We start from the raw sequence: 112,927 nt of genomic DNA on the forward strand, positions 1-112,927 counted from the left end.
GCAGGCAAAAAAAGGGAGGCCGCATGGGCCTCCCTTTCTCATTACGATTTACCAGTTACAAACTGGCAATCCGCGCATGTTGCTCGGCCAGCCTGCCCAGAGCCTGTTCGGCTTCGGCCAGTTTGGCGCGTTCTTTCTCGATGACGTCGGCCGGGGCCTTGTCAACGAAGCCGGCGTTGGACAGCTTGCCGCCCACGCGTTGCACTTCGCCTTGCAGGCGCTGGATTTCCTTGTCCAGACGCGCCAGTTCAGCGTCTTTGTCGATCAGGCCGGCCATCGGCACCAGCACTTCCATCTCGCCCACCAGAGCGGTGGCGGACAGTGGGGCTTCTTCGCCGGCGGCCAATACGGTGATCGACTCGAGCTTGGCCAGCTTTTTCAGCAGGACTTCGTTCTCGGTGAGGCGACGCTGGTCTTGCGCGCTGACGTTCTTCAGGAACAGCGGCAGCGGTTTGCCCGGGCCGATGTTCATCTCGCCACGAATGTTACGGGTGCCGAGCATCAGACCCTTGAGCCATTCGATGTCGTCTTCGGCGGCCTGGTCGATGCGTGCTTCATTGGCCACTGGCCAAGGTTGCAGCATGATCGTCTTGCCTTCGATACCGGCCAGCGGCGCAATGCGCTGCCAGATTTCTTCGGTAATGAACGGCATGAACGGGTGGGCCAGACGCAAAGCGACTTCCAGCACGCGAACCAGCGTGCGGCGAGTGCCGCGTTGACGCTCTACGGCTGCGTTTTCGTCCCACAGCACAGGCTTGGAGAGTTCCAGGTACCAGTCGCAATACTGGTTCCAGATGAACTCGTACAAGGCTTGTGCGGCCAGGTCGAAACGGAACTGGTCGAGTTGGCGGGTCACTTCGGCTTCGGTGCGTTGCAGCTGCGAAATGATCCAGCGGTCTGCCAGCGAGAGCTCGTAGGCTTCGCCGTTCTGGCCGCAGTCTTCGCCCTTGTCCAGTACGTAGCGCGCGGCGTTCCAGATCTTGTTGCAGAAGTTGCGATAGCCTTCGACGCGGCCCATGTCGAACTTGATGTCGCGGCCGGTCGATGCCAGCGAGCAGAACGTGAAGCGCAGCGCGTCGGTGCCATAGCTGGCGATACCGTCGGCGAACTCGTCGCGGGTCTGCTTCTCGATCTTCTTCGCCAGTTTCGGTTGCATCATGCCCGAGGTGCGTTTTTCCACCAGCGCTTCGAGCTCGATACCGTCGATGATGTCCAGCGGGTCCAGGACGTTGCCCTTGGACTTGGACATCTTCTGGCCCAGGCCATCACGCACCAGGCCGTGCACGTACACAGTCTTGAACGGTACCTGCGGCGTGCCGTCTTCGTTTTTCACCAAGTGCATGGTGAGCATGATCATCCGGGCAACCCAGAAGAAAATGATGTCGAAGCCGGTCACCAGCACGTCGGTGGAGTGGAACTTCTTCAGGAACTCAGTCTGCTGCGGCCAGCCGAGGGTGGAGAAGGTCCACAGGCCCGAGCTGAACCAGGTGTCGAGAACGTCGTTGTCCTGTTGCAGCGCAACCTCCTGGCCGAGGTTGTGCTTGGCACGCACTTCGGCTTCGTCGCGACCGACGTAGACCTTGCCCGACTCGTCGTACCAGGCCGGGATCCGGTGACCCCACCACAGCTGACGGCTGATGCACCAGTCCTGGATGTCGCGCATCCACGAGAAGTACATGTTTTCGTACTGCTTGGGCACGAATGCGATACGGCCGTCTTCAACGGCAGCAATCGCAGGCTCGGCCAGTGGTTTGGTGGAAACGTACCACTGGTCGGTCAACCACGGCTCGATGATGGTGCCGGAGCGGTCGCCTTTCGGCACTTTCAGGGCGTGATCGTCGACGCTGACCAGAAGGCCGACCGCTTCGAACGCGGCAACGATTTCCTTACGGGCCTGGAAACGGTTGAGGCCGGCGTATTCTGCTGGCAGTGTGCCGTCGATCTCTTCGTTGACGCTGCCATCGAGGTTGAATACCTGGGCGGTTGCCAGCACCTCGGCGTTCTTGTCGAAGATGTTCAGCAGCGGCAGGTTGTGGCGCTTGCCGACTTCATAGTCGTTGAAATCGTGCGCCGGGGTGATTTTCACGCAGCCGGTGCCGAATTCAGGGTCGCAGTAATCGTCAGCGATGATCGGGATGCGGCGGCCAACCAGCGGCAGTTCGACAAATTTTCCGATCAGGGCTTTGTAGCGGTCATCGTTCGGGTTAACGGCCACGGCGGCGTCGCCGAGCATGGTTTCCGGACGGGTGGTCGCGACGATCAGGTAATCGTTGCCTTCAGCGGTCTTGGCGCCGTCGGCCAGCGGGTACTTCAGGTTCCACAGGAAGCCTTTCTCGTCGTGGTTTTCCACTTCGAGGTCGGAAATTGCCGTGTGCAGCTTGGTGTCCCAGTTGACCAGACGCTTGCCGCGGTAGATCAGACCGTCTTCGTGCAGGCGTACGAAGGCTTCCTTGACCGCTTCCGAGAGGCCGTCGTCCATGGTGAAGCGCTCGCGGCTCCAGTCTACCGACGAGCCGAGGCGACGGATCTGACGGCTGATGTTGCCGCCGGATTCATCCTTCCATTCCCAGACTTTCTCGAGGAATTTTTCGCGGCCCAGGTCGTGGCGGCTCTGGCCCTTGGCTTCGAGCTGACGCTCCACCAACATTTGCGTGGCGATACCGGCGTGGTCGGTGCCCGGCTGCCACAGGGTGTTGCGACCCTGCATGCGGCGGAAACGGATCAGGGCGTCCATGATCGCGTTGTTGAAGCCATGGCCCATGTGCAGGCTGCCAGTGACGTTCGGCGGCGGGATCATGATGGTGTAGGAGTCGCCCGCGCCTTGCGGGGCGAAATAATTCTCGGACTCCCAGGTGTTGTACCAGGAAGTTTCAATGGCGTGCGGCTGGTAGGTCTTATCCATGCGCGGCGGGACCCTATTGGCATTTATTCAGGAAAAGCCGGCAAGTATAGCGGGGCATGGGACGAAGGGCGAGCAGCGGCGGACCGGGTTCGTCATCAATCACAGCGAGGATCAATGTGGGAGCGAGCCTGCTCGCGATGCAGGCACCGCGGTCTATCAGGGAACCGAGGTGATGCTATCGCGAGCAGGCTCGCTCCCACAGGGGATTGGTATTACTCGTACTGGCTAAGCAACCGTTCCATACGCGCATCCAGGCGGCGTTTGATCTCGGTTTCGATATGCGGCGCGAAGTCGTCGATCACGTCTTGCAGGATCAATTGCGCCGCAGCGCGCAGTTCGCTGTCCAGGTGCAGCATGACATCAGCGCCTTGCTGGACGGAGGACGCCTGAGCCGGTTCGGCAACAGGCGAGGGTGCGGGTGTCGGCTTGGGAGCTGGCGGTTCGATGACGCCGGCTTTCGGTTTGCCACCGACCTGATCGAACAGCATCGGAATCTGGCCTTCATCACTGCCTTGCTCGACAGTGTCGGTCAATAGTGGTGGTTGCAGGTTGTCATCGCCGAGTAACTGGCGGATCGACTCGAGGTCGTCCAGCAAGTGTGCGGACTTTTGCAGCGGGTTTGACGTGTCCATCATGTGCTCAGAGTCGCTGTAAACGGTGATCTTGCAGAGGATAGCCCTGTTCGCGGTAGAAACGGAAACTCTCCCGCGCGGCCTGACGAATTGTCGGGTCTTCGACCACCACTTCGGCCACACGGGCAAAGCGCTGGGCAAAAGACGGGACTTTGAGGTCAAGGTTGACCAACAAGTCCTGGTGTTGCCCTGGGTCATCTCCCAGGCCGAGCACAATCAAACCGTCCGGTTCGCTTTCGGCGGGACCGTGAGGCACGAAGCTTTCACCTTTGAACGTCCACAGGCGCGCATCGAGATCGTCACGCTGGGCGGCATCGCTGCAATGCAGATAGATGTGGTGGCCCATGCGCCAGGCTTTTTCGGTGAGCTTGCAGGCAAAATCCAGCCGTGCGGAAGGATCGGCGCTCGGCAGGATATAGAAATCGACTTTGGTCATTGCGGTTCCTGATGCCTGCGCGGCGTCATCCATGGACGCCGCCGCGCAGGGGGTTCAGTTTCAGGCTTTGGCGCGGTCCAGCAGGTATTGGGTCAACAATGGAACCGGACGGCCAGTGGCTCCCTTGTCCTTGCCGCCGCTGGTCCAGGCCGTGCCGGCGATGTCCAGGTGCGCCCAGTTCAGGTTCTTGGTGAAGCGCGACAGGAAGCAGGCAGCAGTGATGGTGCCGGCTTTCGGGCCGCCGATGTTGGCGATGTCGGCGAACGGGCTGTCCAGTTGCTCCTGGTACTCATCGAACAGCGGCAGTTGCCAGGCGCGGTCGTCAGCCTGTTGGCCTGCGCTCAGCAGTTGGCCGATCAGCTCGTCGTTGTTGCCCAGCAGGCCCGAGGTGTGGGAGCCGAGGGCGACGACGCAGGCGCCGGTCAGGGTGGCGATGTCGATCACCGCTTGTGGCTTGAAGCGCTCGGAGTAGGTCAGGGCGTCGCACAGCACCAGACGGCCTTCGGCGTCGGTGTTGAGGATTTCCACGGTCTGACCGCTCATGGTCGTGACGATATCGCCAGGGCGCGAAGCCTTGCCGCTCGGCATGTTCTCGGCACAGGCGAGGATGCACACCAGGTTGATCGGCAGTTTCAGTTCGAGCACGGCACGCAAGGTGCCAAACACGCTGGCGGCGCCGCCCATGTCGTACTTCATCTCGTCCATGCCGGCGCCCGGCTTGAGGCTGATGCCGCCGGTGTCAAAGGTGATGCCCTTGCCGACCAGTGCGTACGGCTTCTCGGCTTTCTTGCCGCCGTTGTATTGCATGACGATCAGACGCGGTGGCTGGGCGCTGCCCTGGCCGACGGCGTAGAACGAACCCATGCCCAGTTCCTTGATTTGTTTCTCATCAAGGATTTCGACTTTCAGCCCCTTGAACTCCTTGCCCAGGTTCTTCGCCTGCTCGGCGAGGAAAATCGGGTGGCAGATGTTCGGTGGCAGGTTGCCCAGGTCGCGGGTGAAGGACATGCCGTTGGCAATCGCGGTGGCGTGAGTCACGGCGCGCTCGACTTCAGCCTGTGCGGCCTTGATGGTCAGCAGGGTGATTTTCTTCAGGGCGCGGGGGTCGGATTTCTGGCTCTTGAACTGCTCGAAGGCGTATTCGCCGTCCACCAGGGTTTCGGCCAGCAGACGGGTTTTGCCGTAGCTGTCACGCCCTTTGACCACGATTTCGTCCAGCGCCAGCACGGCATCGGTGCCGCCCAGGCCTTTGAGGATGTTCAGTGCGCCAGCGATGATTTTGCGGAACGGGCGGTCGCCCAGTTCGGCGTCTTTACCCACGCCAACCAGCAGCACGCGTTCGGCTTTGAGGTTTGGCAGGCTGTGCAGCAACAGGCTCTGGCCAACTTTGCCGGCCAGGTCGCCACGCTTGAGGACTGCGCTGATCGCGCCGCCGCTGAGCTCGTCGATTTGTTTGGCGACGTTGCCGAGAGTGCGGCCTTCGCCGACGGCGACTACCAGGGTGGCGGTTTTCAACGTTTCTGGGCTAACGCTTTTTACAACCAGTTCCATGTCCGGTTCCCTGAATAAATGGTCAAAATGCAGCGTGTCACGCGACGCGCGCACGTTTGCCTCTCTCTATGGAAAGGCTGCACAAAGACGCTGGTGGAGGCCAGCGACAAAGGCCGCATATTGAACCTCGCTCACTGCGCCTGACAAGCCTTGCGCGGGCGAACTTTGCGCCATTGCGCACCCGCTTGAGCATGCGCAGTGACAGGCGCGGTCAATCACAGGATAATGCGCCATCTTTTTCGGCGGCTCAGCCCTGCGAGCCGCCCGATACGTTTGCTTGTTTGGCCGCCTTAGCCTGACAACCCTGGAGTGTCTGGTTTGATTGTCTTCCGTTATCTTTCCCGCGAAGTCCTGTTGACCTTGAGCGCCGTCAGCGCCGTGCTGCTGGTCATCATCATGAGTGGGCGCTTCATCAAGTTCCTGGCTCAGGCCGCCTCCGGCGCCCTGGACCCAGGCTCGCTGTTCCTGATCATGGGCTTTCGCCTGCCGGGTTTCCTGCAACTGATTCTGCCGCTGGGGCTGTTTCTCGGGATACTGCTGGCCTACGGCCGCCTTTACCTAGACAGTGAAATGACTGTGCTCTCGGCGACCGGCATGAGCCAGCAGCGTCTGCTGGGCATGACCCTGTTTCCGGCTGCGCTGGTGGCGCTGGTCGTGGCCTGGTTGAGCTTGAGTCTCGCACCGCAAGGTGCCAATCAGTTCCAGTTGCTGCTCAATAAACAAGACGCGATGACTGAGTTCGACACCTTGGTGCCGGGCCGTTTTCAAGCGTTGCGCGACGGTTCGCGGGTGACTTACACCGAACGGATGTCCGATGACCGGATCAACCTGGGTGGTGTATTCATTTCGGAGAAGCGCCTTTCTCCCGACCAGAAAGATCGCGGCATTTCCGTGCTGGTGGCCGAAAAGGGCCGTCAGGAAATCAAGGAGGACGGCAACCGTTACCTGATTCTCGATAATGGCTACCGTTACGACGGTAATCCGGGGCTGGCTGACTACCGTGCCATCAAGTACGACACCTATGGCGTGCTGCTGCCCAAGCCGGATGTCAGTGACGAAGTGACCGATCGCGATGCAATGACTACCAGCTTTCTGCTGGCCAATGACGACATTCGCTCGCGCGCCGAGCTGCAATGGCGTCTGTCGCTGCCGTTGCTGGTGTTTATCGTGACGCTGATGGCTGTGCCGCTGTCACGGGTCAATCCGCGCCAGGGTCGTTTCCTCAAGCTGCTGCCGGCGATCCTTCTTTATATGGCCTATCTGACGATCCTGATCGCCGGGCGTGGCGCTCTGGAGAAAGGCAAGATCCCGCAGGCACTGGGCTTGTGGTGGGTTCACGGGGTATTCCTGGTCATTGGCCTGGGGCTGCTCTATTGGGAGCCGTTGCGATTGAAAATGGCGAGTCGCCGCAGTGCGCTGGAGGTGACCCGTGGTTAAGCTCGATCGCTACATTGGTAGCAGTGTTTTCATGGCGATCCTGGCCGTGCTGGGGATCATTCTGGGTCTGGCGACCTTGTTTGCCTTCATCGACGAGATGAGTGACGTCACGGATACCTACACCCTCACTGACGTATTGAGCTACGTGGTGCTGACAGCGCCCCGCCGGGTCTATGACATGCTGCCGATGGCGGCACTGATCGGGTGCCTGATCGGTCTTGGCAGTCTGGCCAGCAGCAGTGAACTGACCATCATGCGCGCTGCTGGCGTGTCCATTGGTCGGATCGTCTGGGCGGTGATGAAGCCGATGCTGGTGCTGATGCTGGCAGGTGTACTGGTCGGCGAGTACGTGGCGCCCACTGCGGAAAACATTGCCCAGGCCAATCGCTCCCTCGCCCAGGGCAGTGGTGATGCGCAGAGTGCCAAGCACGGTATGTGGCACCGTCAGGGCGATGAGTTCATTCACATCAACTCGGTGCAGCCGGATGGCATTCTGTATGGCGTGACCCGCTATCGTTTTGACACCGAGCGTCACATGCTGACCTCAAGCTTCGCCAAGCGTGCGCAGTTCGAAACGGACCATTGGCAGTTGAACGACGTGACGACCACGGTGTTCCACGAGGGCAGCACCGAAGTGGTCACGGCGCCACAAGAGCGCTGGGAAGTACCGTTGAGCCCGCAACTGCTCAACACCGTGATCATGGCGCCGGAATCGTTGTCGATCAGCGGTTTGTGGGGGTACATCCACTATCTGGCGGATCAGGGCCTTAACAATGGCCGTTACTGGCTGGCCTTTTGGGTCAAGGTGTTGCAGCCACTGGTCACCGTTGCTCTGGTGTTGATGGCGATTTCCTTTATCTTCGGCCCGCTGCGTTCGGTAACCCTGGGTCAGCGCGTGTTCACGGGGGTGCTGGTCGGCTTTACCTTCCGTATCGCCCAGGACTTGCTGGGGCCTTCAAGCCTGGTTTTCGGTTTCTCGCCATTGTTCGCGGTGCTGGTTCCGGCGGGCATTTGCGCTGTCGCCGGCCTCTGGCTGTTGCGCCGAGCAGGTTGATTACCGGTATTTTCTGCCGTGATTGAGACTCAAACGCCCCGTTCGCAAGACCGGGGCGTTTTTGTATCCAATACCGTTGACCTGTGAACGTGACGCTTGCGTCGTGTATCAGGTACAATTCCCGGCTATTTTTCGGCGGGCTATGCCTGCAGCCTTTTTGAGTGTTGATCCGTGAGTGATTTGAGTCATATCCGCAATTTCTCCATCATCGCCCACATTGACCATGGCAAGTCGACTCTGGCCGATCGCTTCATCCAGATGTGCGGCGGCCTGGCCGAGCGCGAAATGGAAGCCCAGGTACTGGACTCCATGGACCTTGAGCGTGAACGCGGGATTACCATCAAGGCTCACAGCGTTACCCTGTATTACACCGCCAGAGATGGCATCAAGTACCAGCTGAACTTCATTGACACCCCCGGCCACGTTGACTTCACCTATGAAGTCAGCCGGTCGCTGGCGGCCTGTGAAGGTGCCTTGCTGGTGGTCGATGCCGGTCAGGGCGTCGAGGCGCAATCGGTTGCCAACTGCTACACCGCGATCGAGCAGGGCCTGGAAGTGATGCCGGTCCTGAACAAGATCGACCTGCCACAGGCCGATCCGGACCGCGTCAAAGAAGAAATCGAAAAAATCATCGGTATCGATGCCACCGATGCGGTCGAGTGCAGTGCCAAGACCGGTCTGGGCGTCGACGAGGTGCTTGAGCGTCTGGTCAAGACCATTCCTGCGCCAACCGGCAACATCGAAGATCCGCTGCAAGCGTTGATCATCGACTCCTGGTTCGACAACTACCTGGGCGTTGTTTCCTTGGTTCGTGTGCGCCATGGCCGCGTGAGGAAGGGCGACAAGATTCTGGTGAAATCCACCGGCAAGATTCACCTGGTGGACAGCGTCGGTGTGTTCAACCCGAAACACACCGCCACCGTTGACCTGAAAGCCGGTGAAGTAGGCTTCATCATCGCCGGTATCAAGGATATTCACGGTGCGCCAGTGGGTGACACCCTGACCTTGAGCACGACGCCGGACGTCGATGTGCTGCCAGGTTTCAAACGCATTCAGCCGCAGGTGTATGCCGGTCTGTTCCCGGTCAGCTCCGACGACTTCGAAGACTTCCGCGAAGCGCTGCAAAAGCTCACGCTGAACGATTCGTCGCTGCAATACACCCCGGAAAGCTCCGACGCCCTGGGCTTCGGCTTCCGTTGCGGGTTCCTCGGCATGCTGCACATGGAGATCATCCAGGAGCGCCTGGAGCGCGAGTACGACCTGGACCTGATCACCACCGCACCGACGGTTATTTTCGAGCTGTTGCTGAAAACCGGTGAAACGATTTACGTCGACAACCCGTCCAAGCTGCCGGACCTGTCGTCCATTGAAGACATGCGCGAGCCAATCGTTCGGGCAAACATTCTTGTGCCGCAAGAGCACCTGGGCAACGTCATTACCCTGTGCATCGAGAAGCGTGGCATTCAGCATGACATGCTGTTCCTCGGTTCTCAGGTCCAGGTGACCTACGATTTGCCGATGAACGAAGTGGTCCTGGACTTCTTCGACCGTCTCAAATCCACCAGTCGCGGCTATGCTTCGCTGGATTACCATTTCGATCGTTATCAATCAGCTAATCTGGTGAAACTGGATGTTCTGATCAACGGTGACAAGGTCGACGCCCTGGCGCTGATCGTGCACAAGGATAACGCGCACTACAAAGGTCGCCAGTTGACCGAGAAGATGAAAGAACTGATTCCGCGTCAGATGTTCGACGTCGCAATCCAGGCCGCCATTGGCGGGCAGATTATTGCGCGAACCTCCGTCAAGGCACTCAGAAAGAACGTATTGGCCAAATGCTACGGCGGTGACGTTAGCCGTAAGCGCAAGCTGTTGGAAAAGCAGAAGGCCGGTAAAAAACGCATGAAGCAGGTCGGCAACGTGGAAATTCCACAAGAAGCCTTCCTCGCTGTGCTCAGGTTGGATAGTTAGGTCCTATGTCACTAAATTTCCCGCTGTTGCTGGTCATCGCCGTCTTCGTTTGCGGTCTGTTGGCGTTGCTCGATCTGGTTTTCCTGGCGCCGCGTCGGCGTGCCGCCATTACTTCCTATCAGGGCAGCGTCGGCGAGCCCGATATGATGGTGGTCGAGAAACTGAACAAAGAACCGATGCTGGTTGAATACGGCAAATCGTTCTTTCCGGTGCTGTTCATCGTGCTGGTGTTGCGTTCGTTCCTGGTGGAGCCGTTCCAGATTCCGTCTGGCTCGATGAAACCGACGCTGGACGTTGGCGACTTCATTCTGGTGAACAAGTTTTCTTACGGGATCCGTTTGCCGGTGCTCGATACGAAAGTCATCCAGATCGGTGATCCGCAGCGCGGCGATGTGATGGTGTTTCGCTACCCAAGCGACCCGAACGTCAACTACATCAAGCGTGTAGTGGGCCTGCCGGGCGACAAGATTCGTTATACCGCCGACAAGCGTCTGTTCGTCAACGGGGAGTCGATCGCTGAACTGCTGGTCGGCTCCGAGCCTGGCACGTTGGGAAGTGCCGAGCTCTACAAGGAAAAACTCGGCGAAGCCGAGCACCTGATCCGCAAGGAAATGAGCCGCTACCGCGCAACCCCGGACCATCAATGGACCGTGCCTGCCGGGCACTACTTCATGATGGGCGACAACCGCGACAACTCCAACGACAGTCGCTACTGGGATGATCCAAGTATTCCCAAGGATTTGCTGGGCATGGTTCCCGACAAGAATATCGTCGGCAAGGCCTTCGCAGTCTGGATGAGCTGGCCGGAACCGAAACTCAGTCACCTGCCGAATTTCTCGCGGGTTGGCCTGATCAAGTAATCACACACGGCGCTGTTGAACACAGCGCCGAATGCATTTCTGGAGCCTGCAGAAGGTCACCGGAACGCATGAAGCCAACGATATTCAGGATGTAATTTTTGAACACAGCGTTAATTGTCCAAGAACCTAGCAGCGTTGCTGTGACCGACGTCGACCACGAACTCAGCGTGGGTCAACCGTGAGCGTCTCTTTAAGCCGTCTCGAGCGTCAGCTCGGTTATACCTTCAAGGACCAGGAACTGATGGTTCTGGCCCTGACTCACCGCAGCTTTGCCGGGCGCAACAACGAGCGCCTGGAATTTCTCGGTGATGCCATTCTCAACTTTGTCGCCGGTGAAGCGCTGTTCGACCGCTTTCCGCTGGCCCGTGAAGGCCAGTTGTCGCGTTTGCGCGCACGCCTGGTCAAAGGTGAGACGCTGGCAGTACTAGCGCGTGGTTTTGATCTGGGCGAGTACCTGCGCCTGGGCTCCGGTGAGTTGAAGAGCGGCGGTTTCCGCCGTGAGTCGATCCTCGCCGATGCCCTCGAAGCGCTGATCGGTGCGATCTACCTGGATGCCGGCATGGACATGGCGCGCGAGCGCGTGCTGGCGTGGTTGACGTCCGAGTTCGACAGCCTGACGCTGGTCGATACCAACAAAGATCCAAAGACCCGTCTGCAAGAGTTCTTGCAGTCGCGTGCCTGCGAACTGCCGCGTTATGAAGTGGTGGATATCCAGGGTGAGCCGCATTGCCGAACGTTCTTCGTCGAATGCGAAATCACCTTACTGAACGAAAAAAGCCGAGGTCAGGGTGTGAGTCGTCGTATTGCCGAACAGGTAGCGGCCGCTGCAGCACTGATTGCCCTGGGCGTGGAGAATGGCCATGACTGATACAACTGCAACTCGCTGTGGCTATGTCGCCATCGTCGGCCGCCCGAACGTGGGCAAATCCACGCTGCTGAACCACATCCTGGGTCAGAAGCTGGCAATCACCTCGCGCAAACCGCAGACCACCCGTCACAACATGCTCGGGATCAAGACCGAAGGCGCCGTGCAGGCGGTCTACGTCGACACCCCCGGCATGCACAAAGGTGGCGAGAAAGCCCTGAACCGCTACATGAACAAGACCGCTTCGGCAGCGTTGAAAGACGTCGACGTGGTGATCTTCGTGGTTGACCGCACCCGCTGGACCGATGAAGACCAGATGGTGCTGGAGCGCGTTCAGTACGTGACGGGCCCGTTGATCGTGGCGCTGAACAAGACCGATCGCATCGAAGACAAAGCCGAGCTGATGCCGCACCTGAGCTGGCTGCAGGAACAACTGCCGAACGCGCAGATCATTCCGATTTCGGCTCAGCACGGGCACAACCTCGATGCGCTGGAGCGCGTGATCGCCGAGCACCTGCCGGAAAACGATCACTTTTTCCCGGAAGACCAGATCACCGACCGCAGCAGCCGTTTCCTCGCCGCCGAACTGGTACGCGAGAAAATCATGCGCCAGATGGGCGCCGAGCTGCCGTACCAGATCACCGTGGAAATCGAAGAGTTCAAGCAACAGGGCAAAACCCTGCACATTCATGCGTTGATCCTCGTCGAACGTGACGGCCAGAAGAAAATCATCATTGGCGACAAGGGCGAGCGGATCAAGCGCATCGGCACCGAAGCGCGCAAGGACATGGAGCTGCTGTTCGACTCCAAGATCATGCTCAACCTGTGGGTCAAAGTGAAAGGCGGCTGGTCCGACGACGAACGCGCCCTGCGTTCGCTGGGTTACGGCGACCTGTAATCCCCGAACCCTGGTGATACAACGATCAACTGTGGGAGCGAGCCTGCTCGCGATAGCGGTCTGTCAGTCAACATCTATGTTGAATATCAGTCCCTCATCGCGAGCAGGCTCGCTCCCACAGTGGTTTGAGGCTGTCACAAAAGCTGCGCTCCTTCATTGAGATACTCGACGCCCATGTCCCCAACCCAACCCCTCGGCCAACCCGCCTACGTGCTCCACAGCCGTGCCTACCGCGAGAACAGCGCGTTGGTGGATTTCCTTACGCCACAAGGTCGGCTGCGGGCAGTGTTGCGCAGTGCGCGGGGCAAGGCCGGGACGTTGGCGCGACCCTTCGTGCCGCTGGAAGTCGAGTTCCGTGGTCGGGGCGAGCTGAAGAACGTCGGACGCATGGAAAGCGCCGGCGTTTCTACCTGGCTTAGCGGTGAAGCGTTGTTCAGCGGTCTGTACCTCAACGAACTGCTGATCCGCCTGCTGCCTTCCGAAGATCCCCATCCCGCCGTATTCGATCATTACGCCGCGACCTTGCTGGCCCTGGCCGAAGGGCGTCCGCTGGAACCCTTGCTGCGTTCGTTCGAATGGCGGCTGCTCGATGACCTCGGTTACGGCTTTGCGTTGAACGCGGACATTCATGACGAACCGATAGCGCCGGATGGCCTGTATCGCTTGCAAGTCGATGCAGGCCTGGAGCGGGTCTACCTGTTGCAACCCGGTCTGTTCAACGGCACTGAACTGTTGGCCATGGCCGACGCGGACTGGAGCGCGCCGGGTGCCCTGTCTGCTGCCAAGCGCTTGATGCGCCAGGCACTGGCCGTTCACCTGGGCGGTCGGCCACTGGTCAGTCGCGAGTTGTTTCGAAAGCCGTAAGCCTGACGTGTATGCTGTGCACCGAACTTTCTCTTCTTCAGGAGCGCTTCCGTGACCACCAGCAATCGCATTCTTCTTGGCGTGAACATCGACCACGTTGCCACCCTGCGTCAGGCCCGGGGCACTCGCTACCCTGATCCCGTGAAAGCAGCGCTGGACGCGGAAGAGGCGGGCGCTGACGGGATCACTGTGCATTTGCGTGAAGACCGTCGACACATCCAGGAGCGCGACGTGCTGCTGCTCAAGGACGTGCTGCAAACCCGCATGAACTTCGAAATGGGCGTCACCGAGGAAATGATGGCGTTCGCCGAGCGCATTCGCCCGGCGCACATTTGCCTGGTCCCGGAAACCCGTCAGGAACTGACCACCGAAGGCGGTCTGGATGTCGCGGGGCAGGAAGCGCGGATCAAGACTGCGGTGGATCGTCTGGCAAAAATCGGCTGCGAAGTGTCGCTGTTCATCGACGCCGATGAGCGCCAGATCGAAGCCTCGAAACGTGTCGGCGCACCGGCCATCGAATTGCACACCGGCCGTTATGCAGACGCCGAGACGCCGACTTCCGTTGCTGAAGAACTGAAACGTGTGGCGGATGGCGTGGCCTTTGGTCTGGCTCAGGGCTTGATCGTCAACGCCGGTCACGGTCTGCATTACCACAACGTCGAAGCGGTTGCGGCGATCAAAGGCATCAACGAACTGAACATCGGTCACGCACTGGTGGCGCATGCGTTGTTCGTCGGGTTCAAGTCGGCTGTTTCGGAGATGAAAGCGCTGATTCTGGCGGCTGCCGCCAAGGTCTGAAGAGCAGTACAAAAACCTGTGGGAGCGAGCCTGCTCGCGATGGCGTCTTAACATTCAACGAAAATGTTGGCTGCAAGACTGCTATCGCGAGCAAGCTCGCTCCCACATTTGATTGGGGGTTGTCCTGATTAAAGCGGTGGGTTTTCTTCGGGCGGCTTGGTCTTGTCGATGCCCGGCACGTGCAGATTGCCTTGGACAATCTGATCGCCCTCAAGCTGCGGCTGCGTGACCCACGTCAGGATGTCGTAGTAACGCCGGATGTTCGCCACAAAATGCACCGGTTCGCCGCCACGTGCGTAGCCATAGCGGGTCTTGCTGTACCACTGCTTCTGCGACAGGCGCGGCAGGATCTTTTTCACATCGAGCCACTTGTCCGGATTCAGCCCTTCTTTGGCCGCGAGCTTGCGCGCGTCATCCAGGTGACCGCTGCCGACGTTGTAGGCCGCCAGCGCAAACCACGTACGATCCGGCTCCTGAATCGAGTCGTCCAGTTGATCCTTCATATAACCCAGGTACTTCGCACCGCCCATGATGCTTTGCTTGGCGTCCAGGCGATTGGACACGCCCATGGCCTGTGCGGTGTTCTGGGTCAGCATCATCAGGCCGCGAACGCCGGTTTTTGAGGTCACCGCCGGTTGCCAGAGGGACTCCTGGTAACCGATTGCCGCCAGCAGTCGCCAGTCGACTTTCTCTTCCTTGGCCGATGCCTTGAAGTGTTTCTCGTACTTGGGCAGCCGTTGTTGCAAGTGCTGGGCGAAGGTGTAGGCGCCCATGTAACCGAGTACATCGACGTGCCCGTAATAACGATCTTTCAGCCGTTGCAGAGTGTCATTCTTCTGCGCCTTGTCGAGGAAAGCATTGATCTCGTTGAGCAGGCTGTTGTCATCGCCGGCGGCGACCGCCCAGCTCTGGTTGCTGGCATCGCCCAGGTCGAAGGCGACCCGTGCGTTCGGAAAGTAAACTTGGTTCATGGCGACTTCGTTGGAGTCGACCAGCGTCAGATCAATCTGACCTTCATCAACCATGCGCAGCAGGTCAACGACCTCAACCGCGTCGGATTCTTCGTATTCAATGCCGGGGTATTTTTGTTTCAGCGCTGCGAGTTGATCGGCGTGGGTGCTGCCCTTGAGCACCATGATCTTCTTGCCGGCCAGATCGGCTGCAGTCGTTGGCCGAGACTGACCGTTGCGGTAGATGATCTGTGGGGTGACTTCCAGATAAGAGTGGGAGAACCTGACCTGCGCCTTGCGTTTCTCGCTGCTGACCAGACCGGCAGCAGCCAGCACCGGGCCACCGGGCTTGCCGACCTGATCGAACAGGTCGTCGAGGTTGTCCGCGGTTTCGATCTTGAGTTTCACCCCCAGATCGTCGGCGAAGCGCTTCACCAGCTCGTATTCGAAGCCGGTTTCACCGTTGCGATCCTGAAAGTAGGTGGCGGGGCTGTTACGGGTAACCACCCGCAGCACGCCATCCTCCTTTATGCGCTCCAGTGTGTTGGGTTTATCAACACAGCCACTGAGCATCAGGAAGAGTCCGGTTGCGATAAGCCATTTAGCGAATCGCGGACGCAAAGCCGTTGGGGAAAACATCTGCGCAGTATACGCAAAGGACCACGACCGCCATATCTCGACAGCAAGGGGCTTGTCTGCTAGAGATTTCCAAACCCGGCGCAAGCCCTCAGGAACAGGCGCTCAGGCCTGAATGTGACAACTGAAATAACCCCCTTCAGGCACCTTGAAAAGCATGGGTTACAGGCGTTGAGCCCCCGGCCGACGTTCGGACAATACCGGGTGTAGCGTTTCGGGTGCTGTCGCGGGCGGTTTAGGCTAGAATGCACGGCCTCAAAGCACACCCCCTTCCCGAGGCTGTCCCGAAGATGTTGATCCTGCGCGGCGCTCCTGCCCTTTCTGCCTTTCGCCACAGCAAACTCCTTGAGCAACTGACCCAGAAGGTTCCGGCTGTCAGTGGCTTGTATGCTGAATTCGCTCACTTCGCCGAAGTTACCGGCGTCCTGACCGGCGACGAACAGCAGGTGCTAGCGCGCCTTCTGAAGTACGGTCCTAGCGTTCCGGTTCAAGAGCCGACCGGCCGTCTGTTCCTGGTATTGCCGCGTTTCGGCACCATCTCGCCATGGTCGAGCAAGGCCAGCGACATCGCCCGTAACTGTGGCCTGGCGAAAATCCAGCGCCTGGAGCGCGGTATCGCGTTCTACGTGGCCGGTGAATTCACCGACGCGCAAGCACAGCTTATTGCTGATGCGCTGCACGATCGCATGACCCAGATCGTACTGGAAAACCTCGAGCAGGCTGCCGGCCTGTTCAGTCACTCCGAACCCAAGCCCCTGACGGCGATCGACGTCCTGGGTGGCGGTCGCGCCGCGCTGGAAAAAGCCAACGTCGAACTGGGCCTGGCCCTGGCGGAAGACGAGATCGACTACCTGGTCAACGCCTTCGTTGGCTTGAAGCGCAACCCGCACGACATCGAACTGATGATGTTCGCCCAGGCGAACTCCGAGCACTGCCGTCACAAGATCTTCAACGCCAGTTGGGACATCGACGGCCAGAGTCAGGAAAAAAGCCTGTTCGGCATGATCAAGAACACCTACGTGATGCACAGCGAAGGCGTTCTGTCGGCTTACAAGGACAACGCTTCGGTGATCGTCGGCAACGTCGCCGGCCGTTTCTTCCCGGACCCTGAAACCCGCCAGTACGGCGCGGTGCAGGAACCGGTGCACATCCTGATGAAAGTCGAGACTCACAACCACCCGACCGCGATTGCCCCGTTCCCGGGCGCATCCACCGGTTCCGGCGGCGAGATCCGCGACGAAGGCGCTACCGGTCGTGGTGCCAAGCCGAAGGCTGGCCTGACCGGTTTCACCGTGTCCAACCTGCAAATCCCGGGCTTCGAACAGCCGTGGGAAGTGCCGTACGGCAAACCCGAGCGCATCGTTACCGCGCTGGACATCATGATCGAAGGCCCATTAGGCGGCGCTGCATTCAACAACGAATTCGGCCGTCCGGCGCTGACCGGTTACTTCCGTACCTTCGAACAATCCATCACCACCCCGCGTGGCGATGAAGTGCGCGGTTACCACAAGCCGATCATGCTGGCCGGCGGCATGGGTAACATCCGTGCCGAACACGTACAAAAAGGCGAGATCCTCGTTGGCTCCAAGCTGATCGTGCTGGGCGGCCCGGCGATGCTGATCGGCCTGGGCGGCGGCGCGGCTTCCTCCATGGCCACCGGCACCAGCTCGGCAGACCTGGACTTTGCTTCGGTACAACGCGAAAACCCGGAAATGGAACGCCGTTGCCAGGAAGTCATCGACCGTTGCTGGCAGTTGGGTGAGCACAACCCGATCAGCTTCATCCACGACGTCGGCGCGGGCGGTCTGTCCAACGCCTTCCCGGAACTGGTCAACGATGGCGACCGTGGTGGCCGCTTCGAACTGCGCAACATTCCAAACGACGAGCCGGGCATGGCCCCGCACGAAATCTGGAGTAACGAATCCCAGGAGCGCTACGTTCTGGCGGTCGGCCCGGCCGACTTCGAACGTTTCAAGGCAATCTGCGAACGTGAGCGCTGCCCGTTTGCCGTCGTCGGTGAAGCCACTGCTGAACCGCAACTGACCGTCACCGACAGCCACTTCGGCAACAGTCCTGTGGATATGCCACTCGAAGTGCTGCTGGGCAAAGCCCCGCGCATGCACCGTTCGGCGGTTCGTGAAACCGAACTGGGCGACGACTTCGATCCGTCGACCCTGGCCATTGCCGACTGCGTCGAGCGCGTTCTGCATCACCCGGCCGTGGCCAGCAAAAGCTTCCTGATCACCATCGGCGACCGCACCATCACTGGCCTCGTGGCCCGTGACCAGATGGTCGGCCCGTGGCAGGTTCCGGTGGCCGACGTTGCCGTCACCGCCACCAGCTTCGACGTTTACACCGGTGAAGCCATGGCCATGGGCGAGCGTACTCCGCTGGCACTGCTGGACGCTCCGGCGTCGGGCCGCATGGCCATCGGCGAAACCCTGACCAACATCGCTGCCTCGCGCATCGGCAAGATCTCCGACATCAAACTGTCGGCGAACTGGATGTCGGCTGCCGGTCACCCGGGCGAAGACGCGCGTCTGTACGACACCGTCAAAGCGGTCGGCATGGAGCTGTGCCCGGAACTGGGCATCACCATTCCGGTGGGCAAGGACTCGATGTCCATGGCCACTCGCTGGAACGACGAAGGCGTCGACAAGAGCGTGACCTCGCCGCTGTCGCTGATCGTGACCGGTTTCGCGCCAGTGACTGACATCCGTCAGACCCTGACCCCGCAACTGCGCATGGACAAAGGCACCACCGACCTGATCCTGATCGACCTGGGCCGTGGCCAGAACCGCATGGGCGCCTCGATCCTCGCGCAGGTTCACGGCAAGCTTGGCAAGCAGGCTCCGGACGTCGATGACGCCGAAGACCTGAAGGCCTTCTTCGCCGTGATCCAGGGCCTCAACGCCGACGGTCACCTGCTGGCTTACCATGACCGCTCCGACGGTGGTCTGCTGACCAGCGTGGTGGAAATGGCCTTTGCCGGTCACTGCGGTCTGAGCCTGAACCTCGACGGTCTGGCGGAAACCTCGGCCGACATCGCCGCGATCCTGTTCAACGAAGAGTTGGGTGCGGTGATCCAGGTTCGCCAGGACTCCACGCCGGATATCCTTGCGCAGTTCAGCGCGGCGGGCCTGGGCGATTGTGTGTCGGTAGTCGGTCAGCCGATGAACAACGCCGAGATCAGCATCACCTTCAACGGCGAAACCGTGTTCGACGGTCAGCGTCATCTGCTGCAACGTCAGTGGGCCGAAACCAGCTACCAGATCCAGCGTCTGCGTGACAACGCCGACTGCGCCGACCAAGAGTTCGACGTGCTGCTGGAAGAAGACAACCCGGGCCTGAGCGTCAAGTTGAGCTACGACGTCAACCAGGACGTCGCCGCGCCTTACATCAAGAAAGGCATTCGCCCACAGGTTGCCGTACTGCGCGAGCAGGGCGTCAACGGTCAGGTGGAAATGGCGGCCGCGTTCGACCGTGCTGGTTTCAACGCGATCGACGTGCACATGAGCGACATCCTTGCGGGCCGTGTCGACCTGAACGAGTTCAAAGGTCTGGTGGCGTGCGGTGGCTTCTCCTACGGTGACGTACTGGGCGCCGGTGAAGGCTGGGCGAAATCGGCGCTGTTCAACAGCCGTGCTCGCGATGCGTTCCAGGGCTTCTTCGAACGCACTGACAGCTTCACCCTCGGTGTGTGCAACGGTTGCCAGATGATGTCCAACCTGCACGAGCTGATTCCGGGCAGCGAGCTCTGGCCGCACTTCGTGCGTAACCGTTCCGAACAGTTCGAAGCCCGCGTGGCAATGGTTCAGGTTCAGGAGTCGAACTCGATCTTCCTGCAAGGCATGGCCGGTTCGCGCATGCCAATCGCTATCGCTCACGGTGAAGGTCATGCCGAGTTCGCCAGCGAAGAAGCGCTGCTGCAAGCGGATCTGTCGGGTTGCGTGGCGATGCGTTTCGTCGACAACCATGGCAAGGTCACCGAAAACTACCCGGCCAACCCGAACGGTTCGCCGCGCGGGATCACCGGTTTGACCAGCCGTGACGGTCGCGTGACCATCATGATGCCGCACCCGGAGCGGGTATTCCGCGCCGTGCAGAACTCGTGGCGCTCGGAAGAGTGGAACGAGGACGCTCCTTGGATGCGTATGTTCCGTAATGCTCGTGTGTGGGTGAACTAAGCGCTGTGTACAAGCTCAGTTTTTTTGTTCCTCAGAGCCATGTTGAGGTGGTCAAGAGTGCTGTGTTCGCTGCGGGTGGTGGGCGGATTGGGGCTTATGACCACTGTGCGTGGCAGGTGCTTGGGTTGGGTCAGTTTCGGCCTTTGGACGGCAGTCAGCCGTTTATTGGTGAAGCGGGGCAGGTCGAGCAGGTTGAGGAATGGAAGGTTGAGCTGGTGGTCAGCGATGAGTTGATTCGCTCGGTGGTGGAGGCTCTGAAGCAGAGTCATCCCTATGAGACGCCGGCGTATGAAGTGTGGCGGTTGGAAGATTTCTGATCTTCTTGGCTGCTGAAATGAGAAACCCGCTGAAGTGATTTCAGCGGGTTTTTTGTTGCCTGGGATTTGTTGGGTGTACATCAATCAAAACTGTGGGAGCGAGCCTGCTCGCGATGGCGGCCTGACAGCCGACCAATCTCTTGCAGGTGTACATATCTGTTGCTGCGGTAACGGCCACTTACGGTTCCGCTCTTACAGCGTGTCACTTTTGGCAAACGCCCCAAAAGTAACCAAAAGGTCTCGCCCCAAGCGTACGGCACCTCGCTAAGGCTCGGCGTTCCCTCGCTCCGGTATTCATCAGGGGGCATCGCCTACGGTCTGCTTCGCTACGACCTCCTCTCGATGTGTCCGGCTGCGCCGTACGGCGCTGCGCGCCAACCCCCTGATGAACACCTGCGCTCGGCCTCCCGAAGGGGCGGGTGGATCAAGATCAACAGCGGCAGGTGAGCTAACGCTCGGCCTGTTGAGTGGTGAAGGAGCGCCGCTGGTGATGATCTTCGTAGGAGCTGCCGCAGGCTGCGATCTTTTGATCTTGCTTGATCGCTCCTACTTTATTGGGGTTGTGTAATGCCTGTAGGAAGCGGCTTGAACTCGATGACAGCATCACGGGCAACGTAGAAATCTCTGACATGTCTTTCAGGTTGCCGCTCGGAAGCGCTATCTCTAGCCTTCAAACGTCGCTGCCAATTCAGCGACCGGGACTGCAAGCCCGCCGATAGTTTGTTAGGCGCTTACAGGCGCACCTATAATCGTGACGCTTTTTCAGTGTCCATCGATTTATGGTGGCTGTGTGCGGGAGACCTTCGGGTCTGCCGAGGGCCTAACAACTCGGTCTTGCAGACCCGCATACAGCTGCCACCCATCATCTGCAAGTGATGCTGTCAGCTCCAACTATTGTTAGGAGCTCCACCATGATCAAAGAAACTCCCAATCCCCCAGAAACCGACGACGTTTCCCCCTACGAATCCCTCGATTCAAAAAAGCTCCACGACGCCGCGCACCGCGCGCTCGACCATTATCTGAAACCCACTCTCGCCAAACTGCGCTTCAGCGATCTGCGCTCGGACCGTTTGTTCAGTGTTGCGCCCGATGTCGGCCTCGAAGCCCTGCTGGCCAATGCCGCGGAAGATCTGGCGTCGGTCAAGGTCATGGCTGCCGACCTGGCATTCGAGATCGAGGGCTCGCGACGCAGTGTGGCGTTGGCGATTTGCCGGATGGTCGATGGTGCTTTGTTGTTGGTGGACAAGGCGCTGGATGACTACAACCCGTCGGAGACGGCGCAGTTTTACGTCAAAGAATAGGTCCGCTGTACGTCAAAAAATGAAAAACCGCTGAGCCGGAAACGGTCAGCGGTTTTTTTTGTGAACAATGGATTATTCGGCGTTCGGGAGGGCCTCATCGCGAGCAGGCTCGCTCCCACAGTTGATCTCTGTCGTACTTCAGATAGCGGTCGCGTCGAAAATTCAGTGTGGGAGCGAGCCTGCTCGCGATGACTGAATGTCCAGCAACGAAGATCTAAACCTTGGCACTGACCTCACTGCGATTCACCAGCGCTTCGAGTGTCTCACTCAAACTCGGTGCTTTATCACCAACCAACAGGTGCCACACGCCACCGTCCAACGCGCTCACACCTTGGCAACCCAACTCCTTGAGCCGGCATTCCGACAGTGCTTTCCCATCCGCCAGTTGCAGGCGAATCCGGGTCATCGCCACGCAATCGAGTTGCAGCACGTTGTCGCTGCCGCCCAAGGCGTTCAGCCATTTTTGTGCTTCCGGGATGGCCACAGGCGCTGATTTCGGTGTTTCTTCGACCACCACAACAGCGGCGATCACCGCGTTACCAGAAGCCGGCATCGCCTGGCGAATCTCATCGGCGATGCTGTCGGCCAGCGGCCCGACCACCACTTGCAAGCTGCCGCCTTTGCCGGGGCGAACCACGGCCATGGCGCCGAGGGCTTTCAACTCAGTGTCCGAGGCTTTGTTGCGGTCGACCATTTCCAGGCGCAAGCGGGTGGTGCAGGCACCGACAGTGATCAGGTTTTCAGCACCGCCCAAGGCCTGAATGTACGCCCCGGCCCGCTGGTTTTCGTTCAGTACAGCTTTTTCAGCGACAACGGTGTCTTCGCGCCCCGGCGTCTTCAGGTTGAAGCGGCGGATGCAGAAATCAAACACTCCGTAGTAGATCACCGCGTACGCCAGGCCCACCGGGAACACCAGCCAGCCGTTGGTGGACTTGCCCCAGCCCAGTGCCATGTCGATGGCACCGCCGGAGAAGGTGAAGCCCAAATGGATGTTCAGCGCGTTGGTGATCGCCATCGACAGGCCGGTCAGCAGTGCGTGCAACAAATACAGCAGCGGCGCGAGGAACATGAAGGCGAATTCGATCGGCTCGGTGACGCCGGTCAGGAATGAGGTCAGGGCCATCGACAGGAAAATCCCGCCCATCACCTTGCGGCGTTCCGGCAGGGCGTTGCGGTACATCGCCAGGCACGCGGCCGGCAGGCCGAAGATCATCATTGGGAACATCCCGGTCATGAACTGGCCACCCTTCGGGTCGCCGGCAAAGTAGCGCGCCAGGTCGCCGGTCACGATCGTGCCGGTGGTTGGGTCGGTGAAGCTGCCGAAGATGAACCAGGCCATGTTGTTGAGGATGTGGTGCAGGCCGGTGATGATCAGCAAACGGTTGAACACGCCGAAGACGAACGCGCCGATACTGCCGCTTTCCAGCAGCAATTGGCCAAAGCTGTTGATACCGCTCTGGATCGGCGGCCAGATCAAACCGAAGGCCACGCCCAGGCCGACGGCGCTGAACCCGGTGGCAATCGGTACGAAGCGGCGGCCGCCGAAGAACGCCAGGTATTCCGGCAGCTTGATGTCCTTGAAGCGGTTGTACAGCGCGCCGGCCATCAAGCCGCTGATGATCCCGGCGAGCATGCCCATGTTGATGCTTGCATCGAGCACCTTGAGGGTGGAGACCATCACCAGGTAACCAATCGCCCCGGCGAGCCCGGCGGTGCCGTTGTTGTCCCTGGCGAAACCGACCGCGATGCCGATGGCGAAGATCAGCGCCAGGTTGGCGAAGATCACCTGCCCAGCGTCGTGGATGATCGCGATGTTCAGCAGGTCGGTGTCGCCCAGACGCAGCAACAGGCCGGCAATCGGCAGGATCGCGATGGGTAGCATCAGCGCCCGTCCGAGGCGCTGCAAGCCTTCGATGAAGAGTTGGTACATGGCGTATCTCCCTGGGTTCTTGTTGTTGTTCAGCTCAGAGGCCAATGTTGATGACAGGCGTGGCGCACGGCGGTGGCGCTGCTCAGGTTGAGCAGGGTGGTGCTGAAGCGTCGGCAGTCGGCGGCGTCCAGTTGGCGCACGCGCTCCTTGATTTCACCGACTTGCGGCGGGCTCACCGACAGTTCACGGATGCCCAGGCCAATCAGTACCGGGGTCGCCAGCGGATCGGAGGCCAGCGCCCCGCAAACGCCGACCCAACGCTGGTGCTTGGCGGCACCGGCGCAGGTCTGGGCGATTAGTCGCAACAGCGCCGGGTGCAAGGCATCGACCCGCGCGGCGAGGCCGGCATGGTCGCGGTCCATGGCCAGGGTGTATTGGGACAGGTCGTTGGTACCGATGGACAGGAAGTCCGCGTGCTCGGCCAATTGCTCGGCGAGCAGGGCGGCAGCCGGGACTTCGATCATTACGCCCAGTTCCGGGCGTTGGGTCAGTTCCAGCTCGGCGCACAACGCATCGAGGCGCTGGCGGATGTGCAGCAATTCATCGACCTCGCTGACCATTGGCAACAGAATTCGGCAGCGGTGCAACGGGCTGACCTGCAACAGCGCCCGCAGTTGTTGGTCGAGCAGTTCCGGACGCACCTGCGCCAGGCGGATTCCGCGCAGGCCAAGCACCGGGTTGGCTTCGGCCGGCAGCGGCAGGTAGTCGAGCTGTTTGTCGCCGCCGACATCGATGGTGCGGATGATCACCGACTTGTCGCCCATGGCATCCAGTACGGCTTGATAGGCCTGGCGCTGCTCTTGTTCGTCCGGTGCGGTCTGGCGATCAACGAACAGAAACTCGGTGCGCAACAGACCAACACCATCGGCGCCACCTCTCAACGCATCAGCCGCTTCGGTGCTGGAGGCGACGTTGGCCGCGACTTCGATGCGCAGACCATCGCGGGTTTGCGCCGGGTGGTGGGCCTGAGCTTGCTGGCGCTCGCGGCGTTGCAGATGTTCGCGTTGGGCCTGAGCCACTTGCTCCAGGCGTTCACTATTGGGCGTCAGCTCCAGGCGACCGCCGTCAGCGTCCAGCACCACCGCGTGGCCTTGGGGTTGATCGAGCAGGGACGAACCGAGGGCGACCAGACACGGTAGGCCTTTGCCGCGAGCAAGTATCGCCACATGGGAGGTCGCGCCGCCTTCGGCCATGCACAGCCCGGCGACGCCTTGCTGGCTCAGTTGCAGCAAATCGGACGGGGTCAGTTCGTGGGCGGCGACGATAGCGCCGGCCGGCACGTCGTAGTGCCAATCCTGCCCGAGCAAGGCGCGCAGCACGCGTTGCTTGAGGTCACGCAGGTCGTTGGCGCGTTCGGCCAGCAGCGGGTTACCGAGATTTTGCAGGACCTCGCACTGTGCTTCTATCGATTGGTTCCAGGCGTGGGTTGCCGCGCTGCCTTGATCGATGGACTGGCTGGCGGCATCGAGCAGTGCCGGGTCTTCGAGCAGGGCCAGGTGAGCGGCGAAGATCTGCTCTTCTTCGGTGTGCTTGTGCTTTTTGGCGTGGGACAGCGTTTCACGGATTTCGCCGCGAACCTGCTCCAGCGCGCGGTCGAGGGCTTGCAGTTGTTCTTCGGCGTTATGGTTGCCGGTGTCTTCCGGCAGGTGGATGGCGGCCAGTTGGAACAGCGGCCCGCCGACCAGTCCGGGCGCTGCACACACACCGTGCAGCACGCCGGCTTCGGCAGCGCGAGTACGGTGGGCAATCGGTGTCGGTGTGGTGGCGTGGCTGTCGTCGTTGACCGCGCTGGACAAGGCGTTCAGCAAGGCTTGCAGCGCCGCCTTGGCGTCCGCGCCCTTGCAACTGACTTGAACCTCGTCCTGCTCGCCAATCCCCAGTCCCATCAACCCGATAAGGCTGTCGCACGACGCCGATTTACCGCCGAAATGCAGCTGCGATTTACTGTTGAACAGTTGCGCGGTCTGGCGGATCAGGGCTGCCGGACGGGCATGCAGGCCACCGCGATGGGTGATGCGAATATGCCCGTGAACTTCGGCGCCTGAACTGTCCACCTCGGCCTGCGCGTTGTGCGTGGTTCTCGGCACGATGTGCAGCAGTGGCTCGCCGACCTTGACCGATTTGAGGGTGATCGGCAGTACCTGGAAGTCCTGGCTGTTGGTCAGGATCAACAAGCTGACCAGGCTTTTGCAGCCTTGGGCGACCTGGTCCAGGTCAAAGCGCAGCAGCGCCTGGCCATTGCTGACGCGGGTGCCTTCCTTGACCAGCATCGAGAACCCTTCGCCCTGCAACTCGACGGTGTCCAGGCCCAAATGCAGCAGCAGTTCGGCGCCGTTGTCGGCGCGCAGGGTCACGGCGTGGCCGGTGCGGGCGACATGCACCACCACCCCGGCACACGGCGCGTGCAGGGTGTTGTTCAGCGGGTCGATCGCGATCCCGTCACCCATGGCGCCGCTGGCGAACACCGGGTCCGGAACCTTGGCGAGCGTGAGCACCGGGCCGCTGAGCGGGGCGCTGAGGGTCAGGTCTTTATTGTTGTTATGCATGGCTCGGTACTCATCAGGATGACGTGCAAGTCGGACTTAGTGGGTGCGGGTCACTTTGCTCAGGTGACGCGGCTGGTCCGGGTCCATGCCACGGGCGACCGCGAGGCTGGCCGCCATGACGTAGAAGCTCTGGATGGCGAGGATCGGGTCCAGCGCCGGGTGCTCGGCACGGCTCAGCGTCAGGTCGCGTTCGCTGACGTCATCCGGGGCGGCCAGCAACACACGGGCGCCGCGCTGGCGCATCTCGGCAGCGAGGCTCAGCAAGCCAGCCTGTTCGGCGCCGCGTGGGGCGAACACCAGCAGTGGATAGTTGTCGTCGATCAGCGCCATGGGCCCGTGTTTCACTTCGGCGCTGCTGAAGGCCTCGGCCTGGATCGCCGAGGTTTCCTTGAGTTTCAGCGCCGCTTCCTGAGCGATGGCAAACCCGGCGCCACGGCCGATCACCATTAGGTGTTGGCATTCGCGCAAGATGTCGACGGCCAGGCTCCAGTCCTGGGTCGCGGCTTCGCGCAAACCGTCTGGCAATGCGAGACCGGCTTGTAGCAACTCGGCGTCCTGCTTCCAATGGGCGATCAAACGTGCGCTGGCGCTGAGGGTGGCGATGAAGCTTTTGGTCGCGGCGACGCTGCGCTCAAGGCCGGCACACAGCGGCAGGCTGAATTCGCACGCGGCTTCCAGTGGCGAGTTCTCGGCATTGACCATGGAAATGCTCAGGGCGCCGCGCTTACGTAGCAGGCGCAGGCTGTTGACCAGATCCGGACTTTGCCCGGACTGCGAAAACGCAAACACCGCCTGACCGCTGACCTTCAGCGGCGCTTGTTGCATGGTCACCACCGACATCGGCAGCGACGCCACCGGAATGCCCACGTGCTGCATGGCCAGGTAGGCGAAGTAACTCGCGGCGTGATCGGAGCTGCCGCGGGCGACGGTCATCACCACTTGCGGCGGCTGACGGTTCAGGCGTCCGGCAATCTCGATCATCAGCGGATCAAGTTGCTGCAGTTGAGCGTCGACGGCCTTGTACGAGGACAGCGCCTCTTCAAGCATTTTTGAAGTCAATGTCTTCTCCTTCGACCATCACGGCGGTCAGTGTGAGTGAGCGATCCAGACGCACGCAGTCAGCCCAGGCGCCGGGTTGCAGACGGCCGCGCTCGTTGAGGCCGAGGTAGTCGGCGGGGAATTGCGATAGACGTTGCGAAGCTTCGGACAGCGGCAGACCGATCTTCACCAGGTTGCGCAGGGCTTGATCCATGGTCAGGGTGCTGCCCGCCAGGGTGCCGTCGGGCAGGCGCACACCGCCCAGGCATTTGGTCACGGTGTGGCTGCCCAGCTTGTATTCGCCATCCGGCATGCCGGCGGCGGCAGTGGAATCGGTGACGCAATACAGGCACGGGATCGAACGCAGGGCCACGCGGATCGCGCCGGGGTGCACGTGCAACAGGTCGGGAATCAGTTCCGCGTACTTGGCGTGGGCCAGTGCCGCGCCGACGATCCCCGGCTCGCGGTGATGCAGCGGGCTCATGGCGTTGTAGAGGTGAGTGAAACTGCTGGCGCCGGCCGCAAGCGCCGCGACACCTTCCTCGTAGCTGCCCAGGGTGTGGCCGATTTGCATGCGGATCCCGCGGTCGCTGAGGGCCCTGATCAGCTTGTCGTGACCGGCGATTTCCGGGGCAATGGTGATCACCCGAATCGGCGCCAGCGCCAGGTAGTCCTCGACCTCGGCCATCAACGCGGTGTGGGCGAAGTTCGGTTGCGCACCGAGTTTACCAGGGTTGATGTACGGGCCTTCCAGGTGCACGCCGAGTACCCGGGCGCTGCCTTTCGGGCGTTGTTCGCAGAACTCGCCGACCTGGGCCAATACGCGGGAAATCTCTTCCACCGGGGCGGTCATGGTGGTGGCCAGCAGCGAGGTGGTGCCGAAACGCACGTGGGTTTTGGTGATGGTTTCGAAGGCCGGCGTGCCTTCCATGATGTCCTTGCCGCCACCGCCGTGGACGTGCAGGTCGATGAAGCCCGGCAGCAGGTAAGGCAGGTCGTTGTCCGCCGGGTCGCAGAGCTGACCTTCGATGCGCACGATCTTGCCGTGTTCATGGATCAACCGGCCACGAATCCAGCCTTGGGCGGTGAGGATGTTGTCTTCGGACATCAGTAGTTCTCCGGCTTCAATGACGCAGGGCTTAGCGTCGAAGCTCTGCAACAAAGTCGTAGTAGTCGTTGCGGCAATAGGTGTCGGTGACTTCGATCGGGGTGTTGTCTTCGAGGTAACCGACCCGGGTCATCAGCAGCATGGCGGTGCCGGGGGCGATGCCGACCAGCGCGGCGAATTCGTCCGAGGCGTTGATCGCCTGAATGTGTTGCAGGGCGCGCACCACCGGTTTGCCGATGCGCTCAAGGTATTCGTAGAGCGAATCACCGACCGCTTGCGGCTGGGCAATGATCGACGCGGGCAGGGTGCTCATCTCAATGGCCATTACGGTGTCGTCGGCTTTACGCAGGCGCTTGAGGCGCGCGACTTTGTCGTAGGGCGAGAGCGCGAGGCGGATCAGTTCTTCGTGGGTCGGCTGGGTGATTTCCCGCTCCAGCCATTGCGAGCTCGGCACGAAGCCTTTGAGACGGAGCATTTCGCTGAACCCGGACAGCCGTGAGAGTGGTTGTTCCAGGCGTGGGGTGATGAAGGTGCCGGAGCCTTGGCTGCGACGGATCAGGCCTTGTTCGAACAGCACTTCCAGGGCCTTGCGGGCAGTCACACGGGAGATGTTCAGCATTTCGCTGAGATTGCGCTCCGACGGCAATGCCTGCTCGGCTTTCCACTGGCCGGCATGGATCGCCGCTTCCAGGTTGCGTGCCAGTTGCAGGTACAACGGCGTGGGCTGGGTGTCGTCAGGGCGCAGGGCCAGGATGTGGTTCATGTTTTGGGTTCCGATGCGGGTATTGGAGTGTTGTCGCCCCGGTAATGGCGCAAAACTAATACCACTTAAATACCATGTCAACGCCAGTGGTTTGCTCAAGGCGAGCAAATGCGCGCCTCGCTGGAGGGCGCGATGGTGTTGGGTTTTAAGTGGTATTAGGGGAGGGGGATGCGGGCGTAGAAATCGCAGTCTGCGTCAGTGCCTATGGCGTGAAGTGGTATTCAAGCTGGGGGGCGGGTGAGGGCTGCGATTTTTTTAATTTATTTTCGATTTTCCGGGCAAAGTAGCCCTTGTGGCGAGGGAGCTTGCTCCCGTTGGGGCGCGAAGCGGCCCTGATGTCGGCTGTCGAGGTTTATCAGGTAAAACCAGTTTGCAGGGTTTGGGGCCGCTTCGCAGCCCAGCGGGAGCAAGCTCCTTCGCCACAGGTATGGGTGTGTTTGAGGATTACGGGCGGATTTCGATCATCGTGCCGTCTTTGACCAGGCCCCAGACTTCGCGCATGTCGACGTTGCGCATGCCGATGCAGCCATCGGTCCAGTCCAGGGTGTGGAACAGCTCTTCAGGGTTTTCTTCAGTGTCCGGGGTGCCGTGGATCATGATCATGCCACCGGGCTCCACGCCTTCACGGCGCGAACGCACGGAGTCGCTGATGTTCGGGTAGGAGATGTGCATGGCCAGGTTGAAGCGGTCGCTGACCTTGCGCCAGTCCAGCCAATAGAGGCCTTCTGGTGTGCGCCGATCACCCTCCATCAACTTTGGACCTTTTGGGTGTTTGCCCAATGAGATGCGATAGGTCCGCAGTGGCTTGCCGTCATTGATCAGCTGCAACTGATGAGCGGATTTGAGCACCAATACTTTTTCGATGATTTTGCCGTCCAGTGTTTCCGTGGTGGAAGCCTGGGAGATAGCAACGAATGACAGACAGAACAACGCAAGCAACCAGCGCATTAAAACGATATCCCTGAGAGTACGGCGTACTTATAGTTTAAGTGATCGCAGGCTGAGCAAGCGGAGGAATGGATTCGGAACGCACAGGGAAATGTTCCGCACGGCGGTCAGCGAAGAAGCATTCTAGGGTACGACCGACCGTGCGGAAAGCCAGCTCCGACCACGGGATGTCGGCTTCATCGAAAAGCCTCACTTCCAGGCTTTCTTCGCCCGCGGCAAAGTCCAGATCCACCAGTTCGGCGCGAAAGAATACGTGCACCTGGCTGATGTGCGGCACGTCGATCAGCGTATAGATGTTCAGGTTGCGCACCCGTGCACAGGCTTCTTCAGCGGTTTCGCGAATCGCTGCCTGTTCGACGGTTTCACCGTTTTCCATGAAACCGGCCGGCAAGGTCCAGTAACCACGGCGCGGCTCGATGGCGCGCCGGCACAACAGCACCTGAGTGCCCCAGGTTGGCAGGCAACCGGCGACGATATTCGGGTTCTGGTAATGGATGGTGTGGCACTTGTCGCAGACATACCGCAGGCGCGAATCGCCTTCGGGAATGCGTTGGGTGACCGGGTTGCCGCAGTGGCTACAGAATTTCATGCTGGGATTCCGAAAATGCTGCGCCTATCTTGGCGTGCGGCGGTGTCTGTCGGCAAGTTGTCGTTTAGCGACATGCGAGGGTTCAGGGGTTGGGCGGTCGGTGTGTTTGGTGCATGATGCAAGATAGTGAACAAATCGAGATCACTCATGCTGGATGAGCTACTGCATCGGGTCAGCAACCACACGCCGCGTACGCTGGAATCCGACCAACGTTTTCCGGAGGCCGCGGTCCTGGTGCCTATCACCCGCAGTGACGAGCCGGAGCTGGTCCTGACCCTGCGCGCCAGCGGGCTCTCGACCCACGGCGGTGAAGTGGCTTTCCCCGGCGGGCGACGTGATCCGGAAGATCCGGACCTGATTTTCACCGCATTGCGCGAAGCCGAAGAAGAAATCGGCCTGCCACCGGGGTTGGTGGAGATTGTCGGCCCGCTGAGCCCATTGATTTCCCTGCATGGGATCAAGGTTACGCCGTACGTCGGGGTGATTCCCGATTTCGTCGAATACCGGGCCAACGACGCCGAAATTGCCGCGGTGTTCAGCGTTCCGCTGGAATTCTTCCGCAAAGACCCGCGTGAACATACGCACCGCATCGATTATCAGGGTCGCAGTTGGTATGTGCCGAGCTACCGTTTCGGCGAGTACAAAATCTGGGGTCTGACGGCGATCATGATCGTCGAACTCGTCAACCTGCTCTATGACGCACAGATCAGCCTGCATCTACCCCCCAAAAGTTTTATCAATATCTGAAACCATCGCCCCTATGGCGTGAACCCTGCTTTTTGCAAGTGAGCTTGCCTGGCCTTGAGGACAATAAGATGAAATACCGCCTGGGCGACGCCCGCGTCGAAACACACCCGCAGAGCTGGGTCGCACCCAATGCCGTGCTGGTGGGCAAGGTCAAACTGGAAGAGGGCGCCAACGTCTGGTTCAGCGCCGTATTGCGCGGTGACAACGAACTGATCCTGATCGGCAAGAACAGCAACGTGCAGGATGGCACGGTGATGCACACCGACATGGGCTACCCGCTGACTATCGGCACCGGCGTGACTATTGGCCATAACGCCATGCTGCACGGTTGTACGGTGGGCGATTACAGCCTGATCGGCATTAACGCGGTCATCCTCAATGGCGCGAAAATCGGCAAGAACTGCATCATCGGCGCCAACTCGCTGATCGGCGAAGGCAAGGAAATCCCTGATGGTTCGCTGGTCATGGGCTCGCCGGGCAAAGTGGTGCGTGAGCTGAGCGAGCCGCAGAAGAAAATGCTCGAAGCCAGCGCCGCTCACTATGTGCATAACTCGCAGCGCTATGCCCGCGATCTGGTCGAGCAGGAAGAATGAGCGCCACCGAAAGACCCGTACCCTCGCCGTGCGTGAGTATTTGTGCGCTGGATGAAGAAGATATCTGCACCGGCTGCCAACGCACGGTGGATGAGATCACCCGCTGGAGCCGCATGGACAACGACGAGCGCCGCAAGGTGTTGGGGTTGTGTCATGAGCGGGCCAAATCCAGTGGGTTGCTTTGGATGCTGCCTTCCAAGTCCAGTACCTGAACCTGGCGGGCCTTTGTGGCGAGGGAGCTTGCTCCCGCTTAGGAAGCGAAGCGGCCCTGAAACCAGAGCATGCAGTGTGTCAGATAGAGCTCATAGTAAGTTTGGGGCTGCTTCGCAGCCCAGCGGGAGCAAGCTCCCTCGCCACGGGTTATCTGTGCATCGAAGATGAAGTACCCTGTGCACAAAATTGACAGGTATCCCCGCGCCCAATGCTTTTCCTGATCGCTTACATCAGCAGCGTCGTGCTGATCAATTACGCCTTTTCCACCGCCCCGCACCTGGACATCATCTGGTCGGCCTGGGGTGGCTTGGTGTTCGTGTTGCGCGACATGGTGCAAACCCGTTTCGGTCATGGCGCGATGGCCGCGATGCTGGCGGCGCTGGCGCTGTCCTACATCACCTCCGATCCCTCCATTGCCCTGGCCAGTGCCACGGCCTTCGCGGTCTCGGAGTGTATTGACTGGCTGGTGTTCAGCATCACCAAGCGCCCGCTGCACGACCGTCTGTGGATAAGTTCGGCGCTGAGCATTCCGCTGGATACCTTCATTTTTTTCGGCATGATCGATGCCCTGACGCCGGGCGTGATCTTCACTGCCCTGGGGTCGAAATTCGCCGGTGTGACCATCGTCTGGCTGGCCATGGCCTGGCGTTTGCGCAAGAACGCGCTGGCAAGCTGAGCCAAAGCCTGCGGTTCATGTAAAATGCCGCGCTTTCTCCCTAAGGGAAGCGCGCCTGGCGCTGCGACCCTCGATGATCCGCTCCTTTGAGGACCTGAGATGACCCGTATCGGAACTCCATTGTCGCCAACCGCGACCCGCGTATTGCTGTGTGGCTGTGGCGAGTTGGGCAAGGAAGTGGTAATCGAACTGCAACGCCTGGGCGTTGAAGTGATTGCCGTGGATCGCTACGCCAACGCGCCGGCGATGCAAGTGGCGCATCGCAGCCACGTGATCAACATGCTCGACGGCGCCGCCCTGCGTGCGGTGATCGAGGCCGAAAAACCGCACTTCATCGTGCCGGAAATCGAAGCCATTGCCACCGCCACGCTAGTCGAGCTGGAAGCTGAAGGCTTCACGGTGATCCCGACCGCTCGCGCCGCGCAGCTGACCATGAACCGTGAAGGCATTCGTCGTCTGGCCGCTGAAGAGCTGGACCTGCCGACCTCGCCGTACCACTTCGCCGATACCTTCGAAGACTACCGCAAAGCGGTCGACGATCTGGGTTTCCCGTGCGTGGTCAAGCCCGTCATGAGTTCCTCGGGCAAGGGTCAGAGCCTGCTGCGCAGCGTCGATGACGTGCAGAAGGCCTGGGATTACGCGCAGGAAGGCGGTCGTGCCGGTAAAGGCCGGGTGATCATCGAAGGTTTCATCGACTTCGACTACGAAATCACCTTGCTCACCGTTCGCCACATTGGCGGCACCACATTCTGTGCGCCAGTCGGCCATCGTCAGGAGAAGGGTGACTACCAGGAATCCTGGCAGCCGCAAGCCATGAGCCCGATTGCTCTGGCGGAATCCGAGCGTGTGGCCAAAGCCGTGACCGAGGCCCTGGGTGGTCGTGGTCTGTTTGGCGTTGAGCTGTTCATCAAGGGTGATCAGGTGTGGTTCAGCGAAGTCTCGCCGCGCCCGCATGACACCGGCCTGGTGACCCTGATTTCTCAGGACCTGTCCCAGTTCGCTTTGCACGCACGGGCGATTCTTGGCCTGCCGATCCCGTTGATCCGTCAGTTCGGCCCATCGGCGTCCGCGGTGATTCTGGTGGAAGGGCAATCGACCCAGACTGCTTTCGCCAACCTGGGTGCTGCACTGGCTGAACCGGATACTGCGTTGCGTCTGTTTGGCAAACCGGAAGTCAACGGTCAGCGCCGCATGGGCGTTGCCTTGGCCCGTGACGAGTCGATTGAAGCTGCTCGCGCCAAAGCGACCCGTGCCTCTCAGGCTGTCGTTGTAGAGCTGTAACCGAGTCGCGCTCATCGCGAGCAGTCTCGCTCCCACATTGGATTTCAGGTGTACACAAAATCTGTGTCCAACCGAAAGTCCTGTGGGAGCGAGCCTGCTCGCGATGGCGACCTGTCAGGCAACCTGATTCAGGTCGTTATTCCTTGTTTCCTTCAGGCACAGCACAGCTATCAGGCTGATCACCGCTGCCACTGACACATACCCGCCAACCCAACTCAAACCGCCCATCGCCACTAGCTTCTGCGCGAAGAACGGTGCCGCCGATGCTCCCACAATGCCGCCCAGGTTGTAGGCCGCCGATGCGCCGGTGTAGCGCACACGGGTTGGAAACAGCTCTGGCAGCAGTGCACCCATCGGTGCGAAGGTCACGCCCATCAGAAACAGCTCGATGCACAGGAACAGCGCCACGCCCCAGGTTGTACCGTGGGTCAGCAGCGGCTCCATGGTGAACCCCGAGAGAATCGCCAGCACGCTGCCGATGATCAACACCGGTTTGCGTCCGAAGCGGTCGCTGGCCCAGGCCGACAATGGCGTAGCGGCAGCCATGAACAACACGGCGAAGCACAGCAGTCCGAGGAAGGTTTCACGGCTGTAGCCCAGGGTCGATACGCCGTAACTCAGGGAAAACACCGTCGAAATGTAGAACAGCGCGTAGCAGACCACCATCGCCGCCGCCCCCAGCAGCATGGGCGCCCAGTATTGGCTGAACAGCTCGACCAGCGGGATCTTCACCCGTTCCTGGCGCGCCATTGCGTTGGCGAACACCGGGGTTTCATGCAGTTTCAGGCGTACATACAGGCCGACCATCACCAGCGCGGCGCTGAGCAGGAACGGAATCCGCCAGCCCCAGGCGCGGAACTGCTCGTCGTTGAGAGTCATCGCCAGGGTCAGGAACAGGCCGTTAGCGGCGAGAAAACCAATCGAAGGGCCGAGTTGCGGGAACATGCCGAACCAGGCGCGTTTGCCCTTTGGCGCGTTTTCGGTGGCGAGCAAAGCTGCGCCGCCCCATTCGCCGCCCAGTCCAAGGCCTTGGCCGAAGCGCAACACACAAAGCAGGATCGGTGCCCAGGCGCCAATGCTGTCGTAGCCCGGCAGTACGCCGATCAGCGTGGTGCAGACGCCCATCAGCAGCAAGGAGGCGACCAGCGTTGATTTGCGTCCGATGCGGTCGCCGAAGTGGCCGAACAGGGCCGAACCTATGGGGCGGGCGAGGAAGGCGATACCGAAGGTCAGGAAGGCCGAGAGCATCTGGGCAGTGCCGGAGGTCTGCGGAAAGAACACCGGGCCGATCACCAGCGCCGCAGCCGTGGCGTAGACGTAGAAGTCGTAGAACTCGATGGCGGTGCCGATGAAGCTGGCTGTCGCGACCCGCGTGGCGGAGTTCGTCGGTTGGGCAGGCGCAGCGTCGCTGTAAGTCGTGCTGGTAGTCATGCGGTAATCCCTGACAGTCATGTGCTCCGGTGGAGCGAATTATTATGGTTGAAACACCCAGGGTCTGTTGACGTTTGGTGACGACCGCGACGGAGGCCCATTTGGCGCAGGGCAAGGCGCGAGGAACGCAGTCTGGTTGTTCCAAATAAGTTCCGAGCAACGCAGCCCTGCGCCAAATGGGCCCCGTCCCTTCGGGTTGCGCGCCAACGTGCGCGAGGCTGCGTTGCGGGATTTGCCAAGGGAACAACCATTAGCGGCATCCCGCGCCTTGCCTCGCACACGTTGGCATCGCAACGCGGTTCGTCACCAAACGTCAACAGACCCTGGGGATGTGGGTTTACGACGGTCTCACCGCCGAACGCAGGCTTGTGGCCTCGCCGGCTGCTACGTGCCAGATCAACACCCGGCTGACGCGGTTGTCTTCGGTTTCGAGGATTTCCAGGCGATAACGCCCGATTTTCAGGCATACCGCACTCTCTGGAATGGTTTCCAGCGCTTCGGTGACCAGCCCATTGAGGGTTTTCGGGCCATCGCTCGGCAGGTGCCAGCCAAGGCTCTTGTTCATCTCGCGAATGGAGGCTGCACCCTCGACCACCAACCGGCCGTCGGCCTGCGGGTGAATGTGCGGGTTGTCGAGGCTGTGCTGGCTTTCGAATTCGCCGACGATTTCTTCGAGAATGTCTTCCAGCGTAACGATGCCCTCTACTTCACCGTATTCGTCGACCACCATCCCCAAGCGGCGCTGCTGTTTGTGGAAATTCAGCAGTTGCAGTTGCAGCGGGGTGCTTTCCGGGACGAAGTAAGGTTCGCGACACGCCGCCAGCAAGGCTTCTTTGGTCAGGCTGGCGTCGGGCAGCAAATGGAGGATTTGCCGGGTATTGAGCACCGCTTCGACCTGGTTGATATCACTGTGGAACACTGGCAGGCGCGTGCGTTTGTTGGCGCGCAGCTGTTCGATGATTTCCTCGATCGAATCGTCCAGATTGATCCCGTCGACTTCACTGCGCGGCACCAGAATGTCGTTGACGGTGATGCTGTCCAGCGCATGAATACCCGACAATGCGTGTGGGCGGCAGGTAGCATGTTCGTGGTCGGTGTCGTTGTTCTGCGGTGCAGGTGGCTCGTCTTCGCTTTGCTGGACGACCTTGATCTTGCGTGCGAAGGGCTTGAGCAGCAATTGACTGATGCCGCTGAGCAGCCATGCGGCCGGGTAGAGGACTTTCAGCGGCACGCCGAGCAGAGTATTGCCCAGCGCCAGGATAGCGTCCGGGTAACGGCTGGCGAGGGTGCGTGGCAGGTAGTCGGCAAACACCAGCAGTACAGCGGCGGCGCTCAGGCAGGCCAGCCACGGACCCTTTTCAGCCCAGCCGAAAATCGCCAGCAGCGTGCTGATGACCACTACCAGCGCGCGGCACAGGGTGTTGCAGAAGATCAGGCTGTTGAGCGGGAAGGTCAGTTTCGCGACGGGCTTGTCGCCGGAACGCGAGGCGGTGCGCTGGGCCAACAGATGTTGCTGTGCGGCTTCAATGGCGGTGAACAGCCCTGACCATAAGATCAGCAGGGCCAACACGGCGAGCAGCGGCCCTATGGGCAGGTTATCCATCACGAGTGCCCGTCAGATGTGCAAAATGAATTCGCGGACCAGCTTGCTGCCGAAATAGGCCAGCATCAGCAGGCAGAAACCGGCGAGGGTCCAGCGAATGGCCTTGTGGCCGCGCCAGCCCAGACGATTGCGCCCCCACAGCAGTACGCTGAACACGATCCAGGCCAGGCACGCCAGCAGGGTTTTGTGCACCAGATGCTGGGCGAACAGGTTTTCGACGAATATCCAGCCGGAGATCAGCGACAGCGACAGCAGGGTCCAGCCAGCCCAGAGGAAGCCGAACAACAGGCTTTCCATGGTTTGCAGTGGCGGGAAGTTCTTGATCAGGCCGGACGGGTGCTTGTGCTTGAGCTGGTGGTCCTGGACCAACAGCAGCAAGGCCTGGAACACCGCGATGGTGAACATGCCGTAGGCGAGGATCGACAGCAGGATATGCGCGAGAATCCCCGGCTCCTCATCGATCACCTGCACGGTGCCCGACGGCGCGAACTGCGCCAGTAGCACCGTGGCCATTCCCAGCGGGAACAGCAGCACCAGCAGATTTTCTACCGGGATCCGTGAGCAGGCCAGCAGCGTCAGCGCGATTACGGCAGCGGCGATCAGGCTGGCGGCACTGAAAAAATCCAGGCCCAGGCCGATCGGCGTCATCAGATGGGTGAACAGGCTTGCGCTGTGGGCCAGCACGGCAAGGATGCCGAGCGAGACCAGCAGGCGCTTGTTCGCCTTGGCGCCTTGGGCCAGACGAGTGCCTTGATAGAGAGTCGCAGCGGCGTACAAGCAAGCGGCGGCGAGGGTGGTGAGCAAACTGGGTGACAAGGGGAGCATAAATCCTGTTAGGCAAGCCCGAAAGGGGCTGAGTTTGGCATACAACCGACATCACACGAAAGACCACTCAACCAGACGGCGGGTGTGCGCCAGACGCAGTCTTCGCTATAATCCGCGACCTGCCCACGCCGCAGGCTCGCCGAGCACATGTTTTTCACGGTCTGGGCCGCCATTACCTCGGTCTCCATAGGGCCTGAAAGGATCGCGCATGTTTGAAAACTTAACCGACCGTCTCTCGCAGACGCTGCGCCATGTCACCGGCAAGGCCAAGCTGACCGAGGACAATATCAAAGACACCCTGCGCGAAGTGCGCATGGCGTTGCTCGAAGCCGACGTCGCCTTGCCGGTGGTCAAAGACTTCGTCAATTCGGTCAAGGAGCGTGCTGTCGGCACCGAGGTGTCGCGCAGCCTGACGCCGGGCCAGGCCTTCGTGAAGATCGTCCAGGCCGAACTTGAAAGCCTGATGGGCGTGGCCAACGAAGATTTGAACCTGAGCGCCGTGCCGCCAGCCGTTATATTGATGGCCGGTCTGCAAGGTGCGGGTAAAACCACGACTGCAGGCAAACTCGCGCGCTTCCTTAAAGAGCGCAAGAAGAAGTCGGTCATGGTGGTTTCCGCTGACGTTTATCGCCCGGCGGCGATCAAACAGCTGGAAATGCTCGCCGGTGAAGTAGGCGTCACTTTCTTCCCGTCCGACCTGAGCCAGAAGCCGGTCGACATCGCGCAAGCGGCTATTAAAGAAGCAAAACTGAAATTCATCGACGTGGTTATCGTCGATACCGCCGGTCGTCTGCACATCGACGAAGAGATGATGGGCGAGATAAAGGCCCTGCACGCGGCGATCAACCCGGTCGAAACGCTGTTCGTGGTTGACGCCATGACCGGCCAGGACGCCGCCAACACGGCCAAGGCCTTCGGTGATGCATTGCCGCTGACCGGCGTGATTCTGACCAAGGTCGACGGCGATGCCCGTGGCGGTGCCGCGCTGTCGGTGCGTGCGATCACTGGTAAGCCAATCAAGTTCATCGGTATGGGCGAGAAGAGCGAAGCGCTCGATCCGTTCCACCCTGAACGGATCGCCTCGCGTATCCTCGGCATGGGCGACGTGCTCAGCCTGATCGAACAGGCTGAAGCGACCCTCGACAAGGACAAGGCCGATAAACTGGCCAAGAAGCTGAAGAAAGGCAAAGGCTTCGACCTCGAAGACTTCCGCGATCAGCTGCAACAAATGAAGAACATGGGCGGCCTCGGTGGGCTCATGGACAAACTGCCGAACATTGGCGGGGTGAATCTGGCGCAAATGGGCAATGCCCAGGGCGCGGCAGAGAAGCAATTCAAGCAGATGGAAGCCATCATCAATTCCATGACCCCGGCCGAGCGCCGCGACCCTGAGCTGATCAGCGGTTCGCGCAAACGTCGGATCGCCATGGGTTCCGGCACTCAGGTGCAGGACATCGGTCGCTTGATCAAGCAGCACAAGCAGATGCAGAAGATGATGAAGAAGTTCTCCGCCAAGGGCGGTATGGCCAAAATGATGCGCGGCATGGGCGGTATGTTGCCCGGCGGCGGCATGCCGAAAATGTAAAAATTCGCGCCGGCAGTCATGTCGGCGCGGCCCCACACGGACGTGGGACCTACAGCAAGCCCGCATTGGCGGGAGCTGACTCGCCGTTGTTCGCAACGGCTCTATGGCAAATCTGGATGGCACACTGACAGGTGCTGGAAAAAGACATTTGCAAAAGTCCGGATATTCCTTAGAATATGCGGCCTTTCGGGCACCTATGCCCGCTGTGCATTTAGATTTGCAGCACCGACTACAGGAACTATGTTCACATGCTAACAATCCGTCTTGCCCTTGGCGGCTCCAAAAAGCGCCCGTTTTACCACTTGACCGTGACCGACAGCCGCAACCCACGCGACGGTTCGCACAAAGAACAAGTTGGTTTCTTCAACCCGATCGCTCGTGGTCAAGAAGTCCGCCTGTCCGTGAACCAAGAGCGCGTAGCCTACTGGCTGAGCGTTGGTGCACAACCTTCTGAGCGTGTTGCTCAGTTGCTGAAGGACGCTGCTAAGGCTGCGGCCTGAGCAATATGAACGCGACGCCAGCAATCGCTGATGATTTGATCGTTATCGGCAAGATTTATTCTATTCATGGCGTTCGCGGCGAAGTGAAGGTCTTTTCCTTTACTGATCCGATTGGAAACCTGTTGGACTACAAAACCTGGACGCTCAAGCGCGAAGGCGATGTACGGCAGGTAGAGCTGGTCAGCGGCCGCGTACAAGGCGGCAAGTTTCTGGTCGCAAAGCTCAAAGGTCTCGATGACCGTGAAGAAGCTCGTCTTCTGGCCGGTTTTGAAATCTGCGTGCCGCGTAACCTGTTTCCTGATCTGACCGACGGCGAGTACTACTGGTACCAGCTGGAAGGTCTGAAGGTCATCGACCACCTTGGGCAATTGCTCGGGAAGATCGATCACCTGCTGGAGACTGGCTCGAACGATGTCATGGTGGTCAAGCCTTGCGCTGGCAGCCTGGATGATCGCGAACGCCTGTTGCCCTATACGGAGCAATGCGTGTTGGCTGTCGACCTCGCAGCAGGCGAGATGAAGGTGGATTGGGACGCGGACTTCTAAGCGTGGCTAACTTGCGCGTAGAAGTAATCAGTTTGTTTCCCGAGATGTTTTCCGCCATCAGCGACTACGGCATCACCAGTCGTGCGGTGAAACAGGGGCTCTTGCAGCTGACCTGTTGGAATCCGCGAGACTACACAACGGATCGACATCACACTGTGGACGATCGCCCATTTGGCGGTGGCCCGGGCATGGTGATGAAGATCAAGCCCCTGGAAGATGCACTGGTTCAGGCCAAGGCAGCAGCCGGGGAGGCGGCGAAGGTAATTTATCTGTCGCCCCAAGGCCGTCAACTGACTCAGTCGGCGGTACGCGAGTTGGCGAATCTGGATGCATTGATCCTGATTGCCGGCCGCTATGAAGGCATTGACGAGCGTTTTATTGAGGCTCATGTCGATGAAGAGTGGTCGATTGGCGACTATGTACTGTCTGGCGGCGAGCTGCCGGCGATGGTCCTGATCGATGCGGTTACACGACTGCTGCCTGGAGCTTTAGGGCATGCGGACTCCGCCGAGGAAGATTCCTTTACGGATGGTTTGCTGGATTGCCCGCACTACACCCGACCTGAGGTGTATGCGGATCAGCGTGTTCCCGACGTGTTGCTGAGTGGCAATCACGCGCATATCCGGCGTTGGCGTTTACAGCAGTCCCTTGGTAGGACCTTTGAACGACGCGCCGATCTTCTGGAAAGCCGCTCGCTTTCTGGAGAAGAGAAGAAGCTGCTCGAGGAATACATCCGCGAGCGGGACGATAGTTAACAACGTATCGATGGTAGATCCGACGATTTACCTTAGGAGCACAGCATGACTAACAAAATCATCCTTGCACTCGAAGCAGAGCAGATGACCAAAGAGATCCCTACCTTTGCCCCGGGCGACACCATTGTCGTTCAGGTGAAAGTGAAGGAAGGCGACCGTTCGCGTCTGCAAGCGTTCGAAGGCGTCGTTATCGCCAAGCGTAACCGTGGTGTGAACAGTGCTTTCACTGTTCGTAAAATCTCCAACGGTGTTGGCGTAGAGCGTACTTTCCAGACCTACAGCCCGCAAATCGACAGCATGGCCGTTAAGCGTCGCGGTGACGTACGTAAAGCCAAGCTGTACTACCTGCGTGACCTGTCCGGTAAAGCAGCTCGCATCAAGGAAAAACTGGCTTAAGTCCAGCTTCCGATGCAGAAAAAAGCAGCCTACGGGCTGCTTTTTTGTTGCCCGCTATTTGTGGTTCCGCGAACGCGTGGGCTATGAAAGACTGTTCGCCACCTTCCAGTTGTTGTCTGTCTTGCTTGAGCCTTTATGCCTGCCATTGATCATCCGCTGATAGACCAGTTTCTCGACGCCCTGTGGCTGGAGAAAGGTTTGTCCGATAACACCCGTGACGCCTATCGCAGTGACCTGGCCCTGTTCAACGGCTGGTTGCAGGAGAAGGGCCTGGAGCTGATCAACGCCGGGCGCGAGCTGATCCTCGATCATCTGGCCTGGCGCCTCGAACAAAACTACAAGCCCCGGTCTACCGCACGGTTTCTCTCGGGTGTGCGTGGGTTCTATCGCTATTTACTGCGTGAAAAGCTGATTGCTGTCGACCCGACGTTGCGTGTCGATATGCCACAACTCGGCAGGCCATTGCCCAAGTCGTTGTCGGAAGCGGACGTGGAAGCCTTGCTCGCCGCGCCGGATCTGAGCGAAGCGATTGGCCAGCGCGATCGCGCCATGCTGGAAGTGCTGTACGCCTGTGGCTTGCGGGTCACCGAGTTGATCAGCCTGACGCTGGAACAGATCAATCTGCGCCAGGGTGTGCTGCGAGTCATGGGCAAGGGCAGCAAGGAACGACTGGTGCCGATGGGCGAGGAGGCGATTGTCTGGGTCGAGCGCTACATGCGCGATGCGCGGGGCGAGTTGCTGGGCGGGCGGCCCAGCGATGTGTTGTTTCCCAGCCTGCGCGGTGAGCAGATGACCCGCCAGACCTTCTGGCATCGCATCAAGCATCAGGCCAAAGTCGCCGGGATCGGTAAGTCTCTGTCGCCGCACACCTTGCGCCACGCCTTCGCCACCCATTTGCTCAACCACGGCGCTGACTTGCGGGTGGTGCAAATGCTGTTGGGGCATAGCGACCTGTCGACCACCCAGATCTACACCCACGTTGCACGTGCACGTTTGCAAGACCTGCACGCCAAGCACCATCCGAGGGGGTAGCGGAGCACTGGTGGCGAGCTTGATTCTGTGGCGAGGGAGCTTGCTCCCGCTGGGGCGCGAAGCGGCCCCAAAACCGGCCGCCTCGGTCATTCAGGTAAGTCGCAGCAACCAGATTGCGACTGCTGCGCAGTCGAGCGGGAGCAAGCTCCCTCGCCACAATGATCATTGGCTTTTGAACTTTGCATAGAGTCATATATCAGCCACAGTCGGCCGCGCGGGCCTTATGTGGTAGGCTTTGCGGGTTTGCACGATGGGCGGTTATGACCCGGTGTTTCAGTACGGGCGTTCTAACCGACCCATTTGTCCGCCTTCAGGAGTTCTCATGCGTCTGACCCAGATTTTCGCCGCCGCAGCCATTGCGTTGGTCAGCACCTTTGCCGTCGCCGATGATGCGGCTGATAAAGCCATTCGTAAAAGCCTGGAAACCCTCCAGCTCGACACCCCGATCGAATCCATTGGCGCCAGCCCATTGGCCGGTCTCTACGAAGTCAAACTCAAGGGCAGCCGCGTGCTGTACGCCAGCGCCGATGGCCAGTACATCGTTCAGGGCTACCTGTTCCAGCTCAAGGATGGCAAGCCGGTCAACCTGACCGAGAAGGCCGAGCGTCTGGGTATCTCGAAGCTGATCAACGGTATTCCGGTCGCTGAAACCGTGGTTTACCCGGCGATTGGCGAAACCAAGACTCACATCACCGTGTTTACCGATACCACCTGCCCGTACTGCCACAAATTGCACGCCGAAGTGCCTGCATTGAACAAAATGGGCATCGAAGTGCGTTATGTTGCTTTCCCGCGCCAGGGCCTCGGCTCGCCGGGTGATGAGCAACTGCAGGCCGTCTGGTGCTCCACTGATAAAAAAGCCGCCATGGACAAAATGGTCGACGGCAAGGAAATCAAGGCCGCCAAGTGTGCCAACCCGGTTTCCAAGCAGTTCGCCCTGGGTCAGTCGATCGGCGTGAACGGTACACCGGCCATCGTTTTGGCCGATGGCCAAGTGATTCCGGGCTATCAGCCTGCACCACAAGTCGCCAAACTGGCGCTGGGTGCGAAATAATTCGCATCGTCACGGCCAGCCTTTGACGATCATGGTCCGGCGGCAACATTTGCCGGGCCATTAATAGAGAACCGCGAGCATGCGGTTGTTTTCACGGCCGGCCTTGAGTCGGCCGTTTTATGGGGAGTTCACAGTGAAACCGGTCAAAGTAGGCATCTGTGGGTTAGGGACCGTCGGTGGCGGTACCTTCAACGTACTTCAGCGCAACGCCGAGGAAATTGCTCGTCGTGCCGGGCGTGGAATCGAAGTGGCACAAATTGCCATGCGCACGCCAAAGCCTCAGTTCCAAACGACCGGTATTGCGATTACCAACGATGTCTTCGAAGTGGCCACGAACCCTGAGATCGACATCGTTATAGAGCTGATGGGCGGCTACACCGTTGCCCGCGAGCTGGTACTCAAGGCCATCGAGAATGGCAAGCATGTGGTCACCGCGAACAAGGCACTGATTGCCGTTCACGGTAATGAAATTTTCGCCAAGGCTCGCGAGAAAGGCGTGATCGTGGCGTTCGAAGCGGCGGTGGCCGGTGGCATTCCGGTGATCAAGGCGATTCGTGAAGGCCTGTCGGCCAACCGCATCAACTGGGTCGCCGGGATCATCAACGGCACCGGCAACTTCATCCTCACCGAAATGCGTGAGAAGGGCCGGACCTTCGAAGACGTGCTCGCCGAAGCCCAGGCGCTGGGTTACGCCGAAGCCGATCCGACCTTCGACGTTGAAGGCATCGATGCGGCGCACAAGTTGACCATCCTGGCCTCGATCGCGTTTGGTATTCCGCTGCAATTCGACAAAGCCTACACCGAAGGCATCACCAAGCTGACCACTGCTGACGTGAACTACGCCGAAGCCCTGGGCTATCGCATCAAGCACCTGGGCGTGGCACGCAGCACCGCCAGCGGCATCGAGCTGCGGGTACACCCGACGCTGATCCCGGCTGATCGCTTGATCGCCAACGTCAACGGCGTGATGAACGCGGTCATGGTCAACGGCGACGCTGCGGGCTCGACCCTGTTCTACGGCGCGGGTGCCGGCATGGAGCCTACGGCTTCGTCGGTGATCGCGGACCTGGTGGATGTGGTTCGCGCCATGACCTCTGACCCGGAAAACCGCGTACCGCACCTGGCCTTCCAGCCGGATTCGCTGTCGGCCCACCCGATCCTGCCGATCGAAGCCTGCGAAAGTGCCTACTACCTGCGCATCCAGGCCAAGGACCATCCGGGCGTGCTGGCCCAAGTGGCAAGCATTCTGTCGGAGCGCGGTATCAACATCGAATCGATCATGCAAAAAGAAGTCGAAGAACACGACGGCCTGGTGCCAATGATCCTGCTGACCCACCGTGTGCTGGAACAGCACATGAACGACGCCATTACAGCGCTCGAAGCGTTGCAGGGCGTGGTCGGTCCGGTGGTGCGGATCCGCGTCGAGCACCTGAACTAAGTCGTTATTGTTCACCGGGCTCGTGCGCGAGCCCGGGTTTGCGAACTCTGAAGAGTGGAGCCAGTCATGCGTTATATCAGTACCCGCGGCCAGGCACCGGCCCTGAATTTCGAAGACGTGCTGCTGGCAGGTCTGGCCAGCGACGGCGGCCTGTACGTGCCGGAAAACCTGCCACGTTTCACCCAGGAAGAAATCGCTTCCTGGGCCGGCCTGCCGTATCACGAACTGGCCTTCCGGGTTATGCGCCCGTTCGTGACCGGCAGCATTCCGGATGCCGACTTCAAGAAAATCCTCGAAGAAACGTACGGCGTGTTCTCCCACAACGCCGTGGCACCGTTGCGTCAACTGAACGGCAACGAATGGGTGCTGGAGCTGTTCCACGGCCCGACCCTGGCGTTCAAGGATTTCGCCTTGCAACTGCTCGGTCGCCTGCTCGATTACGTGCTGGAAAAGCGCGGCGAGCGCGTGGTCATCGTTGGTGCTACCTCGGGTGATACCGGCTCGGCGGCCATCGAAGGCTGCAAGCACTGTGAAAACGTCGACATCTTCATCCTGCACCCGCACAACCGTGTGTCCGAGGTTCAGCGTCGGCAGATGACCACCATTTTCGGTGAGAACATCCACAACATCGCCATCGAAGGCAACTTCGATGACTGCCAGGAAATGGTCAAGGCGAGCTTCGCCGACCAGAGCTTCCTCAAAGGCACACGCCTGGTGGCAGTGAACTCGATCAACTGGGCGCGGATCATGGCCCAGATCGTCTACTACTTCCACGCAGCCCTGCAGTTGGGCGGCCCGGCGCGTTCGGTGTCGTTCTCGGTGCCAACCGGCAACTTCGGCGATATCTTCGCCGGTTACCTGGCACGCAACATGGGTCTGCCGATCAACCAATTGATCGTCGCCACCAACCGCAACGACATCCTGCACCGCTTCATGAGCGGCAATCAGTACGTCAAGGAAACCCTGCACGCCACACTGTCGCCGTCGATGGACATCATGGTCTCGTCGAACTTCGAGCGCCTGCTGTTCGACCTGCACGGTCGCAACGGCGTGGCCATCGCCGGCCTGATGGACACCTTCAAGCAAGGTGGCGGTTTCAGCGTCGAGCAAGAGCGCTGGACCGAAGCGCGCAAACTGTTCGACTCGCTGGCGGTGGATGACGCACAAACCTGCGAGACGATTGCTGAAGTCTTCGAACAGACCGGTGAGCTGCTCGATCCGCACACCGCCATCGGCGTCAAGGCTGCACGTGAGTGCCGTCGTAGCCTGGATATTCCGATGGTGATTCTGGGAACGGCCCACCCGGTCAAATTCCCTGAAGCTGTGGAAAAAGCTGGCGTAGGAAAAGCGCTTGAACTGCCTGCCCATCTTTCTGATTTGTTCGAGCGAGATGAGCGCTGCACCGTTTTGCCAAATGACCTGAAAGCCGTGCAGGCCTTTGTCAGTCAGCATGGCAACCGTGGCAAGCCACTCTGACAGGGTTTTCCTGTCACATTTTGAAGCCCGTCTCCTGACGGGCTTTCTCATTTCTGCATGGCACACTTGTCGTCGTTTCGCCCCTCAAGGATGGGTGAGTGGACGTGAAGGAAGTGGGCATGTGGTTTTTTACTGGATTGAAGCCGGCCTTGTGCCGGGTATTTTTATTGAGTGCCATGGGGCTGGGGCACTGTGTATGGGCGGCTCAACTTGACGCTTTGGACATCCGAGCCGCTATCACCAATGAGCCCCTTAAACTGGAAGCCCAGGAGCTCGAATGGATTGCCGAACACCGGCGAGTGGTCGTCGCGTCGGTGCAGTTTCCGTTGTACTTGTTCAAGGATGAGCACGGTCAATGGAGCGGTTTGAACAACGACATTCTCCAGCGTCTTTCGCGGATGACCGGGCTGGAGTTCGTTCATGAAGAGTCGTTCTCGACCGAACACCTGCTTGGGCTGCTGGAGAGTGGCAGGGCAGACATGAGCACGACACTGGCCGTGAACGAAGAGCGTAAAGGCTTTCTGGATTTCAGCCATGCCTTTGGCGGGGCTGGCTGGGTGTTCGTCGGGCGGGCCGGAGTTGCTGCGGTTGATTCGTTAGAGGACCTTGCAGGCAAGGTTCTGGCGCTCCCCGCCAGGCATGCGCTGGAGGCCGGCATCCGTCGCGACCACCCGCAGATCGAACTGCGTTCGGTCAAAACCTACGCCGAGGCACGCGCCCTGGTCGAAAGCGGCGAAGCCTATGTAACCATTGAAAACGAAATGGGCGCCCACCTGTACCCGGCAGGCCCGCTGGCGATCAGCTCAAGTATCGAAGGCCTGTGGGAGGCCGACCATCTGGCCTTACGTAAAGAGCAGCCACAGCTGCTGAGCATTATCAATAAGGCGCTCGAGGCTTTTCCTCCGGCAGAGTTGCGAGCGATCCGTTCGAAGTGGCTCAGCGGTGTGGTGCCCACGCAACCGCCATCGCTGTGGCAGCGGATTTACCAGTGGGGCTGCTGGGGAGTATTTTTTGCGAGTCTCTTCGGGCTGATATCACTGCTGTGGAACCAGCGGCTGAACAGGCAGATCGAGCGGCGCTTGACAGCCGAACAACGGCTTGGCGATCAATTGGTGTTCCAGCACACCTTGATGAATGCCATGCCCGATCCGGTGTTTGTAAGGGATCAGGAGGGGCGGTTGATCCTGTGCAACAAGAGCTATGAAGAGCACCTGTCGACCCGCTTTGACCAGATGAAGGGAAAACGCCTGACGGAGGTCGACGTTTTACCCGCCTCGACGGCCGAGCTTCTGCACGCGGAAATCATGGAGCAACTCAGCAGTCGGAAAGCCCTGTTTACCGAGCGCCAGCTGACGTTCAACAGTGGCGTGCGGGATGTTTATCAGTGGGCGGTGCCGTTTTATAGCGCCGAGGGTTTACTGCGCGGTGTAGTGGGCGGCTGGACCGACACCCATGGACGTCAGCGCCATAAGCCTGACCAGCGCAATTCTGACGAGAGGGGCCCCGCTCAGGGGCTCACTTAAGGTGCTGTTTTTTTCCTGTCATCTTTCCCATGCATGCTCTGACAACTCAGGGTAAAGCGGCATACCGTCAGTTGAGTTCAGACTTTCTTCTCGGGCCAGTGGTCATTTATCTCGCCCTTGGCACTTTGTTTTCGGACTATTGAGTGGTGATCGAGATGGAAAGTATCAGCCTATTGCTGGGTGAGGCATTGAGTCCGTATCAGGTAACGCTGACCCCGTCGGGTAGCCATGGCGAATGCCTGGTGACATTGAAGAGTGCCGTCGGGGCCACCATGGTTGAACGCCAGTTCAATCAGGCGCAGTTCATGGATAAACGGCTGCTGACAGATGTCGTCGACGGATTGCACCGCGACTTGTTGATCGCCGAAGGACGGCTGGAGCCCAGCGTGATTGCGGCTCTGCGCAACGTTGCGCAAGACAAGCGTCTTGCTGTCGGAAACTGAATTGTTTTTTGTGGGAACCTTCCCGCAATCAGGTTAGTCAGACCCTATATCAGCAAGATCAAGCATTCTGCTCCGGTGCGTGTCGCTTGTTGTACGGGTCCTTGTAGGCCACGTTTAACCCCGAGTCGTCTCCCCACTTCTCGGGGTTTCTTTTGCCTGGCGTTTGGTCACGGCTCTCCATGCTGGAAAAATGCCCTGGCGTCCTCCAGATATTCGCTACGCGTCTCTGGGTCAAGCCAGTAGGCATAAACCTCGATCAGTTGGTTTTGCCGCAGTTTGTGCAATATCTGGTCGATCTGAATCATGGCCTGGCGTCCCTGTGCTGTGTCGGAGCAGGCGACATGGATCGACTGGTATTTGTTCACGCCGCGGATAGCGTAGAACTCGAGTTCTTCAGGCGATATGCCTTGCAGTGACGCCTGATAACGGATCTCCGGCCAGTAACCGAGCACCGCCGTTAAACGCCCCAGGCGCTGCATTTGCAGCAGGCTGCCAAGGGCATCGTTGCCATAGTGTGAAGACAGGGCATCGCCGGGCGTGCGCTGTAGCAGACCGTCGACGAATTGGCCGTAACTGCGTTCGGCGACTACCCCCAGCTTTTTCTCCTTCAGGGCCAGTAATGCGGCCAGATCGACCTTGCCGTCGATGACGAACGGCATCAGGGCGGCCCGATCTTGATGGCGTATGACCACGCCATTACTGAGGACGCGGTAGGCCGGGATTGAGTAAATGAGCCGCTTGGCCCGTTCCTGATTCCAGAGCAGCGAGGGGTCGCAGGTGAAGCTCGGCTCCAGGAGCATTTGCATGCCCCGCGCACGGTTGACCCGCACGATATCGTGCTGGTACTCGGGCATGCCGGCGATTAACAGCGACAAAAGACGATCAGTCACGCCCTGACCTTTTTGGGGCCCTTCGAAAGTCATCAGGGGAGGCAGATCACGCACTAACCAGAACAACGTTTCCTTGGCCTGGGTAACAGCCGGGAAAGCCAACAGGCACGCCAATACCCAGCCAAAACCCAGCGCGGGGAGGTTCTTGCATTTAAACAGACGAATCACCGATAACCCTTTCAGATTAAATCGCCCCGTCTTCACGCAGACGCGCGATCTGTGCCGCGTCATAGCCCAGTTCGTTCAACACCTGCGCGTTATGTTCACCCAACTCTGCACCGACCCATTCGCAAGTGCCCGGCGTCTGCGAGAGTTTTGGCACGATGCCCGGCATCTTGAAGTCCTTGCCATCGGGCAGCTTGGCTTGCAGGAACATTTCCCGCGCGAGAAATTGCGGATCGCTGAACATGTCTTCGGCGCTGAAGATGCGGCTGGCAGGTACCTCAGCCAGGTTCAACTGCTCGATCACGGCATCCAGCGACAACGAACTGACCCACCGATCAATGACCCCATACAGCTCATCGCGACGGCTATCGCGGCCATCGTTGCTGGCCAGAGCCGGATCGTTGGCCAGGTCGTCGCGGCCGATGGTCTGCATGAAGCGTTTGAAGATCGCATCGCCGTTGGCGCCGATCTGCACGTGTTTACCGTCGGCGCTGGTGTGGATAGAGGAGGGCGTGATGCCGGGCATGATGTTGCCGGTGCGCTCGCGGATAAACCCGAACACATCGAATTCCGGGACCATGCTTTCCATCATCGCGAAGATCGCCTCGTACAACGCCACATCGACCACCTGGCCCTGACCGCCGTTGACCTCGCGGTGACGCAGGGCCATCAGCGCGCCGATCACGCCCCAGAGTGCGGCAATCGAGTCACCGATGGAAATTCCGGTACGCACCGGCGGTCGATCCTCGAACCCGGTGATGTAACGCAAGCCACCCATGGATTCGCCGACCGCACCGAAGCCCGGTTGATCCTTCATCGGCCCGGTTTGCCCAAAGCCCGACAGACGGACCATCACCAGTTTCGGGTTTAGCGTGTGCAGCACGTCCCAGCCCAGGCCCAGTTTTTCCAGCACGCCGGGGCGGAAGTTTTCAATCAGGATGTCGGCTTCGCTGAGCAACTGCTTGAGGATTGCCAGGCCATCGGGGTGCTTGAGGTTCAGCGTCAGGGACTTCTTGTTGCGCGCCTGGACGAACCACCAAAGCGAGGTGCCCTCGTAGAGTTTGCGCCACTTGCGCAACGGGTCACCGCCATCCGGGGATTCAATCTTGATCACATCGGCGCCGAATTCGGCACAAATACGCGAGGCGAAGGGGCCGGCGATCAAGGTGCCGAGTTCGATGATTTTCAGGCCGGCAAGCGGTTTGGCGGTGAGCGGCATGGGCAATCCTGTAGGACAAAGGCTGAGTCGATACAGCGTTTTAACATAGCCCGGCCTTCATCGCCCAAGCTTGATGGCGGTCATGATTCGTTGATTGACCCCGGCATCGGTTAGACTTGCCGCCTTTCCTCGTATCAAGAAGCCCGTTCATGGCCCAGCCGTCCACGACCTACAAGTTTGAACTGAACCTCACCGACCTCGACCGCAGCGTGTACGAGAGCGTCAAGCAGACCATCGCCCGCCACCCTTCGGAAACCGAAGAGCGCATGACCGTGCGGCTGCTGGCCTACGCCTTCTGGTACAACGAGCAGCTGTCTTTTGGTCGCGGTCTGTCGGACGTGGATGAGCCAGCGCTGTGGGAAAAAAGTCTGGATGACCGCGTTCTGCACTGGATCGAAGTCGGTCAGCCAGACGCCGATCGTCTGACCTGGTGCTCGCGCCGTACCGAACGCACCAGCCTGCTGGCTTACGGCAGCCTGCGTGTCTGGGAAGGTAAAGTGATTCCGGCGATCAAAAACCTGAAAAACGTGCACATCGCGGCCGTTCCTCAGGAAGTGCTGGAAACCCTGGCCAAGGACATGCCCCGCGTTATCAAGTGGGACGTGATGATCAGCGAAGGAACGATTTTCGTCACCGACGACCGTGGTCAGCATGAAGTCCAGTTGCAGTGGCTGAGCGGCGAGCGCGGCTGATTTTTCAGCGCTGGATCGCGTCACCCGGTTTTATCCTTCGTTTTCAAGAGAAGCACCTGTCATCTCATGCGCATCGAACCTCGCCTGCTACCCGCTACCCTGCCGTTTCTCGGTGATTTACCACCGCTTCTGACTCGCCTGTATGCAGCGCGGGGCGTGCAATCCGAGGCGGAACTGGACAAGAGCCTGGCGCGCTTGATCCCGTTTCAGCAGCTCAAGGGCATCGAGGCGGCGGTGGATTTGCTGGTGGTGGCGCTGGAGCAACGTCAGCGGATTCTGATCGTCGGCGACTTCGACGCCGATGGCGCGACGGCCAGTACCGTCGGCATGTTGGGACTGCGCCTGCTGGGGGCGGCTCACGTCGACTATCTGGTACCCAATCGGTTCGAGTACGGTTATGGCTTGACCCCGGAAATCGTCGCGGTGGCGCTGGAGCGCCAGCCACAGTTGCTGATCACCGTGGACAACGGCATTTCCAGCGTCGAAGGCGTGGCGGCGGCGAAAAAGGCCGGGCTCAAGGTCTTGGTTACCGATCACCACTTGCCCGGTGACGAACTGCCGTTGGCCGATGCCATCGTCAATCCGAACCAGCCAGGCTGCGAGTTTCCAAGCAAGGCGCTGGCCGGGGTCGGGGTGATTTTCTATGTGCTGATGGCGTTGCGTGCACGCTTGCGCAGCCTGGGCTGGTACGAGAGCAAGCCGCAGCCGAATATCGGCGAGTTGCTTGATCTGGTGGCGCTGGGCAGCGTCGCCGACGTGGTGCCACTGGATGCCAACAACCGGATTCTGGTGCATCAGGGCCTGGAGCGGATTCGTGCAGGCCGGGCTCGGCCGGGCATCAAGGCGATCCTCGAAGTGGCCAAGCGCGATCACTCGCGCATCACCTCCACCGATCTGGGGTTCATCCTCGGCCCGCGCTTGAACGCGGCGGGGCGTCTGGACGACATGAGTCTGGGCATCGAATGCCTGCTCACTGAAGACGTGGGCGCCGCCCGTGAAATGGCCGCGCAGCTCGACGGCATGAACCAGGACCGCAAATCCATCGAACAGGGCATGCAGCGCGAAGCATTGGCCCAGCTCAAGGACTTGCCGCTGGAGTCGATGCCGTTCGGTTTGTGCCTGTTCGATCCCGAGTGGCACCAGGGCGTCATCGGCATCCTCGCGTCGCGTATGAAAGAGCGCTATTTCCGTCCGACCATTGCCTTTGCCGACGCCGGCGACGGCATGCTCAAGGGCTCGGGACGTTCAGTGCAGGGCTTTCATATTCGTGACGCCTTGAGTGTGGTGGCGGCGCAGCATCCGACACTGATCAGCAAGTACGGCGGCCACGCGATGGCGGCGGGTCTGACGCTGCCGGAAGCGAACTTTCCGTTGTTCGCCGAGGCTTTCGACGCGGAAGTTCGCCGGCAAATGCGTGAAGAAGACCTGACCGGGCGGTTGCTGTCGGACGGCACCCTGGCGGTCGAAGAGTTTCACCTTGAACTGGCCCGCGCCTTGCGCCATGCCGGTCCATGGGGCCAACACTTTCCCGAGCCGCTGTTTCACGGGATGTTCCAGTTGGTCGAGCAGCGAGTGGTCGGCGAGCGCCATCTCAAGGTGGTGCTGAAAAGCGAATGTGGTTCCGTGAAACTCGACGGCATTGCCTTTGGCATCGACCGCGATGTCTGGCCGAACCCGACCATCCGCTGGGTTGAGCTGGCCTACAAGCTCGACGTCAACGAGTACCGTGGGCAGGAAGCCGTTCAATTGATGATTGCTCACATCGAACCGCGTTAAGCCCTTCGCGAGCAGGCTCGCTCCCACAAGGTCCGTGCAAACCCTGTGGGAGCGAGCCTGCTCGCGAAAGCGATTTCCCTCACGCTGAATCTCTATGAACCCTCCCTCATCTGCCGATGTCGACTAGGCTCTAATCACTGCTTGATTGGCCTTGTGACGTTTTGTCGAGTTTTTTACCCGTGGGGGCGGGTGCCGCATCCTTTCCTGTCACTCGTCGACTTTTCAAACAGAACCCTGGAGCCTGCCCACTGATTTGAGAGGTGCCCCATGAGTCTGCTGCTTGAACCCTACACCCTTCGTCAATTGACCCTGCTCAACCGCATCGCGGTGTCGCCGATGTGCCAATACTCCAGCGTCGATGGGCTGGCCAATGACTGGCATTTGGTACACCTCGGCAGCCGTGCCGTGGGCGGGGCCGGACTGATTTTTACCGAAGCCACGGCCGTCACCGCTGACGGACGGATCACCGCCCAGGACCTTGGCTTGTGGAACGACGAACAGATCGAGCCACTGCAACGCATCACCCGCTTTATCACCGCCCAAGGCGCGGTCGCCGGTATTCAACTGGCCCATGCCGGGCGCAAGGCCAGCACTCACCGACCATGGCTGGGCAAGCACGGCAGTATCAAACTGGCGGATGGCGGCTGGACCCCGGTTGGCCCTTCGCCGATTGCCTTCGACCCCGAACACACACCACCCACACAACTGACCGAAGCGCAGATCGCCGGGGTGATCCAGGCGTTTGTCGACTCGGCCAAGCGTGCGCTGACCGCAGGCTTCAAAGTGGTCGAAGTGCATGCCGCTCACGGTTATCTGCTGCATCAGTTTCTGTCACCGTTGAGCAATCAGCGGCGTGATCAATACGGCGGCTCTTTCGAAAATCGCATTCGTCTGGTGCTGCAAGTGACCGAAGCGATACGCGCAGTCTGGCCTGAAGAGTTACCCTTGTTCGTTCGCGTATCGGCCACAGACTGGGTCGAAGATGGCTGGAACCCGGATGAAACCGTGGAGCTGGCGCGGCGTTTGAAAGCATTGGGGGTCGATCTGATCGACGTGTCATCCGGTGGCACAGCGGCGAATGCGGAGATTCCTACCGGGCCGGGGTATCAGACGCGGTTTGCCGAGCGCGTGCGCAAGGAGTCGGGGATTGCCACCGGTACCGTCGGATTGATCACTGAACCGGCACAGGCCGAACACATTCTGCGCACCTGCCAGGCCGACATCATCCTGCTGGCTCGCGAACTGTTACGCGACCCGTACTGGCCGTTGCATGCCGATGATGACCTGGGCGGACGCAAGGCCACCTGGCCGGCGCAATATCAACGGGCAACGAGCCGCGATCAGCCGATCCATGAGTCGGATTTGCGTGATTGATCCGCCTCTACCGAGCAAGCCAAGAAAAACGCCGCTTTCCCATTCAGGGACAAGCGGCGTTTTTTCTTGAGTGAGCAGCACCACACGAGCGGTGGGCTTTGTGGTCGCACGAGAGCTCGGAAAGGCTCGTGCGACGACAAAGGGGCGGGTTTACTGATCCACTTTGGTGGTCGAAGTGGCAGCCTTACTCAAGCCCTTTGAATCGTGATCTCCTGGCTTGGTGGCCGAGATCGCAGTGGCCTTGGCAAGTCCGTGGGTGGTTTTGGAATGTGCAACCCCGGACGTAGCCACGCCAAGGCCTTTACTGTCATTACGAGTGCGGCCAGTGTGATGGCCTTTGACGCCGTGGTCCCTGACCGCTCGGCCGGCATGATCGCTTTCCTGACCTTCCTTAAGACCACTTAGGCCATGGTCCCTGACCGCTCGGCCATCATGATCGGCTTCTTTACCTTCAGCACGGCCTTTGCTGCCAGCATCAGCAGAATGACCTTCTCCTCGGCCGCCACTGCCACCAGCGTCGCCGCCGTGACCTGCGCCGTTGCCGCCACCGCTACCACCGCCACCGCTACCACCGCTACCGTTACCGCCACCGTGGCTACCACCATCTTTCGCATAAGCGAAGCTCACGGGGAGTAAAGGCGCAGCAGCCAGCATCATGACGCACGACATAACAGCGACTAGATTCGTTTTCTTTAAAAGCATGATTGCTTCCATCGATCAGGGTAGGTTCGTATCAACTAGGACGCCTATCACTGTCTATAGTTCTCAGGCTCCCGACAGAAGGCACTACGGCAAGAGGATCACGGATATGACGACTCGTTCAGTTGTAGCTTTTTTGACAAGCATCGCGCTTTTATGTGGCTCTACGGCTCTGTACGCAGATCCTGGCAATGGCAAGGGCAACCCGCACGGTAACGGGAGCAAAGGCAACAAATCCCAGAACTATCAACAGGAGGATGGATACGGTGGCCCGCAGATCGACGTGGGTGGTGTTCGCGTCATCATCGGCAACAGTCGTGATTATTGGTCGCCTGGTCCAGCGCTACCGCCAGGCATTCAAAAGAAGATTGCCCAAGGAAAACCTCTGCCACCGGGAATCGCCAAGAAACTGGACGGCAGGATGCGGGACAGGCTACCTCGTTATGAGGGCTATGAATGGCAGCAAGCCGGTACAGACCTGATCCTGGTGACCATCGCAACCGGACTTATATACCAGGTCCTGCATAACGTGGCGGACTGAGTTTCCGGCTGCGAGACGATAGAACGAAAAAGCCCGGCAACTGGCCAGGCTTTGTTTGTCTTACGCAATCTCGGTGGCTGAGCCGCCGTCACTTATCTTAAGCGGTTGCCCAATCCGGGTACTTACGCTTGTCTGGTGCTGGCGGGAAGTACTGATACAACCAGGTCTCGCTCAACGTCCGGTCATGGGTGCGGATGAACAACCGCAGTTCGACCGGGGCCACGCTGTCATCGGTCGGGAACCAGTCAAAGGTAATTCGATAGCCTTTGATGTCATCCAGCACCAGCACGTTGAAATCCTTGACCTGACCGTTCGACGCCGTGACCACCGGTTCGATGCTGGTGCCTTCAGGTAAGCGATCCAGTCCACCACCGGTAAAGTCGACCGCAAAGCGCCGCGCCCAGACCTTCGGATAGTGCTCACCCGGTGCCCAACCCTCGGTGAAACCGCCCATACCCGAACGCGTGGCATTGACCCGCGCCAGCGGGGTGCCAACGGGCGGCAGGGCGCTCCAGTAGAGCTTGTAGCCGTAGTTCAGCGAGTCGCCGGCGGCCACCGGTTTCTTCGGGGTCCAGAAGGCTACGATGTTGTCCAGGGTTTCGCCGGTGGTGGGGATTTCCAGCAGGTCGACGGAGCCTTCGCCCCACGCGGTGGTCGGCTCGACCCACAGGCTCGGGCGCTTGCTGTACCAATCAACGGTGTCCTGATAACTGTCGAACTCATGGTCGGTTTGCACCAGGCCAAAACCTTTCGGGTCCTTGTCGGCGAAGGCGTTGAATTGCAAGGTCGCCGGGTTGTTAAGCGGTCGGCAGATCCACTCCCCGTTGCCACGCCACATGGCGAGGCGATCCGAGTCGTGGATCTGCGGGTGAAGGGTGTCGCACATGCGCCGTTCGTGGGTGCCGCAGCTGAACATGCTGGTCATCGGCGCGATGCCGAGTTGCTCGATGGCCGTGCGCGCGTTGACATGGGCGTCGATGGCCATCACCACCTGACTGGCCTGGCAGTCGATGTCAAAGCGGTAGGCGCCGGTGGCGCTCGGCGAGTCGAGCAGGGCATAGACCACGAAGCGGGTGCTGTCCTTGTCCGGGGTTTCGAACCAGAACTTGGTGAAGTCCGGAAACTCTTCGCGCTTCCTGGCGTAGGTGTCGATCGCCAGGCCACGGGCCGACAAGCCGTACTGGCCGGTGTTATCTACAGCACGAAAGTAGCTGGCGCCGAGGAACGACACCACATCGTGCTTATCCAGCTCCGGGGCCTTGAACAGCTTGAACCCGGCAAAGCCCAGGTCGCCCTTGAGCTGCGCGGTGTCGACGCTGGAATTCTGGTAATTGAACAATGACGGGTGGAAGTGCACTTCCCGCGCCTGACGGGTCTTGGGGTCGACGCTGTACATGCGCACCGGTTGTTTGAACCCCATGCCGACGTGGAAGAACTGCACGTCGAGTTGCCCGTTCAGGTCGTTCCACAGCGAGTGGCTGGCGTCGTACTGAATCGCGTTGAACTGCTGCGGCGTCATGTTCGAAAGCGTCGGTGGCAACACCTGCTTGGTGTCGACATAGCCACGGCTGGCCAATTGCTTGGCTTGCGCTTGCAATGCTTCGAAGTCGAAGGCCTCGGCCTCGCCATCGGCAGTCCCGGCCCAGGCCCGCGCGGCCAACAATCCAGTGGCCGAAAGGCCGGTGTAGGCCGCGATGGCCATGGAGGCTTTCAGCAAATTCCTGCGGTGCATAGGACAACCTGTCTTGGACGATCCCGCGGCGTTCCTGGCGGCGTTACGGATCAGAAATAGAGGTTCGGACAAGCCTTCGGCCAAACGCATCGGATTTTAAACAGATGCCGAATAAGATAAAGCGTTCGAATTAACTCGAAAAATGATTAGCGTGTGTTTCACACAAAGCACCCGCGGATCACTTCAGGAGACCCCGCATGCTCAGCGAGCATCTCGGGCCCGAGCCCGAGGATATTCACCCGTTTTTCAAATCAACATAGCGTTTCAAATAAGTGTTTTTATTTATTGGACTAATTACTCTAAAAATCGCTCGCCAGCGTTTTTTTGTTCCTATTCTTAGGCTCATGACCGGCCTTTGCCCTTGAGGCCGGTAAACGTTCAGCCGCAGCCAGGCAGGTGCCGACCGCTGCTGAAAACCAGGCAGGGCGATGAAGTAGCTGAAGTTTCATTTCACGTGCAGAGGGACATCGTCCATGGCAAAAGCGCAAGGCATCATCGGGTTTTTGGGGATTTTCTCAGGCATGAGCATCCCGCGAAGGTCGCGCCGGCTCAGCTCGGAGGAGGTGAAACTCGTCGAGCAGTATCGCCAGTTGTCGGAGAACGACCGCATTGCAATGCGCTATCTGGTGGACGCGATGCACAGTGTTTCGCGGTTTTGAGGCGGGTTAACGGTCTCTCCCATATTCGCTTATGGGAGGGGCTGTTGGTCTTGTGCATCAACCCCGATTGCATTGAGTGTCACCACTCCTGATTACGCTCGGTTCGTTGATGCAATATCCGCAGGATCTGCACCTGGCCAAGTACCAGGCGATAAGGTGCAACAAATGGAAGCTGATTCAGGACAAGCTCACGTACATCCGGTACCAGTGACGGACGCCCTGAGCCGGGGAACAGTTCAAGCTGGCCAAAGGTGTTGAGGATGCTTGTCACCACATCGTTGGCAGCGACTGCGCCAATCAGCCCGCAATAGTGTTCATGAATGGCGTCCAGGTCACTCTCAGCTTTCTCGGTCAGTGCGACTCTCGGCACGATTTGTCCACTTAGCCTTCACGGCGTCCAGATCGGTCAGTTTTCCAGCATCGGCATCGGCAATACCTTCGCTGATCGCTTGCAGATGCCAGGATTCGGCTTCTACATAGCGCACCAGTGCACGCTTGAGGTGGTACTGACGGTCGCGATCGGTCGCTGCTGCAAGCTGATCCAGCTGCCGGGCAAGAATCTCTTCGACTCGAAAGGACAAAACGGGCGAGGCCATCGCGGCTCTCCTGTGAGTGTGTATACGTTGTAAACGACGTAAACACCCTAGGCCCTGCCAGTATTTCAGTCAACCACCGTTGCGTGCGCGGTGTCAGGAAATCTTAGCGGGACAGGTGCTGGAGGGAGTCAGCGATGTGTTGCCAAATGCTTGCTCCCTCCAGTGGTCTTCAGTTGTTACCTGCTGATTTTCCAGGCGTCGCCCGCCGGGGCGGTGCCATGGTCATACGGTTTGCCGAGCCACATGTAGAGCAGCCCCAGGCCGATGACGATGGCGGTGCTCAGCACCATGGCGTAGTTGATGTACCACGCTGCATCCGGCGTACGTGGCCAGGCCATGTTGATGATTGCGCCAACGCCATAGACCAGCGCACCGATATTCACCGGCAGACCCCACGCGCCCAGCGTGAACTTGCCGCTGGGTTTCCAGCCGCGGGCACGGGCATACAGCGACGCGAGGACGATCATCTGGAACGCCAGGTAAATGCCGATGGCCGCGAAGCTGACGATGGTGGCGACCGCGTCTTGCAGGAAAAAGCCGAGGGCAATAATCAGCGCTGGGAGGACGCCAGACACGAACAGCGCAGCAACCGGAACCTGCGTTGTAGGCGAAATCTTTTTCAGCAGCGCACTGCCGATGACCATTTCATCACGAGCGTAGGAATACAGCAGACGACTGGCCGCGGCTTGCAGGCTGATGACGCAGGAGATGAAGGAAATCATGACTACGCCCATCACCACTTTCGAACCCACAGGGCCGAAGGCGTTGTTGAGGATGGTGGTCACCGGGTCCTTGTCGGTGCCGTTGATCACTGCTTGCATGTCCGGCACGGCCAGAATCAGCGCCAGGCAGGCAAACATCGCCGCGATGCCACCGATGTAGATGGTCATGCGCATGGCCACCGGAATCTGTTTGCTCGGGTTCGGGGTTTCTTCGGCGACGTCGCCGCAGGCCTCGAAGCCGTAGTACAGAAACATCCCGGCCAAGGATGCGGTCAGGAACGCCGGCAGGTAGGAGCCGTCGACGCGGATATCAAAGGTGTTGAACAGTACGCTGAGCGGTTGATGACGTTCGAACACCAGCAGGTACACGCCGACGATCACCGCGCCGACCAGTTCGCAAAGGAAGCCGAACATGGCGATGCGCGCCAGCACCTTGGTGCCGCTGAGGTTGACCAGGGTGGCGAACAGCGTCAGCACCAGGGCGATGACGATGTTGGTGTTATTGCTCGGTTCAAAACCCATCATCGCCGCCAGGTAAGGACCGGCACCGACCGCAACGGCCGCGATAGTCACGCACAGGGCGATGGAGTAGATCCAGCCGACCATCCACGCCCAGCGTTTGCCCACCAAGCGGCGGGCCCACGGGTAGACGCCGCCGGAAATCGGAAACTGCGAAACCACTTCACCGAAAATCAGACAGACCAGCAGTTGGCCACAACCCACCAGCAGATACGCCCAGAACATTGGCGGGCCACCGGCGGCCAGGCACAGGCCGAACAGGGTATAAACCCCTACGACCGGAGAAAGATAAGTGAAGCCCAGGGCGAAGTTTTCCCACAGGCTCATGCTGCGATTGAAGTTCGAGGTGTAGCCCAGCTTGCGTAGCTGCTCGGCATCGCTGTCGGCGGCTATTGCCGGGAGTTCGTTGAGTGTACTCATGGCGTTGATGCTCCGGAAAATCGGCAGATTTCGGATGTCCGAAACCGTGGCTGGGCCATGACGGCTCAACCCGGATCGGTGGTTATTGTTTTGGCTGCTTTGGGGTGGAACCTGGTGGTGCTGGTTGCCGGTTTCTTCCTTGAGTTTGCGGTGACGCCATCGCGAGCAGGCTCGCTCCCACAGAGGAATGAGATCAAATGTGGGAGCGAGCTTGCTCCGGGCGGCGATCCGACGATGCTTTTAGTGCTTGAACATCACATGCCTTACGGTGGTGTAGTCCTCCAGGCCGTACATGGACATGTCCTTGCCATAGCCGGACAGTTTCTGACCGCCGTGTGGCATTTCGCTGACCAGCATGAAGTGTGTATTCACCCAGGTGCAGCCGTACTGCAAGCGGGCGGCGAGGCGGTGAGCGCGGCCGACATCGGCGGTCCACACCGACGACGCCAGGCCGTAGTCCGAATCGTTGGCCCAGCCCAGCACCTGCGCTTCATCGGTGAATTGGGTCACCGACACGACCGGGCCGAATACTTCGCGGCGGACGATCTCGTCGTCCTGTTGCGCGTCGGCCAACACCGTCGGTTCGAAGAAGAACCCGTTGCCTTCCACGGCTTTGCCGCCGGTGATCAAACGGATGTGCGGTTGCGCGACAGAGCGCTCGACAAAACCGGCTACGCGGTCGCGATGCTGGGCGGTGATCAGCGGGCCCAGTTCAGTCGACGGATCATCCTGCAGACCGTACTTGATCGTGCTGACGGCCGCGCCGAGCTTCTCGACGAACTTCTCGTAGATGCCTGCCTGGGCATAGATGCGGCAAGCGGCGGTGCAATCCTGGCCAGCGTTGTAGAAACCGAAGGTGCGAATGCCTTCCACCGCGGCGTCGATGTCGGCGTCGTTGAAGATGATCACCGGGGCTTTGCCGCCCAGCTCCATGTGCATGCGTTTGACGCTGTCGGCGGTGCTGGAAATGATGTTCGAGCCAGTGGCGATCGAACCGGTCAGCGACACCATGCGCACTTTCGGGTGGGTGACCAGCGGGCTGCCCACCGTAGGCCCACGGCCGAATACCAGGTTGAGCACGCCGGCCGGGAAAATCTCCGACGCGAGTTCTACCAGACGCAGCGCGGTCAGTGGCGTTTGCTCCGACGGCTTGAGCACCACGGTATTACCGGCAGCCAGGGCCGGGGCGATTTTCCAGGCGACCATCATCAGTGGGTAGTTCCACGGTGCAATGGAGGCGATCACGCCGACCGGGTCGCGGCGGATCATCGAGGTGTGCCCCGGCAGGTATTCACCCCCGGCCATACCGCTCATGCAGCGGCTGGCGCCGGCGAAGAAGCGGAACACATCGGCAATCGCCGGAATCTCGTCGTTCAGCGCGGCGCTGTAGGGTTTGCCGCAGTTGTCCGATTCAAGCCTGGCCAATTCCTCACCGTGGGCCTGGATGACGTCGGCGAGTTTGAGCAACAGCAGCGAACGGTCTTTGGGTGGGGTCTGCGACCAGCCTTCAAACGCGGCATCGGCGGCGCGCACCGCAGCGTCGACCTGGGCTTCGCTGGCTTCGTTGATTTCTACCAGTACGCGACCCAGGGCCGGGTTGAATACCGGTTGGGCAGGGCCTTCGCCGGCGACAAGCTGGCCGTTGATCAAGAGTTTGGTTTGCATGGTTTTGTCCTTGTCGAAGCAGTTCTTGTTTTCATGCTGAAATCGGCCCCTGTGGGAGCGAGCCTGCTCGCGATAGCGGTCTTACAATCGACATCTTTGTTGAATGTCAGTCAGTCATCGCGAGCAGGCTCGCTCCCACAAAAAGCCAGGCCCCACAGTGGATAGTCGTTGTCAGTTATTTACCGCCGCTGCCCGCGACGCTTTCGCCGCCGCGAGTCAGGTAATAGGCGCCGAGGATCGGCAGCATGGTCACGATCATCACCAGCATCGCCACCACGTTGGTTACCGGTACATCCCGTGGGCGGCTGAGCTGGTTGAGCAGCCACAGCGGCAAGGTACGTTCGTGGCCGGCGGTGAAGGTGGTGACGATGATTTCGTCGAACGACAGGGCGAACGCCAACATGCCGCCGGCCAACAACGCCGAGCCGAGGTTCGGCAGGACGATGTAGCGAAAGGTCTGCCAGCCGTCAGCGCCCAGATCCATCGACGCCTCGATCAAACTGTGGGAAGTACGGCGCAGGCGGGCGATGACGTTGTTGTAGACGATCACCACGCAAAAGGTTGCGTGACCGACAATGATGGTGAACATCCCGGGCTCGATGCCCAGCGTCTTGAAGGTCGCCAGCAGCGCGATACCGGTGATGATCCCCGGCAACGCAATCGGCAGGATCAGCATCAGCGAAATGCCCTGCTTGCCGAAGAAATCCCGCCGGTACAGCGCCGCCGAAGCCAGCGTCCCGAGGACCATGGCGATCAAGGTCGCGATAGAAGCGATCTGTAGCGAGAGCTTGATTGCTTCCAGCACGTCAGGCCGCGAGAACGCCACGCTGAACCACTTCAGGGTGAAGCCCTGGGGCGGAAAGCTGAACGCCGCGTCTTCGGTGTTGAAGGCGTACAGGAAGATGATCAGGATCGGGAAGTGCAGAAACACCAACCCGCCCCAGGCCGCGATGCGCAGACCGAGAGAGGCTTTCTCTCCCTGCGTTTGTGTATTAGAGCGCATCGAAAGCCCCCAGACGTTTGACGATGGACAGGTAAACCGCGATCAGCACGATCGGCACCAACGTGAAGGCCGCGGCCATTGGCATGTTGCCGATGGCGCCTTGTTGGGCGTAGACCATGCTGCCGACGAAGTAGCCCGGCGGGCCGACCAGTTGCGGCACGATGAAGTCACCGAGGGTCAGCGAGAAGGTGAAGATCGAACCGGCTGCAATGCCCGGAATCGACAGCGGCAAAATCACCTGCATGAACGTCTGGTGTGGCTTGGCGCCGAGGTCGGCGGACGCTTGCAGCAGCGACGGCGGCAGGCGTTCCAGCGAGGCCTGGATCGGCAGGATCATGAACGGCAGCCAGATGTAGACGAACACCATGAAACGGCCCACATGGGAGGTCGACAAGGTACTGCCGCCGACGCCGGGAATCCCGAGCACGAACTGCAAGACCGGCCCCAATCCCAGGTGCTGGACGAACCACTGCGCCACCCCACCCTTGGCCAACAGCAGGGTCCAGGCGTACGCCTTGACGATGTAACTGGCCCACATCGGCATCATCACCGCGATGTAGAAAAACGCCTTGGTGTTGCCGGTGGTGTAGCGCGCCATGTAGTAGGCAATCGGGAACGCGACGATGGCGCTGGCGATCGAGACCACGATGGCCATGCCCAAGGTGCGTAGGATGATGTCGAAGTTCGATGGGTTGAACAGCGCCGCGAAGTTCGCCAGGGTCAGTTCGGGAGTGACCGCCATGGTGAAGTCGTCGAAGGTGTAGAAACCCTGCCACAGCAACGTCAACAGCGAACCTAAATAGATCGCGCCGAACCAGATCAGCGGTGGCACCAGCAACATCGCTAGGTACAGGTTGGGCCGGCGATACAGCAGGTTGGAAAACCTGCGCAGCAGCGAGCTGCCGACCGGGGTTTGGCTTATGGTCACGCTGTTCATCTCAGACCCCGCTCGCAACGGTGTCGTGCAACGGGATCATCGCCTCGCGGGCCCAGCGCGCACGGATAAGTTGCCCGGTCTGATGCTGGGTGCTGACATCCAGCCACTGGTCGTTGGCCTGGCTGATGTTCAGGGTCTGGCCGTTTTCAAGTTTCATCTCGTAACGCGTCGCGCTGCCCTGATACTGGATGTCGTGCAGCAGGCCGCTGACTTCGATTTCGTGGCTGGCCTTTGGGCCTTCGGCGAAGCGCACGTGTTCCGGGCGAATTGAGAACGGCTGTGGATGGCCGCTCAGCTGTTTGGCCAGATCACCACGGATCACGTTGGAGGTGCCGACGAACTCGGCAACGAAGGTGGTGCCAGGTTTCATGTACAGGTTGCGCGGGGTATCGACCTGCTCAATGCGGCCCTTGTTGAACACCGCCACCCGGTCGGACATCGACAGCGCTTCAGTCTGGTCGTGGGTGACGAAGATGAACGTGATGCCGAGCTGGCGCTGGAGCTTCTTCAACTCGCCCTGCATTTGTTCGCGCAGCTTCAGATCGAGCGCGCCCAACGGTTCATCGAGCAGCAGCACCCGCGGACGATTAACCAGGGCACGGGCCAGGGCCACGCGCTGACGCTGGCCACCAGACAGTTGCACCGGTTTACGCTCGCCGTAACCGCCAAGGGCGACCATGTCGAGGGCATCGATGGCGCGCTTCATGCGTTCGGCCTTGCCGACGCCTTTGACCTTCAAACCGTAGGCAACGTTTTCGCGAACGTTCATGTGCGGGAACAGCGCGTAATCCTGAAACACGGTGTTCACGTCACGTTGATAGGGCGGCAAACCAGCGGCCTCGGCGCCGTGAATTCGGATCGAGCCTGTGCTCGGTTGTTCGAAGCCGGCGATCAGTCGCAGGCAGGTGGTTTTGCCCGAGCCGGAAGGGCCGAGCATGGAAAAGAACTCACCGTCCTGGATGTCGATGGAAACCCGGTCTACGGCTTTCACTTCACCGAACTGACGGGAAACATTGGTGAACTGGACTGCAAGCGTCATGGTGCGGTGCTCCAAAAAGGCGAAGGCCGTCGCAGCGGCCCAGCCTGGACTTCTGAAAAAACGAACATCTGTTGTCTGTAAAACCGAGCACGGTAGCGGCAAGGGCGGTGATCAAATGTGGGAGCGAGCCTGCTCGCGAAGGCGGTGCGTCAGTCAACAGCGATATTGACTGTTATGCCCTCATCGCGAGCAGGCTCGCTCCCACAGGGGGCTCGGACTATCTACCGCCCATGATCGCGATGTAGTCCTGGGTCCAGCGGCTATAAGGCACGAACTTGCCGCCTTCAGCCTGTGGGGTTTTCCAGAAGGCGATCTTGTCGAACTGGTCGAAACCGTTGGTCTTGCAGCCTTCGGCGCCGAGCAGTTCGCTTCCCTTACACGCCGCCGGCACGGCGGGCAGCGAGCCGAACCACGCGGCGACGTCGCCCTGGACCTTGGGTTGCAGCGACCAGTCCATCCACTTGTAGGCGCAGTTCGGGTGTTTGGCATCGGCGTGCAACATGGTGGTGTCGGCCCAGCCGGTCACGCCTTCTTTCGGAATGGTCGAGGCCACCGGCTGCTTGTCGGCTTGCAGGCCGTTGACCATGTAGCCCCAGGTGCTGGATGCCGCGACACCTTCGTTCTTGAAGTCGCTCATCTGCACGGTCGCGTCATGCCAGTAGCGGTGAACCAGCGGCTGCTGAGCGCGCAACAGGTCGAGCACGGCCTTGTACTGGGTTTCGGTCAGTTCGTAAGGGCTCTTGATGCCCAGTTCCGGTTTGGTCGCCTTCAAGTACAGCGCGGCGTCGGCGATGTAGATCGGGCCGTCATAGGCTTGTACGCGGCCCTTGTTGGCTTTGCCGTCCGGCAGGTTTTGCGGATCGAACACCACGCTCCAGCTGTCAGGCGCGATTTTGAAAACGTTGGTGTTGTACATCAGCACGTTCGGGCCCCACTGATAAGGCGTGCCGTAGACCTGCTTGTTGACTACGTACCACGGCCCGTCCTTGAGGCGCGGGTCGATGTTTTTCCAGTTCGGGATCAGCGCTGTGTTGATCGGCTGCACACGCTTGCCACCAATCAAGCGCAACGAGGCATCGCCGGACGCGGTCACCAGGTCATAACCACCCTTGGCCATCAGGCTGACCATTTCGTCAGAGGTGGCGGCGGTTTTGACGCTGACCTTGCAGCCGGTTTCTTTCTCGAAACCGGTGACCCAGTCGTAGGCCTTATCGCTTTCGCCACGTTCGATGTAACCCGGCCAGGCGACAATATCCAACTGGCCTTCGCCAGCGCCAACGGCTTTCAGCGGTTCGGCGGCCTGGATACTGGCGCTGGCCAGCAAGGCGGTGGTGATGGCACTGAGCAGTGCGGTCTTGTGCACGAACATGGGGTTTCCCTCTTCTTTAATTATGGTCGGGGCAGTTTTTGAACGTGGTAGAGCTGGCCTTTTCGGCTCGTTGTTAGCGTAGTGCGGTTATTTCAAATCGCTGCCGTGGCGGGCCATGATGTGCCGCACCACGCTGTAGTCCTGGAGCGAGTCGCTGGATAAGTCTTTGCCGTAACCCGAGCGCTTCAAGCCGCCGTGGGGCATTTCGCTGACCAGCATGAAATGGCTGTTGATCCAGGTGCAGCCGTACTGCAAGCGCGCGGCCACCTGCATTGCCTTGTCCAGATTTTGCGTCCATACGGACGAGGCCAGGCCGTATTCCGAGTCGTTGGCCCAGTCCACCGCTTGCGCAAGTTCCTCGAAGCGGGTCACGGTGACCACCGGCCCGAACACTTCACGCTGAACGATTTCATCGCTCTGTTTGCAGCCGGCCAGCAGGGTTGGCTGGTAGTAGAAACCGGCGCCGGAATGCACCGCCGCGCCGGTCACCCGTTCGATGTGCGGCTGGCCGAGGGCGCGTTCGACAAAACTGGCCACACGGTCGCGCTGGCGAGTGCTGATCAGCGGGCCGAGTTCGTTGTCGGCATCGCGTTTACCGGCGAAGCGCAGGCTGCTGACTGCGGCACCGAGTTCGGCGACCAATTTGTCGTGAATCCCGGCCTGTGCATAAATCCGGCAGGCGGCGGTGCAGTCCTGCCCTGCGTTGTAGTAGCCGTAACTGCGCACGCCGTCGACCACCGCTTGAAGGTCGGCGTCGTTGCAGACGATCACCGGCGCTTTGCCGCCGAGTTCCAGGTGGGTGCGTTTGAGGGTCTTGGCGGCAGCCTGAAGGATTTTCTGCCCGGTCACGATGTCGCCGGTCAGCGACACCATGCGCACTTTGGGGTGGCTGACCAAATGGCTGCCGACACCTTCACCGCCGCCGCAGATGATATTTATCACCCCACGTGGAAGGATTTCAGCCAGCGCCGGGGCCAGGGCGAGAATCGACAGCGGCGTGTGTTCGGACGGCTTGAACACCAGGGTGTTGCCGGCGGCCAGGGCCGGGGCGATTTTCCAGGCGGCCATCATGATCGGGTAATTCCACGGCGCGATGGACGCTACGACCCCTATAGGATCGCGACGCACCATGCTGGTGTAGCCCGGCAGGTACTCACCGCTGAGCTGGCCAGTCTGGCAGCGCACGGCGCCGGCAAAGAAGCGGAACACATCGACCGTCGCACTCAAGTCGTCCTGGCGGGCCAGGTGCAGCGGCTTGCCGCAGTTCAGCGATTCCAGGCGGGCGAGGAGGTCGGCGTGTTTCTCCACCGCGTTGGCGATGTCCAGCAGGATGTTCGAGCGCTGTTGCGGGGTGGTTCGCGACCAGCCGGCGAAGGCGCGGTGGGCGGCGAGGATCGCGGCTTCGACTTGTTCGGTGCTGGCTTCGGCGATGTGCGTCAGCACTTCACCGGTGGCCGGGTTGATGATCGGCTCGACAAAGCCTTCGCCTGCGACCAATTCACCATCGATCAGCAATGCAGTGAACAACGGGGTCTGCGCGCCAGCCATTTTTCGGGTTCTCTTTTCTTGTGTGGTCATGGGGCTCCCTGTGACTGGGGACCCGACCGTCTTATTAGATGCACAGAGACTAGTGGTCGGGCTTGTGGACGACAAATACTAAATACTGAATGCAGCGTTCGATTAAATAGATGGCTTGCGCCCGCCGTGAGGTTGCTCACGGGCCACGGTCAGAAACGGATCGACCAGCGCCGGGCGCGCAGTGCCGCGGCGCCAGGCCAGGCCGACGTCTAGCGTCTGGCTCAGGTCCGCTATCGCTCGCGCTTCAATGATGTCGCCTTCCAGTGACCAGGGGCGATAGGTCATGTCGGGTTGAATCGACACGCCAAGGCCGGCCGCCACCAGGCTTCGAACGGCTTCGGTGGAAGCCGTGCGCAAGGTGATGCGCGGCTGCAAGGAGGCTGCCGACCACATTCGTTGGGCGTTGCGGTCCATTTCATCGACGTTCAATTGAATCAACGGCTCGCGGGCGACATCGGCGAGGTTGATGCTGTCGTGCTCCAGCAACGGGTGCTGGGCCGGCAGCCACAGGCGGTGCGGCGAATGGGTCAGCACCTCGGTCTGCAATGCATGGCGATCCTCAAGGTTGGAGAGGATCAGTACCCCGACATCGATTTCGCCGCTGACCAGCAAGTGCTCGATGTAAGGCCGCTCGTCTTCCATCACGCGAATCTCCACGTTGGGGTAGGCGCGCTGAAAACGGGTGAGCAAATCGGCGAGGTAATAACCGGCCACCAGACTGGTCACGCCGATGATCAATTGGCCGGCGACCTGATCGGTGCTTTGCTGAAGGCTGCGTTTGGCGTTGTCGACCGTGGCCAGAATCAAGTGCGCCTGACGCAGGAATTGATGGCCCTGGTGCGTCAGGGTCATGCCCTTGGCGTGGCGATTGAACAGGCTGACGCCAATTTCCTGCTCAAGCTGCTGGATGGCCAGGGTCAACGTGGACTGGGAGATGTACACCGCTTGCGCGGCGGCCGAGATCGAGCCGGTCTCGGCCACGGCGATGAAGTGACGGATCTGACGCAAGGTCATCATGGGGACATTACCCGGTGGGCGGTTTTTATAGATTTGCCCGAGTGTATATCTTTTTAATCGATGACCTGGGTCGGAGGGCAGGGGGGCAAGCTCGACACATTCCCTGTAGCAGCTGTCGAGCCTGCGAGGCTGCGTTCGGCTGCGAAGCAGTCGTGACATCAGGCAGCGCGTTCTTTCAGGTAAACCGCACTCGCAGGATTTGCGAGGACTGCGTCCTCGAACGCAGCCTCGCAGGCTCGGCAGCTGCTACGGTTCGCGTAACGGCTTTACTTACCGGTATTAGGGCATGCCCCCCACATTGGTTGTGCAATTTCTGACCTGTTTATTCCTTCCCCAAAGCCTCGGTCCGAGGCTACGTCGCCTTGCGTCGCTGCCTACAACTCCACCAGAACTCCCCGGCTTGTACGCTTTGTCGCCCACCTCTATCGTTTCCGTGTCGCTGCCCATTCAGCGACCGGATTTGACCGTCCGTGTAAATCAAGGCGCACCAGCGCCCAAGACCTATTCCAGGCGCTTTTTTCGCGTCTGAGGTATCGTGTCGCGGCAGCTGTGCGCGGGACACCTTCGGGTGTGCCGGGTTCCTTGATTCCCGGTCGGTCAACCCGCGTACAGCTGCCACCCCAACTCGTTTGACCGCGAACGGTGGCGGCTCCACTTATCAAGGAGCTTCACCATGTTCAAACCAACTCCAAATCCCCCCGAAACCGACCCCGTTTCCCCTTACGCCTCCCTCGATTCAAAAGAACTCCACGCCGCCGCACACCGTGCGCTCGATCATTACCTGGTACTGCCTGAGACCAAGGCATTGCTGGCCGACCGACGCCCCGGCTGCATTTTCGTCATCGCCCCCGACGTCGACAGCGAAACCCTGCTGGCCCACGCCTGCGAAACCCTCGCCTCGGCCAATGTCATGGCCAGCGATCTGGCGTTCGACCTTGACGGCCCCAAACGCAATACCGCGCTGGCGATTCAGCAGATGATTTCGTTGGCCGAGTTGGCGGTGAATCGCGCACTGGATCACCTCGATCCACCGGAGTAACAGCGCCCGTAGCAGCTGCCGAGCCTGCGAGGCTGCGTTCGAGGACGCAGTCCTCGCCAATCCTGCGTACGCGGTTTTCCTGAAAGAACGCATTGCCTGATTTCACGACCGCTACGCGGCCGAACGCAGCCTCGCAGGCTCGGCAGCTGCTACGGGATCAGTCCTGCACCGTATTTCAACGTTGTGTAGCTTGGACAGTAGCCCTCCCAGAGCGCAGACACGCTTTTCGCTCAGGATGAGACGCAGTGCGCAACCGCTTATAAAACGTGGCGCACCCTCGGCTATACTCCCCTCCATTTGAACGGCCCCGAGGACTGACTGTGAAGAACTGGACGTTGCGCCAACGCATTTTGGCGAGCTTTGCGGTAATTATCGCCATCATGCTGCTGATGGTCATGGTCTCGTTTTCGAGTCAGCTGAAGATCGAGTCCAGTGAAGAAACGGTCCGCACTGATGCGCTTCCCGGGGTGTATTACAGTTCGATGATTCGCAGTGCCTGGGTCGACAGCTACGTCCTGACCCAGCGGATTGTTGGCCTCTCTGACCATAGCGACATGACCGCTGCTGACCTGGAGCTGTACAAAAGCTACGAAACGCGCCTAAAAGAGCAGATGGATAACTATCGGAAAACGATCTTCACTGACGGGGACAAGACCGAATTCGATGCGTTTGAGGTCCGTTATCAAGCGTTCGAAAAGGTGTTGAATAAAGTCGTCGATCTGTATCAGCACAAACAATTCGAACAGGCCCGTATAGCGCTGGAACAAGAGTTGACACCCGCGTGGACCGATGGGCGCAAGCAGTTGAATGGCGTGATTGATAGCAATCGTGAACAGGCCGATAACGCCATCGAGGCAATCCGCCAAGCGGTCACCGCGGCAAAAGTCAGCATGGGGGTGTCTTTACTGGTGGCGGTATTTGCCGCCGGCCTCTGCGGCCTGTTGTTGATGCGCGCGATCATGGCGCCAATGAACCGCATCGTGCATATCCTCGAAATCATGCGCACCGGCGACCTCAGCAGCCGTCTGAATCTGGAGCGCAAGGACGAGTTCGGCGCGGTGGAAACCGGCTTCAACGACATGATGACCGAGCTGACCTCGCTGGTGTCCCAGGCTCAACGCTCCTCGGTACAGGTCACCACCTCGGTCACCGAAATCGCCGCCACCTCCAAACAACAGCAGGCGACCGCCACGGAAACCGCCGCCACCACCACGGAAATCGGCGCCACCTCGCGTGAAATCGCTGCGACCTCTCGCGATCTGGTGCGCACCATGACCGAAGTCTCCACCGCCGCCGATCAGGCCTCGGTGCTGGCCGGTTCCGGTCAGCAAGGCCTGGCACGCATGGAAGAGACCATGCATTCGGTGATGGGCGCGGCCGATCTGGTCAATGCCAAACTGGCGATCCTCAACGAGAAGGCCGGCAACATCAATCAGGTGGTGGTGACCATCGTCAAGGTCGCCGACCAGACCAACCTGCTGTCGCTGAACGCGGCCATCGAGGCCGAAAAGGCCGGTGAATACGGTCGCGGTTTCGCCGTGGTCGCCACCGAAGTGCGGCGTCTGGCAGACCAGACCGCCGTCGCCACTTACGACATCGAGCAGATGGTTCGCGAGATCCAGTCGGCGGTGTCGGCCGGTGTGATGGGCATGGACAAATTTTCCGAAGAAGTGCGCCGTGGCATGTCCGAAGTGCAGCAGGTCGGCGAGCAGTTGTCGCAGATCATCCACCAGGTTCAGGCGCTGGCGCCGCGAGTGTTGATGGTCAACGAGGGCATGCAGGCCCAGGCCACGGGCGCCGAGCAGATCAACCATGCGCTGGTGCAGTTGGGCGATGCCAGCGGCCAGACCGTCGAGTCCCTGCGCCAGGCCAGTTTTGCTATCGACGAGCTGAGTCAGGTGGCCGTAGGGCTGCGCAGCGGTGTCTCGCGATTTAAAGTCTGATGAGCGAGCTTGTGGCGAAACGCAGTGCCGGCATGGCACCGAAGCAGTCGTTGTTTCTGGTGTTTCGCATCGGCGACGAGCGCTATGCATTGCAAGCCATCGAGGTGGCTGAGGTGCTGCCGCGTCTGCCGCTCAAGCCGATTGCCAAGGCACCGTCCTGGGTTGCGGGGGTGTTTGCCTATCGCGGTGCGGTAGTGCCGGTGATCGATGTCGGCGACCTGGCGTTCGGTCAGCCGGCTCAGGCGCGCACCAGCACTCGATTGGTGTTGGTGCACTATCAGCCGGATCACGCTACGCCAGGGCAATTGCTCGGGCTGATTCTTGAGCAGGCCACCGACACACTGCGTTGCAACCCGGCGGACTTCCAGCCCTATGGCCTGGACAATCGACAGGCGCCGTACCTGGGGCCGGTGCGTGAAGACGCACACGGACTGCTGCAATGGGTGCGCGTCGCGGACTTGCTCGATGCCCAGGTGCGGGCGTTGTTGTTTCCGTCGCCGCTGCTGGACCTGGCGTCGCTTGAGGAGCGCCCGTGAGCAGCGACCTGCGCTTTTTCGAGTTCCTCAAAGAACGCATCGGCCTGGACGTGACCTCGGTTGGTCCGGCGCTTATCGAGCGCGCGGTGCGTCAGCGCGCAGCGGCGCAGCAGATGGGAACGTCCGATGAGTATTGGCAGTGCCTGCAAGGCTCGCGGGATGAACAACAAGCGTTGATCGAGTCGGTGATCGTTCCGGAAACCTGGTTCTTCCGTTACCCGGAATCCTTTGCCACCCTGGCCAAACTGGCGCTCAAGCGTCTGGCCGAGATCAACGGGATGCGCGCGCTGCGGATTCTCAGCCTGCCGTGCTCCACCGGTGAAGAGCCGTATTCGATTGCCATGGCGTTGTTCGATGCCGGGCTGGCGCCGCATCAGTTCAAGGTCGAGGGGTTGGACGTCAGCCCGCTGTCGATCGAGCGCGCCAAGCGTGCGCTGTATGGCAAGAACTCCTTTCGTGGGCAGCACACCGATTTTCGCGAACGGCACTTCAGTGCCGAAGACGACGTCTATCGCCTCAGCGAGCGGGTGCGCGAACAGGTGCGTTTGCAGGTGGGCAACCTGCTGGACCCGATGTTGCTGGCCAATGAGCCGGCCTATGACTTCGTGTTTTGCCGCAATCTGCTGATCTATTTCGATCAGCCAACCCAGAAGCAGGTTTTTGAAGTGCTCAAGCGCCTGACTCACGTGGACGGTGTGCTGTTTATCGGCCCGGCCGAAGGCAGTTTGTTGGGACGTCTGGGCATGCGTTCGATCGGTATTCCCCAATCCTTCGCCTTCAAACGGCACCGCGAACCTGAGCCCGAACCACTGCCGGCGTTTATTGCATCGCCGTTGCCGGAGAGTTTGCCGGTGCGCAGCGTTCCCCCTTCGCCGGTACGCAGCCGACCCTTTAGCACCGGCGCTGCGTCGGTGCTGGGTGCCAGCGTTGAGAAAGACTCAAACACAGACGCCGCCGCGCTGCTGGCAAATATTGCGACCCTGGCCAACGAAGGTAAAAGCCCCGAGGCGCGGGCGGCGTGCGAGCAGTATCTGCGCAGCCACGAGCCGGTGGCGCAGGTGTTTTACTGGCTGGGGCTGCTCAGCGATGTTGCCGGCAACGCGCTGGAAGCTCAGGGGTTTTATCGCAAGGCCCTTTATTTGCAACCGCAGCACCCCGAAGCGCTGATGCACCTGGCGGTGTTGCTGGCGTCCCAGGGCGATGCGGTCGGTGCCCGTCGATTGCAGGAACGCGCCGCCCGTAGTGAGCGCGCCGCTGACAGTGAGCGTAAACGATGACCGGTTCTGTTTCGTTGAACGTGACCCATGAAGATGCCCAGGCTATCGACGACTGCTGGAACCGTATCGGTATCCACGGCGACAAATCCTGCCCACTGCTGGTCGAGCACATTCACTGCCGCAATTGCGCGGTGTATTCCGCCGCAGCCACACGTTTGCTGGATCGCTATGCGTTGCAGCAGGACGACCGCGTGCAAGCGTCCATTGCCGTCGAAACGGAGGTGGTCACGCGCTCGTTGTTGATGTTTCGCCTCGGCGAAGAATGGCTAGCCCTGGCCACCCGCAGCCTGGTGGAAGTCGCGCCCTTGCAGGCCATTCATTCGTTACCGCATCAGCGTTCGCGGGCGTTGCTGGGGGTGGCGAATGTGCGTGGCGCGCTGGTGGCCTGCCTGTCGTTGGTGGAGTTGCTGGGGCTGGAAGCGACCACGGGTGTCGCCTCGGGCACACGGATCATGCCGCGCCTGTTGATCATCGCCGCTCACGGTGGCCCGGTGGTGGTGCCGGTGGATGAGGTGGACGGGATACACGCCATTGATGAGCGGATCCTCGACGCCGCGTCCCGGTCTGGCCCGCAGGCCAGCGCCAAATTCACCCGTGGCGTGTTGCAATTCAAAGGTCGCAGCCTGCGCTGGCTGGATGAAGAGCAGTTATTGTCCGCCGTGACCCGGAGCCTGACATGACCCCTGATCAAATGCGCGACGCGTCACTGCTGGAACTCTTCAGTCTGGAGGCCGAGGCTCAGACTCAAGTACTCAGCGCCGGGTTGCTGGCGCTGGAGCGCGACCCGACCCAGGCCGATCATCTGGAGGCCTGCATGCGCGCCGCGCATTCGCTCAAGGGTGCGGCACGGATTGTTGGCGTGGATGCTGGCGTCAGCGTTGCCCATGTGATGGAAGATTGCCTGGTCAGCGCGCAGGAAGGTCGACTCTTTCTGCACCCCGAACACATTGATGCGCTGCTGCAAGGCACGGACTTGCTGATGCGCATCGCCACGCCAGACAGTGCCAATGTGGGGGCGAGCGATATCGAGGCCTACGTGGCGTTGCTGGGGTATTTGCTTGATCCTTCGGCCGTCGTTGCACCTGCCGCAGTACAGCCCTTGTTACCGCCCGATGCGCCAATGGCCCCATTGCAACTCGAATCGCCGTCACTGCGGGTTGAGCCGCCAGACCTTGTGTCAGAACTCGAGTCGTCGCTAGCGGCATCGGTAGAGGCGTCGCGTAAATCCAAGCGCATCTCCGAGGGTGGCGAGCGGGTGTTGCGGGTGACCGCTGAACGGTTGAACAGCCTGCTCGACCTGTCGAGCAAGTCACTGGTGGAAACCCTGCGTCTCAAGCCGTATCTGGCGACGATGCAGCGCCTCAAGCGTGTGCAGAACAACAGCCTGCGCGCCCTGGAAAGCCTCAACGTTCATCTCAAAGAGCAAACCCTGAGCCTTGAGGCCCAAGAGGCGCTTGGCGATGCGCGGCGGCTGTTGGCCGACTCCCAGCAACTGCTGGCGGAGAAAACCGCCGAGCTCGATGAGTTCGCCTGGCACGCCAGTCAGCGCGCTCAGGTGCTGTACGACACCGCGCTGGCCTGCCGCATGCGGCCGTTTGCCGATGTGCTGACCGGGCAGGCGCGGATGGTGCGCGATCTGGGTCGCAGCCTGGGCAAGCAGGTGCGCCTGGAAATCGAGGGCGAAAAGACTCAGGTCGACCGCGATGTGCTGGAAAAACTCGAAGCGCCTCTGACCCATTTACTGCGTAATGCCGTGGACCACGGCATCGAAACGCCCGAGCAACGTTTGCTGGCCGGTAAGCCTGCCGAAGGCTTGATTCGCTTGCGTGCATCCCATCAGGCGGGGCTGCTGGTGCTGGAGTTGAGCGACGACGGCAATGGGGTCGATCTGGAGCAGGTTCGTCGCAGCATTGTCGAGCGTCAGCTGTCACCGGCCGAGACTGCTGAGCAGTTGAGCGAAGAAGAACTGCTGACGTTCCTCTTCCTGCCCGGTTTCAGTCTGCGCGACAAGGTCACCGAAGTGTCCGGGCGTGGCGTTGGCCTGGATGCGGTTCAGCACATGGTCCGCCAGTTGCGCGGTGCGGTGGTGGTGGAACAGAAGGTGGGCGAGGGCAGCCGTTTCCATCTTGAGGTGCCGCTGACGCTGTCGGTGGTCCGCAGTCTGGTGGTGGAAGTGGGCGAGGAGGCGTATGCCTTTCCGCTGGCGCACATCGAGCGTATGTGCGATCTGGCGTCGGACGACATCGTCCAGGTGGAAGGTCGTCAGCACTTCTGGCATGAAGGTCGACACGTTGGCCTGGTCGCGGCCAGCCAGTTGTTACAGCGTCCGGCGAGTCAGAACAGCCCGGCCACCCTCAAAGTCGTGGTCATCCGTGAGCGCGATGCGGTGTACGGCGTGGCCGTCGAGCGCTTTATCGGTGAGCGTACGCTGGTGGTGTTGCCGCTGGATGAACGACTGGGCAAGGTTCAGGACATTTCTGCCGGGGCCTTGCTCGATGACGGATCGGTGGTGTTGATCGTCGACGTCGAAGACATGCTTCGCTCGGTGGACAAACTGCTCAATACCGGCCGCCTGGAGCGGATCGCCCGGCACAGCCAACAGGCCGCCATCGTTGCGCGCAAACGCATTCTGGTGGTCGATGACTCGCTGACGGTTCGTGAGTTGCAACGCAAGCTGCTGCTCAATCGGGGTTATGACGTGGCCGTTGCGGTTGACGGCATGGACGGCTGGAACGCGTTGCGTGCCGAGAATTTCGATCTGCTGATTACCGATATTGATATGCCGCGCATGGACGGGATCGAACTGGTCTCGCTGTTGCGTCGTGACAACCGGTTGCAATCGCTGCCGGTGATGGTGGTGTCCTACAAGGATCGTGAAGAGGACCGTCGTCGTGGGCTGGAAGCGGGGGCCGACTATTATCTAGCCAAGGCCAGCTTTCATGACGATGCTCTGCTCGATGCAGTGGTTGAGCTCATAGGAGGAGCGCGTGCATGAAGATCGCTATCGTCAACGATATGCCCATGGCCGTGGAGGCTCTGCGTCGAGCCTTGGCGTTCGAGCCGGCGCATGAGGTGGTCTGGGTCGCCAGCAACGGAGCCGAGGCGGTGCAACGCTGCGCCGAGCTGACCCCCGACCTGATCCTGATGGACCTGATCATGCCGGTCATGGATGGGGTCGAGGCGACGCGCCGGATCATGGCCGAGACCCCGTGCGCCATCGTCATCGTCACGGTGGATCGGCAACAGAATGTCCATCGGGTGTTCGAAGCCATGGGCCATGGCGCGCTGGATGTGGTCGATACCCCGGCCCTCGGCGCGGGCGATCCGAAGGAAGCCGCCGCGCCGTTGCTGCGCAAGATCCTGAATATCGGCTGGCTGATCGGCGAGCGCGGTAACCGCGTACGCTCAGCGCCGACCGCATTGCGCAGCAGCGGGCAACGCCAGAGCCTGGTGGCGATCGGTTCTTCCGCCGGTGGGCCGGCGGCGCTGGAAGTCTTGCTCAAGGGCCTGCCGCGCGATTTTGCGCCGGCCATCGTGCTGGTTCAGCATGTCGACCAGGTGTTCGCGGCGGGCATGGCCGAATGGCTCGGCAGCTCGTGCGGCCTGACAGTCCGCCTGGCCGAGGAAGGCGAGCCACCGCAAAGCGGGACGGTTTTGCTGGCGGGCACCAACCACCATATTCGTTTGTTGAAGAACGGTACGCTGGCCTACACCGCTGAGCCAGTCAACGAGATCTACCGTCCCTCGATCGACGTGTTTTTCGAAAGCGTGGCCACTTACTGGAATGGGGATGCAGTGGGTGTGCTGCTGACCGGCATGGGGCGCGACGGTGCCCAGGGACTTAAATTAATGCGCCAGCAGGGCTACCTGACCATTGCTCAGGATCAGCGCAGTAGCGCGGTGTATGGCATGCCGAAAGCGGCCGCTGCCATCGACGCCGCTGTGGAAATTCGCCCGCTGGACAAGATAGCGCCAAGATTGCTGGAGATCTTTGCAAAATGACTCATCATTGCAGCTGTTCTGGCCTGATTCAGGTGATCGCAAATGGATGATTTACAGCTCGACGCTTTTAAAACCGATGAATATGCCGCGATGGTGCTGCTGGTCGATGACCAGGCCATGATCGGCGAAGCCGTGCGCCGCGGGCTGGCGAACGAAGACAACATCGACTTCCATTTCTGCGCCGATCCGCACCAGGCCATCGCCCAGGCGATCCGCATCAAGCCGACGGTGATCCTGCAGGACCTGGTCATGCCGGGTCTGGACGGCCTGTCGCTGGTACGCGAATACCGCAACCACCCGGCGACCAAAGACATTCCGATCATCGTGCTCTCGACCAAGGAAGACCCGCTGATCAAGAGTGCGGCGTTTGCCGCGGGTGCCAACGATTACCTGGTCAAACTGCCGGACAACATCGAACTGGTGGCGCGCATTCGTTATCACTCGCGCTCCTACACCACCCTGATCCAGCGCGACGCGGCCTACCGGGCGCTGCGGGTCAGCCAGCAGCAATTGCTCGACACCAACCTGGTGCTGCAACGGTTGATGAACTCCGATGGCCTGACCGGCCTGTCAAACCGCCGCCATTTCGACGAGTACCTCGAACTGGAGTGGCGCCGGGCCCTGCGCGACCAGACCCAACTGTCGCTGTTGATGATCGACGTCGACTACTTCAAGTCGTACAACGACAGTTTCGGTCACCTGGAAGGCGACGAAGCCCTGCGCAAAGTCGCCTCGGCGATCCGCGATGCGAGCAGCCGACCGTCCGATCTGCCGGCGCGCTATGGCGGTGAAGAGTTCGCCCTGGTATTGCCCAATACCTCACCGGGCGGTGCGCGACTGATGGCGGAAAAACTCCGTCAGACCGTGGCCGGGATGAAGATCCCGCATACTTTTCCGGTCGAAGGTGCGTACCTGACCATCAGTATCGGCCTCTCGACCCTGACCCCGCAGCAGAGCACTGATTGTCGTCAATTGATCTCGGCAGCGGACAAGGGCTTGTACCTGGCGAAGAACAATGGGCGCAATCAGGTCGGAATCGAATGAACCAACGTGTTCATTCACTGCTAAAGCCGCCAGGCGGGCTGCCGTGACAGCGTGATTACGTTATACTCGTCGGCTTTCAAAAGTTCGCCAACGAGTGCTGCCCGCCATGGAAATCAACCCGATCCTTAACAGTATCAAGGACCTGTCCGAGCGCTCCGAAACTATTCGGGGGTATCTTTGACTACGATCAAAAGCATGAGCGTCTGACTGAGGTCAATCGCGAGCTTGAAGATCCGAATGTCTGGAACAACCCGTCGTACGCTCAGGAACTGGGCCGCGAGCGCTCGCTGCTGGCGCAGATCGTCGAAACCCTCGACCAGATGCACACTGGCCTTGCCGACGCCAAGGACCTGCTGCTGATGTCCGCCGAAGAAGAAGACCAGGCCGCCGTCGATGACGTCGCTGCCGAAGTCGAGCGTCTGCGCGAAGCCCTCGAGAAACTCGAATTCCGCCGTATGTTCAGCGGTGAGATGGACGCCAACAACGCCTACGTGGACATCCAGGCCGGCTCCGGCGGTACCGAGGCCCAGGACTGGGCCAACATCCTGCTGCGCATGTACCTGCGCTGGGCGGACAAGCGCGGTTTCGACGCGACCATCATGGAACTCTCCGCTGGTGAAGTCGCCGGGATCAAGGGCGCCACCCTGCACATCAAGGGTGAATACGCCTTTGGCTGGCTGCGGACCGAGATCGGCGTGCACCGTCTGGTGCGCAAGAGCCCGTACGACTCCGGTAACCGTCGTCACACCTCGTTTTCCGCGGTATTCGTGTCGCCGGAAATCGACGACAACATCGAAATCGACATCAACCCGTCGGACCTGCGCATCGACACCTACCGCTCCTCGGGTGCCGGTGGTCAGCACGTAAACACCACCGACTCGGCCGTACGTATCACCCACGTACCGACCAACACCGTGGTCAGCTGCCAGAACGAACGTTCGCAGCACGCCAACAAAGACACCGCGATGAAAATGTTGCGGGCGCGCTTGTATGAGCAGGAAGTGCAGAAACGCAACGCTGCCTCCCAGGCCCTGGAAGACACCAAGTCGGACATCGGCTGGGGTCACCAGATTCGCTCGTACGTGCTCGACCAGTCGCGAATCAAGGATTTGCGTACTAACGTCGAACGCAGCGACTGCGACAAGGTGCTCGACGGCGACATCGACGAATACCTGGTGGCGAGCCTGAAACAAGGCCTGTAAACCGCCAGTCAAGACCTTAAGTCCCCTGCCTTCGGCGGGGGCAACGAACCTGTGATGGAAAATTTAAAGACATGAGCGACCTAGAACTCGATCCGCAAGCCCTGCAACAGGAAGAAAACTCCCTGATCGCCCTGCGCAAGGAAAAGCTTGCTGCCGAGCGCGCCAAGGGCCAGGCCTTCCCCAACGACTTCCGCCGCGACGCCTACTGCGAAGATTTGCAGAAACAGTACGCGGACAAGACCAAGGAAGAGCTGGCAGAAGCTGCGATCCCGGTCAAGGTTGCCGGTCGTCTCATGCTCAACCGTGGCTCGTTCATGGTGATCCAGGACATGTCCGGGCGCATTCAGGTTTACGTCAACCGTAAAACCCTGTCTGAAGAAACCCTGGCCGCGGTCAAGACCTGGGACCTGGGCGACATCATTGCCACCGAAGGCACCCTGGCCCGTTCCGGCAAAGGCGACCTGTACGTTGAAATGACCAGCGTGCGTCTGCTGACCAAGTCCCTGCGTCCGCTGCCAGACAAGCACCACGGCCTGTCCGACACCGAGCAGCGCTACCGCCAGCGCTACGTTGACCTGATCGTCAACGATGACGTGCGCCAGACCTTCCGCGTGCGCTCGCAAGTGATCGCGCACATCCGCAGCTTCCTGATGAAGCGTGACTTCCTGGAAGTGGAAACGCCGATGCTGCAAACCATTCCCGGTGGTGCTGCGGCCAAGCCGTTCGAGACTCACCACAACGCGCTGGACATGGAAATGTTCCTGCGTATCGCGCCGGAGCTGTACCTCAAGCGGCTCGTTGTGGGTGGTTTTGAAAAAGTGTTCGAGATCAACCGCAACTTCCGTAACGAAGGCGTTTCGACCCGTCACAACCCGGAATTCACCATGTTGGAGTTCTACCAGGCTTACGCCGACTACGAAGACAACATGGACCTGACCGAGGAGCTGTTCCGCGAGCTGGCTCAGCTAGTTCTGGGCAGCACCGACGTGCCTTACGGCGACAAGGTGTTCCACTTTGGCGAGCCGTTCGTGCGTCTGTCGGTGTTCGACTCGATCCTCAAGTACAACCCGGAGCTGACCGCCGCCGACCTGCAGGACATCGACAAGGCCCGTGCCATTGCCAAGAAGGCCGGCGCCAAGGTGCTTGGCTTTGAAGGTCTGGGCAAGCTGCAAGTGATGATTTTCGAAGAGCTGGTCGAGCACAAGCTGGAGCAGCCGCACTTCATCACCCAGTACCCGTTCGAAGTGTCGCCGCTGGCCCGTCGTAACGACGAGAACCCAAGTGTCACTGACCGCTTCGAGCTGTTCATCGGTGGCCGTGAAATCGCCAATGCCTACTCCGAGCTCAATGATGCCGAAGACCAGGCCGAGCGTTTCATGGCTCAGGTGGCTGACAAGGACGCCGGCGACGACGAAGCCATGCACTACGACGCCGACTTCGTTCGCGCGCTGGAGTACGGCATGCCGCCGACCGCGGGTGAAGGTATCGGCATCGACCGTCTGGTGATGCTGCTGACCAACTCGCCGTCGATTCGCGATGTGATCCTGTTCCCGCACATGCGACCGCAAGCGTAAGTGTTTTAATTAAAAAGCCGCCTATAACAGGCGGCTTTTTATTGCCTGTCTGGTACAAATGTATCAATTAGTTACTTTTGACGTTAGAGAGGAATATCTGTCGTGAATCGTGCAATTGCTCAAGAAGGAGCAGCTGGCATCGCCACTGCGGTCGCTGAAAGCGTTCAGTACCAGGGCCGCAAGGCCAGCCGACAGGGAAGTGAGCAGCGTCGACAGGAAATTCTCGATGCCGCGATGCGCATCGTCGTACGCGATGGTGTCCGTGCGGTACGTCACCGTGCAGTCGCCGCCGAAGCCGGTGTGCCGCTGTCGGCGACGACTTACTATTTCAAGGATATCGATGACCTGCTCACCGATACCTTCGCTCAATACGTGGAGCGCAGTGCCGCCTTCATGGCCAGGTTGTGGTCCAGCAACGAAGGCCTGTTGCGCGAGATGGTCGTTAGCGGCGATGGCAGCCCCGAGTCCCGCTCACAGTTGGCTGATGATATTGCACGGCTGATGGCTGACTATGTCCAACGGCAACTGATCAACCGCCGCGAGCACTTGATGGCCGAGCAGGCCTTCCGCCAGGAAGCGTTGCTCAATCCGCGTCTGGCACTGTTGGTGCGCTCGCATCAGCAAATTCTCCTACAGGGTACCTGCCAGCTTTTCCATGTATTGGGTTCCCGAGAGCCACAGCAGGATGCCAAAGTGTTGACGGCGATTGTCGGCCGGATGGAATATCAGGGCCTGCTCAACGATGCAGAACCGCTGGCCGAGGAAGAGATGCTCGGCATTCTCAACCGGTACATGCACCTGGTGCTGGCGTCGGTGTAACACAACCTCTTACGCCAAACCGTCCAATTTATTTCAGGGAGTTCCGGGTGGACGAATACCAGCAGACGATACGCACCTTGTCCGATCGCATAGTGCTGGCGCAGACGCCGATCCGCGTCCTCGATGCGGTCAAGTGGGACGACAACATCCGCAAGGGTTTCCTCAAAGCCAAAGGCAAGGAAATGCCCGCGGTGGACCGTGACTATTACCTCAATCGGCCACTGTCCTTCGACTCCAGCAAAGTGAAGCTGGAGTTCCAGAACATCGAGCGCGACATCACCCGTCAGCTCGGTCAGTTCAACCCGGTCGGGCAGATCATGCGGCGCATGTGCAAGGAGTACCGCATGGTGGTGCGGATGCTCGAAGCACGTGGCACCGAAGATTTCGGGTTGATCTCCCAGGAGCTTTACGGCGCGGCCTCCGATGCGTTCCACGCGGGCGACCCGACCCTGGCCGACCTTGGCCTGATGATGTCCGACTACCTGAACAACATCGATGGCCGGGGCGACCTCAAGGACGAACCGAAGATTCTCACGGCCAAAGAGGCCGTGCACTTGCTGCAAACCCGCTTGAACAAGGTCTTTGGCGAAGCCGAGGAAACCATTCGGGTGTTCGAGTCCGACGGCATCGTCGCGGATGCGGCGGCGGGTGCCGACTACATCAAGATCCGCGCTGACGCGATGTTCAACGACCGTGACGTGCGTGCCCTGGAAGTCCATGAAGGGCTGGTGCATGTCGGCACCACCCTCAACGGTCTGAACCAGCCGATCTGCACCTTCCTGTCCAAGGGGCCGCCGTCCTCGACCGTGACCCAGGAAGGGTTGGCGATCCTGATGGAAATCATCACCTTCGCTTCCTACCCGAGTCGCTTGCGCAAACTGACCAACCGGACCCGTGCCATTCACATGGTCGAGGAGGGCGCGGACTTCATGCAGATCTTCGAGTTCTTCCGCGCACAAGGCTTCGAGATGGCTGAAAGTTATGGCAATGCCAGTCGGGTTTTCCGTGGTTCGGTGCCAAATGGCCTGCCATTTACCAAAGACTTGTCCTACCTCAAGGGCTTTATCATGGTTTACAACTACATTCAGTTGGCCGTGCGTAAAGGCATGCTTGAGCAGATCCCTTTGCTGTTTTGTGGCAAAACCACCCTGGAAGACATGCGAACCCTGCGTCAGTTGGTGGATGAAGGCTTGGTAGAACCGCCCAAATACTTGCCGGCACAGTTCCGTGACATGAACGCCTTGTCGGCCTGGATGTGCTTCTCCAACTTCCTCAACCACCTGAGCCTGGACCGGATCGAGGCGGATTACTCCAACATTTTGTAAGAGCACCACAGTCCAAATGTGGGAGCGAGCCGGCTCCGGGCGGCGTTCCGACGATGACGGCATTACATTCAACATCAATGTTGACTGACCCACCGCTATCGCGAGCAGGCTCGCTCCCACAGGGTTGTGTATTTCAAGTCCTTTTTGCGAGGTTTCAACGGATGAGAATCCTCGGCATCCTTTGCGTTCTCCTGACCCTGGGCGGTTGCAGCGCCTTGCTGTTCTACCCCGAGCCCGGGCTGCCGTTCACCCCGCAACGAGCCAGACTCGAATACCGCGATGTCACCCTGACCACCGCCGACGGCCTCAAGCTGCGCGGTTGGTGGCTGCCAGCCAAAAAGGGCGTTGAAGTCAAAGGCACGGTGCTGCATTTGCACGGCAACGGCGGCAACCTGGCCTTCCATCTGGGTGGGAGCTGGTGGCTGCCGGAGCAGGGCTATCAGGTGCTGTTGGTGGACTATCGCGGTTATGGTCTGTCGCAAGGTGAACCGCGTTTGCCGGCGATCTATCAGGACATCGACGCCGCGTTCAAATGGCTGGATGCCGCGCCCGAGGTCAAAGGCAAGCCGCTGGTAGTGCTTGGCCAGAGTCTGGGTGGTTCGTTGGCTGTGCACTATCTGGTCGAGCATCCCGAGCGTCAATCTCGCCTCAAGGCGCTGGTGCTGGACGGTGCGCCGGCCAGCTATCGCGATATCGGGCAGTACGCCCTGAGCACGTCCTGGTTGACCTGGCCGTTCCAGGTGCCGTTGTCCTGGCTGGTGCCGGACGCGGACAGTGCGATCAACGCCATGCCAAAGCTGACTGGCGTGCCAAAACTGCTGTACCAGAGCATCGACGATCCGCTCGTGCCTCTTTCCAATGGCATTCGCCTGTATCAAGCTGCGCCCCCGCCGAAGGTGCTGCAATTGGTCCGTGGCGGCCATGTGCAGACCTTCGGCGACCCGGTCTGGCGCAAGGTCATGCTGCGCTATCTCGATGACCCGCAGCATTTCAACGGCTTGCGCCGGTTGGGAGAAATCCCCAACTACCCGGCACCCCCGAATTCAGAAGTTGAACCTTTAGAGAGTCCGCAATGAGTGAAGAACGTAACGCTATCCCGCTGATCATTACCGGTATCTGCAGCATCCTCGGCACAGTTGGGGCCCTGTGGTTCTACGGCTACCTGCACTTCGCCAAACCGGAAGACGCGCTGCTGCTCAACGACTTCACCATGCTCAAGACCGTACCGGGCGAAGACTACAAAGTCTCCCTGGAGCCGGCTGCGCAAGTCGCCCAGTGTGTCGATGGCGTGCTGGTGTTGTTCGACACCGAACAGAAAGGCCTGACCGGCGTGTTGGTCAACAACCAGAAAAAAGCCGTGCGTTGCATGGGGCAAGAGACGCCGCAGCTGGAGCAATAACCCCAGCGACGTGAACCTTTGTGGCGAGGGAGCTTGCTCCCGCTGGCCTGCGAAGCAGGCCTGAAAGCTGTCACCTCGTTCTTTCAGATAGACCACCTCAGTCGAGTTACGACTGCTGCGCAGCCGAGCGGGAGCAAGCTCCCTCGCCACAGGTCTTCAATGTTTTTGCTTGCCGCTCTGCGCCGACAAATCGTGCAAATGGCGCCGTGACAATTCGAGAAAGCGCGGTGTCGGTCCGACGTCCTCGTAGAGCGGATCGCCTTCCTCGTCGGTTGCGACCACCTGCTGACCCTTGATGTAAGGGAAGCTCGCTTCGAGCTCTTCCAGCGCTGCACCGATCAGTTCGCCCAGCAGCTCTTCGGGGTGACGTTTGGGGTACATCTCGGTAATCGCCGCCAGCCGCGCAGCGGCTTCGACGTCCAGGTGAATGGTGTAGCCGGTCTTGGTCAAACGGCCTTTGGCGGTTTCTTCCCAATGTTGGGCTAACTCACGGATTTTCATAGTGACCTCAATAAGCACCTGCTCCTGGCAGGATGTGATGAGTGTCCGGCCGTGGCCGGCGGCAGCCTTTGTACGGCTTACTCTGAGACTAGCCCCAACCGTCAGAGTTTAAAGTCGATTCGTCGCCTGACTTGTAAGAACCCGCTGCGGGCGGCACTCTTGAGGTCGACCGCCATTCGCTGGAGAACTGCTGATGACTGATATCGATGCACGCTTGCGCGAGGATGTTCACCTACTGGGTGAGTTGTTGGGCAACACCATTCGAGAGCAGTACGGGGATGGTTTTCTCGACAAGATCGAGCAGATCCGCAAGGGCGCCAAGGCCGACCGTCGCGGCTCAATGGACGCCGAACTGCGCGCCAGCCTCAACCAGTTGACTGAAGATGAATTGCTGCCGGTGGCGCGAGCGTTCAACCAGTTTCTCAACCTGGCGAACATCGCCGAGCAATATCAGTTGATTCACCGTCGTGAAGAGTCGCAACCGGCGCCTTTCGAATCCCGTGTGCTGCCTGAGTTGCTCGCCCGACTGCGTGCTGAAGGCCATGGCAGCGACGCGCTGGCGCGGCAACTGGGGCGGCTGGAGATCGAGCTGGTCCTCACCGCGCACCCGACGGAAGTCGCCCGCCGGACCTTGATCCAGAAATATGACGCCATCGCGGCGCAACTCGCCGCCCAGGATCACCGTGACCTGACGACAGCCGAGCGCGAGCAGATTCAGGCACGTTTGCAGCGGTTGATCGCTGAAGCCTGGCACACCGAAGAAATCCGTCGCACCCGGCCGACGCCGGTGGACGAGGCGAAATGGGGTTTTGCGGTGATCGAGCATTCGCTGTGGCAGGCGATCCCCAACTACCTGCGCAAGGCCGATCTGGCCCTGCATGCTGCCACCGGGCTGCGTTTACCGCTGGAAGCCGCGCCGATTCGTTTCGCTTCGTGGATGGGCGGCGACCGTGACGGCAACCCGAACGTCACGGCGGCGGTCACTCGCGAAGTCTTGCTGCTGGCGCGCTGGATGGCGGCTGATCTGTACCTGCGTGACGTCGATCATCTGGCCGCCGACTTGTCGATGCAGCAGGCCAGCGATGCCCTGCGAGCCAAGGCCGGGGACAGCGCCGAACCCTACCGCGCCGTGCTCAAGCAACTGCGCGAACGCCTGCGCGCGACGCGTAACTGGGCGCAGGCTTCCTTGGCCGCGACCACACCGGCACCGGCCGACGTGCTGCAAAACAACCGCGAACTGCTGGACCCGCTGGAACTCTGCTACCAGTCGCTGCATGAGTGCGGCATGGGCGTGATCGCTGACGGTCCGTTGCTCGATTGCTTGCGCCGGGCGGTGACCTTCGGCCTGTTCCTGGTGCGGCTGGATGTACGCCAGGATTCGTCGCGGCACTCGTCGGCCATGACCGAGATCACCGATTACCTGGGGCTCGGTCGCTATGAAGACTGGGACGAGGAAGCGCGGATTCGCTTCCTGATGGGCGAGTTGAACAATCGTCGGCCACTGTTGCCCGCGTATTTCAAGCCATCGGCCGATACCGCCGAAGTCCTGGCGACTTGTCGCGAAATTGCTGCGGCGCCAGCGGCGTCACTCGGCTCCTATGTCATCTCCATGGCCGGCGCCGCGTCGGACGTACTCGCCGTGCAGCTGTTGCTCAAAGAGAGCGGTGTATTGCGGCCGATGCGTGTGGTGCCGCTGTTCGAAACCCTCGCCGACCTGGACAACGCCGGCCCGGTCATCGAGAAACTCTTGCTGCTACCGGGTTATCGCTCGCGTTTGCAGGGCCCACAGGAAGTGATGATCGGCTATTCCGACTCGGCCAAGGACGCCGGCACCACGGCGGCGGCCTGGGCTCAGTATCGGGCGCAGGAGCGTCTGGTGGATATCTGCCGCGAACAGCAAGTCGAGCTGCTGTTGTTCCATGGTCGTGGTGGCACCGTGGGCCGTGGTGGTGGCCCGGCGCACGCGGCGATTCTGTCGCAGCCACCGGGTTCGGTGGCCGGGCGTTTCCGTACCACTGAGCAAGGGGAAATGATTCGCTTCAAATTCGGTCTGCCAGACATCGCCGAGCAAAACCTCAACCTGTACCTGGCCGCAGTGCTGGAAGCGACGTTGCTGCCGCCTCCGCCGCCGGAACCCGCGTGGCGTGGCTTGATGGACGAATTGGCGAGCGATGGCGTCAACGCTTATCGCGCGGTGGTACGGGAGAATCCGCAGTTCGTCGAATATTTCCGTCAATCCACCCCCGAGCAGGAACTGGGGCGTCTGCCGCTCGGCAGCCGTCCGGCCAAGCGTCGGGCCGGTGGGATCGAAAGCCTGCGGGCGATTCCGTGGATCTTCGGCTGGACCCAGACCCGTCTGATGCTGCCGGCCTGGCTCGGCTGGGAGGCGGCGTTGAGCAAGGCCCTGGCCCGTGGCGAGGGCGAGTTGCTGGCGCAGATGCGTGAGCAATGGCCGTTCTTCCGCACCCGCATCGACATGCTGGAGATGGTGCTGGCCAAGGCCGACGCGGACATCGCCCAGTCCTACGATGAGCGATTGGTTACGCCTGATTTGTTACCTTTGGGTGTGCATTTACGCGACCTATTGTCGCAGGCGTGTTCCGTGGTCCTGGGCCTGACTGGCCAGTCGCAGCTACTGGCCCATAGCCCTGAGACGCTGGAGTTCATCCGTTTGCGCAACACCTACCTCGACCCGCTACATCTATTGCAGGCTGAACTGTTGGCCCGCTCGCGGCAGCAGGAAGTGGCGCAAGGCAGCCCGGTGGAACAGGCCTTGCTGGTGTCTGTGGCGGGGATTGCCGCCGGTTTGCGTAATACCGGCTAAGGTCTTTTGCGCAGTGTAAAAGGCCGGTTCACGGCTTCAAGCGACCGGTCCGCGAGGGCGGGTCGCGGTTGTCAGGCGACACTTTGTTATGGGGGGGCGACTTGGGTCGCCTCGTCGCACGGGCGTAACAGGCACGGGTTGCTCCGACTTTCGGCGGCTTGTGTGGTCCGGGCCTGCTGTGTATCTTGATCAGCCCTTGGCCGTTTGGGCGGCCCACGACCCTATTTTGAGATTGGCCCCACGCGGCGAATCCGATCGTTTATTAATAAAAAATTGAGGAGCACATCGATGCGCGTCATTCTGCTGGGAGCTCCCGGGGCCGGTAAAGGTACTCAGGCTAAGTTCATCACTGAAAAATTCGCTATTCCGCAGATTTCCACCGGCGACATGCTGCGTGCTGCGGTCAAGGCTGGCACCGAGCTGGGCATCAAGGCCAAGGGCATCATGGATGCCGGTGGCCTGGTCTCCGATGACCTGATCATCGCATTGGTCAAGGATCGTATCGCTCAGCCTGATTGCGCCAACGGTTTCCTGTTCGACGGTTTTCCACGCACCATCCCTCAGGCTGAAGCCTTGGTTGATGCGGGCGTAGAACTGGATCACGTGGTTGAAATCGCCGTCGATGACGAAGAAATCGTTCAACGTATCGCCGGTCGTCGTGTGCACGAAGCCAGCGGCCGCGTTTACCACACTGTCTACAACCCGCCGAAACTCGCGGGCAAGGACGACATCACTGGCGAAGCGCTGGTGCAGCGTAAAGACGATACCGAAGAAACCGTGCGTCATCGTCTATCGGTCTACCATTCCCAGACCAAGCCACTGGTGGATTTCTATCAGCAGCTGTCGGCTGCCAAAGGCAAGCCAAAGTACAGCCACATCGCGGGCGTTGGCTCGGTTGAAGCCATCACCGGCAAGGTGCTTGAAGCGCTTAACTGAGAAAGCTGATTGGCTTTACGTTCAACGGCCCGCTTGCGGGCCGTTGTTGTTTATACTGGCGCACTTTTTCCTACCTCTCTGACGGAAACATCGATGAGCACCTTGCTGGCCCTGGACACCGCGACTGAAGCTTGCTCTGTTGCCTTGCTGCATGACGGCAAGGTCACGAGCCATTACGAGGTGATCCCGCGCCTGCATGCGCAGAAGTTGCTGCCGATGATCCAGCAGTTGCTCGCTGATGCGGGCACCACCTTGCAAGCGATCGACGCGATTGCCTTTGGTCGTGGCCCGGGGGCGTTCACCGGTGTGCGAATTGCCATTGGCGTGGTGCAAGGCCTGGCGTTTGCTCTGGATCGTCCGGTGTTACCGGTGTCCAACCTGGCGGTGCTGGCGCAGCGTGCCTTGCGTGAGCACGGTGCACATCAGGTCGCGGCGGCCATCGATGCACGGATGGATGAAGTCTATTGGGGCTGCTACCGCGAAACCGCCGGCGAAATGCGTCTGGTGGGGGCTGAAGCGGTATTGCCGCCGCAAGTGGCCGCATTGCCGGCAGAGGCCACGGGCGACTGGTTCGGCGCGGGCACCGGTTGGGGCTATGGCGAGCGAATCGCAGTCAAGCTGACTGGCCAGGATGCTGGCATGTTGCCCCACGCCGAAGACTTGCTGACCTTGGCGCGTTTTGCCTGGGAACGCGGTGAAGGCATTCCGGCGGACGACGCACAACCGGTTTACCTGCGCGACAAAGTGGCGACTCCCAAGGCCCGCTGAATCCGAGTGCATTTGTGGCGAGGGAGCTTGCTCCCTCGCCACATTGGTGTGTGTTGCTGCCAATCGTCAGTTTCTACACCCGGCTTTCAAACCTTTTGCATTTTCTGTGTTCTAGTTATCACTTGGTAATTTGCGAAGATCGGTAAGTGCCGCTAAATTGCCATCATCGATAGCGAGCATGCAATTATGCGTATAGACGGCCTTTCCTCTCAGTCCTACCCCATCAAGCGCAAGCCTCGCAAAGGCAATGTGTCGGTGGACGAGTCCCTCGAGGATATCGATGGCGAGCTGCAAATCCCTTCTGAAGAGCAACTGGCTGCCCGCGCCGCCAAGGCTTCTGCGCAACGCCTGAGCAATCTTCCCGCCCGGCAGCAGGACATGATCTACCACCGCGCCATGAGCAAAAGCGTGGCGATGGCCCTGGCCAGTTACTTGAGCACCTCCGGTTTCGTCGATTGGGATATGGAAGTGCTGGGTCTCGACCTGTACATCTGATGCGGCTGCCTTACTACCTCGGTTGCCCGTCCTGGAGCGAAAACGCCTGGCGCGAGTACCTGTATCCGCAAAACGCCCGTCCCAACGAATTTCTCGGCCTGTACTCGCAGGTGTTCAACGCCGTTGAAGGCAACACCACGTTCTACGCGCGCCCTGCGCAGGCGACGGTAGAACGCTGGGCGCAGACGATGCCGGAACACTTTCGCTTTACCGCCAAATTCCCCGGCGACATCAGCCACGGCGGTGACCTGCGCGAGCAACTGAGCGCCGCCGAAACCTTCGTGCAATTGCTCAGCCCGCTCGGCGAACGGGTTTCACCGCTCTGGTTGCAGCTGTCGACAGCGTTTACTCCGATGCGACTGGCTGAGCTGGCCGGGTTTATCGATGGCTTGCAGCGGCCCTTGGCGGTTGAAGTGCGGCATCGGGATTTCTTCGCTAAAGGCGATGCCGAGCGCAGGCTCAATCGCCTGTTGCTGGATCGTGGTGTAGAGCGCATTTGCCTCGATCCACGGGCGCTGTTCAGTTGCACATCGACCGAGCCCTCGGTGCTCCACGCGCAAGCGAAAAAGCCCAAGGTGCCACCGCGTCCGGCGGCCTTTACCCAGTTCCCGCAAGTGCGCTTCATCGGCCATCCGGTGCTTGAAGCCAACGATTCGTTCCTGTCGCCGTGGGTCGAGAAAATCGCCCAATGGATCGAAGAGGGCCGTACGCCGTACATCTTTCTGCACACCGCCGACAACCTGCTGGCCGCCGCCCTGGCGCAACGCTTTCATACTCGCTTGATGGCGCGTTTACCTGGCTTGCCGGCCCTGCCTGAGCTATACAGAGAGCCCGCCGCCGAGCAGCTTGGTTTGCTCTGACGTCGGGTCTTTCCCTTCTACAGGAGTGAGCCAATGGATGCGCAAACCCTTAAAGCCCAGGTGTTCAAGGCCTTGCACGAAGGTGCGGGGGCTTTTGTGATTCCCAACCCGTGGGATGCCGGCTCGGCAAAAATGCTCGCCAGTCTGGGTTACCAGGCGCTGGCGACCACCAGTGCCGGTTATGCTTTTTCGCTGGGCCGCCCGGATGGCGCAGTGAAACTCGAAGAGACGCTGGTCAACGTTCGGGCGATTGTCACCGCGACAGACTTGCCGGTGGCGGTTGATCTGGAAAACGGTTTTGCTGACAGCCCGCAGGCGTCCGCCGAGAGCCTGCTGCGCGCCGCCACTGCTGGCGCGGTAGGGGGTTCGATCGAAGATGCCACCGGCCGCGAAGACGGCCCGATCTATTGCTTTGAACATGCCGTCGCGCGGATTGAAGCGGCCGTCGCGGCAGCGCGCAGTTTGCCGTTCCCGTTCACCCTGACCGCGCGTGCCGAGAATTACCTGCACGGCAATCCGGATCTGGCCGACACCATTCGCCGCTTGCAGGCCTTTGCCGAGGCGGGTGCCGATGTGCTTTATGCGCCGGGCCTGCGCAGCGCTGAAGAGGTGTTGGCGGTGGTGCGTGCGGTGGCGCCGAAGCCGGTCAATGTGTTGATGTCCGGCGGTCTCAAGCTGAACGTGGCGCAGCTCAGTGAAATGGGCGTCAAACGGATCAGCGTCGGCTCGGCGATGGCCCGTGCCGCCTACGGAGCGTTTTATCAGGCCGCGCAGGAAATTCAGGGGCAAGGAACCTTTGACTTCGCCGACCGCGCGCTGCCGTTCGGGCAGATCAATCAAATGTTCAAGGGTTGATTGGCAGGAGGCTAGAGCGCTGCCCATCGCGGATGTCGGGCCGTGGTGGGTTTGTCGCTGAGGTTGAGGCTTAAGCGGCGATGCGCAGGTTTTGCAGAACGATCGGGCGAGCCCAGCCGGTATCGAAATTGAATTGTTTCTGTTGTTCCACCAGCTCTTCGGGCGGGTAGGGGGTTGCCGGTTTGTCCAGCAGATCGAGTTCGAATTCGGCAATCGGCAGGTGCAACGGACGCGGTTGCGGTGCCGGGCCTGGCGCAGGCAGTGGCTGGCCGGCCGCGAGGACGATCGGGCGCACCCAAGTGCTTTCGAAGTCTTGTTGTTTCTGTTGCGCGAGAATTTCTTGCGGCGGGAACGGCGGAGCCGGTTTGTCGGCCAGGTCCATTTCGAACTCGGCAATCGGCAGGAACAGTGGCTCAGGCGGGCGGACTTCGGTGTCCTTCACGTCGCACGCGCGCTGCGTGACGATGTGCGCATGCAGCTCCGCGCCAGCGGTCGGTTCGACCGGACCATCGACGGCGACGGGGGTGTAACTGCCAGGAGCGGGTGCAGCATCGCCCAAATGATCGGCCAGTGCCTGGGCAAAAAAATCCTGCCACAGGTGACTGACGCCGCTCAGTGCTTGGGAATTACGCAGGCCATAATCGCCGTGACGCGAAATGTAGCCTACTGATGTGCGTTGAATGTCTGACATTTCTCTCGGTCGACGCTCAGCTCTGGCAAAATGCTCGATAGTTTTGTTATCGGCCGTTTTTGCCGATCATTAATTTTTTGAGTGTGTTTTCTGATGAGTGAGCAACCCGCGGCCAGCCGCATCATAGTCCAGGCCCTGGCCGAGGCGTTCCAGGCTCGAGCCGAACATTGGGCCGAGCGATTGAACCTGCCGTTGCTGCTGGACGATGCCGAGTTTGCGCTGCAAGTGGGTGAGCACGGTTTGCAGCTGCAACAGCTTGGCCCGGACGCGCCGGGACCGGTGCGGGTGGACTTCGTCGAGGGCGGCGCTGCCCATCGCCGGTTGTATGGCGGTGGCAGCGGTCAGATGATCGCCAAGGCTGTCGGCGTCGCTCAAGGCGTGCGGCCGAAGGTGCTGGATGCCACGGCGGGGCTGGGCAAGGATGGTTTTGTGCTGGCAAGTCTGGGCTGCGAAATGAGCCTGATCGAGCGTCAGCCATTGATTGGCGCGTTGCTGGAAGACGGTCTGGCCCGCGCGGCGGAAGATTTTGAGGTGGCGCCGATTGTGGCGCGGATGACGTTGCTCAAGGGCAACTCGATCGAGTTGATGCGCAACTGGGAAGGCGAGCCGCCGCAGGTGATCTACCTCGACCCGATGTTCCCGCATCGTGAGAAAACTGCGTTGGTGAAGAAGGAAATGCGCCTGTTTCGCCCGTTGGTAGGCGATGACCCGGACGCGCCGGCCCTGCTTCAAGCTGCACTCGCACTGGCCAGCCACCGGGTGGTGGTCAAACGCCCGCGCAAGGCACCGTGCATCGAAGGGCCGAAGCCGAGCCATGCGCTGGATGGCAAGTCCAGCCGGTACGACATCTACCCCAAGAAGGCCCTCAAGCCTTAAGACCGCGTCGCCCCCATCGCGAGCAGGCTCGCTCCCACAGTTGACCGCGTTCTTATTTAAAGACTCGGTCTAATGTGGGAGCGAGCCTGCTCGCGATAGAGTTAGCCCAGTCGCCAGAAACCTATCAGGCTGAACCCGGCCGATATGCCCGCATAAACAACCCCACCACTTCCCGCACATGAGCCTCGGCCGCATCCCCGGTCAAGGGCTCGCCGCAGCCGTAGAGCAAACGAAAATTCCCCGCACCTTTGAGCAGGCAGAAGAAGTGCTCGGCGGCATTGCGCGGCTTGTCGATGCTCAGGGCGCCGACCTGGTCGATCTTCGTCAGCAAGCGTTCCATACCCTGCAACATCCGCTCGGGACCTGCTTCGAAGAAGATCAGCGAGAGTTTCGGATCCTGACTGCCCAGCGCCATGATCAGACGATGCAGGTTCACCGATTCATCACTGTTGATCAGTAGATGAAAACCGCGGGCAATGTTCAGCAGGACGTTCTCGATCGGCATGCCGTCGGGCAGTTCGAAGAACAGCTCGGGCAATTGCGCTTCGCATTTGGCCACCACGGCGGCGGAGAACAGTGTCTCCTTGTCGTTGAAGTGACTGTAAACCGTCAGCTTCGATACGCCGGCTTCAGCTGCCACCGCGTCCATGCTGGTGCTCGCGTAACCCTTGCTCAGAAAAAGACGTTTCGCCGCCTCGAGGATCGCCTCGCGCTTGGCGAGATCCTTCGGGCGGCCGGGGCCGTTGGGTGCAGAAAGATTGTTGGACATTCTTCGCTTTAATACTGGACTGGTGAGTTTGCTATTAATAACATACTGGGCAGTATAATTATTCCCAGCATCATTAGCGAAAGGTCCGTCATCATGTTCCGCTATGCCTTGCCAGTCAGCCTGGCATTCTTGTTGTCTGCGTGCGGTCACGAAGAGCCGGCGCAAGTCACCGTGCGTCCGGCCATGGTGGTTCAGCCAGAGCCTTCGGCGCAGGCGATGGACAGCTATCCCGGCGAAGTCCGTGCGCGTTACGAGCCAGACCTGGCCTTTCGTATTGGCGGCAAAGTCAGCCGACGACTGGTCGAGGAAGGTGAGCGGGTCAAAGGCAACCAGCCGCTGGCAGAACTCGATCCCCAGGACGTGCGCCTGCAACTGGAAGCGACTCGTGCCCAGGTTGCTGCCGCCGAGGCCAATCTGAACCTGGTACGTGCCGAACGTGATCGCTACAAGACCCTGATGGAACGTCAGATGGTCAGCCGCTCACAGTACGACAATTCTGAAAACCTCTACCGATCCGGTGAAGCACGACTCAAGCAGATCAAGGCTGAGTTCGACGTTGCCAGCAATCAGGCCAGCTACGCGGTGCTGCGTGCCCCGCATGACGGTGTGGTGGCCAAGCGTGCCGTGGAAGTCGGGCAAGTGGTGGCCGCCGGGCAAACCGTCTTCACCCTGGCCACCGACGGCGAGCGTGAAGTGCTGATCAGCCTGCCAGAGCAGAGCTTCGGCCGATTCAAGGTCGGTCAGCCCGTCACTGTTGAACTCTGGACCCAGCAAGGTCAGCGGTTCGCCGGCAGCATTCGCGAACTGTCGCCTGCCGCCGATCCAAAGTCGCGAACCTTTGCCGCACGTATCACCTTTACCGCCGGCAAGGTCCCGGCCGAGCTTGGCCAGAGTGCCCGAGTATTCATTCAAACCGCTGACGTGGTGCCGCTGTCGGTGCCGCTTTCAGCGCTCACCGCAGAAAACGGCGCAACGTACGTCTGGGTTGTGGGCGCCAACAACACCCTGAAAAAAGCCCCCGTTCGCGTAGGCGCTTTCGGTGAGAAAACCGTGCCGGTGCTTGAAGGTCTGAGTCCCAGCGACTGGGTGGTCGCCGCTGGCGTTCACGTGCTCCACGACGGTCAGCAAGTGAGACCGGTGGATCGCTCCAACCGCGTGGTTAATCTGGCGGTCAAGGAGTAATCCCCGATGCGTTTCAATCTTTCCGAATGGGCGCTGCACAATCGCCAGATCGTACTGTTCCTGATGATCTTGCTGGCGGTCGTCGGCACGTTGTCTTACACCAAGTTGGGCCAGAGCGAAGACCCGCCGTTCACCTTCAAGGCCATGGTGATCAAGACCAATTGGCCGGGCGCGACGGCCCAGGAAGTCTCGCGGCAAGTCACCGAGCGCATCGAAAAGAAGCTCATGGAAACCGGCGAGTACGAGCGGATTGTCTCGTTCTCTCGCCCCGGTGAGTCCCAGGTGACCTTTATGGCCCTGGACTCGATGCATTCGGCGCAGATTCCCGAGCTCTGGTATCAGGTGCGCAAGAAAATCAGCGACATCCGCCAGACCTTGCCACCAGGTATCCAGGGGCCGTTTTTCAACGATGAGTTCGGCACCACCTTCGGCAATATCTACGCGCTGACCGGTGAAGGTTTCGACTACGCAGTACTCAAGGACTACGCCGACCGCGTCCAGATCCAGCTGCAACGGGTCAAGGACGTGGGCAAGGTCGACTTGCTCGGCCTGCAGGACGAGAAGATCTGGATCGAGCTGTCGAACGTCAAACTCGCCACCCTGGGTTTACCGTTGGCCGCCGTGCAGCAAGCGCTGGAAGAACAGAACGCGGTGTCCAACGCCGGGTTCTTTGAAACCACCAGTGAGCGTTTGCAGCTACGGGTGACGGGTAATTTCCAGACCGTAGACCAGATCAGGAATTTTCCGATTCGCGTCGGCGACCGGACCTTCCGCATCGCCGATGTGGCTGACGTGAGCCGTGGTTTCAACGATCCACCGGCACCGCGCATGCGTTTCATGGGCGAGGACGCTATCGGTCTTGCCGTGGCCATGAAGGATGGCGGCGATATTCTGGTGCTCGGTAAAGCGCTGGAGCAGGAGTTCGAGCGTATCCAGAACAACCTGCCGGCCGGCATGCAACTGCGCAAGGTTTCCGACCAGCCCGCGGCGGTGAAAACCAGCGTCGGCGAGTTCGTCCAGGTGTTGGTAGAGGCGCTGGCGATTGTCTTGCTGGTGAGCTTTTTCTCCCTCGGTGTGCGCACCGGCATGGTGGTTGCGTTGGCGATTCCGCTGGTGCTGGCGATGACGTTTGCCTGCATGTATTACCTGGGAATCGGCTTGCACAAGATCTCTCTCGGTGCACTGGTGCTGGCCCTGGGATTGCTGGTGGATGACGCGATCATCGCCGTGGAAATGATGGCGATCAAAATGGAGCAGGGCTACGACCGGCTCAAGGCCGCCAGCTTTGCCTGGACCAGCACCGCGTTCCCGATGCTCACCGGTACGTTGATCACCGCTGCCGGCTTCCTGCCGATCGCCACCGCGCAGTCGAGCACCGGCGAATACACCCGTTCGATCTTCCAGGTGGTGACTATTGCGCTGCTGGCCTCGTGGATCGCTGCCGTGGTGTTTGTGCCCTTTCTCGGTGAAAAGCTGCTGCCGGATCTGGCGAAGATTCACGCCGCCAAACATGGCGCGGGTCAGTCGGACCCTTATGGCACGCCGTTTTATCAGCGGGTCCGGCGTCTGGTGGAGTGGTGCGTGCACCGTCGCAAAACCGTGATCGCGCTGACCGTTGTGCTGTTCGTGGCTTCGGTGGTGCTGTTCCGTTTTGTGCCACAGCAGTTCTTCCCCGCCTCTGGACGGCTGGAACTGATGGTCGACCTGAAACTGGCTGAAGGCGCCTCCTTGAGCAACACCACCGGGGAGGTCGAACGGCTGGAAGCGATGCTCAAGGAACACGCGGGCATCGACAACTATGTGGCTTATGTCGGCACCGGTTCGCCGCGTTTCTACCTGCCGCTGGACCAGCAATTGCCGGCGGCGAGCTTCGCGCAATTTGTGGTGTTGGCGAAAACCATCGAGGAGCGTGAAAGCCTGCGTACCTGGCTGATCGCAACCCTTGACGAACAGTTCCCGACCTTGCGCTCACGGGTCACGCGTCTGGAGAACGGTCCGCCAGTGGGGTATCCGGTGCAGTTCCGGGTGAGCGGTGAACACATTGACGAGGTCCGCGCCCTGGCGCGCAAAGTCGCGGCGAAAGTTCGCGAGAACCCCCATGTGGTTAACGTGCACCTGGACTGGGAGGAGCCGAGCAAGGTCGTGTACCTGAACGTCGATCAGGACCGCGCACGGGCCTTGGGCGTGAGCACGGCGAACTTGTCGAAGTTTCTGCAAAGCTCACTGACAGGTGTAAGCGTCAGCCAGTACCGCGAAGACAACCAGTTGATCGAGATCCTCTTGCGCGGCACCTTGCACGAACGCACCGAACTGTCGTTGCTGTCGAGTCTGGCGGTGCCGACCGACAACGGTAAAAGCGTTGCACTGTCGCAGGTTGCAACTCTGGAATACGGCTTTGAAGAAGGCATCATCTGGCGCCGCAACCGCTTGCCGAACGTGACGGTTCGCGCCGACATCTATGACAAGGAACAACCGGCGACCCTGGTCCAGCAAATCCTCCCGACCCTGGAACCGATTCGCGCCGAACTGCCTGACGGCTATTTGCTGGATGTCGGCGGCACGGTGGAGGACTCGGCCCGTGGGCAGAATTCGGTGAAGGCTGGCGTGCCGTTGTTCATTGTCGTGGTGCTGACCTTGCTGATGCTGCAACTGCGCAGCTTCTCACGTACTGCGATGGTGTTTCTGACTGCTCCGTTGGGGCTGATCGGCGTCACCCTGTTCCTGATGGTGTTCCGTCAGCCGTTCGGTTTCGTGGCGATGCTCGGGACCATCGCGCTGTCGGGGATGATCATGCGTAACTCGGTGATCCTCGTGGATCAGATCGAACAGGATATCCGCGCCGGGCTCAAACCCTGGCAAGCGATCATCGAAGCCACGGTGCGACGCTTCCGGCCCATCGTGCTGACCGCACTGGCCGCCGTGCTGGCGATGATTCCGCTGTCGCGCAGCGTATTCTTCGGGCCGATGGCAGTGGCGATCATGGGCGGGCTGATCGTCGCGACGGCACTGACCTTGCTGTTCCTGCCGGCGCTGTATGCGGCGTGGTTCAGGGTCAAGAAAGAGCCGGTGTGATCCAGTAGCCGTAGGAACTGCCGACCTTGTCTCAATTTATTGAAATATTGAGACAAGGTGCTTTCTGTGCTGTACTCCTGACTCAGTTTTGCGAGTTTTTGAGACAGCGATGATAAAAGCTCCTCCGCCCATAGACCCCGGTCTTTTCGACACGCTTGGGCAATCGCCTCACAAGGAAAAGCTGGTCGACTATCTGGCACTGCTCAAGCCGCTGGATGATCAGGGGCGTTATCTGCCTTTCGATGATCTGCGTTATCGCTGGCCGCCCGGTCTTGATACGACCTTGTGTTGGGCCTTGGTGAAAAAGGCTCGCGTGGCGCAGTACGTGTGCTTGTTGCCGCTGGGTGAACCGACTCAGTGGGGGCAATTCATTCTTACACCGCTGGCGCAGAAAACCCTGTCGACGGTTGACCGCCAGGCAACGACCGCCGCGCTGGAGTACATGACTCACCACATCGGTGAGACGGCGCACTTCAGTTATTTACTCAATGACCTGATCGAAGACGAAGCCATCAGCAGCAGCCAGCTTGAGGGCGCAGCAACGACCACGCTGGTGGCCAAGGACATGCTCAAGCGCAATCGCCAGCCGCGTACCCCGGACGAGCGGATGGTCATAGGCAACTACAAAATGATGATCTTCGCCTGGGAAAGACGTCATGAGCCATTGAGTGTCGAGTTGATCCAGCAGCTTCATCGCGTCGGCGTCGAAGGCATTGATGATTCGCTGTACTGTCCGGGACTTTTTCGCAGCAATGATCAGGTGGTGGTGCAGGATGGTGAAGGTAATACCGTTCATACACCACCGCCTGCAGCGGGCATCAACGCGCGACTCAGCGGGTTGGCGAACTGGATCAACCAGTCCCACAACGACCCGCTGCACACTGATTATGTGCACCCGATGATCAAGGCCATCGCCCTGCATTTTGCCCTGGGCTACGAGCATCCGTTTCGCGATGGCAATGGCCGGGTGGCGCGGGCGTTGTTTTACTGGTTCATGTTCAAGAATGACTTCTCGGCATTTCGCTATATTGCGATCAGCATTCTGTTGCGTAATGCGCCGGTGAAGTATGGCCGGTCTTATCTGTACACCGAGAGCGATGGGCTGGACCTGACGTACTTCATCGATTACCAGTGCTCAGTGATTTTGCGTGCCGTGACCGAGTTCACGGCGGCGTATCAAAAGAGTCTGGTCTACGCCGAAGGTTTTGATCGTTGGCTGGAGGAGTCCGGGCTTTTCAAGCAGTTGACCGAGAAACAGCGCACGGTGTTCCAGGTCGCCAAGAGCGGCATGGCCAAGGAGTTCACCGCGGTCAATGTGAAGGAAAACCTGAACTGCTCCTACAACACGGCGGCCACGACCTTGAACGGTCTGGTCGAGTTGAAGGTGTTCGAGAAGAAAAAAATGGGCCGTGAGTGGGTGTTCTTTTTACGTGAGTCATTTCACATCAAAACAGACCTGGGCTGACGGGGCTGTGGCGAGGGAGCTTGCTCCCGCCGGCCGGTCCGCGTTCGGGCGAAGCAGTCGCAAACCAACCAATGCGCTGAACCTGGCAACATGTAAATGCAGGTTGGGGCCGTTTCACGGCCCAGCGGGAGCAAGCTCCCTCGCCACAGTTTCGGGGTGTGTTTTCGCGGGTTACAGCGAGCCGAAAACCTTCTTCGCCAGGCTGGTCGCTGCTTCCAGCGGGTTGGCGCGGATGCCTTCTTCCTTCTGGGCAATCATCTTGAACAGGCCGTCCAGGGCCTTTTCCGTCACGTAGCCTTCAATGTTGGCACTCTTGGCATCGAGCACGCCGAGGGTTGCCGCCTGCCCGGCGAACGAGTTGTACTGCTTGGCCAGGCCTACCTGGTCGGTGGCTTGTTTGACGATCGGCAGGAACTTGGTGCGGATTTGTTCGCGGCTGGTCTTGTCCAGGTACTGGGTGGCCGAATCCTTGCCGCCGGTGAGGATGCCCTTGGCATCGGTCACGGTCATCTTTTTCACCGCATCCACCAGCAGAGCCTGGGCCTGCGGCATGGCCGCCTCCGCCGCCTTGTTCATGCTGGTTTCCAGTTGATCGACCTGGGCCCCCATGCCGAACTGTTTCATCTTGCTGGCGACCTTGCCCAGATTGCCCGGCAGTTCGATCTTCACTTCAGGGTTGTTGCTGAAACCGCCCGGTTTGCCGAGCGTGGTGACGGCCGCTACGGCCCCCTGGGCCAGGGCGTCCTTGAGGCCGCCCGAGGCTTCTCCCTGGGAAAGGCTGCCCAGAGACAGGGCCAGCGCGTTGGCGCAGATCAGCAGGCCGGCACAGAGGCCGACTAGACGTAGGGAAGGACGGAGCATGGAAAGCTTCCTTATTCGAGAAGTGAAAAAATTACCGGGCGGAATCGACACGGATCCGCAATGGCGCCTTAAGCATTTAGTCGGCGTGCGGCGCAGGCGCGGGTTGATCTGCCGCATCTTCACTGCGATGCAACGCTACCTGACGGATCGACAAACGAATCTCCGCCGGCAACACGCGTTTGGCCGCACCCTCGGCCAGTTCGCCGAGCAGTTCGTGATGGCTCAGCTTGCCGGCTTCGTCGCGACGCAGCACGTCGAGATTCAGCAGGGTCTGGATGAAATGGCGGAACAGGCTCTTGTCGAAGAACTCCGGGGCGTTCAGGCCGTGCAGGATCGACAGGCGCTGGGCCATGACCGTGCACAGGTCTTCCAGTTCTTCGGCGCTGAGGGTGTTCTGGCCGCTGTTGAGCAGCAAAGAGATGGCCATGTAGAAGCGCTGCAAGGTCTGCGCAATGCTCTTGGACAGCAAGGTCAGCAGCACGAAATGCCGGGAGCTCGGCGCCGGGCGCAGGTACACGTTGTTCTCGAAACGCAACAGGCCTTGTTCGACAAAGGCTTCGAGCCACTGATCGATCACCGCATCCAGTTCGTCCAGAGACCAGCGGATGAACAACTCGGATTGCAGGTACGGGTACAGCGCGCGGGTATAGCGCAGGATCTGTTCGCGGCTCATGCGCGAGGCGCTCTGGAAGAAGCTCGCGAGCAACGCTGGCAGGGCGAAAATGTGTAGTACGTTGTTGCGGTAGTAGGTCATCAGGACGGCATTTTGCTCGTCAAGGTAGAGGATTTTACCCAGCGCATCGCTTTGCTCGGAGAGCAGGTCCATGTCCTTGACGTGTTCGATCAACGCCCGGCCGTCACCCTCCGGCAGCGTGGTGTGGGGTGAGTAAGGCACGCGACGCAACAGCGCCAGGTACAGATCGAGCACCCGCGCCATGGCGCGATCGTCCAGCGCCAGACGGCTGGTGGACAGTAGGGCCAGCGCCACCAGGTTCACCGGGTTGATCGCCGCCGCTTCGTTCAAGTGCCGCGCCACGCGCTCGCCGAGGCGGTTGGTGGTTTCGTTGAGCCAGGCCGGCCTGAACTGCGGACCGAGTTCCTGGCTGCGCCAGTCCGGTTGTTCGCTGTCGAGGAACTCCGCCAGTTTGATCGGCTCGCCGAAGTTCACCGCCACCTGGCCGAAGCGCTGCTTGAGCGCGCCGATGACTTTGAAGATGTCGAATATCGACTCTTTCTTCTTGCTCGCGCCACGCAGTTCACCGAGGTAGGTGCGGCCTTCCAGCACCCGCTCGTAACCGATGTACACCGGGATGAAGACGATCGGCATGCGCGATGAACGCAGGAAGCTGCGCAGGGTGATCGCCAGCATCCCGGTTTTCGGTTGCAGCATGCGCCCGGTGCGCGAACGGCCACCCTCGACGAAGTACTCCACCGGGAAGCCTTTGGTGAACAGGGTGTGCAGGTATTCATTGAACACCGAGGTGTAAAGCGGATTGCCCTTGAAGGTGCGGCGCATGAAGAACGCCCCGCCACGGCGCAGCAGGCCGCCGATCACCGGCATGTTGAGGTTGATTCCGGCGGCGACGTGCGGCGGGGTCAGGCCGTTGCGAAACAGCAGATAGGAGAGCAGCAGGTAGTCGATATGGCTGCGATGGCACGGCACGTAGATCACTTCGTGACCCTGGGCGACTTTCTGCACGCCTTCGATGTGGTTGACCTTGATCCCGTCGTAGATCTTGTTCCAGAACCAGCTCAGCACCACTTCCATAAAACGGATCGCGGTGTAGGTGTAGTCCGAGGCGATTTCGTTGCCATAGCGCAGCGCTTGAGCTTTGGCCTTCTCCGGTGAAATGTTCTCGCGTTCGGCTTCGTCGAGGATCGCCTGTTTGACCTGCGGCTGATTCAGCAGGCCTTTGACCAGGTTGCGACGGTGGGAAATATCCGGGCCGATGACCGCGGCTTTGAGGTTGCGAAAGTGCACCCGCAAAATGCGTTGAGCCATGCGCACGGTGAGCTCAAAGCCCTTGTTGTGCTCGATCAGCTCACGCAGGTTGATCGGCGCGGAGAATTGCACGCGGGTCTTGCGCCCCAGAATCATGATGCTCAGCAGCCGGCGCAGGCGGCCGGTCACCGCCCAGCTGTCAGCGAAGAGCAATTTCCACGGGCTCGATTCGCTGTCCGGCGACTGGCCCCAGAACACGCTGACCGGAATGATCTGCGCGTCTTCGGCGGCATTCTGGCTCAGGGCACTGACCAGACGGGTCAGGGTCGGTGGCGCGCCGCGTTTGTCCTGGCGGCCGAGCCAATCGGGCTCCGGCGTCAGGTAGAAGAACGCAGCGGGTTCCAGCAGGTTGCCCACCGATACCGGTAGTACCGGACGTGGAAGACCGGCCTTGGTGCATTCGGTATCGAGCACGGCCAGCTCGGTCAGCGAAGGATTTTGCAGGACGTAGAACACCGGACGACTGCGGTCGAGGTTGAGGGTAAAGGACGACTGGTTGATCGTCTCCGAGCGAACCCAGAGGTACAGCAGTCGGCGCAAGGTGCCAAACACAAGACGGCGGAACGGGGAGCGGGTCATACGGCTTCTGCTTTAGTTGAAAAAACCGAGCAAGCGCTCGGGGCCGGTAGTGTGCCGGATTCGTCGAAAATCGGCAAAAAAGCGCCGATGTAATCTTGAGTTGAGAGTTTTTGCGGCTGTCATATACTCGGCCAGCCGTTTGCCACTATCGGCGCTGTTTCTTACAGTAAACCGAGCGCTGGCAAACGTTCTCAAGGCTTGTCCGTGAACAGGCCGACTCAATAATAAGAAGATGGGGTATTGATTGATGGCAACGCGCGAGACCGGCAACGTGAAGTGGTTCAACGACGCCAAGGGCTACGGCTTCATTCAGCGTGAAGACGGGGCAGACGTGTTCGTGCACTACCGCGCGATCCGTGGCGAAGGCCACCGCTCGTTGGCCGAAGGCCAGCAGGTTGAATACGCGGTGGTGGACGGGCAGAAAGGCTTGCAGGCTGAGGATGTAGTGGGTCTGTAACCCCGCGCTTCAGATCACGCAAAACTACTGTGGGAGCGAGCCTGCTCGCGATGACGCCATTCGACGCGCCAAAGGTTGTGCGTCTAATACCGCTATCGCGAGCAGGCTCGCTCCCACATTTGATCTCTGTTGGGTAGCCATTTTGGGCATCCCACAGATTCAGGTTTTACGCAGTTTTCCAGGTGATCTCTTCTTCACCGTCGACGCTGATCCGAATCCAGCGATCAGCCGTTTCTTCACCTTCTTCCTCGACCCAGGTCCCCGGCGCGCAACGCACTTCGACGTTCAGCGCAGCAAAGGCGGCGCGGGCGCAGGCGATGTCGTCGTCCCACGGCGTCTGGTCGCTTTCCAGGTACAGGCTGTTCCACTTGCCCACGGCTTTTGGCAGCCAGGTCACGGGCACGTTGCCGGCCTTGCACTTGTAGGTCTGACCTTTCTGAACCCAGTCGGTGCAAGGGCCCAGCGCCGCGCCGAGCCAGGTGGCGATGGCCTTGTAGTCGACGTCGGCGTCTTTCAGGTAAATCTCGATATCGGGTTGGCGCATGGATGTTCCTCACTGCGGGTTTCGAAAAATCCATTCGCGGATTTAGCCGGTCTCAAGCCACTGCTCAAGACCAAAAGTTAAAGGGTTGCTCTCAAACAATTACTGCAGAACGAAATAATCGTAGCGCATCGACACGCTGACCTCGAACGGCTCGGCCTGTTCGATGACGGCCGCCCGGCGTTCGGCACTGGCGCGCCAGCCGTGAGGCGTCATGGCCAACAGGTTGGCGCGGTCCTGAGGATGGGTCAGGGTCAGCTTGAAGTCCAGGGTTTCGCTGTGTTGCAGCGTCATGCCTTCCGGCACCAGCGCCAGGTGCTTGTCATCGGTGTATTCGCGCACTTCGTCGTACAGACGCTCACGCAGCTCCATCAAATGACCGCTGGTCGGCCCGACTTTCATCAAGCCGCCGCCAGGGCTGAGCAGGCGTTTGGCTTCCTGCCAGTCGAGCGGGCTGAACACACTGGCAAGGAACTGGCAGCTGGCATCGGCCAACGGTACCCGAGCCATGCTGGCGATCAACCAGGTCAGTTGCGGATTGCGCTTGCAGGCGCGTTTCACCGCTTCGCGGGAAATATCCAGTGCGTAGCCTTCGGCATTGGGTAGGGCATCGGCGATTTGCGCGGTGTAGTAACCCTCGCCGCAGCCGATGTCCAGCCAGCGCTGCGGCGCACGTTCAGCGGCCAGCTCAGCGAGACGCTTGGCCACCGGCGCGTAATGCCCGGCGTTCAAGAAGTCGCGACGGGCTTCGACCATCGCCTGGTTGTCGCCCGGATCACGGCTGTTCTTGTGCTGTACCGGCAGCAGGTTCAGGTAACCCTGGCGGGCCCGGTCGAAGCGATGCCCGGCCGGGCACGCCACGCCGTTGTCGACCGCATTCAGCGGCGCGCTGCAGATAGGACAGGCAAGCATCAGGCGAGCAACTTGATCAGGGTCTGGTAGTAGATTTCGGTCAGCACGTCGAGATCGCTGGCCAGCACTCGCTCGTTGACTTGGTGAATCGTCGCGTTGACCGGGCCAAGCTCGACCACTTGCGTACCCATGGTCGCGATGAAGCGTCCATCCGAAGTGCCGCCGCTGGTGGACGCCTTGGTCTCGCGACCGGTAATGGCCCTGATGCTTGCCGATACCGCGTCGAGCAATGCACCCGGTTCGGTGAGGAACGGCAGGCCGGACAGCGCCCAGTCCACGTGCCAGTCCAGGCCATGCTTGTCGAGGATGTCAGCGACTCGCTGTTGCAGGCCTTCGACGGTCGATTCGGTGGAGAAGCGGAAGTTGAACACTGCCACCAGATCGCCCGGGATCACGTTGGTCGCGCCGGTGCCGGAATTCACGTTGGAGATCTGGAAGCTGGTCGGCGGGAAGAACGCGTTACCGTTGTCCCAATGCTCGGCGGCCAGTTCCGCCAGGGCGGGAGCGGCGAGGTGGATCGGGTTCTTCGCCAGGTGCGGATAGGCCACGTGACCTTGCACACCGCGTACGGTGAGCTTGGCGCCGAGGGAACCGCGACGGCCGTTCTTGACCACGTCACCGACCAGGGTGGTGCTCGACGGTTCGCCGACGATGCACCAGTCCAGACGTTCCTTGCGCGCGGCAAGACGCTCGATCACCGCCTTGGTGCCGTGATGCGCCGGGCCTTCTTCGTCACTGGTGATCAGAAACGCAACCTTGCCCTTGTGGTCCGGGTAGTCGACGACAAAACGTTCGGCCGCCACGGTCATTGCTGCGAGGCTGCCTTTCATGTCTGCCGCGCCACGGCCGCAGAGCATGCCGTGCTCGTCGATCACCGCGTCGAACGGGTCGATCTGCCAGGCCGCCACCGGGCCGGTTGGTACCACGTCGGTGTGACCGGCGAAGCACAGCACCGGGCCTTCGTGTTTGCCGTGGGTGGCCCAGAAGTTATCCACATCTTCGATGCGCATGGGCTCCAGCGCAAAACCGGCATCGCCCAGGCGCTGCATCATCTGCTTCTGGCAATCGGCGTCGACCGGCGTCACGGATGGACGGCGGATCAGGTCGATGGCGAGTTGGAGGGTCGGCGAAAGGTCGGCGTGGGCCGTCATGTGAGAACTCCGAAAGCTGTCAATGTGGGAGCGAGCCTGCTCGCGATGGGGCCATGACAATCAATATAGAGGTTGAATGTGACGGACTCATCGTCGGAACGCCGCCCGGAGCCGGCTCGCTCCCACAGGTATGGGCAGGCCATCTGGGGCAGGGCGCGCAAAATGGCGGATATCTTAAAGCAAAACGGCGGCCAGAGGCCGCCGTTTAGTGGTTTGCGCAGATTTAGGCGGCCGCTAGAGGCTCGGTCTCTTGCGCAGGTTTTGGCAGCGAAGACAGGAAGGCCATGATCAGCGCGGCCAGATACGGCAGCGACTGCACCAGCAACATGGTCACCCAGAAACGCATATCGTTGCTCGGGATGCCCTGCACCAGGTAAATCCCCAGCGCCGCGCCCCACAACAGCAACATGATGAACAGCTCTTCGCGAGCTTCCGAAATCGCTACCCAGAAGCCGTGGTTATCGGCATTTTTCGGGGTGCGGAAAAACGGAATGCTGCTGGTGAAGAAGCCGTACAGCACCGCTTTGGCGATAGTGTGAGACAACGCCAGGCCGGCCAGTGCCGCGCAGAATGCGTCCTTCAGGTTGACCCCGACCGCACGGCGGTAGAGGAAGATGATCTTGCCCACCTTGAACACGAACAGCGCCAAGGGCGGGATTGCAAAGATCAGCAGCGGTGGATCGACCCGTTGCGGCACGATGATCATCGCCGCCGACCACAGCAGGGCGCCGACGGTGAAGAAGATGTTCATGCCGTCTGCCACCCACGGCAACCAGCCCGCGAGGAAGTGGTAACGCTGGCCGCGGGTCAGTTCGGTGTCCTTGCCGCGCAACAGGCTGGCGGTGTGCCGCTTGATGATCTGAATCGCTCCGTAGGCCCAGCGGAATCGCTGTTTCTTGAAGTCGATAAAGGTATCGGGCATCAGGCCCTTGCCATAACTGTTGGGGTAATACGCCGCCGACAGGCCTTTTTCGAACACCCGCAGACCCAACTCGGCGTCTTCGCAGATGCACCAGTCAGCCCAGCCGAGCTCTTCGAGCACCGAACGGCGGGTCATGGTCATGGTGCCGTGCTGGATGATCGCGTCACGGTCGTTACGGGTCACCATGCCGATGTGGAAGAAGCCTTTGTATTCGGCGTAGCAGAGCTTCTTGAAGGTACTTTCGTTCTGGTCGCGATAATCCTGCGGCGACTGCACGATGGCGATTTTCGGATCGGCGAAGTGCGGAACCATGTGCTTGAGCCAGTTCGGATCGACACAGTAGTCGGAGTCGATCACGGCGATGACTTCAGCATCCTTGGCGGTGTGCGGCAGCAGGTAGTTCAGCGCGCCGCCCTTGAAACCGGCCAGTGGCGCGACGTGGAAGAACTTGAAGCGCGGGCCGAGGGTTTCGCAATAGGCCTGCACCGGTTCCCAGACCGCCGGGTCCTTGGTGTTGTTGTCGATGATCAGGACTTCGAAGTCCGGATAGTCGAGGTTGGCCAGGGCGTTGAGGGTCTGTTTGACCATCTCCGGCGGCTCGTTGTAGCACGGCACATGGATCGAGACTTTCGGGCGGTAGTTCGAATCACCCTCTACCGGCAGGAATTCACGCCGGCGTTTGCGGGTCCAGACGGCCTCGGCCAATTCGTGGGCCTCGGTCAGCAGGACGATAAACACCCCAAGCGCACCGAGGGCGAGCAAGAACCCGACCGTCAGGCTGAACCAGGTGCTGTATTGCTGGCTGTAGTCGTAACCGATCCACACCAGCACCGATCCGCAGAGGAACGCGATGAAGGTCAGGAAGGTGCGACCACGCTGGCGCAGAGCCGAGCCGTCGATCATCAGCAGGGTCAGGGACAACAACGCAAACACGACGGAGCCGATAGCCAGCACTCGCCATTGCGGAATCGCGACCACCGGGCCTTCGAAGTTGAATTTCTGCTGACGCGCGGCGTTGAACACGCCCCAATAGGCGCCTACCGAACCTTCGTCGCTGGCTTTCCATGGCTGGTCAAACGCTTCGATCACGAAGTAGTTGAAGCCCTGGCGGTTGAGCTTGTTCACCAGCGTGCGCAGGTAAATGGCCTGGTCAGCCGGGGTCGCATCCGCACCACCGCGCATGCGGCCATTGCTCGGCCAGCCCACTTCGGAGAGCAGCAGCGGCTTTTTCGGGAACAGCTTTTTCAGGTCGCGGGCACGGTCCAGAACAAACTGACCGGCCTGGTCCACCGGGACGAATTCCCAATACGGCAGGATGTGGGCCGCGATCAAGTCGACGTGCTTGGCCAGCATCGGGTTTTCTTCCCAGACGTGCCATTGCTCGGACGTGGTCACCGGCACTTTTACCGCTGCGCGTACGCGATCGAGGAGCACGCTCAATTGCTCGGCAGTGATTTCCTTACGGTAGATCGCTTCGTTACCGACCACCACGCGCACGACGCTGCGCGAGCTGTTGGCAAGCTCGATGGCGCGCTGGATCTCGCGTTCGTTTCGCTCAAGGTCCGGGCTGATCCAGATCCCGAGCGTTACGCGCAGGCCGAATTCTTCCGCCAGTTTCGGGATGTCCTCCAGCGTACCGTCGACGGAGTAGGTCCGAATGTTGTCGGTCAGCTTGCTCATGATCTCCAGGTCGCGACGCATTTCATCGTCGGACGGGAATTGGTTTTTCTGTGGGAACTGGCCTTGCTGGAACGGCGAGTAAGAAAAACCGGAGATCTGCTCAGGCCAGTTGGGGGTCGTGACCGGGCGGTTGATCAGCGCCCAGAAACCGGTGAACAGCGCGGCAATCGCCAGCACTACCACCAGATTGAGTCCAAATTTACGCGATGACATAGCTATTTCGGGTTCCAAAAGGTGTGGAACGAGGGGACGGTCGGCGTGCGCCAATCGGCGCGCATCCTACACTGGCCTTCTACTGACCGTACAGCAGACAGAAAAAAGCCGGACATTGGGCAAGTCAACTTCACTTAAGTTCTTTGTGTGACAAAAAATGTACAAGTGCTGGCCTAATTAAAGCAGGACTCGCTGCCGTTTATAGCGCAAAGATGTGCTTGGCACGCATCGGCCCTATAATGCGCGCCGGTTTTTAGGGTAATGGTCATGAGTACAGAAGATCCGCGGTTTGCTGGCGTCGCCCGTTTGTATGGTATCGAAGGCCTGGCACGTTTGCGCGCGGCCCATGTGGCGATTGTGGGCGTCGGTGGCGTCGGTTCCTGGGCGGCAGAAGCCATTGCCCGTTGCGGTGTCGGCGAAATCTCGTTGTTCGACCTCGATGACGTGTGCGTCAGCAACGTCAATCGTCAGTTGCATGCACTGGACAGCACCGTCGGTAAGCCCAAGGTCGAGGTGATGGCCGAGCGCCTGCGCGGGATCAACCCGGAATGCACCGTGCACACAGTGGCGGATTTCGTCACACGCGAGACCATGGCCGAGTACATCACGCCAGACATCGACTGCGTGATCGACTGCATCGACAGCGTCAACGCCAAGGCTGCGCTGATCGCCTGGTGCAAACGTCGCAAGATCCAGATCATCACCACCGGCGGCGCGGGCGGGCAGATCGATCCGACGCTGATCCAAGTCTGTGACCTGAACCGTACCTTCAATGACCCGCTGGCCTCGAAAGTGCGCTCCACCCTGCGTCGCGATTATGGTTTCTCGCGCACCGTGACCCGTCACTACAGCGTGCCGTGCGTGTTCTCCACCGAGCAACTGCGCTATCCAAAACCCGATGGCAGTATTTGCTTGCAGAAGAGCTTTGTCGGCGATGGCGTGAAACTCGACTGTGCCGGTGGTTTCGGCGCGGTAATGATGGTGACCGCGACGTTTGGGATGGTTGCCGCGACCAAGGCTGTGGATAAGATCGTGGCCGGCATGCGACGCCCGGCGGATCGGGTCAAGCCTCAGGTTTGATCGGTGTGGCTGATGACCTCATCGCGAGCAGGCTCGCTCCCACAGGGGGAACGCATTCCAATGTGGGAGCGAGCCTGCTCGCGATGGCGATTAACCAGCCAACTCATTCATTCGCTGTAATACGGCATTGAGGCCATTGCTGCGCGACGGCGACAGCTGTCGCGACAGGCCCAACTGATTGAACCAGTCCGGCAGATCGACCTGTCGCAGTTCTTCGGCGGATAACCCGTTGACCCTCGCCAGCAGCAACGCCACCAACCCGCGAATCAACCGTGCGTCACTGTTGGCGTTGAACTGCCAATGGCCATCCTGCAACGCACCCACCAGCCACACCTGACTTTCGCAGCCGTGCACGCGGTTGGTGTCGGTCTTGTCTTCATCGCTCAACGTCGGAAGCCGTTCACCCCACTGCATCAGCAGGCGGGCGCGTTGTTCCCAGCCTGCGGCGGCCTGAAAGGTTTCCAGTGCCACCAAGGCCTCCGCAGGCAGGCTCATCGCAGCAACTCCAGCGCTTGATCCAGGGCTTCGAAGAAACGCTCAAGATCCTCCGAGTCGTTATACAGCGCCAACGAAACCCGAATCGCTCCCGCCAGCTCGAAGCTTTTCAGCAGCGGCATGGCGCAGTGATGACCGGCGCGTACGGCGATGCCCTGCTCAGTGAGCAAATGCGCCAAATCGGCGTTGTGCACGCCTTCGACGACAAAACTGGCCAGCGCCAATTGCGGCTTGCCCAGCAGGCGAATGCCATTGCGCGCCTGCAAACCCTTCAACAGGTAATCATGCAGCGCGGCTTCGTGGGCGGACACTGCGTCCTGATCCAGTCCTGCCAGATAGTCAAGGGTCGCCCCCAGGCCAATCACGCTGGCAATCGGCGGCGTGCCCGCTTCAAAACCCAGCGGGGCAGGGCGGAAACGTGCGTCGTGGTAGTTGGCGTCCAGCACCATCTCGCCGCCGAACTGCCATGGGTTCAAGTGCTGCAAGGCCTGGTTGCGGCCGTAAAGTATGCCGAGGCCATCCGGGCCATAAAGCTTGTGGCTGGAAAAGACATAGAAGTCGCAGCCCAGCGCCTGCACGTCATGGCGACCATGGACCACGCCTTGGGCACCATCGACCACGGTCAGGGCGTTTTGCGCCTTGGCCAGCGCCAGCAATGGCGCTAACGGTTGCCAGGCGCCGAGTACGTTGGATAGCTGACTGACCGCCAGTAATCGAGTGCGCGGGCCGATCAACTGAGCGGCGGCGTCGAGATCGATCAGGCCGTCCATGTCCAGTGGTAGCACCACCAGTTTCAGTTCGCGACGGTGTGCCAATTGCTGCCATGGCAACAGGTTGGCGTGGTGCTCCAGAGCGCTGATGACAATCTCATCGCCCGGATTGAACAGGTGTTCCAGGCCATAAGCCAGGAGGTTCAGCGCAGAGGTTGCGCCGTGGGTAAAGATAATCTGCCCGCTGTCACCGACATTGATCCAGTGCGCGACCTTGCTGCGGCTGTCTTCGAACGCTTGGGTCGCGTGGGCGCCAGGCAGGTGTTGCGCACGATGAACATTGGCCGCGCCGTTGGCGTAGTAGTGCGCCAGCGCATCGAGCAGGGCTTGGGGTTTCTGGGTGGTGGCGGCGTTGTCCAGATAGGTCTGGTCTTGCCGTTGCAGAGCGGCGATGGCCGGAAAGTCGGCGCGCCAGGGAGAAGGAATCATCATGTTGTTCGGCCCATACGCATGACCCTGTGGGAGCGAGCCGGCGCCCGCGGGCGGGCGTGGCGGCCCCCC

At 60.2% G+C, this 112,927-nt stretch carries 98 protein-coding genes; 58 read left to right on the forward strand and 40 right to left on the reverse strand.

The genetic code is table 11. The features are described from left to right. Positions 1–55: 55 nt before the first annotated feature. The 4 genes from NTD87_RS15065 to NTD87_RS15080 all read right to left on the reverse strand — a co-directional run bounded on the left by NTD87_RS15065 (position 56) and on the right by NTD87_RS15080 (position 5,521). A complete protein-coding gene (locus NTD87_RS15065) occupies positions 56–2,902 on the reverse strand; it encodes a valine--tRNA ligase (RefSeq protein WP_262114776.1) in 2,847 nt (948 codons plus the stop codon). Positions 2,903–3,114: 212 nt separating this feature from the next. Further along, the gene (locus NTD87_RS15070) at positions 3,115–3,534 is read right to left on the reverse strand and encodes a DNA polymerase III subunit chi (protein ID WP_262114777.1); all 420 of its coding nucleotides are present in this window, start codon (positions 3,532–3,534) and stop codon (positions 3,115–3,117) included. A gap of 7 nt (positions 3,535–3,541) precedes the next feature. Beyond that, positions 3,542–3,970, reverse strand: coding sequence for a DNA polymerase III subunit chi (locus NTD87_RS15075; protein WP_262114779.1), 429 nt, complete (start codon positions 3,968–3,970; stop codon positions 3,542–3,544). A gap of 60 nt (positions 3,971–4,030) precedes the next feature. Continuing rightward, on the reverse strand, positions 4,031–5,521 hold the full coding sequence (locus NTD87_RS15080; protein WP_262114781.1) for a leucyl aminopeptidase: 1,491 nt from the start codon (positions 5,519–5,521) through the stop codon (positions 4,031–4,033). 318 nt (positions 5,522–5,839) lie between these two features. Here NTD87_RS15080 and lptF point away from each other — a divergent pair, with 318 nt between their 5' ends. The 8 genes from lptF to pdxJ all read left to right on the forward strand — a co-directional run bounded on the left by lptF (position 5,840) and on the right by pdxJ (position 14,268). After that, complete coding sequence (gene lptF / locus NTD87_RS15085) at positions 5,840–6,958, forward strand: LPS export ABC transporter permease LptF (RefSeq protein ID WP_262114782.1); 1,119 nt, start codon at positions 5,840–5,842, stop codon at positions 6,956–6,958. Next, a complete protein-coding gene (gene lptG, locus NTD87_RS15090) occupies positions 6,951–8,012 on the forward strand; it encodes an LPS export ABC transporter permease LptG (protein ID WP_262114783.1) in 1,062 nt (353 codons plus the stop codon). The genes lptF and lptG overlap by 8 nt, the downstream gene beginning before the upstream one ends. Before the next feature lie 171 nt (positions 8,013–8,183). Next, complete coding sequence (lepA, locus tag NTD87_RS15095; RefSeq protein ID WP_262114785.1) at positions 8,184–9,983, forward strand: translation elongation factor 4; 1,800 nt, start codon at positions 8,184–8,186, stop codon at positions 9,981–9,983. Between the two features lie 5 nt (positions 9,984–9,988). Then, positions 9,989–10,843, forward strand: coding sequence for a signal peptidase I (lepB, locus tag NTD87_RS15100; RefSeq protein ID WP_262114786.1), 855 nt, complete (start codon positions 9,989–9,991; stop codon positions 10,841–10,843). 178 nt (positions 10,844–11,021) lie between these two features. Next, positions 11,022–11,711 (forward strand): ribonuclease III, encoded by a 690-nt coding sequence (gene rnc / locus NTD87_RS15105; protein WP_019691997.1) that lies wholly within the window; start codon positions 11,022–11,024, stop codon positions 11,709–11,711. Next, positions 11,704–12,606: a GTPase Era gene (gene era, locus NTD87_RS15110; protein ID WP_262114788.1), complete on the forward strand. Its 903-nt coding sequence runs from the start codon at positions 11,704–11,706 to the stop codon at positions 12,604–12,606. Before rnc ends, era begins: the two co-directional genes overlap by 8 nt. Positions 12,607–12,780: 174 nt before the next feature. Next, the gene (recO, locus tag NTD87_RS15115; protein ID WP_262114789.1) at positions 12,781–13,470 is read left to right on the forward strand and encodes a DNA repair protein RecO; all 690 of its coding nucleotides are present in this window, start codon (positions 12,781–12,783) and stop codon (positions 13,468–13,470) included. A gap of 51 nt (positions 13,471–13,521) precedes the next feature. Next, on the forward strand, positions 13,522–14,268 hold the full coding sequence (gene pdxJ / locus NTD87_RS15120; RefSeq protein ID WP_262114790.1) for a pyridoxine 5'-phosphate synthase: 747 nt from the start codon (positions 13,522–13,524) through the stop codon (positions 14,266–14,268). Positions 14,269–14,396: 128 nt separating this feature from the next. Here pdxJ and mltF read toward each other — a convergent pair whose 3' ends face one another. After that, a complete protein-coding gene (gene mltF, locus NTD87_RS15125; protein ID WP_262114791.1) occupies positions 14,397–15,857 on the reverse strand; it encodes a membrane-bound lytic murein transglycosylase MltF in 1,461 nt (486 codons plus the stop codon). 287 nt (positions 15,858–16,144) lie between these two features. Between mltF and purL the strand changes: the two genes are divergently transcribed. From purL to NTD87_RS15140, 3 genes are all read left to right on the forward strand, one after another. Then, a complete protein-coding gene (purL, locus tag NTD87_RS15130) occupies positions 16,145–20,041 on the forward strand; it encodes a phosphoribosylformylglycinamidine synthase (protein ID WP_262114792.1) in 3,897 nt (1,298 codons plus the stop codon). A 5-nt stretch (positions 20,042–20,046) separates the two neighbouring features. After that, positions 20,047–20,358: a YqfO family protein gene (cutA, locus tag NTD87_RS15135; RefSeq protein ID WP_262114793.1), complete on the forward strand. Its 312-nt coding sequence runs from the start codon at positions 20,047–20,049 to the stop codon at positions 20,356–20,358. A gap of 911 nt (positions 20,359–21,269) precedes the next feature. Continuing rightward, positions 21,270–21,659 carry a DUF6124 family protein gene (locus NTD87_RS15140; RefSeq protein ID WP_262114795.1) on the forward strand — a complete coding sequence of 130 codons (390 nt, stop codon included), beginning with the start codon at positions 21,270–21,272 and terminating at the stop codon, positions 21,657–21,659. A 214-nt stretch (positions 21,660–21,873) separates the two neighbouring features. Here the strand turns inward: NTD87_RS15140 and nagE are convergent, their stop codons facing one another. From nagE to NTD87_RS15175, 7 genes are all read right to left on the reverse strand, one after another. Further along, on the reverse strand, positions 21,874–23,589 hold the full coding sequence (gene nagE / locus NTD87_RS15145; RefSeq protein ID WP_262114797.1) for an N-acetylglucosamine-specific PTS transporter subunit IIBC: 1,716 nt from the start codon (positions 23,587–23,589) through the stop codon (positions 21,874–21,876). 29 nt (positions 23,590–23,618) lie between these two features. Then, a complete protein-coding gene (ptsP, locus tag NTD87_RS15150; RefSeq protein ID WP_262114798.1) occupies positions 23,619–26,135 on the reverse strand; it encodes a phosphoenolpyruvate--protein phosphotransferase in 2,517 nt (838 codons plus the stop codon). A gap of 36 nt (positions 26,136–26,171) precedes the next feature. After that, positions 26,172–27,182 (reverse strand): SIS domain-containing protein, encoded by a 1,011-nt coding sequence (locus NTD87_RS15155; RefSeq protein ID WP_410017494.1) that lies wholly within the window; start codon positions 27,180–27,182, stop codon positions 26,172–26,174. After that, positions 27,175–28,281 carry an N-acetylglucosamine-6-phosphate deacetylase gene (gene nagA, locus NTD87_RS15160; protein ID WP_262114800.1) on the reverse strand — a complete coding sequence of 369 codons (1,107 nt, stop codon included), beginning with the start codon at positions 28,279–28,281 and terminating at the stop codon, positions 27,175–27,177. The genes NTD87_RS15155 and nagA overlap by 8 nt, the downstream gene beginning before the upstream one ends. Before the next feature lie 31 nt (positions 28,282–28,312). Then, positions 28,313–29,044, reverse strand: coding sequence for a GntR family transcriptional regulator (locus NTD87_RS15165; RefSeq protein WP_262114801.1), 732 nt, complete (start codon positions 29,042–29,044; stop codon positions 28,313–28,315). A 444-nt stretch (positions 29,045–29,488) separates the two neighbouring features. Continuing rightward, complete coding sequence (locus tag NTD87_RS15170; protein WP_262114802.1) at positions 29,489–29,992, reverse strand: murein L,D-transpeptidase family protein; 504 nt, start codon at positions 29,990–29,992, stop codon at positions 29,489–29,491. Between the two features lie 37 nt (positions 29,993–30,029). Next, complete coding sequence (locus tag NTD87_RS15175; protein WP_262114803.1) at positions 30,030–30,581, reverse strand: NUDIX hydrolase; 552 nt, start codon at positions 30,579–30,581, stop codon at positions 30,030–30,032. Positions 30,582–30,728: 147 nt separating this feature from the next. Between NTD87_RS15175 and NTD87_RS15180 the strand changes: the two genes are divergently transcribed. From NTD87_RS15180 to purT, 5 genes are all read left to right on the forward strand, one after another. Next, on the forward strand, positions 30,729–31,328 hold the full coding sequence (locus NTD87_RS15180) for a CoA pyrophosphatase (RefSeq protein ID WP_262114804.1): 600 nt from the start codon (positions 30,729–30,731) through the stop codon (positions 31,326–31,328). A 68-nt stretch (positions 31,329–31,396) separates the two neighbouring features. Then, on the forward strand, positions 31,397–31,921 hold the full coding sequence (locus NTD87_RS15185; protein ID WP_262114805.1) for a gamma carbonic anhydrase family protein: 525 nt from the start codon (positions 31,397–31,399) through the stop codon (positions 31,919–31,921). Continuing rightward, positions 31,918–32,133 (forward strand): DUF1289 domain-containing protein, encoded by a 216-nt coding sequence (locus NTD87_RS15190; protein ID WP_262114806.1) that lies wholly within the window; start codon positions 31,918–31,920, stop codon positions 32,131–32,133. Before NTD87_RS15185 ends, NTD87_RS15190 begins: the two co-directional genes overlap by 4 nt. Before the next feature lie 209 nt (positions 32,134–32,342). After that, the gene (locus NTD87_RS15195; protein ID WP_262114807.1) at positions 32,343–32,810 is read left to right on the forward strand and encodes a VUT family protein; all 468 of its coding nucleotides are present in this window, start codon (positions 32,343–32,345) and stop codon (positions 32,808–32,810) included. A gap of 99 nt (positions 32,811–32,909) precedes the next feature. After that, a complete protein-coding gene (gene purT / locus NTD87_RS15200; RefSeq protein ID WP_123585096.1) occupies positions 32,910–34,091 on the forward strand; it encodes a formate-dependent phosphoribosylglycinamide formyltransferase in 1,182 nt (393 codons plus the stop codon). Positions 34,092–34,205: 114 nt separating this feature from the next. Here purT and NTD87_RS15205 read toward each other — a convergent pair whose 3' ends face one another. From NTD87_RS15205 to NTD87_RS15215, 3 genes are all read right to left on the reverse strand, one after another. Then, positions 34,206–35,522 (reverse strand): MFS transporter, encoded by a 1,317-nt coding sequence (locus NTD87_RS15205; protein WP_262114808.1) that lies wholly within the window; start codon positions 35,520–35,522, stop codon positions 34,206–34,208. Between the two features lie 337 nt (positions 35,523–35,859). Next, positions 35,860–37,125: a transporter associated domain-containing protein gene (locus tag NTD87_RS15210; RefSeq protein ID WP_262114809.1), complete on the reverse strand. Its 1,266-nt coding sequence runs from the start codon at positions 37,123–37,125 to the stop codon at positions 35,860–35,862. 12 nt (positions 37,126–37,137) lie between these two features. After that, the gene (locus tag NTD87_RS15215; RefSeq protein WP_262114810.1) at positions 37,138–37,950 is read right to left on the reverse strand and encodes an inner membrane protein YpjD; all 813 of its coding nucleotides are present in this window, start codon (positions 37,948–37,950) and stop codon (positions 37,138–37,140) included. Positions 37,951–38,158: 208 nt separating this feature from the next. On the opposite strand from NTD87_RS15215, the gene ffh reads away from it, so the two are divergent. The 11 genes from ffh to NTD87_RS15270 all read left to right on the forward strand — a co-directional run bounded on the left by ffh (position 38,159) and on the right by NTD87_RS15270 (position 48,697). After that, a complete protein-coding gene (gene ffh / locus NTD87_RS15220; protein WP_262114812.1) occupies positions 38,159–39,535 on the forward strand; it encodes a signal recognition particle protein in 1,377 nt (458 codons plus the stop codon). Between the two features lie 248 nt (positions 39,536–39,783). Next, the gene (rpsP, locus tag NTD87_RS15225; protein ID WP_262114813.1) at positions 39,784–40,035 is read left to right on the forward strand and encodes a 30S ribosomal protein S16; all 252 of its coding nucleotides are present in this window, start codon (positions 39,784–39,786) and stop codon (positions 40,033–40,035) included. Between the two features lie 5 nt (positions 40,036–40,040). Next, complete coding sequence (gene rimM / locus NTD87_RS15230; RefSeq protein WP_262114814.1) at positions 40,041–40,580, forward strand: ribosome maturation factor RimM; 540 nt, start codon at positions 40,041–40,043, stop codon at positions 40,578–40,580. 2 nt (positions 40,581–40,582) lie between these two features. Further along, complete coding sequence (gene trmD / locus NTD87_RS15235) at positions 40,583–41,335, forward strand: tRNA (guanosine(37)-N1)-methyltransferase TrmD (RefSeq protein ID WP_262114815.1); 753 nt, start codon at positions 40,583–40,585, stop codon at positions 41,333–41,335. 45 nt (positions 41,336–41,380) lie between these two features. Further along, a complete protein-coding gene (gene rplS / locus NTD87_RS15240) occupies positions 41,381–41,731 on the forward strand; it encodes a 50S ribosomal protein L19 (RefSeq protein ID WP_003175895.1) in 351 nt (116 codons plus the stop codon). A gap of 135 nt (positions 41,732–41,866) precedes the next feature. Next, complete coding sequence (xerD, locus tag NTD87_RS15245; RefSeq protein WP_262114816.1) at positions 41,867–42,763, forward strand: site-specific tyrosine recombinase XerD; 897 nt, start codon at positions 41,867–41,869, stop codon at positions 42,761–42,763. A gap of 322 nt (positions 42,764–43,085) precedes the next feature. After that, a complete protein-coding gene (locus NTD87_RS15250) occupies positions 43,086–43,817 on the forward strand; it encodes a DsbC family protein (protein ID WP_262114817.1) in 732 nt (243 codons plus the stop codon). 133 nt (positions 43,818–43,950) lie between these two features. Further along, positions 43,951–45,255 (forward strand): homoserine dehydrogenase, encoded by a 1,305-nt coding sequence (locus NTD87_RS15255; protein WP_262114818.1) that lies wholly within the window; start codon positions 43,951–43,953, stop codon positions 45,253–45,255. A gap of 66 nt (positions 45,256–45,321) precedes the next feature. After that, a complete protein-coding gene (gene thrC, locus NTD87_RS15260; protein WP_262114821.1) occupies positions 45,322–46,731 on the forward strand; it encodes a threonine synthase in 1,410 nt (469 codons plus the stop codon). 119 nt (positions 46,732–46,850) lie between these two features. After that, the gene (locus NTD87_RS15265) at positions 46,851–48,254 is read left to right on the forward strand and encodes a transporter substrate-binding domain-containing protein (protein WP_262114822.1); all 1,404 of its coding nucleotides are present in this window, start codon (positions 46,851–46,853) and stop codon (positions 48,252–48,254) included. 155 nt (positions 48,255–48,409) lie between these two features. Continuing rightward, positions 48,410–48,697, forward strand: coding sequence for a DUF3509 domain-containing protein (locus NTD87_RS15270; RefSeq protein WP_262114823.1), 288 nt, complete (start codon positions 48,410–48,412; stop codon positions 48,695–48,697). Between the two features lie 167 nt (positions 48,698–48,864). Here the strand turns inward: NTD87_RS15270 and NTD87_RS15275 are convergent, their stop codons facing one another. Together NTD87_RS15275 and NTD87_RS15280 are read right to left on the reverse strand one after the other, a co-directional pair. Further along, the gene (locus tag NTD87_RS15275) at positions 48,865–49,818 is read right to left on the reverse strand and encodes a TIGR02285 family protein (protein WP_262114824.1); all 954 of its coding nucleotides are present in this window, start codon (positions 49,816–49,818) and stop codon (positions 48,865–48,867) included. After that, positions 49,772–50,971 (reverse strand): CaiB/BaiF CoA transferase family protein, encoded by a 1,200-nt coding sequence (locus NTD87_RS15280; RefSeq protein ID WP_262114825.1) that lies wholly within the window; start codon positions 50,969–50,971, stop codon positions 49,772–49,774. The genes NTD87_RS15275 and NTD87_RS15280 overlap by 47 nt, the downstream gene beginning before the upstream one ends. 149 nt (positions 50,972–51,120) lie before the next feature. Here NTD87_RS15280 and NTD87_RS15285 point away from each other — a divergent pair, with 149 nt between their 5' ends. From NTD87_RS15285 to NTD87_RS15295, 3 genes are all read left to right on the forward strand, one after another. Then, positions 51,121–51,663: a YaeQ family protein gene (locus NTD87_RS15285; RefSeq protein ID WP_262114826.1), complete on the forward strand. Its 543-nt coding sequence runs from the start codon at positions 51,121–51,123 to the stop codon at positions 51,661–51,663. A 66-nt stretch (positions 51,664–51,729) separates the two neighbouring features. Beyond that, positions 51,730–53,439, forward strand: coding sequence for a single-stranded-DNA-specific exonuclease RecJ (gene recJ / locus NTD87_RS15290; protein WP_262114827.1), 1,710 nt, complete (start codon positions 51,730–51,732; stop codon positions 53,437–53,439). A gap of 267 nt (positions 53,440–53,706) precedes the next feature. Next, complete coding sequence (locus NTD87_RS15295) at positions 53,707–54,813, forward strand: NADH:flavin oxidoreductase/NADH oxidase (protein WP_262114828.1); 1,107 nt, start codon at positions 53,707–53,709, stop codon at positions 54,811–54,813. A gap of 150 nt (positions 54,814–54,963) precedes the next feature. Here the strand turns inward: NTD87_RS15295 and NTD87_RS15300 are convergent, their stop codons facing one another. After that, positions 54,964–55,515, reverse strand: a complete 552-nt coding sequence (locus tag NTD87_RS15300) for a hypothetical protein (RefSeq protein WP_262114829.1) — start codon at positions 55,513–55,515, stop codon at positions 54,964–54,966. Positions 55,516–55,621: 106 nt separating this feature from the next. On the opposite strand from NTD87_RS15300, the gene NTD87_RS15305 reads away from it, so the two are divergent. Continuing rightward, positions 55,622–56,053 carry an RcnB family protein gene (locus NTD87_RS15305; protein WP_262114831.1) on the forward strand — a complete coding sequence of 144 codons (432 nt, stop codon included), beginning with the start codon at positions 55,622–55,624 and terminating at the stop codon, positions 56,051–56,053. Between the two features lie 97 nt (positions 56,054–56,150). Here NTD87_RS15305 and NTD87_RS15310 read toward each other — a convergent pair whose 3' ends face one another. Next, positions 56,151–57,785, reverse strand: coding sequence for a glucan biosynthesis protein D (locus NTD87_RS15310; RefSeq protein WP_262114832.1), 1,635 nt, complete (start codon positions 57,783–57,785; stop codon positions 56,151–56,153). Between the two features lie 473 nt (positions 57,786–58,258). On the opposite strand from NTD87_RS15310, the gene NTD87_RS15315 reads away from it, so the two are divergent. Next, positions 58,259–58,444: a hypothetical protein gene (locus tag NTD87_RS15315; protein ID WP_262114833.1), complete on the forward strand. Its 186-nt coding sequence runs from the start codon at positions 58,259–58,261 to the stop codon at positions 58,442–58,444. Between the two features lie 79 nt (positions 58,445–58,523). On the opposite strand, the gene NTD87_RS15320 is transcribed toward NTD87_RS15315, so the two are convergent. From NTD87_RS15320 to NTD87_RS15365, 10 genes are all read right to left on the reverse strand, one after another. Next, positions 58,524–58,814 (reverse strand): type II toxin-antitoxin system RelE/ParE family toxin, encoded by a 291-nt coding sequence (locus NTD87_RS15320; protein WP_262114834.1) that lies wholly within the window; start codon positions 58,812–58,814, stop codon positions 58,524–58,526. Continuing rightward, entirely contained in the window at positions 58,783–59,040 is a 258-nt protein-coding gene (locus NTD87_RS15325) for a CopG family ribbon-helix-helix protein (RefSeq protein WP_262114835.1), read from the reverse strand. The genes NTD87_RS15320 and NTD87_RS15325 overlap by 32 nt, the downstream gene beginning before the upstream one ends. Positions 59,041–59,216: 176 nt before the next feature. Next, complete coding sequence (locus tag NTD87_RS15330; protein WP_262114836.1) at positions 59,217–60,701, reverse strand: APC family permease; 1,485 nt, start codon at positions 60,699–60,701, stop codon at positions 59,217–59,219. Positions 60,702–60,941: 240 nt separating this feature from the next. Next, a complete protein-coding gene (locus tag NTD87_RS15335) occupies positions 60,942–62,366 on the reverse strand; it encodes a gamma-aminobutyraldehyde dehydrogenase (protein WP_262114837.1) in 1,425 nt (474 codons plus the stop codon). 175 nt (positions 62,367–62,541) lie between these two features. After that, complete coding sequence (locus NTD87_RS15340; protein WP_262114838.1) at positions 62,542–63,369, reverse strand: ABC transporter permease; 828 nt, start codon at positions 63,367–63,369, stop codon at positions 62,542–62,544. Further along, positions 63,359–64,306: an ABC transporter permease gene (locus NTD87_RS15345; protein WP_262114839.1), complete on the reverse strand. Its 948-nt coding sequence runs from the start codon at positions 64,304–64,306 to the stop codon at positions 63,359–63,361. Before NTD87_RS15345 ends, NTD87_RS15340 begins: the two co-directional genes overlap by 11 nt. Before the next feature lies 1 nt (position 64,307). Then, positions 64,308–65,345: an ABC transporter ATP-binding protein gene (locus NTD87_RS15350; RefSeq protein ID WP_262114840.1), complete on the reverse strand. Its 1,038-nt coding sequence runs from the start codon at positions 65,343–65,345 to the stop codon at positions 64,308–64,310. 217 nt (positions 65,346–65,562) lie between these two features. Then, positions 65,563–66,714 carry a putative ABC transporter substrate-binding protein YdcS gene (gene ydcS / locus NTD87_RS15355; protein WP_262114841.1) on the reverse strand — a complete coding sequence of 384 codons (1,152 nt, stop codon included), beginning with the start codon at positions 66,712–66,714 and terminating at the stop codon, positions 65,563–65,565. 87 nt (positions 66,715–66,801) lie between these two features. Further along, positions 66,802–68,292 carry a gamma-aminobutyraldehyde dehydrogenase gene (locus NTD87_RS15360; protein ID WP_262114843.1) on the reverse strand — a complete coding sequence of 497 codons (1,491 nt, stop codon included), beginning with the start codon at positions 68,290–68,292 and terminating at the stop codon, positions 66,802–66,804. 102 nt (positions 68,293–68,394) lie between these two features. Next, positions 68,395–69,309 carry a LysR family transcriptional regulator gene (locus tag NTD87_RS15365; protein ID WP_262114844.1) on the reverse strand — a complete coding sequence of 305 codons (915 nt, stop codon included), beginning with the start codon at positions 69,307–69,309 and terminating at the stop codon, positions 68,395–68,397. A 673-nt stretch (positions 69,310–69,982) separates the two neighbouring features. Here NTD87_RS15365 and NTD87_RS15370 point away from each other — a divergent pair. The 14 genes from NTD87_RS15370 to NTD87_RS15435 all read left to right on the forward strand — a co-directional run bounded on the left by NTD87_RS15370 (position 69,983) and on the right by NTD87_RS15435 (position 85,469). After that, positions 69,983–70,348 carry a DUF6124 family protein gene (locus NTD87_RS15370; protein WP_123428595.1) on the forward strand — a complete coding sequence of 122 codons (366 nt, stop codon included), beginning with the start codon at positions 69,983–69,985 and terminating at the stop codon, positions 70,346–70,348. A gap of 320 nt (positions 70,349–70,668) precedes the next feature. Then, positions 70,669–72,291, forward strand: coding sequence for a methyl-accepting chemotaxis protein (locus NTD87_RS15375; RefSeq protein WP_262114845.1), 1,623 nt, complete (start codon positions 70,669–70,671; stop codon positions 72,289–72,291). Next, the gene (locus NTD87_RS15380; RefSeq protein WP_262114846.1) at positions 72,291–72,827 is read left to right on the forward strand and encodes a chemotaxis protein CheW; all 537 of its coding nucleotides are present in this window, start codon (positions 72,291–72,293) and stop codon (positions 72,825–72,827) included. The genes NTD87_RS15375 and NTD87_RS15380 overlap by 1 nt, the downstream gene beginning before the upstream one ends. Then, positions 72,824–74,104: a CheR family methyltransferase gene (locus tag NTD87_RS15385; RefSeq protein WP_262114848.1), complete on the forward strand. Its 1,281-nt coding sequence runs from the start codon at positions 72,824–72,826 to the stop codon at positions 74,102–74,104. The genes NTD87_RS15380 and NTD87_RS15385 overlap by 4 nt, the downstream gene beginning before the upstream one ends. After that, positions 74,101–74,784: a chemotaxis protein CheW gene (locus NTD87_RS15390; RefSeq protein ID WP_262114850.1), complete on the forward strand. Its 684-nt coding sequence runs from the start codon at positions 74,101–74,103 to the stop codon at positions 74,782–74,784. Before NTD87_RS15385 ends, NTD87_RS15390 begins: the two co-directional genes overlap by 4 nt. Next, positions 74,781–77,099, forward strand: a complete 2,319-nt coding sequence (locus tag NTD87_RS15395) for a hybrid sensor histidine kinase/response regulator (protein ID WP_262114852.1) — start codon at positions 74,781–74,783, stop codon at positions 77,097–77,099. The genes NTD87_RS15390 and NTD87_RS15395 overlap by 4 nt, the downstream gene beginning before the upstream one ends. Then, positions 77,096–78,106, forward strand: a complete 1,011-nt coding sequence (locus NTD87_RS15400; protein WP_262114853.1) for a chemotaxis response regulator protein-glutamate methylesterase — start codon at positions 77,096–77,098, stop codon at positions 78,104–78,106. Before NTD87_RS15395 ends, NTD87_RS15400 begins: the two co-directional genes overlap by 4 nt. 42 nt (positions 78,107–78,148) lie before the next feature. Beyond that, the gene (locus NTD87_RS15405) at positions 78,149–79,150 is read left to right on the forward strand and encodes a PleD family two-component system response regulator (protein ID WP_262114855.1); all 1,002 of its coding nucleotides are present in this window, start codon (positions 78,149–78,151) and stop codon (positions 79,148–79,150) included. Positions 79,151–79,256: 106 nt separating this feature from the next. Then, positions 79,257–80,352, forward strand: a protein-coding gene (gene prfB, locus NTD87_RS15410; protein WP_262114856.1) for a peptide chain release factor 2 whose coding sequence is annotated in 2 segments (ribosomal slippage) — positions 79,257–79,328 and positions 79,330–80,352 — 1,095 coding nt in all. Because the reading frame shifts where the segments join, the coding sequence is not laid out codon by codon here. A 71-nt stretch (positions 80,353–80,423) separates the two neighbouring features. Further along, positions 80,424–81,926 (forward strand): lysine--tRNA ligase, encoded by a 1,503-nt coding sequence (lysS, locus tag NTD87_RS15415; protein WP_262114857.1) that lies wholly within the window; start codon positions 80,424–80,426, stop codon positions 81,924–81,926. Between the two features lie 102 nt (positions 81,927–82,028). Continuing rightward, positions 82,029–82,745, forward strand: coding sequence for a TetR/AcrR family transcriptional regulator (locus tag NTD87_RS15420; RefSeq protein ID WP_262114859.1), 717 nt, complete (start codon positions 82,029–82,031; stop codon positions 82,743–82,745). 47 nt (positions 82,746–82,792) lie between these two features. After that, positions 82,793–84,070: a flavohemoglobin expression-modulating QEGLA motif protein gene (locus NTD87_RS15425; RefSeq protein ID WP_262114860.1), complete on the forward strand. Its 1,278-nt coding sequence runs from the start codon at positions 82,793–82,795 to the stop codon at positions 84,068–84,070. 161 nt (positions 84,071–84,231) lie between these two features. Continuing rightward, positions 84,232–85,146 (forward strand): alpha/beta hydrolase, encoded by a 915-nt coding sequence (locus NTD87_RS15430; protein WP_262114861.1) that lies wholly within the window; start codon positions 84,232–84,234, stop codon positions 85,144–85,146. Then, positions 85,143–85,469, forward strand: a complete 327-nt coding sequence (locus NTD87_RS15435; RefSeq protein WP_262114862.1) for a hypothetical protein — start codon at positions 85,143–85,145, stop codon at positions 85,467–85,469. Before NTD87_RS15430 ends, NTD87_RS15435 begins: the two co-directional genes overlap by 4 nt. Positions 85,470–85,625: 156 nt before the next feature. Here NTD87_RS15435 and NTD87_RS15440 read toward each other — a convergent pair whose 3' ends face one another. Further along, positions 85,626–85,970 carry a pilin assembly protein gene (locus NTD87_RS15440; RefSeq protein WP_262114863.1) on the reverse strand — a complete coding sequence of 115 codons (345 nt, stop codon included), beginning with the start codon at positions 85,968–85,970 and terminating at the stop codon, positions 85,626–85,628. A 193-nt stretch (positions 85,971–86,163) separates the two neighbouring features. Between NTD87_RS15440 and ppc the strand changes: the two genes are divergently transcribed. The 6 genes from ppc to NTD87_RS15470 all read left to right on the forward strand — a co-directional run bounded on the left by ppc (position 86,164) and on the right by NTD87_RS15470 (position 92,708). Further along, a complete protein-coding gene (ppc, locus tag NTD87_RS15445) occupies positions 86,164–88,794 on the forward strand; it encodes a phosphoenolpyruvate carboxylase (RefSeq protein WP_262114864.1) in 2,631 nt (876 codons plus the stop codon). Between the two features lie 288 nt (positions 88,795–89,082). After that, positions 89,083–89,730: an adenylate kinase gene (adk, locus tag NTD87_RS15450; RefSeq protein WP_262114866.1), complete on the forward strand. Its 648-nt coding sequence runs from the start codon at positions 89,083–89,085 to the stop codon at positions 89,728–89,730. A 93-nt stretch (positions 89,731–89,823) separates the two neighbouring features. Further along, entirely contained in the window at positions 89,824–90,498 is a 675-nt protein-coding gene (gene tsaB, locus NTD87_RS15455; protein WP_262114867.1) for a tRNA (adenosine(37)-N6)-threonylcarbamoyltransferase complex dimerization subunit type 1 TsaB, read from the forward strand. A 186-nt stretch (positions 90,499–90,684) separates the two neighbouring features. Further along, a complete protein-coding gene (locus tag NTD87_RS15460) occupies positions 90,685–90,993 on the forward strand; it encodes a hypothetical protein (RefSeq protein WP_262114868.1) in 309 nt (102 codons plus the stop codon). Further along, positions 90,993–91,853, forward strand: coding sequence for a DUF72 domain-containing protein (locus tag NTD87_RS15465; protein ID WP_262114869.1), 861 nt, complete (start codon positions 90,993–90,995; stop codon positions 91,851–91,853). Before NTD87_RS15460 ends, NTD87_RS15465 begins: the two co-directional genes overlap by 1 nt. A 33-nt stretch (positions 91,854–91,886) precedes the next feature. Next, complete coding sequence (locus NTD87_RS15470; protein WP_262114871.1) at positions 91,887–92,708, forward strand: isocitrate lyase/phosphoenolpyruvate mutase family protein; 822 nt, start codon at positions 91,887–91,889, stop codon at positions 92,706–92,708. A 70-nt stretch (positions 92,709–92,778) separates the two neighbouring features. Here the strand turns inward: NTD87_RS15470 and NTD87_RS15475 are convergent, their stop codons facing one another. After that, a complete protein-coding gene (locus NTD87_RS15475) occupies positions 92,779–93,399 on the reverse strand; it encodes an energy transducer TonB (RefSeq protein WP_262114872.1) in 621 nt (206 codons plus the stop codon). Between the two features lie 93 nt (positions 93,400–93,492). Here NTD87_RS15475 and NTD87_RS15480 point away from each other — a divergent pair, with 93 nt between their 5' ends. After that, the gene (locus tag NTD87_RS15480; RefSeq protein WP_262114873.1) at positions 93,493–94,275 is read left to right on the forward strand and encodes a class I SAM-dependent methyltransferase; all 783 of its coding nucleotides are present in this window, start codon (positions 93,493–93,495) and stop codon (positions 94,273–94,275) included. 124 nt (positions 94,276–94,399) lie between these two features. Here NTD87_RS15480 and NTD87_RS15485 read toward each other — a convergent pair whose 3' ends face one another. Beyond that, positions 94,400–95,044 (reverse strand): TetR/AcrR family transcriptional regulator, encoded by a 645-nt coding sequence (locus NTD87_RS15485; protein WP_262114874.1) that lies wholly within the window; start codon positions 95,042–95,044, stop codon positions 94,400–94,402. Between the two features lie 93 nt (positions 95,045–95,137). On the opposite strand from NTD87_RS15485, the gene NTD87_RS15490 reads away from it, so the two are divergent. The 3 genes from NTD87_RS15490 (at position 95,138) to NTD87_RS15500 (ending at position 100,763) form a co-directional block, all read left to right on the forward strand. Next, positions 95,138–96,226 (forward strand): efflux RND transporter periplasmic adaptor subunit, encoded by a 1,089-nt coding sequence (locus NTD87_RS15490; RefSeq protein ID WP_262114875.1) that lies wholly within the window; start codon positions 95,138–95,140, stop codon positions 96,224–96,226. A 6-nt stretch (positions 96,227–96,232) separates the two neighbouring features. Next, positions 96,233–99,298 carry an efflux RND transporter permease subunit gene (locus NTD87_RS15495; protein ID WP_262114877.1) on the forward strand — a complete coding sequence of 1,022 codons (3,066 nt, stop codon included), beginning with the start codon at positions 96,233–96,235 and terminating at the stop codon, positions 99,296–99,298. A 109-nt stretch (positions 99,299–99,407) separates the two neighbouring features. Beyond that, positions 99,408–100,763 carry a Fic family protein gene (locus NTD87_RS15500; RefSeq protein WP_262114878.1) on the forward strand — a complete coding sequence of 452 codons (1,356 nt, stop codon included), beginning with the start codon at positions 99,408–99,410 and terminating at the stop codon, positions 100,761–100,763. Between the two features lie 171 nt (positions 100,764–100,934). Here the strand turns inward: NTD87_RS15500 and NTD87_RS15505 are convergent, their stop codons facing one another. Continuing rightward, entirely contained in the window at positions 100,935–101,624 is a 690-nt protein-coding gene (locus NTD87_RS15505; RefSeq protein ID WP_262114879.1) for a DUF4197 domain-containing protein, read from the reverse strand. Between the two features lie 76 nt (positions 101,625–101,700). Then, a complete protein-coding gene (plsB, locus tag NTD87_RS15510) occupies positions 101,701–104,205 on the reverse strand; it encodes a glycerol-3-phosphate 1-O-acyltransferase PlsB (protein WP_262114880.1) in 2,505 nt (834 codons plus the stop codon). 247 nt (positions 104,206–104,452) lie between these two features. On the opposite strand from plsB, the gene NTD87_RS15515 reads away from it, so the two are divergent. Continuing rightward, a complete protein-coding gene (locus NTD87_RS15515; protein WP_054595898.1) occupies positions 104,453–104,662 on the forward strand; it encodes a cold shock domain-containing protein in 210 nt (69 codons plus the stop codon). 166 nt (positions 104,663–104,828) lie between these two features. Here NTD87_RS15515 and NTD87_RS15520 read toward each other — a convergent pair whose 3' ends face one another. The 4 genes from NTD87_RS15520 to NTD87_RS15535 all read right to left on the reverse strand — a co-directional run bounded on the left by NTD87_RS15520 (position 104,829) and on the right by NTD87_RS15535 (position 110,081). Continuing rightward, complete coding sequence (locus tag NTD87_RS15520; protein ID WP_054595899.1) at positions 104,829–105,206, reverse strand: hypothetical protein; 378 nt, start codon at positions 105,204–105,206, stop codon at positions 104,829–104,831. 99 nt (positions 105,207–105,305) lie between these two features. Further along, a complete protein-coding gene (locus NTD87_RS15525; protein WP_262114882.1) occupies positions 105,306–106,115 on the reverse strand; it encodes a putative RNA methyltransferase in 810 nt (269 codons plus the stop codon). Next, positions 106,115–107,266 carry a succinyl-diaminopimelate desuccinylase gene (gene dapE, locus NTD87_RS15530; protein ID WP_262114883.1) on the reverse strand — a complete coding sequence of 384 codons (1,152 nt, stop codon included), beginning with the start codon at positions 107,264–107,266 and terminating at the stop codon, positions 106,115–106,117. Before dapE ends, NTD87_RS15525 begins: the two co-directional genes overlap by 1 nt. A gap of 223 nt (positions 107,267–107,489) precedes the next feature. Beyond that, on the reverse strand, positions 107,490–110,081 hold the full coding sequence (locus NTD87_RS15535) for a glycosyltransferase (protein ID WP_262114884.1): 2,592 nt from the start codon (positions 110,079–110,081) through the stop codon (positions 107,490–107,492). A 267-nt stretch (positions 110,082–110,348) separates the two neighbouring features. Between NTD87_RS15535 and tcdA the strand changes: the two genes are divergently transcribed. Further along, positions 110,349–111,161, forward strand: a complete 813-nt coding sequence (gene tcdA, locus NTD87_RS15540; protein WP_410017493.1) for a tRNA cyclic N6-threonylcarbamoyladenosine(37) synthase TcdA — start codon at positions 110,349–110,351, stop codon at positions 111,159–111,161. 90 nt (positions 111,162–111,251) lie between these two features. Here the strand turns inward: tcdA and NTD87_RS15545 are convergent, their stop codons facing one another. Both NTD87_RS15545 and NTD87_RS15550 read right to left on the reverse strand, forming a co-directional pair. Beyond that, complete coding sequence (locus NTD87_RS15545; RefSeq protein ID WP_262114887.1) at positions 111,252–111,656, reverse strand: SufE family protein; 405 nt, start codon at positions 111,654–111,656, stop codon at positions 111,252–111,254. Further along, a complete protein-coding gene (locus tag NTD87_RS15550) occupies positions 111,653–112,858 on the reverse strand; it encodes an aminotransferase class V-fold PLP-dependent enzyme (RefSeq protein ID WP_262114889.1) in 1,206 nt (401 codons plus the stop codon). The genes NTD87_RS15545 and NTD87_RS15550 overlap by 4 nt, the downstream gene beginning before the upstream one ends. Positions 112,859–112,927: the final 69 nt, after the last annotated feature.

It is taken from the genome of Pseudomonas sp. 6D_7.1_Bac1 (genome assembly GCF_025465945.1).
Classification (GTDB): domain Bacteria; phylum Pseudomonadota; class Gammaproteobacteria; order Pseudomonadales; family Pseudomonadaceae; genus Aquipseudomonas.

Excerpts from the sequence above, each read along its gene's own strand:
- NTD87_RS15065 (WP_262114776.1), bottom strand. The coding sequence starts at position 2,902 with ATGGATAAGACCTACCAGCCGCACGCCATTGAAACTTCCTGGTACAAC.
- NTD87_RS15070 (WP_262114777.1), bottom strand. The coding sequence starts at position 3,534 with ATGGACACGTCAAACCCGCTGCAAAAGTCCGCACACTTGCTGGACGAC.
- NTD87_RS15075 (WP_262114779.1), bottom strand. The coding sequence starts at position 3,970 with ATGACCAAAGTCGATTTCTATATCCTGCCGAGCGCCGATCCTTCCGCA.
- NTD87_RS15080 (WP_262114781.1), bottom strand. The coding sequence starts at position 5,521 with ATGGAACTGGTTGTAAAAAGCGTTAGCCCAGAAACGTTGAAAACCGCC.
- lepB (WP_262114786.1), top strand. The coding sequence starts at position 9,989 with ATGTCACTAAATTTCCCGCTGTTGCTGGTCATCGCCGTCTTCGTTTGC.
- era (WP_262114788.1), top strand. The coding sequence starts at position 11,704 with ATGACTGATACAACTGCAACTCGCTGTGGCTATGTCGCCATCGTCGGC.
- recO (WP_262114789.1), top strand. The coding sequence starts at position 12,781 with ATGTCCCCAACCCAACCCCTCGGCCAACCCGCCTACGTGCTCCACAGC.
- mltF (WP_262114791.1), bottom strand. The coding sequence starts at position 15,857 with ATGTTTTCCCCAACGGCTTTGCGTCCGCGATTCGCTAAATGGCTTATC.
- purL (WP_262114792.1), top strand. The coding sequence starts at position 16,145 with ATGTTGATCCTGCGCGGCGCTCCTGCCCTTTCTGCCTTTCGCCACAGC.
- NTD87_RS15140 (WP_262114795.1), top strand. The coding sequence starts at position 21,270 with ATGATCAAAGAAACTCCCAATCCCCCAGAAACCGACGACGTTTCCCCC.
- nagE (WP_262114797.1), bottom strand. The coding sequence starts at position 23,589 with ATGTACCAACTCTTCATCGAAGGCTTGCAGCGCCTCGGACGGGCGCTG.
- ptsP (WP_262114798.1), bottom strand. The coding sequence starts at position 26,135 with ATGCATAACAACAATAAAGACCTGACCCTCAGCGCCCCGCTCAGCGGC.
- NTD87_RS15155 (WP_410017494.1), bottom strand. The coding sequence starts at position 27,182 with ATGCTTGAAGAGGCGCTGTCCTCGTACAAGGCCGTCGACGCTCAACTG.
- nagA (WP_262114800.1), bottom strand. The coding sequence starts at position 28,281 with ATGTCCGAAGACAACATCCTCACCGCCCAAGGCTGGATTCGTGGCCGG.
- NTD87_RS15165 (WP_262114801.1), bottom strand. The coding sequence starts at position 29,044 with ATGAACCACATCCTGGCCCTGCGCCCTGACGACACCCAGCCCACGCCG.
- NTD87_RS15170 (WP_262114802.1), bottom strand. The coding sequence starts at position 29,992 with ATGCGCTGGTTGCTTGCGTTGTTCTGTCTGTCATTCGTTGCTATCTCC.
- NTD87_RS15175 (WP_262114803.1), bottom strand. The coding sequence starts at position 30,581 with ATGAAATTCTGTAGCCACTGCGGCAACCCGGTCACCCAACGCATTCCC.
- NTD87_RS15180 (WP_262114804.1), top strand. The coding sequence starts at position 30,729 with ATGCTGGATGAGCTACTGCATCGGGTCAGCAACCACACGCCGCGTACG.
- NTD87_RS15185 (WP_262114805.1), top strand. The coding sequence starts at position 31,397 with ATGAAATACCGCCTGGGCGACGCCCGCGTCGAAACACACCCGCAGAGC.
- NTD87_RS15190 (WP_262114806.1), top strand. The coding sequence starts at position 31,918 with ATGAGCGCCACCGAAAGACCCGTACCCTCGCCGTGCGTGAGTATTTGT.
- NTD87_RS15195 (WP_262114807.1), top strand. The coding sequence starts at position 32,343 with ATGCTTTTCCTGATCGCTTACATCAGCAGCGTCGTGCTGATCAATTAC.
- purT (WP_123585096.1), top strand. The coding sequence starts at position 32,910 with ATGACCCGTATCGGAACTCCATTGTCGCCAACCGCGACCCGCGTATTG.
- NTD87_RS15205 (WP_262114808.1), bottom strand. The coding sequence starts at position 35,522 with ATGACTACCAGCACGACTTACAGCGACGCTGCGCCTGCCCAACCGACG.
- NTD87_RS15210 (WP_262114809.1), bottom strand. The coding sequence starts at position 37,125 with ATGGATAACCTGCCCATAGGGCCGCTGCTCGCCGTGTTGGCCCTGCTG.
- NTD87_RS15215 (WP_262114810.1), bottom strand. The coding sequence starts at position 37,950 with ATGCTCCCCTTGTCACCCAGTTTGCTCACCACCCTCGCCGCCGCTTGC.
- ffh (WP_262114812.1), top strand. The coding sequence starts at position 38,159 with ATGTTTGAAAACTTAACCGACCGTCTCTCGCAGACGCTGCGCCATGTC.
- rpsP (WP_262114813.1), top strand. The coding sequence starts at position 39,784 with ATGCTAACAATCCGTCTTGCCCTTGGCGGCTCCAAAAAGCGCCCGTTT.
- rimM (WP_262114814.1), top strand. The coding sequence starts at position 40,041 with ATGAACGCGACGCCAGCAATCGCTGATGATTTGATCGTTATCGGCAAG.
- rplS (WP_003175895.1), top strand. The coding sequence starts at position 41,381 with ATGACTAACAAAATCATCCTTGCACTCGAAGCAGAGCAGATGACCAAA.
- xerD (WP_262114816.1), top strand. The coding sequence starts at position 41,867 with ATGCCTGCCATTGATCATCCGCTGATAGACCAGTTTCTCGACGCCCTG.
- NTD87_RS15250 (WP_262114817.1), top strand. The coding sequence starts at position 43,086 with ATGCGTCTGACCCAGATTTTCGCCGCCGCAGCCATTGCGTTGGTCAGC.
- thrC (WP_262114821.1), top strand. The coding sequence starts at position 45,322 with ATGCGTTATATCAGTACCCGCGGCCAGGCACCGGCCCTGAATTTCGAA.
- NTD87_RS15265 (WP_262114822.1), top strand. The coding sequence starts at position 46,851 with ATGTGGTTTTTTACTGGATTGAAGCCGGCCTTGTGCCGGGTATTTTTA.
- NTD87_RS15270 (WP_262114823.1), top strand. The coding sequence starts at position 48,410 with ATGGAAAGTATCAGCCTATTGCTGGGTGAGGCATTGAGTCCGTATCAG.
- NTD87_RS15275 (WP_262114824.1), bottom strand. The coding sequence starts at position 49,818 with ATGACGCGGCACAGATCGCGCGTCTGCGTGAAGACGGGGCGATTTAAT.
- NTD87_RS15280 (WP_262114825.1), bottom strand. The coding sequence starts at position 50,971 with ATGCCGCTCACCGCCAAACCGCTTGCCGGCCTGAAAATCATCGAACTC.
- NTD87_RS15285 (WP_262114826.1), top strand. The coding sequence starts at position 51,121 with ATGGCCCAGCCGTCCACGACCTACAAGTTTGAACTGAACCTCACCGAC.
- recJ (WP_262114827.1), top strand. The coding sequence starts at position 51,730 with ATGCGCATCGAACCTCGCCTGCTACCCGCTACCCTGCCGTTTCTCGGT.
- NTD87_RS15295 (WP_262114828.1), top strand. The coding sequence starts at position 53,707 with ATGAGTCTGCTGCTTGAACCCTACACCCTTCGTCAATTGACCCTGCTC.
- NTD87_RS15300 (WP_262114829.1), bottom strand. The coding sequence starts at position 55,515 with ATGCTTTTAAAGAAAACGAATCTAGTCGCTGTTATGTCGTGCGTCATG.
- NTD87_RS15305 (WP_262114831.1), top strand. The coding sequence starts at position 55,622 with ATGACGACTCGTTCAGTTGTAGCTTTTTTGACAAGCATCGCGCTTTTA.
- NTD87_RS15310 (WP_262114832.1), bottom strand. The coding sequence starts at position 57,785 with ATGCACCGCAGGAATTTGCTGAAAGCCTCCATGGCCATCGCGGCCTAC.
- NTD87_RS15315 (WP_262114833.1), top strand. The coding sequence starts at position 58,259 with ATGGCAAAAGCGCAAGGCATCATCGGGTTTTTGGGGATTTTCTCAGGC.
- NTD87_RS15325 (WP_262114835.1), bottom strand. The coding sequence starts at position 59,040 with ATGGCCTCGCCCGTTTTGTCCTTTCGAGTCGAAGAGATTCTTGCCCGG.
- NTD87_RS15330 (WP_262114836.1), bottom strand. The coding sequence starts at position 60,701 with ATGAGTACACTCAACGAACTCCCGGCAATAGCCGCCGACAGCGATGCC.
- NTD87_RS15335 (WP_262114837.1), bottom strand. The coding sequence starts at position 62,366 with ATGCAAACCAAACTCTTGATCAACGGCCAGCTTGTCGCCGGCGAAGGC.
- NTD87_RS15340 (WP_262114838.1), bottom strand. The coding sequence starts at position 63,369 with ATGCGCTCTAATACACAAACGCAGGGAGAGAAAGCCTCTCTCGGTCTG.
- NTD87_RS15345 (WP_262114839.1), bottom strand. The coding sequence starts at position 64,306 with ATGAACAGCGTGACCATAAGCCAAACCCCGGTCGGCAGCTCGCTGCTG.
- NTD87_RS15350 (WP_262114840.1), bottom strand. The coding sequence starts at position 65,345 with ATGACGCTTGCAGTCCAGTTCACCAATGTTTCCCGTCAGTTCGGTGAA.
- ydcS (WP_262114841.1), bottom strand. The coding sequence starts at position 66,714 with ATGTTCGTGCACAAGACCGCACTGCTCAGTGCCATCACCACCGCCTTG.
- NTD87_RS15360 (WP_262114843.1), bottom strand. The coding sequence starts at position 68,292 with ATGACCACACAAGAAAAGAGAACCCGAAAAATGGCTGGCGCGCAGACC.
- NTD87_RS15365 (WP_262114844.1), bottom strand. The coding sequence starts at position 69,309 with ATGATGACCTTGCGTCAGATCCGTCACTTCATCGCCGTGGCCGAGACC.
- NTD87_RS15370 (WP_123428595.1), top strand. The coding sequence starts at position 69,983 with ATGTTCAAACCAACTCCAAATCCCCCCGAAACCGACCCCGTTTCCCCT.
- NTD87_RS15380 (WP_262114846.1), top strand. The coding sequence starts at position 72,291 with ATGAGCGAGCTTGTGGCGAAACGCAGTGCCGGCATGGCACCGAAGCAG.
- NTD87_RS15390 (WP_262114850.1), top strand. The coding sequence starts at position 74,101 with ATGACCGGTTCTGTTTCGTTGAACGTGACCCATGAAGATGCCCAGGCT.
- NTD87_RS15395 (WP_262114852.1), top strand. The coding sequence starts at position 74,781 with ATGACCCCTGATCAAATGCGCGACGCGTCACTGCTGGAACTCTTCAGT.
- NTD87_RS15400 (WP_262114853.1), top strand. The coding sequence starts at position 77,096 with ATGAAGATCGCTATCGTCAACGATATGCCCATGGCCGTGGAGGCTCTG.
- NTD87_RS15405 (WP_262114855.1), top strand. The coding sequence starts at position 78,149 with ATGGATGATTTACAGCTCGACGCTTTTAAAACCGATGAATATGCCGCG.
- lysS (WP_262114857.1), top strand. The coding sequence starts at position 80,424 with ATGAGCGACCTAGAACTCGATCCGCAAGCCCTGCAACAGGAAGAAAAC.
- NTD87_RS15430 (WP_262114861.1), top strand. The coding sequence starts at position 84,232 with ATGAGAATCCTCGGCATCCTTTGCGTTCTCCTGACCCTGGGCGGTTGC.
- NTD87_RS15435 (WP_262114862.1), top strand. The coding sequence starts at position 85,143 with ATGAGTGAAGAACGTAACGCTATCCCGCTGATCATTACCGGTATCTGC.
- NTD87_RS15440 (WP_262114863.1), bottom strand. The coding sequence starts at position 85,970 with ATGAAAATCCGTGAGTTAGCCCAACATTGGGAAGAAACCGCCAAAGGC.
- ppc (WP_262114864.1), top strand. The coding sequence starts at position 86,164 with ATGACTGATATCGATGCACGCTTGCGCGAGGATGTTCACCTACTGGGT.
- adk (WP_262114866.1), top strand. The coding sequence starts at position 89,083 with ATGCGCGTCATTCTGCTGGGAGCTCCCGGGGCCGGTAAAGGTACTCAG.
- tsaB (WP_262114867.1), top strand. The coding sequence starts at position 89,824 with ATGAGCACCTTGCTGGCCCTGGACACCGCGACTGAAGCTTGCTCTGTT.
- NTD87_RS15460 (WP_262114868.1), top strand. The coding sequence starts at position 90,685 with ATGCGTATAGACGGCCTTTCCTCTCAGTCCTACCCCATCAAGCGCAAG.
- NTD87_RS15465 (WP_262114869.1), top strand. The coding sequence starts at position 90,993 with ATGCGGCTGCCTTACTACCTCGGTTGCCCGTCCTGGAGCGAAAACGCC.
- NTD87_RS15470 (WP_262114871.1), top strand. The coding sequence starts at position 91,887 with ATGGATGCGCAAACCCTTAAAGCCCAGGTGTTCAAGGCCTTGCACGAA.
- NTD87_RS15475 (WP_262114872.1), bottom strand. The coding sequence starts at position 93,399 with ATGTCAGACATTCAACGCACATCAGTAGGCTACATTTCGCGTCACGGC.
- NTD87_RS15480 (WP_262114873.1), top strand. The coding sequence starts at position 93,493 with ATGAGTGAGCAACCCGCGGCCAGCCGCATCATAGTCCAGGCCCTGGCC.
- NTD87_RS15485 (WP_262114874.1), bottom strand. The coding sequence starts at position 95,044 with ATGTCCAACAATCTTTCTGCACCCAACGGCCCCGGCCGCCCGAAGGAT.
- NTD87_RS15490 (WP_262114875.1), top strand. The coding sequence starts at position 95,138 with ATGTTCCGCTATGCCTTGCCAGTCAGCCTGGCATTCTTGTTGTCTGCG.
- NTD87_RS15495 (WP_262114877.1), top strand. The coding sequence starts at position 96,233 with ATGCGTTTCAATCTTTCCGAATGGGCGCTGCACAATCGCCAGATCGTA.
- NTD87_RS15500 (WP_262114878.1), top strand. The coding sequence starts at position 99,408 with ATGATAAAAGCTCCTCCGCCCATAGACCCCGGTCTTTTCGACACGCTT.
- NTD87_RS15505 (WP_262114879.1), bottom strand. The coding sequence starts at position 101,624 with ATGCTCCGTCCTTCCCTACGTCTAGTCGGCCTCTGTGCCGGCCTGCTG.
- plsB (WP_262114880.1), bottom strand. The coding sequence starts at position 104,205 with ATGACCCGCTCCCCGTTCCGCCGTCTTGTGTTTGGCACCTTGCGCCGA.
- NTD87_RS15515 (WP_054595898.1), top strand. The coding sequence starts at position 104,453 with ATGGCAACGCGCGAGACCGGCAACGTGAAGTGGTTCAACGACGCCAAG.
- NTD87_RS15520 (WP_054595899.1), bottom strand. The coding sequence starts at position 105,206 with ATGCGCCAACCCGATATCGAGATTTACCTGAAAGACGCCGACGTCGAC.
- NTD87_RS15525 (WP_262114882.1), bottom strand. The coding sequence starts at position 106,115 with ATGCTTGCCTGTCCTATCTGCAGCGCGCCGCTGAATGCGGTCGACAAC.
- dapE (WP_262114883.1), bottom strand. The coding sequence starts at position 107,266 with ATGACGGCCCACGCCGACCTTTCGCCGACCCTCCAACTCGCCATCGAC.
- NTD87_RS15535 (WP_262114884.1), bottom strand. The coding sequence starts at position 110,081 with ATGTCATCGCGTAAATTTGGACTCAATCTGGTGGTAGTGCTGGCGATT.
- tcdA (WP_410017493.1), top strand. The coding sequence starts at position 110,349 with ATGAGTACAGAAGATCCGCGGTTTGCTGGCGTCGCCCGTTTGTATGGT.
- NTD87_RS15545 (WP_262114887.1), bottom strand. The coding sequence starts at position 111,656 with ATGAGCCTGCCTGCGGAGGCCTTGGTGGCACTGGAAACCTTTCAGGCC.
- NTD87_RS15550 (WP_262114889.1), bottom strand. The coding sequence starts at position 112,858 with ATGATGATTCCTTCTCCCTGGCGCGCCGACTTTCCGGCCATCGCCGCT.